Genomic DNA, 109,555 nt, shown 5'->3' with positions numbered 1-109,555 from the left:
ATCACCTACGGCACGAACAACGAGTTCGGCTTCGACTACCTGCGCGACAACATGAAGTACCGACTGGACGAGATGGTCCAGCGCCCCTTCGCCTACGCCATCGTGGACGAGGTGGACTCCATCCTCGTGGACGAGGCGCGCACGCCGCTCATCATCTCCGGCCCGACCGACGACACCTCGGACCTCTACAACCGGGTGAACGCCGTGGTGCGCGTGATCGCGCAGACCCCGGAGAACTACGACAAGGACGAGAAGAACAAGACCGTCGCCCTCACCGAGGCGGGCAACGAGGCGGTCTCCGCCGCGCTGACCGAGGCGGGGATGCTGGTGGAGGGCGACCTCTACGACTTCCACAACGTCACCCTCGTCCACCACGTGAACCAGAGCCTGCGCGCCCACGCCCTGTTCACGCGCGACGTGGACTACATCGTCTCCCGCGAGAACAAGCTCGTCATCATCGACGAGTTCACGGGCCGCATGATGGAGGGCCGCCGCTACTCCGACGGGCTGCACCAGGCGCTGGAGGCGAAGGAGGGGGTCGAGGTCCAGCCCGAGAACCAGACGCTGGCCTCCATCACCTTCCAGAACTACTTCCGCCTCTACCCCAAGCTGGCGGGCATGACCGGCACGGCGGCCACCGAGGCCGACGAGTTCGCCGAGATCTACAAGCTGGAAGTGGTCGAGATCCCGACCAACCTCCCCGTCGCCCGCCTCGATTCCGACGACGAGGTCTATCGCTCCGCCCGCGAGAAGTACGAGGCGGTGGCCAACCTCATCCAGGAGTGCCGGGAGCGCGGCCAGCCCTGCCTCGTCGGCACGACGAGCATCGAGAAGTCCGAGCTGATCTCCGAGCTGCTCAAGGGCAAGGGCGTGCCGCACCAGGTGCTCAACGCCCGCTACCACGAGCAGGAGGCGGCGATCATCTCCCAGGCCGGGCGCCCGGGGGCAGTGACGATCGCCACCAACATGGCCGGCCGCGGCACCGACATCAAACTCGGCGGCAATGCCGAGATGCTCGCCCGCGCGACCTTCCCTGGCGAGCCGGACGGGCCCGAGTTCGAGGCGCGGCTGGATGAGATCCGGCGCGAGGTGGAGGGCAGCGCGGCGAAGGTGAAGGCCGCCGGCGGCCTCTTCGTGATCGGCACGGAGCGGCACGAGAGCCGGCGCATCGACAACCAGCTCCGCGGCCGCTCCGGCCGCCAGGGCGATCCGGGCGCATCCCGCTTCTTCCTGAGCCTGGAAGACGACCTCATGCGCATCTTCGGCAGCGACCGCATGGGCGGGATGCTGGAGAAGCTCGGGCTGAAGGAGGGGGAGGCGATTATCCACCCCTGGATCAACAAGGCCCTGGAGAAGGCGCAGAAGAAGGTCGAGGCGCGCAACTTCGACACGCGCAAGAACCTGCTGAAGTACGACGACGTCATGAACGACCAGCGCAAGGAGGTCTATGCCCAGCGCAAGTCCTTCATGCAGGCGGGGGACGTGCAGGAGACCGTGGCGGAGATGCGCCGCGAGGTGATCGAGGACATGGTCGCCGCCGCCATCCCCGAGAACGCTTATCCCGAGCAGTGGGACTTGGAGGGGCTCCAGTCCCGCGTGCTGGACATCCTCGGCCTCGACCTGCCCGTGGCCGACTGGGCGCGGGAGGAGGGGATCGACGAGACCCAGGTACGCGAGCGCATCCTGGAGGCCGCCGAGACCTCCTACGCCGCCCGCGCCGCGAATATCGGCATCGAGCGCATGCGCGAGGTGGAGAAGTCGATCCTCCTCATGGTGTTCGACAAGGTCTGGAAGGACCACCTCCTCTCGCTCGACCACCTGCGCCAGGGCATCGGCCTGCGCGCCTACGGCCAGCGCGACCCGCTGAACGAGTACAAGTCCGAGGCCTTCAACCTGTTCAACTCGATGCTCGGCGAGATGCGCGAGGAGACGACGCGCTGGCTGATGCAGGTGAACCTCGCCCCCGAGGCGCCGCTGCCGAGCCCGGAGCCGATCAGCGTGATGGATGCGCGCCATCCCGCGCCGGATTCGGGCGATCCGCTGCTCGGCTACGACGCCCCGATGGGCGAGTACGGCGCGGCGGCCCCGCTCGCCACCGCCCGCACGGCCGACGGCGTGGACCCGAACGATCCCGCCACCTGGGACCGGACGCCGCGCAACGCGCCCTGCCCCTGCGGTTCCGGCCGGAAGTACAAGCACTGCCACGGGCGGGCCTGACGGCCCGCAACCGGGACCGTCCGCGGTCCCGGTCCCGGCCCGGCCTTCTGCCGGACCGGCGCGGAGAGTGGATGGTCGACGCGCTGCCGGGCGGGGCTGGCGCCCTTCCCCATCGCGGCCGCGGTCCGCACATTGCTTGGTGACAGGGACGCCCCGCCGGCCGGCGCGGGCGGGACCGACCGCGCAAGGGACAGCCGCCATGCTTCGCCGAACCGCCCTCCGCCTCGCGGCCCTCGCCGCCCTCGCCCTTCCCGCCCCGGCAGGGGCGCAGGAGGCGCCCTGGCCCAGCCGCCCGATCACTATAATGGGCGGCTTCCCCAACGGCTCCGGCGTGGACATCTACGCCCGCAAGCTGGCCGAGCCCCTCTCCCGCGCCCTCGGCGTGCCGGTGGTGGTGGACAACCGCACGGGGGCGGGCGGCAACATCGCCTCCGAATATGTCGCCCGCGCCCGGCCCGACGGCACCACCTTCCTCCTCGCCACCGCGGGCACGCACGCGATCAACGCGACGCTCTACAGCAGCCTGCCCTTCGACCCCCTGCGCGACGTGACGCATATCGCCCTGCTGGGCGACGTGCCGAACGTGCTGCTGGTCAGCCCGCAGCACTCGCCGGGCATCGGGGCCTGCCCGGCGCTGATCGCGGCCGCCAGGGCGCGGCCGGGCGCGGTGAACTACGCCTCCACCGGCAACGGCGCCTCCACCCATCTCGCCGCCGTGCAGTTCGCCCTCGCCGCCGGGATCGAGGTGATGCACATCCCCTATCGCGGCCAGCCGCCGGCGATGCTCTCTCTCCTCGGCGGGGAGACGACCTTCTTCTGGAACCAGAGCGGCCCGAGCATCGGCCCCGTGCGCCAGGGCCAGGTGAAGGCGCTGGCCGTCAGCACGCGCCAGCGCCTGGCCGCGCTGCCCGAGGTGCCGACCGCCGAGGAGGCCTGCGGGCTGCCGGGCTTCGAGAGCACCACCTGGTACGGCCTGCTCGCGCCCCCTCGCCTGCCCGCCGAGATCCAGCAGCGCATGGCGCGGGAGGTGGCGCGCATCATCGCCGAGCCGGACTTCGTCGCCTGGCTGACGGAGAACCAGGGCATCACGCCCCCCGCCGATCCCGGCCCCGAGGCCTTCCGTGCCGTGCATCAGCGCGACATCGCCCGCTGGGCCGAGACCGTGCGCCGCTCCGGCGCCAGGGTGGATTGATCGGGGGGGAGCGGCGCTCCCCCTAGCTCGCCTTCAGCCCGAGGCGGCGGATCATCGCGCCGTCCTCCTCGTACTGGCGCCGCGCCGCCGCCGTGTAGGCCTCGCTGCCGAGGAAGGCGGGCGACATGTCGAAGCGATCCAGCACCGCCACATGGGCGGGATCGGCCGCCGCCTCGCGCAGCGCCTCCTCCAGCGCGCGCACCACGGCGGGGTCCATGCCCGCGGGCCCGGCGATGCCGTAGGGGGAGGTGGAGACGATATCGATGCCCATCTCCTTCAGCGTCGGCGCGTCGGGGAAGCGCTTCGCGCGCTCGGCGCCCCAGGTGCAGAGGAGGCGGAGCTGCCCCGCCGCCACCAGCTCCGACCAGCCGCTCGTCTCGGCCGAGACCTGGGTGTTGCCGGCGAGGGTGGACTGCATGTTCTCGGAGGCGCTGCGGTAGGGAACCTGCACCCACTCGATGCCGCGCGCCGCCGCGATCTGCTCCATGGTGATGTGGAGGGAGGTGCCCGAGCCTGGCGTGCCGTAGGTCACCTTGCCCGGATTTGCCTTCGCGTAGGCGAGCAGCTCGTCGAAGCTGCGCCAGGGCGCGTCGGCCTTCACCACCACGCCGAAGAGATAGCCCGTGATCTGCGCGATGTAGGTGAAGTCCTTCATCGGGTCGAAGGGCGGGCGCGCGACCATCTGGGGATAGCGGAAGACCGAGATCGGGATCTGCGACAGGACGTAGCCGTCCGGCCGCGTCCCGCCCGCGAGCTGCTGCGCGCCGAGGATGCCGCCCGCGCCCGCGCGGTTCTCGATCACCACGGGTTGGCCGAGCCGCCGGGACATCGCATCGCCGAGCGCGCGCATGAGGATGTCGGTCGAGCCGCCGGCGCCCCAGGGCACGATCAGCCGGATCGGCCGGTCCGGGAAGCGCCCCTGCGCGAGCGACGGGCGCGCGAGCGCGGCCCCCAGCCCGAGCCCGAGACCCGCGCGCCGGGTGATGCGATAGCCTTCCATGAACCTTCCTCCCAGGGCCGTTCGGCCTCTCAAATCTCGTGGACCAGCCCGCCATCCGCCATCACGGCGCGGAGGTGGTGGTCCGTGTCGCCGAACAGCATGTCGTTCGCCGTCAGCCGCTTGAAGAAGTGCCCGGCCTTGTACTCCCAGGTCACCGCGATGCCGCCGTGGAGCTGCACCGCCTCCTGCCCGACGAGCCGCCCGGACCGGTTGACCTGCGCCTTGGCCGCCGCGATGGCCGCGCGGCGTTCCCGCGCATCCGGCTCCTCAGCCATCATCGCGGCGTAGACCGCCATGGAGCGCGCCTGCTCCACCGCCACCAGCATGTCCGCCGCGCGGTGCTGGAGGGCCTGGAAGCTGCCGATGGAGACGCCGAACTGCTGCCGCGTGCGGAGGTAATCCACCGTCATGCGGTGAAGCTCCTCCATCGCGCCGAGGCTGTCGGCGCAGAGCGCGGCCAGCGCCACGTCCACCACGCGCTCGGCCAGGGAGAGGCCGCCATCCACCTCGCCGAGCACGCGCCCCGCCGGCACGCGCACGCCGTCGAAGGCGATCTCCGCGACGCGCCCGCCATGCTGGGAAGGAGAGCCCTGCCGCGAGACGCCCGGCGCGTCGCCATCCACGAGGAAGAGGGTGATCCCCTCCCGGTCCCGCCGCGCGCCGGCCGTGCGCGCCGTCACCACCAGCAGCCCGGCCTCGTCGCCGCCGAGCACCACGCCCTTGCGGCCGTCCAGCACGAAGTCGCCGCCCTCGCGCCTTGCCGTGGTGGAGACGTCGTGCAGGTCGTAGCGCGAGCCCTTCTCCAGCTGCGCGAAGGCGAGCTTCAGGGAGCCCTCGGCCACCTGCGGGATGAACTCCGCGCGCTGCTCCGCCGTGCCGCCCATCCGCAGGAAGCCGCCGCCGAGCACGACGGTCGGGAGATAGGGCTCGGTGATCAGCGCGCGCCCGATCGCCTCCATGACGATCATCGTCTCCACCGCGCCGCCGCCGATGCCGCCATCCTCCTCGGCGAAGGGCAGGGCGAGCACGCCCAGCTCGGCAAGCTGCGGCCACAGGTCCGACGCGGCGCTATGCGCCGCCGGATCGCGGGCATTGTCGGCCGCGAAGCGGTCGATGCTCTCCTTGAGGAGACGCTGCTCCTCCGTCAGGTCGAAATCCACGCCGCTTGTCCTCTCAGAGCCCCAGGAAGGCCTTGGCGATGATGTTGCGCTGGATCTCGTTCGAGCCGCCGTAGATCGAGACCTTGCGGTAGTTGAGGTAGAGCGGCGCCGCGGCATCGGCCCATTCGGGCGAGACGGCGGGCTCGTTCCAGCCCTCCGGCCGGTCGTGCTCGGGCGCGGGCAGCGCGTAGGGGCCGGCCACTTCCAGCAGCAGCTCCGTCGTCGCCTGCTGCAGCTCCGATCCCTTGATCTTGAGAATGGAGGAGGCGGGGTCGGGCTTGTCCGCGTCGCGGTGCCGCTGGTTCGCCACCACGCGCATCTGCGTGATCTCCAGCGCCTTCAGCCCCACCTCGATCTCCGCCACGCGGCGGCGGAAATCCGTGTCTTCCCAGAGGGTGCGGCCGCCCGCCTCGGTCTCCTGCGCCAGGCGCTTGGCACGGGCGAGCCGCTGCTTGGAGAGGCCGATGCGCGCGATGCCCGTGCGCTCGTTGGCCAGCAGGAACTTCGCGTAGTCCCAGCCGCGGTTCTCCTCGCCGACCAGGTTCTCCGCGGGCACCTCCACCTCGTCGAAGAAGACCTCGTTCACCTCATGCGCGCCGTCGATGGTGATGACGGGGCGCACGGTGATGCCGGGCGACTTCATGTCGATCAGCAGGAAGGAGATGCCGCGCTGCTTCTTCGCCTCGCGGTCCGTGCGGACGAGGCAGAAGATCCAGTCGGCGTGCTGGCCGAGCGTCGTCCAGGCCTTCTGGCCCGATACCACGTACTTCCCGTCCCGCTTCTCCGCCCGCGTCTTGAGCGAGGCGAGGTCCGATCCCGCGCCGGGCTCGGAGAAGCCCTGGCACCACCAGATGTCGAGATTGGCCGTGGCGGGCAGGAACTTCCGCTTCTGCTCCTCCGAGCCGAAGGCGGCGATCACGGGCCCGACCATGAACACGTTGAACTGCAGGGGCAGCGGCACGGCCGCGCGCTGCAGCTCCTCGGTGAAGAGGTAGCGCTGGACGGGCGACCAGTCCTTCCCGCCCCACTCCACCGGCCAGTTCGGCGTGGCCAGCCCGGCCGCGTTCAGGATGCGCTGGGAGGTGACGATGTCCTCCTTGTCCAGATGGCGGCCCTCGGCCACCTTGCGGCGGATCTCCGCGGGCACCTTCTCCCGGAAGAAGCGGCGGAGGTCGTCGCGGAAGGCGATTTCTTCCGGCGTGTAGCGCAGGTCCATCGGCGATTTCCTCAGGCGATCTCGATCAGGCCGGCGGCGCCCTGGCCGCCCGCGACGCACATCGTCACCACGGCATATCTGGCGCCGCGCCGCCGGCCTTCCAGCACGGCATGGCCCACCAGACGTGCGCCGCTCATCCCGAAGGGGTGGCCGACGGAGATGGCGCCGCCGTTCACGTTTACCTTCGCCGGATCGATGCCGAGCTTGTCGCGGCAGAGGATTGACTGGGAAGCGAAGGCCTCGTTCAGCTCCCAGAGGTCGATGTCGTCCACCGTCAGCCCGTGGCGCTCGAGCAGGCGCGGCACGGCGAAGACGGGGCCGATGCCCATCTCCTCCGGCTCGCAGCCGGCGGTGGCGTAGCCGCGGAAGACCGCGAGCGGCGCCAGCCCGCGCCGCGCGGCCTCCTCGGCCGACATCAGCACGGAGGCGCTGGCACCGTCCGAGAGCTGGCTCGCATTGCCGGCCGTGATGAACTTGCCCTCGCGCACGGGCTTGAGCTTCGAGAGGCCCTCCATCGAGGTGTCCGGCCGGTTGCCCTCGTCCTTGGTGAGGGTGACGGCCTCCTCGCGCGTCTCGCCCGTCGCCTTGTCGGTCACGCGCATCACGGCGGAGATCGGCGCGATCTCGCCCTCGAAGCGGAGGGCCTGCTGGGCGGCGGCGGTGCGGCGCTGGCTCTCCAGCGCGAACTCGTCCTGCGCCTCGCGCGAGATGCCGTAGCGCTCGGCCACGAGGTCGGCCGTGTCGATCATGGCGTCGTAGATGGAGGGCTTGTTCGCCTCCAGCCACTCGTTGCGGTAACGGTTGCGGTTCACCGTCGGCTGCACGAGGGAGATGGATTCCACCCCGCCGGCCACGATCACGGGCACCTTGTCCACGATGATGCGCTTGGCCGCCGAGGCAATCGCCTCCAGCCCCGAGGCGCAGAAGCGGCTCACCGTCTGCCCGGCGGAGGCCACGGGGATTCCCGCCCGGATCGCGGCGTGCCGCGCGACATTGCCGCCCGTCGCGCCCTCGGGATAGCCGCAGCCGAGGATCACCTCCTCCACCCCCGCCCCTTCCAGCCCCGCGCGCTCCATCGCGGCGCCGATGGCGTGCGCGGCCATGTCGGCGCCATGGGTGTTGTTGAGCGCCCCGCGATGCGCCTTGCCGATCGGCGTGCGCGCGGTGGAGACGATGACGGCGTCAGTCATGGGGCATCCATTCCGGTCGGGTTCTTCTCGCGCTCCTCGGCGACGAGGGCGCTGGCCAGCAGCTTGCCGGCGGGGGAGCGGGGCAGGGTCTCGCGCAGTTCCAGCGCGACGGGCATCTCGTGGCGCCCCACGCGGTCGCGCAGGAAGGCCTTCAGCCCGTCGAGAGTCATCTCCGGGGCGCCGGGGCGCAGGGTGACGAAGGCCTTGGCGGACTGGCCGCGATAGGGATCGGGCACGCCGATCACGATCACCTCGGCGACGTCGGGGTGCTCGTAGATCGCGCCCTCGATGGCGGCGGGATACACGTTGAAGCCGCCGGAGATGATCATGTTCTTCCGCCGGTCCATGAGGAAGAAGGTGCCGTCCTCCTCCATGCGGCCGATGTCGCCGGTGAGGAACCAGCCGTCGCGGAAGGCCGCCGCGGTCTCGGCGGGCTGGTTCAGGTAGCCGGCGAAGACGCTCGGTCCGCGGATCGCCATCTCCCCCACCTCGCCCGGCCGCAAGGGGCGGGAGGGATCGTCCAGCGCCACGATCCGCAGGTCCACGCCTGGAAGCGGCAGGCCGATGATGCCGGGGCGCGGCACGGCGCCGACGGGCACGCGCGTACCGGCCGGCCCCGTCTCCGTCATGCCCCAGCCGATCCGCAGGCGCTGGCCGAGCAGCGCCTCCACCCGCGCCGCCACGTCGAAGGGCAGCGGCGCACCGCCGGAGATGCAGGCGCGGAGCGAGGAGAGATCGTGCGAGGAGGCGCCGGGGTGGTTCAGCAGCGCGATCCAGATCGTCGGCACACCGGAGAGCACCGTGACGCGCCGCTCCTCGATGTCGCGCAGCACGGCCTCCGCCTCGAAGCGCGGGCGGAGCAGGATCTCGTTGCCGTCGGCCAGGTGCCGCAGCAGCACGGAGGTGAGCGCGTAGATGTGGAACAAGGGCAGCACGCCGAGGACGCGCTGCTCGCCCTCCTCCAGCACGCCGCCATCGTGCCAGTTGCGGTAGATGCTCACCGCCGCCGTCAGGTTGCCATGCGTCAGCATCGCGCCCTTGGGCATGCCCGTGGTGCCGCCGGTGTATTGCAGCAGCGCGACATCCTCGGGCGAGACGGCGGGCCATTGCGCCGGCTTCTCCGCCGCGACCCCCGACAGGGAGAGGATGCGCGGATCGCGCTCCGCCGTGGCCTCGCCGCCCCAGGCGGCGTCCTCGCCCAGCAGCACCCGGTCCACGATGCCGCTCTCCAGAAGCTCCGTCGCGGTGGGCAGCAGGCCGGGCAGGTCGGTGGTGATCACCAGCCGCGCGCCGCTGTCCGACAACTTGTGGTGCAGCACGCGCTTCGCGTCGAGCGGGCTGAGATGCACCACCCGCGCCCCGATCCGGGCGAGGGCGAGGAAGCAGACGGGGTGCCAGGGCGTGTTCGGCAGCAGCAGCCCCACGGGCTGGCGCGGCGTCACGCCCAGCCGGAGCAGCCCGGCCGACAGCCGGTCCACCGCCGCGCCCAGCTCAGCATAGGTCGTGCGGCAGCCGCGATACTCCAGCGCGGGGCGACCGGACCAGCGGGCAACGGCCTCGTCGAGCAGGCCGCCGAGCGTGCCGATCGCCAGCGGCGCGTCCCACCGGCAGCCCGGCGGGTAGGAGGCCAGCCAGGGGCGCTGGGCGGGCACTCCCCCCCTTTCCTGCCCCATGCTGTCCGCCGCCATCTCCGGCCGCATCCCGCTCCCTCCTGTCGGCGCTTTCTTTTTCCGCATTGCGGAAATATCTTCTGCCTTATTGCCCAAGATATCGGCCGGCGGGGCGCGAGGGTCAAGCCGCAAGAGCGGGAGGGGAGGATGCGCAAGCGCGCCACGGCGCCACCGGAGGCGGAGCCCGGCGAGGACCGCCAGTTCGTCGCCGCCATCGCGCGTGGCTTCGACATCCTCCACGTCTTCCGTGCGGAGGACCCGATCCTCGGCAACCAGGAACTGGCCGAGCGCACCGCCCTGCCCCGCGCCACCGTATCCCGGCTGACGCACACGCTCACGCGGCTCGGCTATCTCGAATATCTTCCGCGCTTCGGGAAATACCGGCTCGGCCTCGCCGCCGTGCCGCTGGGGCAGCTCGCCCTGGCGAATATGGGCATCCGGCGCATCGCGGCGCCGCTGATGCGCCAGCTCGCGGAGGAGACGAACGCCTCCGTCTCGCTGGGAAAGCGGGACGGGCTCTCCATGCTCTATGTCGAGCACATCTCCCCCCGCACCGCCGTCGCCCTTCAGCTGGAGGTGGGCTCCCGCGTGCCGCTCGGCGTCACCGCCATGGGGCGTGCCTTCTACGCCGCCTCGCCGGAAGGCGAGCGGGCGGCGATCCGGGCCGCGCTCGCGCGGCAGGAGCCGGGCGCCTGGCAGCGGATCGAGGCCGGGCTGGAGGAGGCCGTCGCCATGCAGGCCTCAGCGGGCTTCACGGTCTCGCCCGGCGACTGGAACCCGACGGTCCACGCGGCCGGCGCCGCCATCGCCCTTCCCGGCGGGGAGGTCATGGCGCTCAACTGCGGCGCCCCCGCCTTCATGCTCGACCGGGAGCGGCTGTTCCGGGAGATCGGGCCGCGCCTGGCCGCCGTGGCACGCCGGATCGAGGCGATGGCGGGAGGGCCGGGCCGCGCGGCCTGAGGGGCAGCCATGCGGGGTATCAGCACCGTGATGCCCGATTAAGATTGAAGTCCGCGCCGCCAGGACCCATCTTGGCGAGGTCAATCTCGTTAGGTTCGGCCTGCCTCCTTGCTCCTCCCGGAGCGCCGAGCCCGGTGTCCGTCTCTCCTCGATGCTTGATCCAACCCGCGCTGTTGCGGGAAGGCAATCACATTTCCGAACGGAACACCATTCATGGCCATCGGCACCGTCAAGTGGTTCAACGCGACCAAGGGCTTCGGCTTCATCCAGCCCGAGGACGGCTCCAAGGACGTCTTCCTGCACATCTCCGACCTGCAGCGCGCCGGGATGCAGGAGCCCCGCGAGGGCGACAAGATCGAGTTCGAGCTGCAGCGCGGTCAGCAGGGCCGCGTTTCCGCTGGTAACCTGAAGGCGGCCTGAGCCGCCTGGAGGGGCGAGGCACCACGCCTCGCCCCTCCCACCGAAGCGTCGGCCCCCAAAGGGCCGGCATCGTGCGAGGAGACACCATGCCACGTCACAGCTTCGAAATTGGCCAGAGCGTCGAACTCGTCGCCGGTATCCTGACCCCGCCGGGTGTCACCGGAAACTACACCGTCGTCCGGCTCCTGCCGAACGATGCAGCGGATCGCGAGTACCGTATCCGGAGCGACCGGGACGGGCATGAGCGCGTCGCGCGGGAAAGCCAGATGCGCCTGGGCCCTCTGGCGGCCCTGGGCAAGAATATACCGGCTGCGGGCTGATACGCCCCGGTCGGCCTCCATTCGGGCCCGCGGGCCCGACGAAGATCACGGGGACCAAGGTGTCACACAGCAAGACAAAGCCCGACGCCGCCGCACCGGTGGACGCGTCCGGGCTCGAAGAGACCATCGCCTATCTCGCCAAGCGCCACCGCGTTTCGCAGGCCATCGTGCGCGAGATCGCGCGCAAGCTGGGTTCCGGCGAGCGCAGCGCGATCGAGCGGGAGATCGCGCGGGGCAAGGCCCGCCGCTAGAGGCGGGCTGAAGCGCCGCCGCGACCTTTCATGAGCTTCCACGCCCTGCATGGCGGGAAGAGGATCGACCGGGGGGCGGACGCCTCCGCCGCCCGGGAACGTGAGTATCACTACCGCCGTGCGGACGCGGCGGTTCATGCCGCCGGTCTCATGGCCGTGGCGGCGGGCTGCCTGGCCCTCGCCCTTTCCCTGCCGAACCCGCCAGGATGGCGGCCCGGCATCGCCATCGGGCTCTATGCGCTAGGCCTCGTCGCGAGTTTCGGCTTTTCCGCAGCCTACAACACCGCCGCCCCCGGCCCGCGCCGGGAGGTGCTGCGCCGGTTCGACCACGCCGCCATCTTCTTCATGATCGCCGGTACCTACTCGCCCGTCTCGCTGCTCGCGATCGGAGGGTGGCTCGGCACGGCTCTCCTCGGCTTCGTCTGGGCGGGCGCGCTGCTGGGCGCAGCGCTCAAGCTGCTGGCGCCGGGCCGCTTCGAGAGGCTGGCCATCGGGACCTATCTGCTGCTCGGCTGGGTTGGCATCGTCGCGGCCGCACCGCTGGTCGAGGCCCTGGCCTCCTGGCAGCTCGGCGCCCTGCTGGCGGGCGGGATCTTCTACAGCGCGGGCGTGCTGGTGCATCTGGCTACGCGCCTCCCCTACAACACCGCCCTGTGGCACGCGCTGGTCCTCGTCGCGGCCGGTTGCCACTACGCGGTCGTGCTCCGCCTCGCGGCCGGCTGAAGCATCGCTGCACACGGTGATGCGCATCCGGGGAGCGGGACCCAACGATCCCGCCGATGCCCCGTTCTATTGTGCAGCGCAGCATGAGGGACCATCTCCCCTCTCTTCAAAGGATGCTCCCCATGAATCCTCGGCTAGACCTCTCGGCCCTTATGCGACTGCAGAAGCAGCACCGTCGGGGTGCGCAATCCGCCAACGGTGGGCCGCGGACCAGCACGAGGCTGGAGGAGGTGACCGGTTTCGGCCCCAATCCCGGCAATCTCCGCATGCTGACCCATGTGCCGAAGGATCTACCCGCGGGCGCACCGCTGATCGTCGCGCTGCACGGCTGCACCCAGAGCGCCGTCGATTATGACGAAGGCACCGGCCTGTCCCTCATGGCGGACGCGCTCGGCTTCGCGCTGCTGCTGCCGGAGCAGCAGCGGGCGAACAACGTGAATCTCTGCTTCAACTGGTTCGAGGCGGGCGACACGGCTCGGGAGGCTGGCGAGCCGCTCTCCATTCGTCAGATGATTGCCAATCTGGTCCGGAAGCACCGGCTGGATCCTGCCCGTGTCTTCGTGACCGGCCTCTCCGCCGGCGGCGCGATGACATCCGTGATGATGGCGACCTATCCCGAGGTCTTCGCGGCCGGCGCGGTCATCGCAGGCCTGCCCTATGCCGGCGGGATCGGCGTGGCCGAGGCCCTGCGCACCATGGCCCGCCCCTCGGATCTTCTCCCCGCGGCCCGTGGCGCCGCCGTGCGTGCGGCGTCCGCCTATACCGGCCCCTGGCCGCGTGTCGCTATCTGGCAGGGGCAGGCCGATACGACGGTCAGCCCCGACAATGCGGACGAGATCGCCAAGCAGTGGCTCGACCTCCACGGCCTGGCCGGACGGAGCCCGGACTTCGAGCAGCGCAGCGCTGTCCATGCTGAGCGCCGTTGGACCGGGGCGGACGGCAAGCCAATGGTTGAGCTGCACCGCATCGCCGGCATGGCGCACGGCGTTCCGCTCCATCCCGGCGAGGGCGAGGGCATGGCGGGGATCGCGGGCGCCTACATGCTTGATGTCGGCGTGTCCTCGACCCACGAGATCCTGCGTTTCTTCGGGCTGAGTGCCTCGCAGGCGGCGCGCAAGGCCCCGCCCCGGCCCCGCGGCACCGTCACCGTGGATTCGGTGGCCGAGACCGTGGACAGGGTGGAGCCGGTCGCTACCGCGCGCCCCGTGGAGCCGAAGCCGGAAGCCGGGCCGCAGCCCCGCCCCGCCTTCGCCTTCACCGATCCCGGCGCCGTCATCACCAAGGCCCTTCGCGCGGCCGGGCTGATGGGCACCGATCGGCGCTGAGGCGCGGCATTACCGACCGTAGATCCGGTCCAGCACCTCGGCCACCGTCACCAGCGCGGCGGCCGAGGGATCGAAGCGCTCCCCGGCCGCGAGGCGGCGCGCCCAGTCCGCGCCGGCACGCCCGCCCCACGCGTCGGGCGGCGTCGCCAGCGTCTCGCGCGCCGTGCCGCGGAAGCGCTCGGCCGTGAAGTCGTAGAAGGAGCCGTTGACGTTCCTGAGCGCCGCGCCCCCGGCGCTGCCGTGGAACTCGGCCGCGATCACCGCGTCCTGCCCGGCATGCAGGTTCCAGGAGCAGGCAAGGCGCAGCACGCTGCCGCCCGCCAGCTCGATGGTGGCCACCGCATAATCCTCCACGCGGTCCGTCCGCCCCGCCAGCGGCTCGCCGCCTGCGAAGAGATCGCCGGACACCCGCGCCACCTCGGGAAAGTCCAGCGCCCAGAGCGCGAGGTCCACGAGATGGACGCCGAGATCCATCACGCATCCCCCGCCGGAGAGGGCGGGATCGCGGAACCACGGCTTGTCCGGGCCGTAGGCGTTGTGGAAGACGAGATCGGCCGCGTAGACGCGCCCGAGCTCCCCGCCCGCGATCGACTCCCGGATGCGTCGCATCCCCTCGGTGAAGCGGTAGGAGAGATCGACGCCGAGCAGCCGGTCCGCTTCCCGCGCCGCCTCCACCGCACCGCGCACCTCCTCGGCCGTGCGGCCCAGCGGCTTCTGGCAGAACACGGACGCGCCGGCGCGCAGCGCCTGCACTGTCTGCGCCGCGTGCAGCGCGCTCGGCGTCGCGATCACCACGCCGTCGAGCGAGAGGGAAAGCATCTCCTCCAATCCGTCCACGACGGCCGCATCAGGAGCGAGCTTCCGCGCCTCCGCCACCATCTCTTCGGAAGGATCGGCGATCGCCACCGCCTCCACCGCCCCGGTGTCCAGGATCGCCGCCATGCGGTGCCGGCCGATCCAGCCGACGCCCAGGAAGCCGATGCGCGGCCGCGTCACGGGAAGCGCACCAGCGCCTTGAGGAAGCCGTCGGGCCGGTCCCGCGTGGCGTCCAGCGCCTCGCCGAGCCTGTCCAGCGTGAAGCCGTGCGTCATCAGCGGCGCGGGGTCGATGCGGCCATCGGCCACGGCCTGCACCGCCTCCCGGATGCCCTGCATATAGACCCTGGGATCGCGCTCATGGGCGTTGATCACGTCCAGCCCGCGCCAGTTCCACAGCCACATGTTCACCTGGCGCGGCCCGTCCTGGTGATAGCCCGCGACGACCAGCCGCCCGCGCTCGCGGCAGAGCTCCGCCGCGAGGTCGAGCGGCCACTGCTTGCCCACGGCCTCGATCACCACGTCGCAGAAGCGGCCCTCCGTCAGCTCCTTCACGCGGGCGATGATGCCGTTGTGGTCCTCCATCGGGATCACCTCGGCCGCGCCCATGCGCCGCGCGAGGTCGAGCGAATATTCCCGCCGGGAGACCGCGATCACCCGCGCGCCCGCCTCCGTCGCCAGCCGCGCGAGGATGGCGCCGAGGAAGCCGATCCCGAGGATCGCGACCGTCTGCCCCGCGCGGATCTCGCTGCGGCGGAAGATGTTCATCGCGCAGCCCAGAGGCTCGCCCGGGAAGGGCATGCCGCGCAGCGCCTCCGGCAGGCGGACGACATTCGCCGCCTCCGCGATGTCGTACTCCGCATAGCCGCGATAGGAGAGCGCCGCGACGCGATCGCCGAGGGAAAGCCCTTCCACCCCCTCCCCCAGCGCGTCCACCACGCCCCAGGCCTCGTGGCCGAGATCGCCAGGCTCGGTCGGGAACGTCATCCAGTCCGGCCCCGACCAGGGCGTGAGGTTGGAGGCGCAGACGCCGCATCCCTCGAGCCGCAGCCGCACCTGGCCCGGCCCGGGCTCCGGCCGCGCGACCTCCCGCACCTCCACCTGGCCGGGTCCGGTCAGGACGGCGGCGCGCATGCGCTCCGTTGTGGCACTCATCATCTCTGTCCTTCGTGCGGAGCCGGGGAACGGATTCCCCGCCCCTCTCAGGCCGCGACCGTCGCCTTGGCCGGTGCGTAGCGCCGGATCATCGAGGCGCAGAACTCGGCGAACTCCTCGGGCACCTGCGGCGGGCTCGTGTGGTGCGGCGCGATGCCGCGATGCTCGGGGGTGAAGCAGAAGGTGACGGTCACGTCGAAATCGGCCAGCGCCTCCATCTGCCGGTCGAACCACTCCAGCGCGTTCGGCCGGAAGCTGTCCGCCCAGGAGAGACCGGTGCGGAGATAGGTCACCCCGAGCCGCTTCATCCAGGCCACCGCGTCGTCCAGCCGGTGATCCTGGTAATGGAACCACTGGCACAGGCCCATATGGGGCGTGTGCTTCGCGAAATGCTCCAGCGCCGGCTTGGGCGAGCCGTCCTCGCGCAGCAGCCCCATGTAGAAATGTCGGTAGTAGGAGGAGCCCTCAGCCTCCCGGTGGCGCGTCGTCGCGCCCCATGCCTGGGGAAGGTCGTAGAGGCTGTACCAGTGGATGCGCGACGCCTTGCCGATCAGCAGCTCGGCCGTGCGGTCCACGCCCCAGGCCTGAACCTCCTCCGCCCCGAAGGTGGAGATGCCGACCTCGCTCACCCAGATCGGCTTGTCCGTGACGGCGCGGATCTCGTCGATCTTCGCGGGCCACTCGCCGATCTTCCAGAGATTCCAGTCGAGCGGGAAGCCGTGCACGGCCACCACGTCGATCTCCTCCATCACGCCGCGGCCCGTCATGTTCTCGATGAAGGACGGGTCGATAGGCGAGATGCCGCCGAGCACGCGCGGGATGTTCGGGTTCGCCGCCTTGATCGCGCGCCCCGCGGCCTTCGCCGTTTCGGCGAACATCGCCCAGCCCGGATCGATCTCCGGGTCCCAGTGGGACTTGTTGTTCGGCTCGTTCCAGATCATCGCGGCTTCGATCATGCGCGCGGCTCACCTTCGGGACTGGCTGATGCGGGATAGGCGGCGCCGGCGCCCCAGGGGGGCTCCGTGCGCTGGCAGAGATACACTTCCTGTTCCGGATGCTCGAGAACCGCGAAGCCGGCGGAGCGCAGCATGGCCTCCGCCGCCGCCGCGTTCGGCGCCCACCAGTTCGAGGGATCGCCGGAATAGCGCTTCTCGATGAAGTGCAGCTTCGGCCAGGCGGGCTCGTCGAACACGCCCGTCTCGGCGAAGGGATAGTCGTCCTCGGGCGTGAGCACGTCGGCCGCGCCGCGCTGCATCGACTGAAACAGCAGCAGGTCGCGCGCGACGTGCTCGTGGATGAGGTCCAGCGCCAGCAGCGGATGGCGGAGGTGGTAGAGCACGCCCATGAAGATCACGAGGTCGAAGCGCTCGCCCAGCTTCGCCACGTCATAGACGGAGAGGTTGCGGAACTCCGCCTCCAGCCCCGTCACCTCCGCGGCGAGCCGCGCCTGGGCGAGGTAGCGGTCGTCGGAATCGATCCCGACCACGCGCGCCGCGCCGCGCCGCTTCATCTCCAGCGAGTAGAAGCCCGCGTTGCAGCCGATGTCGAGCACCGTGCGCCCCGTGAGGTCCTGCGGGACCACATGGGCGAAGTGCTTGAACTTGTTCGCGGGATAGTTCCAGAGAAAGTGGTCGGGCGCCGTCAGCACGCCGTTGAGGTCGAGGTTGTGGAACCACTCCCCCAGCGCCTCCACGCGCCGGCGGATCTCCTCCCGCGTCATGCTCGTCGCGGCGCTCACGGCGCGGCAACCGGTTCGGCAGGGCCGAGGCGCGCGGGCGCGGCGCCGAGCCGGCCGAGGATGCCGAGAAGCTCCTCCGCGCGGTGCGCGCAGCTATGGCGCGCGCGTATGGCCTCCAGCCCGCTCTCGACGAGGGCTCGCCGCAGGGCGGGATCGTCGCGCAGCGCCGCCATGTGGCGCACCATCTCGGCCTCGTCGCGCGCGGTGAGGTAGTCCTGCCCCGGGCGGAACAGCCCCTCGGAGTCCTGCCAGGGCGCGGAAACCAGCGGGATGCCGCAGGCCAGCGCCTCGAACACGCGAATGGTTGGGATGCCGGGCAACATCTCCACGTAGAAGCGGCGCGGCACGTGGACGGTGGCGAGATGGCGCGCGAAGATTTCCGGCGCGCGGGCGTTGGGGAGCCAGCCGCGATAGCGCACGCCGTAGCGCGCCAGCGTCGCCAGTGCCTCCTCTGGGTATCGGACGCCGTAGATGTCGAGCGGCAGCCCGACCGTTTGCGCGGGGCGCAGGAGGAAGCTCTCCAGCTCCTCGCTCCGCTCGCCATCACCCCAGTTGCCGATCCAGACGAGCCCCTCGCGCTCCACTTCCTCGGCCGGCGGATGGAACAGGCGCGTGTCCGCGGCCTCGTGCCAGACGAAGACGCGATCGCCCCAGCCCCAGCCGCGATAGACCTCCGCGAGGGTGGCGCCGAAGGCGAGCACGCCGTCATAGCCGTCGAGGTCGAAGGTGCGGATCGCTCCGGGGTCACTGACGGCGCGGTGATGCGTGTCGTGGAAGAGCAGCGCGAAGCGGGCGCCCCCCCTCCGCAGCCGGCCGATGGCGGCGACGAGAGAGGGCTCGTTCCACTCGTGCACGATCACGACATCGGCCTCGGCGACCGCCGCCTCCGCTTCCTCCCCGGTCGTGAAGGCGCGGGACTTCAACTCGGGGTAGTTCGCGCGATAGGCCTCCAGCCCCGCCTCGCCGTGGTCGCGCAGCAGGTTCTGCAGGCTCCAGGCGCCCTCTGGCTCCAGCGCGAGCACGTCATGGCCGCGCTGCCCGAGTTCGCGCAGCACGCCGCGCAGGAAATGCGCGTTGCCGTGATTCCAGCAGGAGGCGAGCGAGTGGGTGAAGTAGACGATCCTCAAGCGGCGGCGCTCCCGGGCATCAGCAGCCCTCGATACAGCGCCAGCATCGCCTCCGCCATCCGGGTCACGCCGTAGCGCGCGGCGCGGGCGCGTGCGGCGGCGCCGAGCCTGGCGCGCTCCGCCTCGTCCTTCGCCAGATCGGCGATCGCACGCGCGATGGCGGCGTCGTCGCGCGGCGGCACGAAGATCGCGGCGCCCTCCCACAACTCGCGGAAGGTGGGAATGTCGGAGAGGACGAGCGGGCACCCGGCCTGCGCCGCCTCGACCACCGCGAGTCCGAAGGGTTCGTAGAGCGCGGGAGAGACGTAGACCGGTTGCGCGAGCAGCCATCCCGCCAGCGACGCCTCGTCGAGGGAGCCGAGGGCGCGGAGGTGGTGGAGCACGGTCCGCGTGCCGTCCGGCCCGTCCAGCCCTCCCGCCGCGAGGACCGGCAGGGAAAGGCGCGCCGCGGCGCGGTCGAGCGCCTCCATGTTCTTCCCGGCATCCCAGAGCCGCCCCGCGGTGAGGGCGAAGACCTCCGGCACCTCTCTCGGCGGGAGGGCGGAAAGCATGGGCCGGCGCCCGTTATGCACGGCAACGGGGCGGCGCGGCAGGGCGTAGCGACGGGCGGTCGCCTCGGCGAAGGCCTCGCTCGGCACCACCAGGAGATCGGCGGCCAGCGCGCCGCGGCGCAGCAGCTCGGCCCGCCAGCGGAAGCTCTCAGGCATCTCGCCGCCGCGCACGGCATCCCACCAGGTGGCGGTGCAGGAATGCGACACGGCCAGCACGGGCGCGGGGAATCCCCCACCTGCCGCATGGGCCGGGCTGTTGAGATGCACCAAATCGGCCCGCACTTCCCGCGCGAGAGCGGCGAGCGCTTCTCCCGCCGCAAGGACCGGCCCCGGCCCCTCGGCCAGCCAGTCCAGCGGCAGTCCGGTGACGCGCAGGTCGAGCCCCGGAACCGCCTCGGCCACCATGCGCTGCCCCGCATCCGGGGCGGGACCGAGCACGGCGAGGGTCACCGTCACGCCCTGGGCGAAGAGTGCACCGGCGAGGTCAAGCGCATAGGTCCAGACGCCGCCGGCGGCATCGGCCGTCATCAGCAGCCGCATGCCCTGAAGGGCAGAAGTCACGCGCTGGCAGGCTCCGGCGCGGCGCGCTCCTGGCGGAGCCACTGCGCGAGCGCCGCGACGCCCTCGCGCCAGGGGCGGGCGGGGCGCAGGCCCAGCTCGCGCGCGGCGCGCGCGGTGTCGGAGACGTAGTAGCGCTGATCGCCGGAGCGCCAGTCGGCGTAGTGGGTCTCCACCGCGCTTCCGGTGATCTCCCCGATATGGGCGAGCACCTGCCGCAGGCTGACCGCGTTCGCCGGCCCGCCGCCGAGATTGAAGGCGCGCCCGGAGATGGCGCCGATCCGGCGCCAGGCGGCGAGATAAGCCTCCACCGCATCGCCCACATCGAGCACGTCCCGCACCTGGCAGCCGTCGCCATAGATGCTGATCGGCTCGCCCCGCAGCGCGCGCAGGAGGAAGTGGGCGACCCAGCCCTGGTCCTCCGTGCCCATCTGGCGCTGGCCGTAGATGCAGCTCATCCGGAGCACCGCCGAGGGGACGCCGAAGGAGCGCCCGTAGTCCAGCACATACTGGTCCGCCGCCCCCTTGGAGCAGCCATAGGGCGTATGGAAATCGAGCGAGCGGTCCTCGCCGATGCCGCGCGCGCGGATCACGGGATCTACCGGGCGGTAGGCACCCCCCTCCAGCTCCAGCTCCACATCGGCGAGGTCGCCATAGACCTTGTTCGTGCTGGCGAAGACGATCGGCACGCCGCCGCGCTGGCGCAGCGCCTCGAGCAGGGTGAAGCTCGCGCCGAGGTTGATCTCGAAATCGGCGCGGGGGTCCACGAGGCTCGTCGTCACCGCGACCTGGGCGGCCAGGTGGAACACCGCGGAGGCCTCGCGCGCCGCGGCGGCGAGGGAGGCGGAGTCGCGCACGTCGGCGATGGTGCTGGAGACCCGGCGCGGATGCCGCCGTGTCACCCATTCGAGATTCGCTTCCACGCCGGGGCGCGAGAGCGCGTCATAGATCAGGACATCGTGCCCCTCGGCCGCCAGCCGGTCCACGAGGTTCGAGCCGATGAACCCCGCCCCGCCGGTGACGAGGACGGGCTTCTTTCCCCTGGTCGCCGGAGCGGGGGGCGCGACGGCGTTCACGCCACCAGCCCCCGCAGCTCAAGCTCGTTGCGCGCCTGGCTCACGCGGTCGCGCGCCTGCTGCCGCGCCACCCATTCGGCCAGCTCCGCAAGGTCGGCGGTGAAGTCGAGGTGCTGCGCGGCATAGCCCAGCTCCTCGCGCGCCTTGGTGATGTCGGGGATGTTGTGGCGGATGTCGCCCGCCCGCGTCTTGCCCGCGATCTCCGGCTGGATGCCGGTGCGGCCCATGGCGGTGGCGAGATCGGCCGCCACTTCCTGCACCGTGCGGTCCACGCCGCTGCCGATGTTGTAGACGCCGCCCGCCGCCTGCGGCCGGTCGAGCGCGAGCACGAAGGCGCGCGCCGCGTCCTCCACATGCACGAAGTCGCGGCGCTGCTGGCCGTCCTCGAAGATCATTGGCGGCTGCCCGTTCTGCAGGCGGGCCGCGAAGATCGCCAGCACGCCCGTATAGGGGTTGGAGAGGGCCTGCCCCGCGCCGTAGACATTCCACAGCCGCAGCGCCACGCCCTCCATCCCGTAGGTCGGGGAGACGGTGAGGGTGAGGCGCTCCTGCACGAACTTGCCGATGGCGTAGACCGAGGCAAGGCTCGGCCGCTTCCACTCCGGCGTCGGCACGGGCACCAGCGGGCGGCCCTTCGAATCCAGCGGATCCCAGGGCGCGTCCGGGCCGCTGCGCGGGCGGCGCACCGCGTCCTCCACGAGGTTGCCGTCCGCGTCGCGGTACAGCCCCTCGCCGTAGACGCTCATCGAGGAAGCGACGACGACGCGCTTCACCGGCTGGTCGATGAGCTGCTGGAAGAGCACCGCCGTGCCGTGATCGTTCACGGAGACGTAGCGGTCGATCGCGTACATGCTCTGCCCGACGCCGACCTCGGCAGCGAGGTGGACGACCTTGTCGACCCCCTTCAGCGCGCGTCGTACCGCATCGGGATCGCGCACGTCGCCGCGCACGACCTCCACCTCGGAGTCGAGGCCGTCGGCGCCGCGGTCGGCATGCACCTGCTCGATGAAGCTGTCGAGCACGCGCACATGGTCACCCCGATCGAGCAGCGCGCGGGACACGTAGCGCCCGATGAAACCTGCACCACCGGTGATCAGGATTGATTCCGCCAAGCCTTCATCCTCCACCGCACCGCTGCGCCGCATGGTGGGCGATTCGCGCGGCAATCCCGAGTCTTTACTCGCTGATGGTCGCGCGGACAAAGTGCAAGGAGGTAAGAAGAAGGCCAGGAATGCCATCACAATCTCTTGTGACAGGCCAGCGACGACGATGCGTGAACCCCGGGCAATTGATCCGCTGGAAAGCGGGAAGCTAAGTTGATCCAGCGACCGGCACATCGTCGGCACGTCGGGAAATAGGAATTTTGGTCTCTTGATATCCGGGTCGCTCAGCCTCCTGGCCGGTTGGCCGCGCACACCGCTCCACTCCCGTGCAGGGGATGACGCGTCGTGAGCAGGAGTCCGCTGCGCGTCGCCATCGTCGGGGTGGGCAACTGCGCCTCCTCCTTCGTTCAGGGCCTCACCTACTACCGCGACGCGGCCTCGAACGAGCCGGTGCCGGGGCTGATGAACGTGGAGCTGGGCGGCTACCACGTGCGCGACATCGAGATCGCCGCCGCCTTCGACGTGAACGCCGAGAAGGTCGGGCGCGACGTGGCGGACGCGATCCTGGCCGAGCCGAACAACACCCATATCTTTGCGAAGGTCCCGCCCACCGGCATCAAGGTACGGCGCGGCGAGACGCTGGATGGCATCGGCCGCTACCTCGGCGGACAGATCGCCGAATCGCCGGAGCCCGTCGCCGATGTGGCGGCGGTGCTGGAGGAGGCGCGCGCCGACGTGGTGGTGTCCTACCTCCCCGTCGGTTCGCAGAAGGCGACGGAGTACTACGCCGAGCAGGCGTTGCGCGCGGGCTGCGCCTTCGTGAACTGCATCCCCGTCTTCGTCGCCTCCAACCCGGAATGGCAGCGACGGTTCGAAGCGCGCGGCGTGCCGATCATCGGCGACGACATCAAGAGCCAGGTGGGCGCCACCATCGTCCACCGCGTGCTGGCCAATCTGTTCAAGGACCGGGGCGTGCGGCTGGACCGCACCTACCAGCTCAACTTCGGCGGCAATGCCGACTTCCTGAACATGCTCGAGCGCGAGCGGCTGGAATCGAAGAAGATCTCGAAGACCCAGGCGGTGACGAGCCAGTTCGACGTGCCCCTTCCCGCCGGCGACGTGCATGTCGGCCCCAGCGACCACGTGCCCTGGCTGACCGATCGCAAATGGGCGCAGATCCGGCTGGAGGGCACGGGCTTCGGCGGCATGCCGCTCAATGTCGAGCTGAAGCTGGAGGTCTGGGATTCCCCCAACTCCGCGGGCGTGGTCATCGACGCCGTGCGCTGCGCGAAGATCGGGCTGGACCGCGGCATCGGCGGCGCGCTGGTCGGCCCCTCCTCCTACTTCATGAAGTCGCCGCCGCAGCAGTTCGTGGACAGCGAGGCGCGTGAGCGCACGCTGCGCTTCGTGGCCGGCGAGGGCTAGGTGGCGCCGTGTCCACAACCTTCCTCCTCATCCGCCACGCGGCGCATGACCGCGTGGGCAGCACCCTCTGCGGCCGGATGCCAGGCGTGACGCTCGGGGAGGAGGGGCGCCGACAGTCCGCGGCGCTCGCCGCCCGTCTGGAGCGCGAGGGGATCGCGGCCCTCCATACCAGCCCGATGGAGCGCGCGCGGGAGACGGCGGCGCCGGTCGCCGCGCGGCTCGGCATCGAGGCCCGGGTGAACGAGGGCGTGATGGAGATCGATTTCGGCGCCTGGACCGGCCGCAGCTTCGCCTCGCTCGACGGCGACCCGGATTGGGCGCGCTGGAACGAGGAGCGCGCCACGGCTCGCACGCCGGGCGGCGAGAGCATGGCGGAGGCGCAGTCGCGCGCCCTGGCGGAACTCGAACGCCTCCGCGCGCGGCACGCCGGGGAGACGGTCGCGGTGGTGACGCATGGCGACGTGATCAAGGCGGTGCTGGCGCATCACCTCGGGCTGAGGCTGAACGGGATTCATCGCTTCGAGATCGCGCCGGCGTCGATCAGCGCGGTCGCCGCCTGGGACGGCGGGGGAAAGGTCATGGGAATGAACGAGACGGTGCCGGCATGAGGATCGCCTTCTACGGATCGAGCCTTCTCTCCTCCTACTGGAACGGCGCGGCCACCTATTACCGCGGGCTGCTGCGCGATCTCGCCGCGCGCGGCCATCACGTCACCTTCTACGAGCCCGACGCTTTCGACCGGCAGAAGCACCGCGACATCGAGCCGCCGGAATGGGCTGAGGTGCGCGTCTACGACGCCACCGAATCCGCGCTGCGGGAGGTGATGGCGGAGGCCGCGCGCGCCGATGTGGTGGTGAAGGCGAGCGGCGTCGGCGTGTTCGACGACGCGCTGATCGAGGGCGTGATGCGCGCCGCCCGCCCCGAGGCCATCCGCATCTTCTGGGACGTGGACGCGCCCGCGACGCTGGCCGAGATCACGCCCGCGCCGGACCACGCGCTGCGCCGCGCCCTGCCCGGCCTCGACCTCGTCCTCACCTATGGCGGCGGGCCGCCCGTCATCAACGCCTATGAGGCGCTGGGCGCGCGGCGCTGCATCCCGATCTACAACGCGCTCGATCCCGAGACGCACCACCCCGTTCCCGCCGACCCGCGCTTCGCGGGGGACCTCAACTTCCTCGCCAACCGCCTGCCGGACCGCGAGGCGCGGGTGGAGGAGTTCTTCCTCCGCGCGGCGGCCGCGCTGCCGGAGCGCGCCTTCCTCCTCGGCGGCAATGGCTGGGACGGCAAGCCGATGCCGGAGAACGTGCGGCGCATCGGCCATGTCGGCACGCGCGACCACAACGCCTTCAACACCTCCTCGCTCGCCGTGCTGAACGTGGCGCGGGACAGCATGGCGGCAGTGGGCTACTCCCCCGCCACCCGCGTCTTCGAGGCGGCCGGCGCGGGCGCCTGCCTCATCACCGATGCCTGGGTCGGGCTCGAACTCTTCCTCAGGGAAGGGGAGGAGGTGCTGGTCGCGCGCGACGGCGCGGATGTCGCCGAGCACGTCCGCGCCCTCACCCCGGAGCGCGCGAGGGCGATCGGCGAGGCCGCGCGCGTGCGCATCCTGGCGGAGCACACCTATACCCGCCGCGGGGCGGAGGTGGACGCGCTGCTGCACCACGAGGCGGAACGGGTGCGGGCACGGGGCGCCGTGGCATGAGCGAGCCGCTGCGGGTCGTGGTGCTCGGTCTCAGCCTTTCCTCCTCCTGGGGGAACGGCCACGCCACCACCTACCGCGCGCTGCTGCGCGCCTTCGCCGCGCGCGGGCACAGGGTGCTGTTCCTGGAACGCGACGTGCCCTGGTACGCGCAGCACCGGGACCTTCCCTCCCCCGATTTCTGCGACTTCGCCCTCTATCCCGATCTCGCGGCGCTGGAGGGCTGGCGCGCGGCGATCGCCGGGGCGGATGCGGTGATCGTCGGCTCCTACGTGCCGGAGGGCGTGGCGGTCGGGCGGCTGGTGCAGTCCACTGCCCGCGGCACCACGGCCTTCTACGACATCGACACACCCGTGACGCTCGCCAAGCTGGAGCGCGGGGACGAGGAGTACCTCTCCCCCGCCCTCATCCCGGGCTACGATCTCTACCTCTCCTTCACCGGCGGTCCGACCCTCGCGCGGCTGGAGCGCGACTACGGCTCGCCCGCGGCGCGGCAGCTCTACTGCTCCGTGGATGAGGCAGCCTACCAGCCGCTGGGCCTGCCGCCGCGCTGGGACCTCAGCTATCTCGGCACCTACAGCCCGGACCGGCAGCCGGTGCTGGAGCGGCTGCTGATCGAGCCCGCGCGCCGCGCCCCGGAACTGCGCTTCGCCGTCGCCGGCCCGCAATATCCCGGCGACATCGACTGGCCCGCCAATGTCGAGCGGATCGAGCACATCCCCCCGGCCGAGCACCCCGCCTTCTACGCGGGCAGCCGCTTCACCCTGAACGTGACGCGCGCCGACATGATCCGCGCCGGCCACAGCCCGAGCGTGCGGCTCTTCGAGGCCGGGGCCTGCGGCGTGCCCATCATCTCCGACCGCTGGGACGGGATCGAGACGCTGCTCCGCCCGGAGCGGGAGCTGCTGCTCGCCGACGGGCCGGAGGACGTGCTCCGCGCTCTCCGCGACATGCCGGAGACGCGGCGCCGCGCGATGGGCGAGGCGCTGCGCGCGCGCGTCCTGTCGGAGCACACCGCCTCCCACCGGGCGGCGGAGCTGGAGGGGCATCTGCGCGAGGCCATGCGCCGCCGCGCCCCGTCCCGCCGGGCGGAGCCGCAGGTCGCCTCCTGAGGGGCGCGGCTTGATCGTCTATGGCGACGCGCCGCGGCGGGTGGACCCGCGCGCGGCGCTGGACGAGCTGGAGGGGGCGCTGCACCGCCTCCAGCCCATGCCTCCGGGGCTGGAGCGGCACGCGGCGCTGATCTCGGCGCTGATCGCGGCGGGCGAACTGGCTCAGGGCCTCGCCGATGCCGAATTCGCCGCGCGCGGGAAGGACTCGGCCTCGCCCGGCCCGGATGCGGCGATGGCGCTGCTGGCCCGGCTGGCGGAGGCCGCCTGGGCATCCTGGCAATCCGGCTTCACAAGCCTCGCGCTCCCCCCGCGCGCGGAGATCGCGGCTCTGCGCGCGGCGCCGATGCCGGCCGGGATCGAAACCAAGCGGGCGGAGGGCTTCGCCTACTACGCCCTCTACCCCGAGGCCTATGCCCTGGCCGCCACCGCCCTGCCCGAGGCTTCGTGGCGGGTGATCGGGCTCCGCTCCATCGGCACGACCCTGGCGGCCATGGCCGCGGCGGGGCTGGGCGCGCCGGTGCCGCGGACCCTGCGCCCGGTGGGCCACCCGTTCCGGCGGGAAATGGCGGTGGAGGAAGGGCTCGCCGCCCATCTCATCGCCCCCTCCCCGGCCCGCTTCGCCCTGGTGGACGAGGGGCCGGGCCTCTCGGGGAGCAGCCTCGGCGCGGCGATCGGCTTCCTGCAGGATCGGGGCGTGGCGCCCGGCCGCATCCACCTCATCCCCGGCCATGGCGGCGATCCCGGACCGGAGGCGGACCCGCGCATCCGCGATCTCTGGTCCCGCGTGGCCCGGCACCCTGCCTCCTTCGAGGACCTGCTCCTCCACGCCGAGCGCCCCGAGCACCGGCTGGAGGGCTGGGCCGCCGCCCTGCTGGGCCCCGGGGAGGCCCCGCTGCGGGATATCTCGGGCGGTGCCTGGCGCAGCGGGCCGGAGGGGGGCTGGCCGCCGGTCCACCCCTTCATGGAGCGGCGCAAGTTCCTGCACCGGGCGCGCGGGGGCACTTGGCTGCTGAAATTCGCCGGCCTCGGCGCGGAGGGCGAAGCTGCGGCGGCGTGGGACCGGGCGCTGCACGATGCAGGCTTCACCCCGCCCGTCGCGGGCTTCCTTCACGGCTTCCTCGTGGAGCGATGGGTGGAGGGTCGCCCGCTCGACCCCGCGGCGACGGACCGCGCCGCCCTCGTCGCGCATCTCGGCCGCTACCTCGGCTTCCGCGCCCGGACCATGCCGGCCGCGCCGGAGTCGGGCGCCACGGTGGAGGCGCTGTGGGAGATGGCGCGGGCGAATGCGCGGGAGGGGCTGGGCGAGGCCGCCGCCCTCGGGATGGAGCGATGGAAACCCCTCCTGCCGCGGCTCGGCGCCGCGATCCGCCGCGTCCACACGGACAACCGGCTGCACGCCTGGGAATGGCTGGTCCTTCCCGGCGGGGGGCTGCTCAAGACGGATGCGGTGGACCACGCGGCCTCGCACGACCTCATCGGCTGCCAGGATATTGCCTGGGACGTGGCGGGTGCCGCGGCCGAATTCCGCCTCTCCGCCGGGGAGCGCGCCGCCCTCTGCGGGCGCGTCGCGCAGGAGTCCGGGCGGGCGGTGGATGAGGAACTGCTCGCCTTCCTCACGCCCTGCTACCTCGCCTTCCAGCTCGGCTACTACAGCATGGCGGCGGGAGCCTGGGGCGGGAACGCGGGTGAGGCCGCGCGGGCGCGGGCGGCGGTCGCGCGATACGCCGAGGCGCTGGGCCGGGTGCTCCAGCAGTCCTGAGGGCCCGCCTCGTTGCGGGGCCGGACGGGATGCCGGAACCTTGCCGGGGCGCGGGCGTTGGCTGGAGGAAACCTCCGGGAGTGCCTGCCCATGCCGCCCCGCCCCTCCGCCCTTCGCCTCGGGGGCTTCCGCCTCGTCGCCGTGCTGACCGGCACGGGCCTGCTCGCCGGCTGCGTTCAGGCCGTGGCCCCCGCGCCGGTCTATGACAGCGCCTACCAGCAGCAGGCCGACTACGCCGCCTCCGCCTGCCAGCAAGGGATCCCGGAAGCCTGCCGGGACCTCCAGGCCCTGGCGCCGGCCGCGAATGCGGAGGCGTACCAGCAGCAGCAACAGGAGGCGCAGCTCGGCGCGGCGGTGGCCGCCGGCCTGGTGGGCGCCATCGCCGGGGCCGCCATCGCCAGCAGCGGCCGGAGCGACCGGCACTATCGCGGGCACCGCGGCCGGTATGACGGGCCGCGTGGGCGGCCCTACTACAACCGCCACTACGAGCGCGGCTGGCGCTGAGCGGCGCCGCCCCGGACGGAGCCCGGCCTCAGACGATGCCGGTGCGGCCCATCTCGAGGAACTTCTCGCGCCTGCGGGCGCGCAGCGTTGCGCCGTCCAGCGCCAGGAGCGGGGTGAGGCAGGCCTCGATGCGGTCGCCGACCGTGGCGACCATGGCGGCCGCCTCGCGATGCGCGCCGCCCATCGGCTCGGGCACCACGCTGTCCACGAGGTTCAGCCGCTTCAGGTCCTCGGCGGTGAGGCGCAGCGCCTCGGCGGCCGTGGGCGCCTGGGCGGAGTCGCGCCAGAGGATGCTCGCGCAGCCCTCGGGGGAGATCACGCTGTAGATCGAGTGCTCCAGCATCAGCACGCGGTCCGCCGCTGCGATGGCGATGGCGCCGCCCGAGCCGCCCTCGCCGATGATGGTGGCCACGAAGGGCACCGGCGCCTCCAGCCCGGCCTCGATGGAGCGCGCGATCGCCTCGGCCTGGCCGCGCGCCTCCGCCTCGACCCCGGGGAAGGCGCCGGCCGTGTCGACGAAGGAGAGGATGGGCAGGTTGAAGCGCCCGGCCAGTTCCATCAGGCGGCGGGCCTTGCGGTAGCCCTCCGGCCGCGGGCTGCCGAAGTTGTGCCGGATGCGGCTGTCCGTGTCCGTGCCCTTCTCGATGCCGAGCACCATCACCGGCTGCCCCCGGAAGCGCCCGAGCCCGCCCACCATCGCCTGGTCGTCGGCGAAGGCGCGGTCGCCGGCGAGCGGCGTGAACTCCTCGATCAGCCCGGCAATGTAGGCGAGGCATTTCGGCCGGTCGGGGTGCCGCGCCACCTGCGCCTTCTGCCAGGGGCTGAGCTTGGCATAGGTGGTGGCGAGCAGCTTCTCGGCCTTGTCGCGCAGCTTGCCGATCTCGTCCGCCACGTCGATGCCGCCGGCATCGGTGGTGCGGCGCAACTCCTCGATCTGGCCTTCCAGCTCGGCGATGGGTTTCTCGAAGTCGAGGAAGTGGCGCATCCAGAGGTCCGGGTCCGAGGGCGCGGGGGGCTTAGCGCAGAGCGCGGCGAGGCGCCAGCCGCCGGGCCGGATCACGCAAACGCGCTGCGCCCCGGCGCCGGGCGGGGGACCGAACCCGTTCCCCGCCCTCCAGGAAGGGTTCTAGGCTCCGCTTCGTAACCACCTGGATACATGGGTGGAGAGGTTGGAGGAACGTGATGGCTCCCATCGCCCGGCGCCGGTCCCTGCTCATCGGGGCGGGCCTCGTCGCCCTGCCCCGCATCGCCCGTGCCCAGGGAGGCTTCCCGGACCGGCCGATCCGCGTGGTGGTGCCCTTCCCCGCCGGCGGCACGACGGACATGCTCGCCCGCCTCTTCGCCCAGCGCATGACCGAGGGGCTGGGCCAGCCCGTCGTCGTGGAGAACCGCGGCGGCGCGGGCGGGTCGGTGGGGGCCGATGTCGTCGCCAAGGCCGCGCCGGACGGGCACACCCTGCTGTTCCACAACCTCACCTTCTCCTCGACCACGGTGGCGCTCCAGCTCGCCAACCGCGCCCCGCACGACATTGAGCGGGACTTCGCGCCCGTCTCCCTCGCCGCCAACGTGCCGATGCTGCTGGTCGCCGCCTCCGCCGTGCCCGCGCGGGACCTGAAGGAGTTCGTCGCCTACGCCAGGTCGAGCCCGCAGGGCCTGTTCTACGGCTCCACCGGCCCCGGCAGCATCATGAACCTGGCCGGGGAGGTGCTGAAGCGCGACGCGGGCATCGGGATGGAGCACGTGCCCTTCCGCGGCGCGGCGCCGATGGTGCAGGAGATGGTCGCCGGGCGCATCCAGTTCGGCGGCGACCAGCTCTCCACCGCCCTCTCCCATGTGCGCGGGGGCACCCTCAAGCCCATGGCGACGCTCGCCGCCCAGCGCTCCGTCGCCCTGCCGGACGTGCCCACGGTGCGCGAGCAGGGCTTCCCGAACATGGAGCTGCGCGGCTGGAACGGCTTCTTCGCCCCCGCCCGCACGCCCGAGCCCGTCATCGCCCGGCTCCAGCAGGAGATCGCCGCCGCCGCGGCGCATCCGGAGGTCCGGCGCCGGATGCTCGAGGTCGGGGCCGAGCCCGCCGGCTCCAGCCCCGCCGAGCTGCGCCAGGCCGTCTCGGAGCAGGTCGCGCAGGTGCGCCCGCTGATCGCCGAGCTGCGGCTGCAGGTGGAGTAGGGGCGGATGGGCGTGATCCTGGTCACCGGCTCCGGGCGCGGCATCGGGGCGGCCACCGCCCGGCTCGCGGCGCGGCGCGGCCATGCCGTGGTGGTGAACTACGCCGAGCGCGAGGAGCGGGCGCGGGCCGTGGTGGAGGCGATCCGCGCGGAGGGCGGGCAGGCCGTCGCGGTGCGCGCCGATGTCTCGCGGGAGGACGAGGTCGAGGCCCTCTTCGCCGCCGCCGACCGCGAGTTCGGCCCCCTGACCGGGCTGGTGAACAATGCCGGCATCACCGGCCCGGCGACGCGCACGGAGGGGTACGACCCCGCCACCATCCGCCGCATCCTGGAGGTGAACGTCACCGGCACCTTTCTCTGCATCCAGGCCGCGATCGGCCGCATGTCCACGAGGCGCGGCGGGGCGGGCGGGGCCATCGTGAACCTCTCCTCCATCGCCGCCACCCTCGGCGGCGCGGGGCAGTGGACGGCCTATGCGGCGGCCAAGGGCGCAGTGAACAGCCTCACCATCGGCCTTGCCAGGGAGCTGGGGCCCGAGGGCATCCGGGTGAACGCGCTGCTCCCCGGCCTGATCGACACGGAGATCCACGCCTCCGCTGGGGTGGGCGACCGGCTGGCGAAGCTGGCCCCGACCGTTCCCCTGGGCCGCATCGGCACCGCCGAGGAGTGCGCGGAGGCGATCCTCTGGCTCCTGTCGGGGGAGGCCTCCTATCTCACCGGCGCGCTGGTCCCGGTCACCGGGGGGCGGTGAGCCCCCCCTAAGCCGCGGGGGTGGTGAGCGGCCCTCTCAACCGGCAGCGCGCGCCGTGGCGAGCGGGTGGTGCTCCTCCACCAGCGCCCGCAGCCGCTCCTCCAGCACATGGGTGTAGATCTGGGTCGTCGCGATGTCGGCATGGCCCAGCAGCACCTGCAGGCTCCGCAGGTCCGCCCCGCGCCCGAGCAGGTGCGAGGCGAAGGAGTGGCGGAGGACGTGGGGCGAGACCCGCTCGGGATCGATCCCCGCCCCCAGCGCCGCCTCGCGCAGGAGGTTGTTCAGCGTCTGCCGCGTCAGGTGCCCCGAGGCCCCGCGGGAGGGGAAGAGCCAGCGCGAGCCCTCCCTCCCCTTCGCCTCACCCCGCGCGGCCAGGGCCGCGGCGCGGGCGCGGGCGCTGATCGGCACCAGCCGCTCCTTGCCCCCCTTGCCGCGCACGACGACCAGCGGCTCATCCTCGCGCAGCGCCGTGGCGGGCAGCTCGACCAGCTCGCTCGCCCTGAGGCCGGAGCAGTAGAGAAGCTCGCACACCGCCACGGCCAGCGGCGCACGCCGCTCCGGCAGGGCGGCGGCGGCGGCGATCAGGCGCTCCACCTCCTCCTCCCGCAGCGGGCGGGGCAGGAGGGCGGGCTGGCGCGGGCTGTCCAGCGCCTCGGTCGGGTCGTCGGCGCGCAGGCCCTCCCGCGCGAGGAAGCGGTGGAACTGGCGCAGCGCGGAGAGGCGGCGCGCGGCGGTGCGGGGGGAGAGGCCGGCATCGGTGAGGCCGGAAACGTAGCGGCGCAGCGTCTCCGCGCTCATCGCCTCCGCCGCCTCCCCGGCGCGGCGGGCGGCGAAGCCCGTCGCGTCCTCCAGATCGGCCCGGTAGGCGGCGAGCGTGTTGCGGGCGGCGCCGCGCTCGGCCGCCAGCATCTCCAGGAAGGCCTCGAGATGGCGGTTCACGCGGCGGCGGTGGCCCTGGTCAGCCGGGGTCGGTCAGCGGGGACCGAAGCGGTCGTTCGGCAGCACGCGCTCGACCGGCTGCGGCGTCACCCCCGGGGGGAAGGCGCCGATGGCCAGGAGCGCCGCGACGAGGGCCCCGACGAGCAGCAGCACCAGCAGGGGGAGGGGACGTCGGAACATGCGGCGATCGGCTTCCCATAGCGCGCGGCCAGGGGGCCGGCGGACCGCCCGGACGACGCGGCGGTTGCGTTGTGCTACCGTCGCGCGCCGTGTCACGCAACCTCGCCGATCCCCCACCCGCCCAGCCAGCCCCTGACGAGGCCCTGGCCGCTCCCCTTCCCGCCCCGGCGAGCCCCGGCGCGGCGGCCGCGCCGCCGCCCGGCGCCCCGGGTGCGGCACACGCCGCTGCCCCGGGCGCGGTACGCGCCGCTACCCCGGGCGCGGTACGCGCCGCCGCCCCGGCCGAGGCACCCGCTGCCGCCCCGGGCGCGGCGCCGCGGCCAGGACCCTGGGGCCGCAGCATCGTCCTCGTCGGCATGCCGGGCGCCGGGAAGTCGGCCATCGGGCGCCGCCTCGCCGCGCGGCTCGGCCTGCCCTTCCTCGATGCCGACACGGAGATCGAGAACGCGGCCGGGATGACGGTCGCCGAGATCTTCGCCCGCTACGGCGAGGCGCATTTCCGGGACGGCGAGCGCCGCGTCATCTCCCGCATCGCGGCCGGGCCGCCCGCGGTGCTGGCCACCGGCGGCGGGGCCTATGTCGATCCCCGCACCCGCCGCGCCCTGCGCGAGGCCGGGGCCGTCACCCTCTGGCTGCGCGCACCGATTCCCGTGCTCAAGCGGCGGATCGCCGGGCGCAGCAACCGCCCCCTCTTCATCGGGCGCGACCCGGAGGAGGTGCTGCGCGGCCTCATGGCGGCCCGCTACCCCTTCTACGCCGAGGCCGACCTGGCGCTGGACTGCGGGGAGGACACGCCGGAGGTGACGACCATCCGGGCGGAGCGCGCGCTGGCCGGCTGGCAGCGCCCCGCGCGCCTGCCCGTCGCCCTCTCCGCCAACCCCTATGAGATCGTGGTGGGCAGCGGCCTGCTTCCCCGGGCGGGCGGGCTGATGGCGGCGCATCTTCCCTCCCGCCGCGTCGCGATCGTCTCCGACGCCAACGTCGCCGCCCTGCACCTCCCGCGCCTCCGCGCCGGGCTGGAGGAGGGCGGATTCGACATCCGCGCCGAGGTCACCGTGCCGCCCGGCGAGGGCTCGAAGAGCATGGCCGTGCTGGAGAGGGTGCTGGAGCGCATCCTCGCCGCCGGGGCGGACCGGGGCACCGCCGTCATCGCCCTCGGCGGCGGGGTGGTGGGCGACCTCGCCGGCTTCGCGGCCGCCGTGGCCATGCGCGGCATGCCCTTCGTGCAGATCCCGACCACCCTGCTCGCCCAGGTGGACAGCTCCGTCGGCGGCAAGACGGGGGTGAACCTCGGCGCGGGGAAGAACCTCGCCGGCGCCTTCCACCAGCCGCGCATCGTCCTGGCCGATACCGACACGCTCAACACCCTCCCCGCGCGCGAGCTTCGCGCCGGCTGGGGAGAGGTGGCGAAGCACGGGCTGCTGCAGGGCCCGCTCTGGGAATGGTGCGAGGCCTGCGGCCCCGCCGCCATGGCCGGGGACCCCGAGGCGCTGCGCCACGCCGTGCTCGAATCCTGCCGCCTCAAGGCCGGGGTGGTGGTGGAGGACGAGTTCGAGACAGCGCCCGAGGGCGGCCGGGCCCTGCTCAATCTCGGCCACACCTTCGCCCATGCCCTGGAGGCCGAGTGCGGCTATGACGGCACGCTGCTGCACGGGGAGGCGGTGGCGGTCGGCCTCGGCCTCGCCGCCTCCCTCTCCGTCCGGCTGGGCCACCTCGCCCAGGAATGGCCGGGGCGGGTGATGGAGCACCTGGCCGCCGTCGGCCTGCCCGCGCGCCTCGGCGACCTGCCCCGGGGCTTCACGGCGGAGGCGCTGATGGGCCGGATGCGCAAGGACAAGAAGGCGCGCGGCGGGGCCATGCGCTTCGTCCTCCTGCGGAACGCCGGGGAGGCCTTCACGACAGCCGATGTCCCGCCCGAGGCGGTGGAGGCGCTGCTGCGGGACGAGGGCGCGGTCTGAAGGCCGGTCAGGCCGGGACGGCCGCCTCCCCGAAGCGCGCGCGCAGCTCCTCGAAGGATACGATCTCCCCCGCGATGGCGCTGGCGGCCACCGTCGGCGGGCTGGCCAGCCAGACCTGCCCCGGCCCGCCGCGGCCGGGGAAGTTGCGGTTGATGGCGCTCACCGTCACCTGGTCCGCGCGGGTGGAGGTGCCCGGGCCGCAATTCGCGCAGGCCCCGCAGGCCGGCTGGAGGATGGTGGCGCCCACGCGCCCGAAGGCGTCGAGGAAGCCCCTCGCCTCGCAGTAGTCGCGCACGGCGACGGTGCCGAACTGCAGGAACAGCTCCACCCCCTCGGCCACGCGCAGCCCCCGGGCGGCGGCCCAGGCCAGCACCTCGTGGTAGCGGTCGAAATCCTCCCGCTTCCCCGCGGTGCAGGAGCCGCCATAGGCGATATCGATCCGCACGGGGCCGGGGAGGGCCGGGAGGTCCAGCCCGCGCCCGGGATCGCCGGGGGCCGCGACCATGGGGGAGAGGGAGGGAAGGTCCACCTCGATAACCCCGGCATAGGGGGCGCCGGGGTCGCTCCGCATCCAGGGCTCCAGCTCGAAGACGATCCCCCGGCGCTCCCGCAGGAAGCGCAGGGTCTCCGCATCCGGCTCGACGATGCCGGTGAAGCCGCCCAGCTCGGCCGTCATGTTGGTCAGGGTGGTCCGCTCATCCGTGTTCAGTGCGGCGATGCCCTCCCCGCCGAACTCGAAGACCTTGCCCACCCCGGCCCCGGCCCGCAGCGGGGGCAGGGCGAGGAGGTGCAGGACGATGTCCTTCGCCGTCACCCCGCGCGGCGGAGTGCCGCGCAGCTCGATCCGCAGCACCTCCGGCACGGTCAGCCGCACCGCGCCGGTGACCATGGCGTTCGCCATGTCCGTCGTTCCCACCCCGAAGGCGAGGCAGCCCAGCGCCCCGCTGTGCGGGGTGTGCGAATCCGTCCCCGCCACGAGCTGCCCGGGCAGGGCGTAGCGCTCGGCCATCAGCGCGTGGGAGATGCCCTCGGACCCCTCCCCCGTCGGCAGGTAGCCGTGGTCCCGCAGCCCGTTCTCGGCCACGAAGGCCCGGTGCGCCGCCGACAGCTCCCGCACCTGGGGGAGCAGCCCGCGCCGGACATGCGCCTCGCTGCGATGGGCGTAGGAGTAGTGGTCCTCGAAGGTGAGGATGGAGGCGGGGTCGTGCAGCCGCAGCGCCTCCCCGAAGGCGTCGCGCAGCATGAAGCGCGCCATGGCGGTGTAGATGTCGTGGATGAAGCGGGTATCGGCGCGCACGAAGCCGCCCTGCCCCGGCTCCAGCGGCGCGGGCAGGTCCGGCGTGGACAGGGCGTGGCGCTCCAGGATCTTGGCGACCAGCGTCCGCGGCCCGCGCTCCCCCTCCGGCACGGCGGCGGGGACCGGGTGCCGGAGCCGCGCCTGGCCGTAGCGCAGCAGCCCGCCCGCCCGCAGCACGGCGGCGGCCAGGGCGTCCCGCCCCGCCAGCAACTCCTCCACCTCGATCGCCTCGCCCCGCCGGATGCGGTCGACGAGCCCGAAGTCGGTGGAGGTGAAGAGGCCGAGATTGTCGGCGTTCTGCCGGTAGATCCGCTCGAAGCTCCCGGCGATGACGAGGCGGATGCCCGCCATCCTCTCGGCCAACGGGCTGTGCTCGCGGGAGGAGCCCTTGCCGTAGCGCCCGCCCGCCACCGCCACGCCGAAGCCGCCCGCGCGCACGGCGCCCACGCCGATGGGCAGCGCGTCCCCGGCCTTCACCCCGGTATAGGCGTGATCGGCCAGCCGCTCGTCGAAATAGACGAGGGAGGGCAGCGGGGTGATCTCGTCCGTCGAGATCTCGTTCCGCAGCGTCCCGGCCTCGCCGGCGAGGAGGTCGCGCCCGCCGAGCTGCGCCGCGATCAGCGCCGGGTCCTCGGAGAGGAAGAGGATGCGGCCCCCGGTCTCGAGCAGCTGGCCCATCGCGCTACTCCAGCTTCAGCTCGGCGGCCCGGGCCACCTCGCGCCACTTGGCCAGCTCGGCCAGGGTGAAGTCCTGGAAGGATTTCGGGCTGCCCGGCGTCGGCTCGGCGCCCAGCTCGCCCAGGCGCGCCACCACGGCCGGGTCGGTGAGGATGCGGTTCGCCTCGGCATTGATCCGCTCGATGAGCGCGGGCGGCGTGCCCGCGGGGGCGTAGAGCCCGTTCCACCCCATCGCCACCACGCCGGTCACCCCGCCCTCGGCCACCGTCGGCACCTCGGGCATGAGGGGCGAGCGCGCCTCGGAGGCCACGGCGATGGCGGTGATGCGCCCCGCCCGGATCTGCGGCAGCGCGCTGGCCGAGCTGTCCACCATCAGCGGGATGGTGCCGGAGAGCAGGTCCGCCATGGCCGGCGCGCTGCCGCGATAGGGGACGTGGCTCATGCGGATCCCCGCCCGCATCGAGAGCAGCTCCCCCGTCAGGTGCTGGAGGCTCGCGGGGCCGCCGGAGCCGTAGACCAGCTCCCCCGGCCTCGCCCGCGCCCGCTCCAGCAGGTCGCCGAGGTTGCGGATTCCGCCGCTGTTGGAGGCGACGATCATCATCGGGATATCGGCCGCCCGCACGATGGCCGAGAGGTCCCGCGCCACGTCATAGGGCAGCCGGGCCTGCACGGCCGGCAGCACGGTGATCCCCGTGCCGCCCCAGAGAAGGGTGTAGCCGTCCGCCGCGCTGCGGGTGACGGCCTCGACCGCCAGCGCCCCGCCGCCGCCGGGCCGGTTCTCCACCACCACGGGATGCGCCCAGCGGGAGGAGAAGCCCTCCGCCAGCACCCGGGCGAAGATGTCGCTCGCCTGCCCCGGCGGGAAGGGCACGACGATCCGCACGGGGCGGGAGGGATAGGCGGGCTGGCCTCCGCTGGCCGCGGGCTGCGCGCTCGCCGCCCGCAGCCCGGGGATGGCGGCCAGCAGCCCGGCCAGGGCACGGCGGGACAGATGTTGCACGGTGATAGACCCTCCCGAGGACGCTGGCGCCTTGCGCGCCATGCCTTCTAGCGCGGCATCCCCGGCGGAAGGGAGAGGGGCTGGATGCGCGCCCACCCCTGGCCGCGCCCGCCGCCCCCACCTATCTTGCGGTGCATCATGCCTCTTTCAGCCCCCGCCGAGCGGGAACCGCTCCACCGCCGCGCCATCACCATGCACGGCTATCGCCGGGCGGACGGCCTCTTCGACATCGAGGGGCATCTGGAGGACACGAAGACCTACCTCTTCGGCAACCTCGACCGCGGCACCATCCAGCCCGGCGAGGCGCTGCACGGCATGTGGCTGCGCCTGACGGTGGACGACGACCTCACCATCCTCGCCTGCGAGGCGGTGACCGACTTCTCCCCCTACTCCATCTGCCCCGGCGCCGCGCCGAACTTCGCGGCCCTGGCCGGCGTGCGGATCGGCCCCGGCTTCACCCGGGCGGTGAAGGAGCGGGTGGGCGGGGTCCATGGCTGCACCCATCTCCGGGAGATGCTGGCCCAGATGGCCACCGTCGCCTTCCAGACGGTCTATCCCGTGCGGCGGAAGCGGGAGGCGGACAGCCCCGCCGCTGCCGAGGCCGCGCGGAACCGCATGGTCGGGAGCTGCCTCGCCTACGCGCCCGACAGCCCGATCGTGACCGAGCGCTGGGGCAAGGCCGAGCCGGGCTGAGTGATCCTTCGAGGATCTGGACGGGTCTGCCCGGCGGTGCGTTCCGCGCCGGACCGCCCCGCCTCAGCCCTCGCCGGGCGCGCGCAGCTCCAGCGCCAGGGCGTGCAGGCCGCCGCTGAACTCCTGGGCGAGCGCGGCATGGACGGCGCGGGACCGGGCGACGCGGCTCATCCCCGCGAAGCCCGGCGCCACCACCCGCACGGCATAATGCGTCTGCCCGCCCGGCCGCGCGCCGGCATGGCCGGCATGGAGGGCGCTGTCGTCCCGCACCACCACCTCCGCGCCGGGGAAGGCATCGAGGAGGGCGGCGCGGAGGCGCGCTGCCCGATCACCATTGTCTGATCCGCTCATTCAAGAGGCTTTTCCATGCCTTGCAGGCGGGTGTGAAGGGCTGTTTCGTGCCTTGCCCGCGCCGTCGCCTGCGCTCATAAGGTCCCCATCATGGCCCGACGCGCCAACACGCCACTCCGATCCACCGTCCCCCCCGGCAGCTCCATGCGAGCCTGCGACGCTCCCGGCTGCGAAGCGCCCGGCGAGTTCCGCGCGCCGCGCGACCGCTCGCGCCTGAGGGACTACTATCATTTCTGCCTGGAGCACGTCCGGGCCTACAACCAGGCCTGGGATTTCTACCGGGGCATGAGCCCGGACGAGATCGAGCAGAACCTGCGCGAGGATTCCGGCTGGCAGCGCCCCACCTGGCCCCTTGGCCGGCTGGGCGGGCAGGCCCATATCGGGCCTGAAGGCCTGCGGGACCCGCTCGGCCTCTTCGCCGACACCAAGCCGACGCCGAAGAAGACCGCGAAGGAGGCGCCGCCCGAGCTGCGCGCCGCCCTCGATGTCCTGGGTCTCGGCTGGCCGATCGACGAGGACGGGCTGCGTGCCCGCTACAAGGACCTCGCCAAGCGCTACCATCCCGATGCGAATGGCGGGGACAAATCCTCAGAGGAGCGGTTGAAGGATATCAACCGCGCCTACAGCCTTATCCGCAAGCGCCTTGCGACGCTTGCCCCGCAGCCGAGCCAGGCGGCCTGACCGAGAGAGTCCCGCCGCCCGCCCCCTCTTCCACGGAACCGGATTCGCCCATGAACAAGGTCGCCAGCCTCGCCGAGACCCGCCCCTCGATCGACATGCCCGACGTGCAGGTCTCGGTGCGCGACGTGTTCGGCATCGAGAGCGACCTCGTGGTGCCCGGCTTCTCCGCCCGCTCGGAGCACGTGCCGGAGATCGACTCCACCTACAAGTTCGACCGCGACACGACGCTCGCCATCCTCGCCGGCTTCGCCTTCAACCGCCGCGTGATGGTCCAGGGCTACCACGGCACGGGCAAGTCCACCCATATCGAGCAGGTGGCGGCGCGGCTGAACTGGCCCTGCCTCCGCGTGAACCTGGACAGCCACATCTCCCGCATCGACCTCGTCGGCAAAGACGCGATCGTGCTGAAGGACGGCAAGCAGGTGACGGAGTTCAAGGAAGGCATCCTTCCCTGGGCCCTGCAGCACCCCTGCGCCATGGTCTTCGACGAGTACGACGCCGGCCGCCCGGACGTGATGTTCGTGATCCAGCGCGTGCTGGAGGTCGAGGGCAAGCTGACGCTGCTCGACCAGAACCGCGTGATCCGCCCGCACCCCGCCTTCCGCCTCTTCGCCACGGCCAACACCGTGGGCCTGGGCGACACGACCGGCCTCTATCACGGCACCCAGCAGATCAATCAGGGCCAGATGGACCGCTGGAACATCGTGGCGACGCTCAACTACCTGCCCCACGCGCAGGAGAGCGGGATCGTCATGGCCAAGCTGGGCGTGCCGGAGAACGACACGAAGGGCCGCAAGCAGGTCGAGGCGATGGTCGCGCTGGCCGACCTCACCCGCGCGGGCTTCATCGCCGGCGACATCTCCACCGTCATGTCCCCGCGCACGGTCATCACCTGGGCCGAGAACGCGAAGATCTTCGGCGATGTCGGCTTCGCCTTCCGCCTGACCTTCCTCAACAAGTGCGACGAGGCCGAGCGCTCCACGGTCGCCGAGTACTACCAGCGCTGCTTCAACGAGGAGATCCCGACGGGTCTCTACGTGAAGCGTTGATCCCCTCTGCCCCGCCCTCCCCGGCGGGGCATGGCGGCGGAGCATAGCGGCGTGGCGAGAAGGGGCGGGGCATGAGCGGCAGCAACAAGGACACCACCCGGCAGGAGGAGTTCAAGCGCGCCACTGCCGGCACGCTGCGCGCCATCGCGCGCTCCACCGACGTGCAAGTCGCCTTCCAGCCCGGCCCCTCGGGCCTGGCCGGCAAGCGCGCCCGACTGCCGCTCCCCACCCGCGCCCTGCCGCCGGCCGAGATGGCCAAGCTGCGCGGCGCGGCGGACTCCGTCGCCCTCAAGCTCCGCCACCACGACGAGGCCACCCACGCCGCCCGCACCCCCGGCCGCCGCGAGGCGCGGGAGGTGTTCGACGCGCTGGAGCAGGCCCGGGTGGAGGCCGTGGGCGGCCGCCACATGTCCGGCGTCGCCGCCAATCTCCGCGCCCGGCACAGCGAGCAGGCCGAGGCGGAAGGCTATGACCGCATGACCCGCAAGGACCAGCTGCCGATGACGGCCGCGCTGTCCCTACTGGCCCGCGAGAGACTGACCGGCGAGCCCGCCCCCGAGGCCGCGCGCCGCGTGCTCGATCTCTGGCGCGACACGCTCGGCCCCCGCGCCGACAACGCCCTGGCCGAGATGGCCACCAACGCCGAGGACCAGGACGCCTTCGGCCGCTCCGCCCGCAAGCTGCTGGCCGCCCTCGACCTCGCCGAGGCGGAGGTGGAGGCCGAATCCGAGGAGTCCCAGGACCAGGAGGACGAGGGCAGCGAGACGTCGGGCGCCCAGGACAACCAGGGCGAGGGCGAGAGCAAGCCCCAGGAATCCGAGAGCCTGATGGGCGCCCAGCCCGAGCAGACCGAGGGCCAGGCGGGCGAGGACGAGGCCGGCGAGCAGGAAGAGGACGACGGCGCCGCGGCCGAGGGCGAGGACCGCCCCGGCGGCCCGCAGCAGAGGAAGGAGGTGCCCGTCACGGACGACGCCTCCGCCTACCGCGCCTATATCCGCCAGTTCGACGAGGAGGTCTCGGCCGACGACCTCTGCGACCCGGAGGAGCTGTCACGCCTCCGCCAGCAACTCGACCAGCAGCTCTCCCATCTCCAGGGCGTCGTCTCCAAGCTCGCCAACCGCCTCCAGCGCCGCCTGCTCGCCCAGCAGCAGCGCGCCTGGGAGTTCGACCTGGAGGAGGGGCTGCTCGACGTCGCGCGCCTCGCCCGCATCGTCGCCTCCCCCACCCACTCGCTGACCTACAAGCGCGAGCGCGAGGCCGATTTCCGCGACACGGTCGTCACCCTGTTGATCGACAATTCCGGTTCCATGCGCGGGCGGCCGATCACGGTGGCCGCCATGTGCTGCGACATCCTCGCCCGCACGCTCGAGCGCTGCGCGGTGAAGGTGGAGATCCTGGGCTTCACCACCCGCGCCTGGAAGGGCGGCCAGTCGCGCGAGCGCTGGGTGCAGGACGGCAAGCCGCGCAACCCCGGCCGGCTGAACGACCTCCGCCACGTCGTCTACAAGTCCGCCGACGCGCCCTGGCGCCGCGCGCGCAAGAATCTCGGCCTCATGCTGCGCGAGGGGCTGCTGAAGGAGAACATCGACGGCGAGGCCCTGGAATGGGCCTACAAGCGCCTTCTCTCCCGCCCGGAGAAGCGGCGCATCCTGATGGTGATCTCGGACGGCGCGCCGGTCGATGACAGCACGCTCTCGGTGAACCCCGGCAACTACCTCGAGCGCCACCTCCGCAAGGTGATCGGCGACATCGAGGGCCGCGACATCGTGGAGCTGATCGCCATCGGCATCGGCCACGATGTCACCCGCTACTACCGCCGCGCCGTCACCATCGTGGACGCGGAGGAGCTGGGCGGCACGATGATGAAGAAGCTCGCCGAACTGTTCGACGAGGATGCCGCCACTGCTTGGCAGCGCGCGGCCGCGGAGCGGGCGCCGGTGATGGTGTGAGCCGGGCGGCTCCACCTTTTCCCTCCGGGACATGACGGGCGGCCTGCGCCGCCGCTCCCTCGGCCGGCGTGCGGCCATGGCGGCCCTGCTCGGCGCCTCGGCCTGCCGCCATCCGGGGCCGGTCGGCCTTGCCGAGCCCCTTCCGGTCGTAGGCGCGGAGCTCGCGCTGCGGCCCCTGGGCGTGCTCGCCATCGATACCCGCCGCCTGGGGGTGGACGGGCTCTCCGGCCTGCATGTGGGGCCGGACCTCACTCTCACCGCCGTCGCCGACCGGGGAAGCTGGGTCCAGGCGCGGTTGGTGCTCTCGCCCGAAGGCGCCCCTCTCGACCTGGAGGCGCCGCGCAGTGGGCCATTGCGGGACCTCGTCGGCACGCCCCTGCCCCGGGGCTTCCTGGGCGATGCGGAGTCCCTGGCGGCCCTGCCCGACGGCTCCTGGCTGGTGGGCTTCGAGCGGCTGCACCGGATCTGGCGCTACAGGCGGCTGGACGGGCGGGCGGAAGCCGTGGCCGCCCCGGCCGGGCTCGCCCTCGCGCCGGGTAACGGCTCGCTGGAGGCCATGGGCGTGCTGCCGGACGGTCGCTGGCTCATCATCACCGAGGACCAGCGGCCGCCCGGCGCCCCCTCCATGCGGCAGGGATGGGTGGGCGCCCCCGGCCGGTGGCATGACTTCGCCTACCGTCCCCAGCCCGGCCACAACCCGAGCGACCTCTGCCCCCTTCCGGACGGCGGCGCCCTGGTGCTGGAGCGGCACTTCTCCCCCCTCGACGGCTTCTCCGCCCGCATCCTCCGGCTGCCGCCGATCCCGGCAGCGCCGGAGCATGCCGAGGGCTCGGTGGTCGCCCTCCTGGAGCCGCCCCTGCCGAGCGACAACTGGGAGGGGATCAGCGCCTTCCGCCACAACGGGCGCGACCTCGTGGCCGTCATCTCGGACGACAACGGGATGTTCTTCCAGCGCAGCCTGCTGATGGTGCTGGCCTGGGCGGATCAGAGCGCGGGCTGATCCTCCATCACCCGTGCCCGCGGGAGGGTGAGCCAGGCGCGCGCCCCGATCCCGGCGGCCACCTCCAGCGTCAGTTCGCCGCCATGGGCGCGCATCAGCTCCCGCGCGGCGGAGAGGCCGAGGGTGAGGCCGCGCGTCCCTTCCCCGCCTGCAAGGTCGCCGCGCGGCAGGCCCGCGCCCTCGTCCTCGATCACCAGCGCCAGGGTCTCGGCGGCGCGGACCACACGCAGCGCGATCCGGTCCCCCGCCCGGGTCTCCCGCGCGGCGCGGGCAAGGGAGTGGGTCAGGACGCGGCTGAGCGCCCGCCGGTCCCCGATCAGGGTAAGGCCCTCCGCCTCGGGCGAGATGTGCCAGTGGCGGGCCTCCCTGCCCATGGGCAGGGCGACCGCCTCCACCGCCTCCTGCAGGAGCGGACCGAGGGGGATGCGGTTCTCCTTCAGGCTCCGCTGGCCGGACTGGGAAACCGTGTGGTCCGCGACCTCGTCCGAGAGGGAGAGGAGGCGGCGCCCCTCCGACTCGATGGAGGGCGCGATCTCGGTGGGAAGGCGGGCGGCCATGCCGAGCAGGGAGAGGCCGGGGGCCTCCAGCTCGCGTGCGACGAGGCCGAGAAGCCTGGCCTGCCCGTCCAGGCGCAGCTCGGCCTGGGCGGCGCGGGCCTCGGCGTCACGGGCCCGCTCCAGCAGCTTTCTCGCCGCCAGAGCGGAGAGGAGGGCGAGCAGGGCAGCGATCACGAAGGTGGGGACGGCGATCTCCATGGCGGCAACCTGCCAGGACAGGGCTGCCAGAAGATGAACAACGCCACCCCAAACATAACAACGGCGCGAGGACTGCTCCTCGCGCCGTGGTCGAAGCCGACGGGGCGGCTGATGTCAGGCGGCGGCCTTCTTCGCCTGCGCCTTCTCGATGCGGCGCTTCAGCACCTTCGCCTCGACGGGCAGGGCGCGGTCGGGCGTGCCGAGGAGGAAGGCATCGAGCCCGCCATTGTGCTCCACGGTGCGGATGCCGCGGGTGGAGAGGCGGAGCTGGATCGAGGTGCCCAGCACGTCCGAGAAGAAGGAGGTCTGCTGGAGGTTCGGCAGGAAGCGCCGGCGGGTCTTGTTGTTGGCGTGGCTGACGTTGTTGCCCGTCAGGACGCCCTTGCCGGTGATGCCGCAGCGGCGGGACATGGTGGAAACCCCTGGGTGTTCGGCCGTGCGGCCATGCTGGACCGCACGGGGCACGGGTGGTGGTCTGATAGGAAGGGCGGCGTATGGCCTCAGCGCCGCCCGGAGTCAAGCTGAACTCCGGGCCGGGGGCGGATCAGGACGCCGCGGGCGGCTCCGCGCCCTGCCGCCGCATCTCCTGCAGCTCCCCGTTCTCCACGGACCTCAGCGCGCTGCGGAGGACGTTGGCGATCGCCTTGTCCTCCATCTCGCGGGCCATCAGCCCGAGCGCCCCGCCCAGGAGGGCGGAGGCGATGGAGATCGGGGCGATGCCCTGCTCCATCATGTACTCGATCGCCTTGTCGGTCACCGAGCCGGCGTGGCTCAGATCCTCGGGCGCGTCGCCTTGCGGGTCCAGGGCCATTCCCGGGGCCTCCTATGTCAAATGTTGCGCCCAGATGGTCAGGCGTTGGCCGGAGCGGAAGACCCCATGGTGGAAGAGCTGTCCAGCCCCTCCGCCACGGGCGGTGGAGGCGCGGTGTCCCGCGCCGGGGAGGCTGTGTCCCGCGCCGCGGCGGCGGCCTCGGCGAGCGCCACGGCCTGGGCCTGCCGGCGCCACATGCCGGCATAGATGCCCTCGGCCGCCACCAGCTCGGCATGGGTGCCGCGCTCGGCGATGTGCCCCTCGGAGAGCACGATGATCTCGTCCGCCTCCACCACGGTGGAGAGGCGGTGGGCGATCACCAGCGTCGTCCGTCCCCGCGCCACGCCGCGCAGCGCGGACTGGATCTCCTGCTCCGTGCGGGTGTCGAGCGCGCTCGTCGCCTCGTCCAGGATGAGGATGCGGGGGTCCTTCAGGATGGTGCGCGCGATGGCCACGCGCTGCTTCTCGCCGCCCGAGAGCTTCAACCCGCGCTCGCCGACGCGCGTGTTGTAGCCGTCCGGCAGGCGCATGACGAAGTCGTGCACCTGGGCAAGCTTCGCCGCCTGCACGACCTCCTCCTCAGAGGCGTCGGGGCGGCCATAGGCGATGTTGTAGGCGATGGTGTCGTTGAACAGCACGGTGTCCTGCGGCACCACGCCGATGGCGGCGCGCACGCTCTCCTGCGCCACGTCGCGGATGTCGGCGCCGTCGATCGTCACGCGGCCGTCCCACACGTCGTAGAAGCGGAACATCAGGCGGGAGATGGTGGACTTGCCCGCGCCGGTCGGGCCGACGATGGCCAGCATCTTGCCGGGCGGCACGCTGAAGCTCACCCCGTGCAGGATCTCGCGGTCGCGACGGTAGCCGAAGCGGACATCCTCGAAGCGGACCGCGCCGGGGCCGGCCGGCAGGGCGGGGGCGCCCGGCCTGTCGGCCACCTCGCGGCTCTCGCGCATGAGGGTGAACATGGCCTCCATGTCCACCAGCCCCTGCTTCATCTCCCGGTAGACGAAGCCGAGGAAGTTCAGCGGCAGGTAGAGCTGGATGAGGTAGGTGTTCACCATCACGAAGTCGCCGACGCTCATCCTCCCGGCCGCAACCCCCCGGGCCGCCATGAGCATCACCGCCGTCAGCCCGAGGGCGATGATCGCGGCCTGCCCCATGTTGAGGAAGTTCAGCGAGACCTCGGACTGGATGTAGGACTTCTCGTAGCGCGCGAGCGAGGCGTCGTAGCGCCGCTCCTCGTGCCGCTCGTTGCCGAAGTACTTCACCGTCTCGTAGTTCAGCAGGCTGTCGATGGCCCGCGTGTTCGCCTCCTGGTCCGTCTCGTTCATCCGGCGGCGGAACTGGAGGCGCCAGTTCGTGAACAGCAGCGTGAAGGTGACGTAGAGCGCGATCGTGCCGAGGGTGACGGCGGCAAAGGAGATGTCGAAGAGCTGCCAGAGGATCACCGCGACCATCAGGATCTCGAAGATGGTCGGGATGATGTTGAAGATCATGAAGTCGAGGACGAAGTTGATCCCCCTCGTCCCCCGCTCGATCACGCGCGACAGGCCGCCCGTCTGCCGGTCCAGGTGAAAGCGGAGGGAGAGGGCGTGCATGTGGGTGAAGACCTGCAGCGCGATCCGCCGGGCGGCGCGGGCCTGCACCTTGGTGAACACCGCGTCCCGCAGCTCCCCGAAGGCGGAGGAGGCGATTCGCAGCAGGCCGTAGCCGACCACCAGCGCCACCGGCACGGTCAGCATCGCGGCCGCCGTTCCGGCCGCCGCCCCGGCATGGGGCGTCAGCGCGTCCACGGCGCGGGCATAGGCGATGGGCACGAGCACGTTGGCCAGCTTCGCCGCCACCAGCAGCACGAGCGCGACGACGACGCGCACCCGCAGCCCCGTCTCGCCCTTCGGCCAGAGATAGGGCGCAAGGCTCTTCAGCGTGGAGAAATCGCCGCGCGGGGCGGGCTTGTCGGAATCGGCGGGTGGCACGGGGAACTCCGGTGCGGGCACGCAGCCGGGCGGGGGCGGCCCGGCGGGGCCGGCCCCGGGGCGCGCCGGGAAGGGCTTGCCACCCCGAATCCGGGGCAGCGTCTCTCGTTACATGGGGCCTGCCCCGCCCGGGTGCCAGCGGTTCGCCCGCATGGCGGGGATGCCCATCCGCGCCGGGGCGGGCAGTATGGGCGGATGGAACGCTTCGCCCGCCACATCGCCGCCTGCAACAACATCCCCTCCCCCGCCGGCTATCTCCCCTTCCGCATCGGGGATGAACAGGTGGGCTGGCTGGAGGCGGAGGCCGCGCGCGCCCTCACCTTCCTGCCCAAGGCCGTGCATTTCGGGCCCGAGGGCGTCTCGCTCGCCGCCGGCCTCCGCGGGGCGGCGGCGCGCACGGGGGCCATGGCCGAGATCGCCCGCGCCCTCTCCCGCGCGGGCTTCGGGCGCATCCGGGGAGAGGAGTTCGACGTGCGCGCCCATCCCGCCGGGCCGGTGCTGGCCACGGTGGACCGGGGCGTGCTGCCGGCGCTGGGCATCATGAGCCAGGGCGTGCACATGAACGGGCTCGTCCGTCGCCCACCCGGACCCGATGGCGGCCTGCACCTCTGGGTCGGCTGGCGCGCGAAGGACAAGGCGGTGGCGCCGGGCAAGCTCGACAACATCGTGGCCGGCGGCATCCCGGCCGGGCTGACGCCCGAGCGGTGCCTCGCGAAGGAGGCGGAGGAGGAGGCCTCCTTGCCCGCCGACCTCGCGCTCCGCGCCCGGCCCGTGGGCCGCGTCTCCTACATTATGCGGACGGAGGAGGGGATGCGGCGGGACCTCCTCCACCTCTACGACCTCGACATGCCGGAGGACGTCACCCCCCGCCCGAACGACGACGAGGTCGAGCGCTTCGAGCTCTGGCCCATCGCCCGCGTGCTGGAGGCCGTGCGGGACACGGATGACGTGAAGTTCAACGTCAACCTCGTGCTGATCGACCTCTTCCTGCGGGAGGGCCTGCTGGAAGACGCCGGCGGCACGCTGCGGGCGGGGCTGGACCAGATCGCCTGATGCTCCTCCTCGACCACCTCGTCGTCATCGCCCCCAGCCTGGCCGAGGGGGTGGCCCATGTGCGCGACCGGCTGGGCCTGGAGATGCCCTTCGGCGGCGCGCATCCCGAGATGGGCACGCACAACCACCTCCTCCGCCTCGGCGACGGCGCCTTCCTGGAGGTCATCGCCGCCGACCCCGCCGCCCCCGCTCCGGCCGGCCCGCGCTGGTTCGGCCTCGACGACGCCGAGACCCTGCGCGCCGACTGGGAGGCCGGTCGCCGCCTCCGCGCCTGGGTGGCCCGCACCGAGGCGCTGCCCGAGTTGCTCGCCCGCCACGGCGACCTGCTCGGCACCGCCGCCTCCGTCTCCCGCGGGGACCGCCGCTGGACCTTCGCGGTGCGCCCCGACGGGGGCCTGCCGGCCGGCGGCGCCGCACCCTGCCCCATCGACTGGGGACCGCGCGGCTGCCCCGCGACGGCCATGCCGGATCTCGGCGCCCGGCTCGCCACCTTCACCGTGGAACATCCCGATCCCGACGCCATCGGGGCCCTGCATGCGAGCCTGGGCCTCGCCGACCCGCCCCGCCTCAGGCCAGGCCCGGCGCTTCGCCTCGAAGCGGTGATCGACACTCCCTCCGGCCCGCGCGTCCTTTCCTGAGCGCGCGCCCGAGCGGCGCGAGGCGTGGCGCCAACCTGGCCTCGCCCGGCCGAGCCGGGATGGCACATCCGGAATTCCTGCTCTCCCACATCCTCCATGACGAGGGGGCAGGGCCGTGACGGGCCGCTGTTGACCCCCCTTCGATGCCGCCCCTAGCCTTCGGGCAAAGAGAACAGGAGGACACGCCATGCATCGCAGAGGCATGCTCGGGGGGCTCGCCGCCCTGCCCGCGGCCGCCACCCTCGCCCAGTCGCAGACATCGACCGGAACCCCGGCCCAGGGGCCGGGCTCCGCTTCCAAGACCTATGTCCTCGTCCACGGCGCCTATGGCGGCGGCTGGATCTGGCGCGACGTGGCCGAGGGGCTGCGCCGGCAGGGGCACCGCGTCTGGACGCCGACCCAGACCGGCCTAGGGGAGCGCAGCCACCTCATGTCCCGCCAGATCACGGTCGAGACCCATATCGAGGACGTCGCCAACGTCATCGAGACGGAGGAGCTGCGCGACATCATCCTCGTCGGCCATTCCTATGGCGGGGTGGCGGTCACGGGCGTCGCGGACCGCATGACGGACCGCATCCGCCACGTCGTCTATCTCGACGCGCTGATCCCCGAGAACGGCGAGAAGGTCTTCGACATCCTGCCCGCCGGCATGGCCGATGCGCGGCGGAAGGTGGCGCAGGAGCAGGGCGGCGGCGTGGCCCTGCCGGTGCCGGGGCCCGAGGGCTTCCCCATCCCCGACAGCCCGGGGAAGCAGTGGTTCATGCGGCGCCTGCGCCCCCATCCCATCGGCACCTATGAGAGCGTGATGCGCCTGGCCAAGCCGGCGGGGGCGGGGCTGCCGGTGACCTATGTCGCCTACACCAGCCCCGCCCTCGGCTCGATCGAGCCCAGCCGCCAGCGGGCGCGCGCGAAGGGGGGCTGGCGCTACGTGGACCTTCCCGTGCCGCACGACGTGGAGATCCCGGATCCCGGGCGCGTGGTGGAGCTTCTCGCCGGAATCGGGTGAGGGAATGGCGGGGCGGCCCGGCGCCGCCCTGCCGTTCGGGGCGCTACAGCGCGGCCAGGGCGCGGGCCGCCTCGGCGAGGCTCGGCGCCTCGATGTCCGGGGCGCGCATGACCGGGGAGAAGGGCCGCTCGGCCGTGACATAGGCCGTAACCAGCCCCGCCGCCTTGGCGCCGTTGATGTCCCAGGGATGCACGGCGACGAGGGCGAGCCGCCCCGCCTCCACCCCCGCGCGACGGGCGGCCTGCTCATAGACCTCGCGGCGCGGCTTGAAGAGCTTCACCTCCTCCACCGAGACGATCTCCCCGACGAGGTCGTCCAGCCCCGCTCCTTCCAGCAGGAGCTTCGTGGAGGCGGCCGCGCCGTTGCTGAGCGCGATCACCCGCATCCCCGCGCGGGAGAGGGTGCCGAAGGCCTCCCGCGCGTCGGGACGGGCAGGAAGGCTCTTCATCCGCTCCAGCAGCACGGCCTTTGCGGTGGCCGGGGGATCGAGGTCCTGCTCGGCCAGCACCGTGTCCAGCGCCGCCTTCAGCACCTCGGTGAAGGGCTTGAAGTCGCCCGCGGAGGAGAGGGCGAAGGCGTCGCGCAGGGCGGTGGCGAACCATCCCTCCAGCCCGGCGGGGGGCAGGCCGAGTTCCACGATGCCGGGCCGCAGGGGATCGAGCGGAAAGACCGTCCCGATGATGTCGAAGGCGACCACCTCCGGCCGCTTCGGCCCGCCCAATCCGAACATGTGCCTCTCCCCCGTCCCTGCGCCGGAGAGGGGAACGCGCCGCCGGAGCCGGGCGGCGGGCGCCATCCCCGGCTTGTGATCCCCGGCCCCGCGCGGCGGGTCAGACGTGCTGGCCGCCGTTGATGTGGATCTCCGCCCCGTTCACGTAGGAGGAGGCCGAGGAGCAGAGGAAGAGGATCGTCTCCGCCACCTCCTCCGCACGCCCGAGGCGGCGCATCGGGATCTGCCGCTCCACGATCTCCTCCGTCCCGGGGGAGAGGATGGCTGTGTCGATCTCGCCCGGCGCGATGGCGTTCACCCGCACCCCGTGCGCGCCGAACTCGAAGGCCAGCTCCCGCGTCAGCGCCGCCAGCGCCGCCTTCGAGCAGGCATAGGCCGCGCCCGCGAAGGGATGCACGCGCGAGCCGACGATGGAGGTGACGTTCACGATGCTCGCGCCGCCCGCGCGCAGCTCGGGGAACAGCCCGCGCGCGAGGGCGGCGGTGGAGAAGAGGTTCACGTTGAACACGGAGGTCCAGAGGGCGTGGTCGGAGTCCAGCGCCCCCAGCCTCGCCCCGCCCTCGCCCTTGGGGGAGATGCCGGCATTGTTCACCAGCGCGTGCAGCTGCCCCTCGGGCAGGCGCTCCCGCACCTCGCGGATCATCGCCTCCACCTCGGCGGGGTCGGAGAGATCGGCCTGGATATGGCCCCAGCGGGCGCCGGGCCAGCGGCACTCCTCGGAGAAGGGCTGGCGGGAGACGGTGAGGATGCGCCAGCCCTCGCCCTGGAAGCGCTTCACCGTGGCGTGGCCGATGCCCCGGCTCGCGCCGGTCAGCAGCATGATCCGGGGGCTGCCGCTCATGGACGGGCGCCTGGGTGCTGGTCCGTCATCGCATCCCCTTCCGCTTCGAGGCGCCGCAACGGGCGGCCGCGCGGGCAGCACATGCCGCGATGCGGCATGCCCGCGCAAGCACCCGCGATGGCGGCATCGGCCGCGCGGGAGATAGCGCCCCCGGCGCCGAGGGAGGCAACCGGGGGCATCAAGGGAGACGCCCGAGGACGCCAAGAGTGGCGCCCGGGAGCACGGAAGGAAGCGCGCCCTGGGGCGCTGAAGGCAGCACCCGGGGGCGCTGCTTGCAGCGCCCGGGGGCGCTGCAAGCAGCGCCCGGGGGCGACGGCCCCGGCGCGATGGCGCAAACTCCGCGGCCCGAAGGAGTCCCCGATGCCCAGACCCGCCCGCCGCCTCCCCACCCCCCGCGCCATGATCGTGGCCCCGCAGCCCGAGGCGGTGGAGGCGGGCGAGGCGGTGCTGCGCGCGGGCGGCAACGCGCTGGACGCGGTTCTCGCCTGCGCCCTGGCGCAAGGGGTGGTGGACCCCATGATGAGCGGCATTGGGGGCCTGGGCGTGCTGCAGCTCCTCGATCCCCGGAGCGGCGAGCACGTGATCCTCGACGGCCTCTCCGCCGCCCCCGGTGCCTGCCGGGAGGACATGTGGGCGGACCGCTATGTCGGGGAGTGCCCGGACGGCTTCGGCTACATCGTGCGGGACCATGTGAACGAGATCGGCCACCGCGCCGTGACGGTTCCCGGCATCCTCCGCGTCTTCGGCGCCGCCCATGCGCGCTTCGGGCGGGCGGCGTGGGAGAGCCTCTTCGCACCGGCCGTCGGCTTCGCCGAGGAGGGCTGGCTCGTGCGACCGCACGTGGCCACCATGTTCCACCTGGACGAGAAGGCCTATGGCCGCCTCTCCTACGCCGCCAAGCTCGGCTTCACGGAGGACGGGCGCCGCCTCTACATGGGCGCGGACGGCGCGCCGAAGCGCCTGGGCCAGACCGTCCGCAACCCCGATCTGGCGGAAACGCTGCGCCTCGTCGCGCGGGAGGGGGCGGAGACCTTCTACACCGGCGAACTGTCCCGCCGGATCGTGGCGGACATGCGGGCGCATGACGGGCTGCTCTCGGCCGAGGACCTGGCGGGCTTCGAGCCGCGATGGCGGGAGCCGCTGCGCGTGGGCTACCGCGGCTTCGGCATCGCCCTGCCGCCGCCGCCCGCGGGCGGCATCCTGGTGGCGGAGATGCTCCGCATCCTCGGGCCCTTCGACCTCGCCGCCCTCGGCCATAACACGCCGGAATACGTGCGCGTCCTGTCCGAGGCGATGCGGACGGCCATGCGGGACAAGGACCGCCATATCGGCGACCCCGACTTCATCCCGCCCCCGCTCGACATGCTTCTCTCCGATTCCTACGCCGAGGAATGCGCCGCCCGCATCCGCGCGGGGGAGAAGGTGTCGCTGCCCCGGCTGGGGGCGGATTCAGAGCACACCACCACCGTCTCCTGCGTGGACGCCGATGGGATGGTGGTGACGCTGACCCACACGCTCGGCCTGCCCTCCGGCGTCATTCCGCCAGGCACGGGCTTCATGCTGAACGGGGGCATGAACAACTACGATCCCCGGCCGGGGCGCGCCGGCTCCATCGCGCCGGGCAAGCGCCGCTTCTCCACCATGTCGCCGACCATCGTGCTGGAAGGGGACAGGCCCGTCGCCACGCTGGGGGCGCCGGGCGGGGCCTGGATCGGGGTGGCGATCACCCAGGCGCTGGTGAACCTCATCGACTGGGGCATGACGATGCAGGAAGCGGTGATGGCGCCGCGCTTCTCCAGCACGAGCGACGCGATCGACATCTCCAACCGCATCCCGCGCGCGGTGCAGAAGGCGCTGGAGGGGATGGGCTACGAGGTCCGGCGCAACCCCACCAGCTTCCCCTTCGCCGCCGTCCACGGGATCACGATGTGGGACGGGGCGATCGAGGGCGGGGCCGACCCGCAGCGGGACGGCCTCGCCGCCGGGGTGCCCTAAGGCACGCTCCGGACCCGGCCCGCGCGCCGCCCCGGGCCGCGTGCAGGGCAGGCCCCGGTCAGGCCAGCCCCCCTCCGCGCGCTACCGGTTCGGCGTAACCCTCCAGACCGTGTTCGACAGGTCGTCGGCGACGATCAGGGCGCCGCGGGGGTCCACCGATACCCCGACCGGCCGGCCGCGCGTGTTGCCCTCGCCGTTGAGGAAGCCGGACACGAAGTCGATCGGGTCTCCGGCGGGCCGGCCGTCACGGAACGGCACGAAGACGACCTTGTAGCCGACGGGGTTGTTGCGGTTCCAGCTGCCATGCTGGCCGACGAACACCCCGTCCGCGAAGGCCGCGCCCATGGAGGGGGCCGAGAAGGAGACGCCGAGCGCCGCCACATGCGCGCCCAGCGCGTAGTCCGGGCGGATGGCCGCGGCGACGCGCTCCGGGTTCTGCGGCTGCGCGCGGGTGTCGACGTTCTGGCCCCAGTAGCTCCAGGGCCAGCCGTAGAAGCCGCCCTCGCGCACCGAGCTCAGGTAGTCCGGAACGAGGTCGGGGCCGATCTCGTCGCGCTCGTTCACCACGGCCCAGAGCTGGCCCGTTCCCGGCTGGATCGTGAGGGCCGTGGGATTGCGCAGGCCGGTCGCGTAGGGCCTGTGCGCGCCCGTCTGGGGGTCGATCTGCCACACCATGGCCCGATCGACCTCGACCTCCATCCCGCGCTCGGTGATGTTGCTGTTGGACCCGATGCCGACATAGAGGAACCGGCCATCGGGGCTGGCGGTCATCGCCTTCGTCCAGTGGTGGTTGACCGCCGAGGGCAGGTTCGTCACCAGCACCGGCGGCCCGCTCGCCTGCGTCTGGCCCTCGCGATAGTCGAAGCGCACCAGCGCATCCTGGTTGGCGACGTAGAGGACACCGTTGACCAGGGCGAGGCCGTAGGGCCCGTTCAGGTTCTCCGCGAAGACGTGCCGGCCCTCATAGGTGCCGTCGCCATCGGCGTCGCGCAGCAGCGTCAGCCGGTTGCCGCCCGGCACCGACGTCCTGCCCCAGCTCTTGATGACGCCCGCGATGAAGGCCTTCGGGTTGAGCCGGGGGGCGCCCTGCCCGCCCGTTCCCTCGGTGACCAGGATGTCGCCATTGGGCAGGATGAGGGTCTGGCGCGGGATCTTGAGATCCGTGGCGATGGCCTGGATCGTGTAGCCCTGCGGCACCGTCGGGCGATCATTGCCCCAGGCTGCCGGGCGGGGGATCGTCATGTCGGGCAGCAGGCCGCGATGCGGCTCCGGGAGGCTCGGGTTGGCCCCGAGTTGCTGCGCGGCGGGCTCGCCGTGGAAGGCGGAAAGGGCGAGCGCCGCGACGCCGATCAGAAGAGCTGCGCGCATCATGCCGCCTCCCTCGAGTGATAGCCGGAGTAGCCGATCCAGGACGCGACGAGCGCGAGGATCGTCACGATGGCGGAGAGGTAGAGCGCCTCGGGCATGATCGCGAAGGCGTCCTTCGAGTGCACGAGCGCGTCGATGAAGCCGAGCACCCACATGGCGAGCAGCACGAGGAAGTAGACCGCCGCACGCTTCCTCCGCGCCGCTCCGCTTCGGATCAGATCGATCAGTGCCCAGAGCAGGGCGAAGCCGCCGACGAACAATCCGCCGGCGAGGAGCCAGGACGAGAAATTGAACCACTGGATCTGGAAGCTCGACCGGTAGGCGAGGTCGCTGAGCAGCGCACCGAGGAACAGCGGGAGCGGGAAGGCGAGCAGGATCGCGTGCAAGGGATGAAGCGGCCTTGCTAATCCTGGCGCATGAATGGGCGCGGAAATGGCAGCCACAGGGGGACCTCTCGTTTCTCAGTTCGGCCGGGCGACGCGCGCAAAGAGCTGACCTGCGTCCGTCGGGATTGCCAGTGGGGCAACGGGACGGCGATGGGTGAGTTTCGGCGCCGCGGCATGCCTCGTGGATCGAGGTTCCTTCTTCTCTGGTTGGTTCGTGTGGTTCGGCCCGACGCCGCTTTCGGCCGCGGCCGCAACGACCCGCTGCGGCCACGCCCATCCGTCAGGTCCGTCGCGCTCTCAGAGAGAGCGCTCAGGGTATCAGCGAAGCTGCTCCCGCATGACGGTGCCGCTGGGCGCCGCCTGGATCCCCATCGTCCCGGGCTGGGCGGGCATGGCGGCCATGGGCGCCGCGGCGGGCCCGCCCGGGCCGAAGCGCATCAGCGCGGCGCGGAGCGCGTCCGCGGCGGGGTTGTGCGCCTGCATCTCCATCACGATCTGCCGCGGCCCGGCGGGGCGGCCGTAATAGCCCTGGTTGAACTCGCTGCGGCTGCTCAGCAGCGAGCCCTCCAGCGAGATGCCGGCATAGAGGCCGCGCGTGCGGGCATAGCTGACGATGTCGGCGCCCACCGCGGCGGTCGTCGCCCCCGCGATGCCCCCGCCGATGGCCGCGATCGCGACGGAGGCGTCCGCTCCGATCTTGAACTGGCTGTCGAGGACGGCGTTCAGCCCCTTCTGCGTCAGGATCATCATCATGACCTGCATGTCCTGGATGCCGATCTGCAGGCCGAAGCTGGCGGAGCCGATGGTGTAGAAGGCGGGGGAGGACCAGGAGCCCGCGCCGTCCCGCGCCGTCAGCACGCAGTCGCCGCCCTGTCCGCCGAAGACGAAGCCCGCGCGGAAGATCCGGGGGCAGATCATCACGGCCCGCGCCCGCTGGAGCATGCCGTTGGCGTCCTTCAGCACGTTCGGGTCGCCCGAGCCCAGCATCTCCTGCACGGTGATGGTGGCGCGGTCCACGAGCGCCTGCTGCTCCGTCTGCGCGAGGGCCGCGCGCGGCTGGCCCAGGGCGATGGCGGCCAGGGCCACCAGCCCAATGATCTTGCATCGCATGAAGTTCTTCCCCCAACCCCTTGCCTTGGCGAGAGACTACCGGTTCGATCGCGGCAAGGCCAGGGCGCGCCTCGCCCGTCGTTTCGGCCGGCGGCGGGCCGCCCTCAGCCGGGCGGCGGCTCCTCGTTCACCGTTCCCACGCGCCAGTGGCCCCGCTCCCGCTCCAGCCGGGTGAGGGAGAGGTTCTTCACGCTGAACTGGAGCGCCTGGTAGGGGGTTAGCGCGCAGGCATGGGCCAGCGCCGCGCGGATCGAGCCGCCATGGGCCACGATCACCGCGTCCCCGCCGGGGTTCTCGTCCGCCACCGCCTCCAGAGTGGGGCCGACGCGGTCCACCACCTCCGACAGGCTCTCGCCCCCCGGGGGGCGCTCGTCCGCGCCGTGGTTCCAGAAGGGGTGGGGCGGGTCGCGCAGGACGGCGGTGAACTCCTCGTGGGTCAGGCCCTGCCACTCGCCGAGGTGCTGCTCCACGAAATGCGGGAGGTCGGTCAGCTCCGCCTCCGGGTAGCCGGCGGCGAAGATCGCCATGGCCGTCGCGCGGGTGCGGGCGAGCGGGGTGCAGTACCAGCGCGCCCCCGGCGGCACGCGCGCCGCCAGCCAGGCATGGGCCGGGCGCTCGCGCACCAGCGTGTCCTGGCAGAGAGCGACATCCATGGAGCCGTAGGCGGTCAGTCGCGCGGAGGCCTCCACCAGGGCGTGGCGGATGAGGAAGATGCGGGTCGTGTCCGTCATCCCGGCCCCATACGACACCCCCACCCCCGCGGCGAGGCCCCTATTCCCCGATGGTGAGCAGCGCGCCCCGCTCCCGCGCCCGGCGGAACTGCCACATGAACAGCCAGGCCATGGCGGCGAGCCAGACGAGGTCCAGCCCGAAGGCCCAGCCGAGATGCCCCCAGGCGATCCGCCCCTCGGTCAGCGCCGCGCGCATCCCCTCGAAGACATGGGCGGAGGGGGTGGCCAGCGCCACGGGCCGCAGCCATTCCGGCAGGACGGAGACGGGGTAGAACACCGCCGAGAGCGGGGCGAGGCCGAACATGAGCGACCAGGCCAGCGCCTCCGCCCCCGCGCCGTGGCGGAGGATGAGGCTCGTCACCCCCAGCGCCACCGCCCAGCCCATCACCATCAGCGCCGCGAAGAACAGAACCACCACCGGGCCGAGGGAGAAGAGGCCGAAGCCGTAGAGGAGCCAGGCGAGCAGCACCGCCGGCAGCACGCCCACCAGCATGCGGATCGCGCTCATCCCCACCAGCGCCGCCACCAGCTCCCAGGGGCGGAGGGGGGAGACGAAGACGTGGCCGAGGTTGCGGGACCAGATCTCCTCCAGGAAGGAGATGGAGAAGCCCATCTGGCTCCGCAGCGCGACCTCCCAGAGCAGCACGCCGCCGAGCAGGACCCCGGCCGCGAGGCTCGCCGCATTCGCCTGGACGCCCGCGACATAGGCCGTGACGAAGCCCCAGACCACCATCTGCAGCACGGGCCAGTAGGCGAGCTCCACCAGCCGCGGCCAGGAGCGGCGGAAGAGGGCGAGGTGGCGGTACATCATCCCCCAGATCCGCCGCGCCGCGAGCCCTGCTCCCCCGCCGCCGCGCGCCACCGCATCCCGCATCCGCGTTCCCTGCCCCATGTCCCGCCCCAAGATAGGCTGGGAGGACGCCCCCGCCACCTGTCCGCCCGGCGGGGCGCCCCCATATCCAGGGACGGATGAACGGCCCCCCGCCCACGCTGCTCGACATCGCCCGGATCTACCTGGAGCCCGCCGTGGAGGGATACGCGCGGGGCCGGGAAGTGCTGGCCCGCTTTCCCCGGGCCGAGCGGATCGAGGTCGCCTCCCACTGGCGCATCCCCGAGCTGCGGGAGGGCGATCCCGGCGACTATCTCCGGGCCAAGCGCGGCTCGCTCGTGCTCGGGGTGAAGAAGAGCCTCGCCTTCCGGCCGAACGGGCGCAGCGCGGACTTCATCGCGCCATCCTCCTCCAATGGCTGCGCCATGGCCTGCGCCTACTGCTACGTCGCGCGGCGCAAGGGCCACTCGAACCCGATCTCGGTCTTCGTGAACATCGAGGAGATCACCGCCGCCATCGCCCGCCACGCCGCGCGGCAGGGGCCGAAGGCGGAGCCGAACCAGGTGGACCCTCGCGACTGGGTCTACGATCTCGGCGAGAACGGCGACCTCTCGGTGGACGCCGCCATCTCCGACAACGTGCGCGACCTCGTCGCGGCCTTCCGCGACCTGCCCAACGCCAAGGGCAGCTTCGCGACGAAATGGGTGAACCGCGACCTACTCGACTACGACCCCCGCGGGCGCACGCGCATCCGCATGTCCCTCATGCCGGCGGGCATGGCGAAGCTGCTGGATGTCCGCACCTCGCCCGTGGCCGAGCGCATTGCGGCGATCCCGGAGCTGCACCGCGCGGGATACGAGATGCACCTCAACTTCTCCCCCGTCGTGCTGCGCGAGGGATGGGAGGCCGAGTGGGGCGAGCTCTTCGCCGAACTCGACGACGTGCTGCCCGATCAGGTGAAGGAGGGGCTGGCGGCGGAGATCATCATGCTCACCCACAACCAGGGCCTGCACGAGATCAACCTCGCCTGGCACCCCAGGGCGGAAGAGCTTCTCTGGCGCCCCGACATCCAGGAGGAAAAGGTCTCTGAGGGCGGCGGGGTGAACCTTCGCTACCGCACGGGCTGGAAGGGCCGCTGGCTCGCGCGCTTCAAGGAACTGCTCGCCGCGCGCATGCCCTATTGCCGGGTGCGCTATGCCTTCTGACGTGATGGAGGCCCCCGCCCGCGCGCACCCGCTCTGGAAGCCCAGGCGCCTTCTCGTCACGCCCTCCGCCCTCTCCTGGCCGCAGGGGGCAGCGATGGCGGAGCGCGCGGCGGCCCTCGGCGCGGAGGTCGTGCGCCTGAAGGCGGACCGGCTGACCGGCCTGCCCGACACCTATCGCGACGCGAAGACCACCATGGCCGTGGTGGTCGCCTCCCCCAGTCGCCGGAAGCCGCAGCCCATCCCGCCGAGCGCGGACTGGCGCTTCGACCTCGCCGAGGGATGCCCGGCCCACTGCTCCTACTGCTACCTCGCGGGCTCGCTCGCCGGGCCGCCGATCATCCGCGCCTATGCCAACCTGCCGGAGATCCTGGCCGCGCTGCCGCCGCTGCTGGGCCAGGGGCAGGTCACCTCCCGCAACGCCGCGCGCATGGCGGAGGGCACGACCTTCGAAGCCTCCTGCTACACCGATCCCCTGGGGATCGAGCACATCACCGGCTCGCTCGCCGAGACGATCCGCTTCTTCGGCGATTGGGACGCCGAGGCGCAGCTCCGCTTCACCACGAAGTACGACGCGATCGATCCCCTGCTGGCCCTGCCGCACGGCCGCCGAACCCGCATCCGCTTCTCCATCAACGCCCGCGCCGCCGAGCGCTTCGAGGGCGGGGCGCCGCGGGTGCGGAACCGCCTGGCCGCGATGCGGAAGGCGGCCCTGGCGGGCTACCGCATCGGCCTGACCGTCGCCCCCATCCTCAACCTGCCGGACTGGCGGGAGGCCTATGACGCGCTGCTGGCGGATTGCGCCGCCGCGCTGGCGGGCGCGCCGGACCCCGACCTGACGGTGGAGCTGATCACCCACCGCTTCACCGAGGGATCGCGGGAGGTGCTGCAGGGCTGGTATCCCGGCAGCGGGCTGGAGATGGACCCGGCCCAGCGCACGCGGAAGACGACGAAGTTCGGCTCGGTGAAATACGTCTTCCCGCGCGAGCTGATGGGCGAGCTGCGGCGCGAGCTGGAGGGAGCCGTCGCGCGCCACCTGCCGGGCGCGCGGGTGCTCTACTTCACCTGAGCCTGCCTTCACCCGGGGTGAGTGCCTCACCTCGGGCGAGCGCCTCGCCCCGGGCGAGCGCCTCGCCCCGGGTGAGCAGGGCTCACCCGAAGAGGGAGAGCAGCACCATCACCAGCCCCACCATCGCCGCGCCCCAGACGACGGAGCGGATCATCGGCACCCCCGCCGCGTAGAGCGGCAGGTAGGCCACCCGCGCCCAGAAATAGATGAGCGCGCCCCAGCTCGTCATCCCGCCCGAGCGCCCGGCGAGATGCGCGGCCAGGAGGGCGGCGGCGAAGAGGGGGAAGGTCTCCAGGAAGTTGTCCCGCGCCCGCGTCAGCCGCGCGGCCACGCCCGACGGGGGCGGCTGCGGCTCGTCCCGCGCGCCGGCGGCCCAGGCGAGGCCGCCCGGGCGCTGCCGCGTCGCCGCCGCTGCCGCGGCGATGATGTGCACGAGGCCGAGCACGACGCTCCAGGCGAGCAGGCGGAGTTCAGGGGTCATGGAAGGCACCTCCGTCGAGTTGCGGCGAGATGATGCGCCCCCGGAAGCCTCCTTGTCCCTTCTATCCGCCCCCTCCCCGCGCTACATCCGGGATGTCCACCTTTCGTTCCTGATCGGGCACCCCTTGGCCAAAGCCTCGCACCGCTTCGTCTGCCAGTCCTGCGGCACCGTCCACCCGAAGTGGCAGGGCAAGTGCGAGGGCTGCGGCGCCTGGAACACCCTGGCCGAGGAGGTGGTGGAGAGCCGCGTCCCCGGCCCCACCAAGGCCGCCTCCCTGGGCGGGCGGAAGGTGGAGTTCGTGGCGCTCAAGGGCCATTCCTCCCCCCCGCCCCGCACCCGCACGGGCATGGCGGAGCTGGACCGCGTGCTCGGCGGCGGCTTCGTGCCGGGATCGGTGGTGCTGGTGGGCGGGGACCCCGGCATCGGCAAGTCCACCATCCTCCTCCAGGCCGCGGCGCGGGTGGCCGAAGCGGGCAAGCGCACCCTCTACATCTCGGGCGAGGAGGCGATCGAGCAGGTGCGGCTGCGCGCCCTGCGCCTGGGCGTCTCCGGCGCCCCGCTGGGCCTCGCCGCCGCCTCCTCGCTCCGCGACATCCTCGCCAGCCTGGAGGAGGAGCGCGATGTCGGGCTGGTCATCATGGACTCGATCCAGACCGTCTGGCTCGACAGCCTCGATTCGGCGCCCGGCACCGTCTCCCAGGTCCGCGCCTGCGCGGCCGAACTCGGCCGCATGGCCAAGGCCCGCGGCTTCGCCCTCGTCTTGGTGGGCCATGTGACCAAGGAGGGCACGCTCGCCGGCCCCCGCGTGCTGGAGCACATGGTGGACGCCACCCTCTATTTCGAAGGCGATCGCGGCCACCAGTTCCGCATCCTCCGCGCCACCAAGAACCGCTTCGGCGCCACCGACGAGATCGGCGTCTTCGAGATGACGGAGACGGGGTTGGCCGAGGTGCCCAACCCCTCCGCCCTCTTCCTCGCGGAGCGGCGCGGCAACGTCTCGGGCTCGGCCGTCTTCGCCGGGCTGGAGGGGACGCGCCCCGTGCTGGTGGAGGTGCAGGCCCTCCTCTCCCCCTCGGCGGGCGGCAGCCCCCGGCGGCAGGTGGTGGGCTGGGATTCCGGCCGCCTCTCCATGCTGCTCGCCGTGCTGGAGAGTCGGTGCCGGATGACGCTCGGGATGAACGACGTCTATCTCAACATCGCCGGCGGGCTGCGGATCAGTGAGCCCGCGGCGGACCTGGCGGTCGCCGCCGCCCTCGTCAGCGCCGCGACGGACCGGCCCTGCCCGCCCGACGCCGTGTTCTTCGGGGAGGTCGGCCTCTCCGGCGAGATCCGGCAGGTCGCCCAGACCGAGTTGCGGCTGCGGGAAGCCGCCAAGCTCGGCTTCGCCGCCGCCACCCTTCCCCGCCGCGTGGCGCGGGGCGGGCGGGCCCTCTCGGCGCCCGACGGGCTGAGGCTGAGCGAGACGGGGCATCTGGCGGACCTCGTCGCCCCCTTTGCCGCCGCGGCCGGCCCCCGCCGGGGACCGAAGGAGAAGCCGAAGCCCGAGCCGGCCGAGGCGGAATAGGCTGGCCCCCTCTGCCCCATGGCCTGCCCACATGTCTCCCCCGCGGTGACACGGGACCGTCACGCGTGACGCCGCGGCGCAGCATCGCTATATGCGGCGCGCAATGACCTGGGTTGATGCCGTTCTCCTCGCCCTGATCGCCGTCTCGGGCGTGATCGGCTACATGCGCGGCCTCGTCCGCGAGGTCCTGGGCGTCGGCGCCTGGGTGGGCGCGATCTTCTTCGCCTTCTACATGCTGGACGGCATGCGGGGGCTGTTCGTGAACCTCGTCCCCGCGCCCTGGATGGCCGATGTGGCGGCGCTGGCGGCGGTTTTCGTCGTCACCCTCATCATCCTGAAGATCATCATCGCGCTCATCGCCCGCTCGGTGCAAAGCTCCGTCCTCGGCGGGGTGGACCGGGCGCTGGGCGTGGTCTTCGGCCTCGGGCGGGGTGCGGTGGTGATCCTGGTTGCCTATATCGCCGCCGGGGCCTTCGTGCCGAACCCCGCCCTCTGGCCCGAGCCAGTGCGCGGCGCGCGTTCCCTGCCTCTCATCGCCGACGGCGCGGCCTGGCTGAACGCCCGGCTCCCCGCCGGCTACCGCCCCCGCCTGCCCGACGCCCCCGCGGGCCGGGCGCCCACCGCCGAGGAGCTGTTGCGCCCTCCCGCGCGCAACCGGATCTGAACCGATGACCGAGCTGACGACCAATCCGTTCGCCTCGCCGGCCGCCCGTGAGGGCGACGAGGGGGATGACGCCTTCCACGAGGAGTGCGGCGTCTTCGGCGTGTGGAACGCGCCCGACGCGGCGGCGCTGACCGCGCTCGGCCTCCACGCGCTCCAGCACCGTGGGCAGGAGGCGTCCGGCATCGTCTCCCTCGGCGACAAGGGGTTCCGCAGCCACAAGGGCCTCGGCCTCGTCGGCGACATCTTCGGGGATGCCCGGGTGATGGCCATGCTGCCCGGCCGCGCGGCAGTGGGCCACAACCGCTACGCGACGGCGGGCGAGACGGCGCTGCGCAACGTGCAGCCCCTCTATGCCGACTTCGCCTTCGGCGGCTTCGCGGTGGCGCATAACGGCAACCTCACCAACGCGCTCGCGCTGCGCCGCCAGCTCGTCCGCCGCGGCTGCCTCTTCCAGTCCTCCACGGATTCGGAGGTCTTCGTCCATCTCATCGCCATCTCGCTCTACGCGACCGTGCTGGATCGCCTGATCGACGCGCTGAAGCAGGTGGACGGCGCCTACTCCCTCGTCGCCCTGCACGATGGCGCGCTGATCGGCGTGCGCGACCCGCTGGGCGTGCGCCCGCTCGTGCTCGGCCGCCTCGGCGCGGAGGGGAATCGGGGCTGGGTGCTGGCGAGCGAGACCTGCGCGCTGGACATCGTCGGCGCCGAGTTCGTGCGCGACGTGGAGCCCGGCGAGATCGTCGTCATCGACGGGAGCGGCGTGCAGAGCGTGAAGCCCTTCGCCCACACGTCGAGCCGCTTCTGCATCTTCGAGTACGTCTACTTCGCCCGCCCCGATTCCGTGGTGGAGGGCACGCCCGTCTACGAGACGCGCAAGCGCATCGGCCAGGAGCTGGCGCGCGAGAGCGGGGTGGAGGCGGATGTCGTGGTGCCCGTGCCCGATTCCGGCGTTCCCTCCGCCATGGGCTATGCCGTCGAGGCCGGGATCCCCTTCGAGCTCGGGATCATCCGGAACCACTATGTCGGCCGCACCTTCATCGAGCCGACCGACACGATCCGCCATCTCGGGGTGAAGCTGAAGCACTCGGCCAACCGGGCGATGCTCCAGGGCAAGCGGGTGATCCTGGTGGACGACTCCATCGTCCGCGGCACCACCTCGAAGAAGATCGTCGAGATGGTCCGCCAGGCCGGCGCGAAGGAGGTGCACATGCGCATCTCCTCGCCCCCCACGACCCATTCCTGCTTCTACGGCATCGACACGCCGGAGCGGGAGAAGCTGCTCGCCGCCAAGCACGACGTGGCGGCGATGGCCCGCATCATCGGCGCGGACAGCCTCGCCTTCATCTCGCTCGACGGGCTCTACCGCGCGCTCGGCCGCCAGGGCCGGGACGCGAAGGACCCCGGCTACTGCGATGCCTGCTTCACGGGGGACTACGCCATTCCGCTGACGGATCTCGAGGGCCATGCGGAGCGCCGCCCCGCCCTCCTGGCGCTGAACGGCGTATGAGCGCGTCGCTGCAAGGGCCCCTGTCGGGCCGGGTCGCCCTCGTCACCGGCGCCTCCCGCGGGATCGGCGCGGCGGCGGCCATCGAGCTCGCCCGCCTCGGCGCCCATTGCGTGCTGACCGCACGCAGCCAGGGCGGGCTGGAGGAGACGGACGACGCCATCCGCGCCGTCAGCAAGGCGCATGGGGGCGGCAGCGCCACCCTCCTGCCCTTCGACCTGCAGAAGGACGCGGACAAGCTCGACCCCCTCGGCCCCTCGGTCTTCGAGCGCTTCGGGCGGCTGGACATCCTCGTCCACGCGGCGGGGGTGCTCGGCACCCTCACCCCCGTGGCCCACATCACCCCGCGCGATTGGGCGGAGGTGGTGGCGGTGAACCTCACCGCCGCCTGGCGCCTCATCCGCACGCTGGACCCGCCGCTGCGCGCCTCCGATGCCGGCCGCGCCGTGATCCTCACCACCGGCCTCGCGCGCAGCCCGACGCCCTACTGGGGCGCCTATGGCGCGAGCAAGGCGGGGCTGGAGCACCTCGTCTCCACCTGGGCGGCCGAGGTGGCCGCCACGCCGCTGCGGGTGAACCTCTTCGACCCCGGCCCGGTGAACACGAAGCTCCGCGCCAAGGCCATGCCGGGCGAGGACCCCATGAGCCTCGCCCAGCCCGCCGATGTCGCGCCCCGCATCGCTGCCCTCTGCCTGCCCGGCGAGGCGCGGAGCGGGGAGGTCGTGCGGGCCGCCTAGGCCTCAGCCGCACGCCGCCAGGCAGGGGGCGTCCCGGCGGCGCCCTGCCGCGCCGCCACGATCCAGGAAGCCCGGAATGCAGGAACGGTCCCTTCTCACGCGCGCCCGCTCCGCCCTGGGCGGCCGGGAACGCGAGGCGACGCTGCCGCCCGAGGCGGTGACCTGGGCGTTCCGGCTGCTGCTCGGCCGGGATCCCGATGCGGCGGAGATGGAGCGCCACCGCCGCCATGCTTCGAGCGAGGCGCTGCGCAGCGCCCTGGCGCCCGCGGAATATGCGGCCCCGCTCTGGCTGCTCGCGCCCTCCGCCTCGCCCCGCATCCCCTGGCGGTTCGAGCCTCCCCGGCTGGGCCAGCCCGTGAGCCAGCTCTGCACCGCCGCGCAGTTCGACGAGCCCGAATACGCGGCCTGGTGCGAGACGATCGGGGAGGCGCCCCGCCCCCACCGCAAGCAGTGGGAGTTCTGCTGGATCCTCTCCGTGCTGCGCGCCGCGGACGCTATCCGCCCCGGCGCCCGCGCCCTCGGCTTCGGCGTCGGCACGGAACCCCTGCCGGCCATGCTGGCGGCCAACGGGGTCGAGGTGGTGGCGACTGACGCGCCGGCGGAGCTGTCCCATGCCCAGGGCTGGCAGAGCACGAACCAGCACGCGGCCGACCTCATGCAGCTTCACCGCCCCGCCCTGCTGGACGAGGAAGCCTTCCGCGCCCGCGTCTCCTTCCGCCCGGTGGACATGAACGCGATCCCCGGCGACCTGCGCGGCTTCGATGCCTGCTGGTCATCCTGCTGCTTCGAGCATCTCGGCGGGATCGCTCAGGGCCTCGACTTCGTGGAGAACAGCCTGGAGACGCTGCGCCCGGGCGGCGTCGCGGTCCACACCACCGAGTTCAACCTGCGCTCCAACGAGGAGACGCTGGAGACACCGGGGCTCTGCTATTTCCGGCGCCGCGACATCGAGGGGCTGCTGGACCGCCTGGCGGCCAGGGGCCACCGGGTATGGCCGCTGAACCTGCATCCCGGGGACGCGCCGCTCGACGCCCATATCGACCTGCCGCCCTACAGCCTGCCCCATCTGAAGCTGGAGAACATGGGGGAGATCAGCACCTCGATCGGGCTCGTGGTGCAGCGGGGGGACTGAGCGGCCTCAGTCCTCCGCCTCGGCATAGGGGTTGTCGGTCCCCCGCGCGTTCACGCGGACCGGCACGCCCGGCATGTCGAAGGCCTCGCGGAAGGAGTTCACGAGGTAGCGCCGGTAGTCCTCCGGCATCTGCTCGGCGCGGGTCCCGAAGATCGCCAGCGTCGGCGGGCGGGCCTTGGGCATGGTGGCGTAGCGCAGCTTCAGCCGCTTGCCGTTCACCAGCGGGGGCGCGTGGCGCTCCAGCGCCGCCTCGAACCAGCGGTTCAGCGCGCCGGTCGGCACGCGGCGGTTCCAGAGCTCATAGGCCTCGCGCACGGTGGGCATCAGCCGCTCCACCCCGCGCCCCGTGGCGGCGGAGAGGGGGACGACGAAGACGCCCTTGAGCTGGGCGAGGGAGGCCGTCAGCACGTCCTCCAGCCGGCGGCGGGCGGCGTTGCGGTCCTCCACCGCGTCCCACTTGTTGAAGGCGATGACCACCGCGCGGCCCTCGCGCTCGGCGAGGCGGGCGATGCGGAGGTCCTGCTCGTCCATGCCCTGCACGGCATCCACCACCAGCACGGCCACCTCGCACTCCTTCAGCGCGGCGATGGTGGCGGCGGTGGACATCTGCTCCAGCGCCTCGGTGATGCGGGCGCGGCGGCGGAGCCCGGCCGTGTCCACCAGCCGCACGGGCTTGCCCGTCTCGTCCGTCCAGCCCACGGCGACGGAGTCGCGGGTGAGGCCGGGCTCGGGGCCGGTGATCATCCGCTCCTCGCCGAGCAGGGCGTTCAGCAGGGTGGACTTGCCCGCATTCGGGCGGCCGACGATGGAGAGGCGCAGCGGGCGGTTCTCGTCCGCGACATCCTCCTCTTCCTCCGCCGGCTCGGGAGGCAGGGCCTCGCGGATCTCGTCATGCAGCTCACCCATGCCGTCGCCGTGCTCGGCGGAGACGAGCAGCGGGGCACCGAGGCCCAGCTCATACGCCTCCAGCGCCCTTGCCGCGCCCTCGCGCCCCTCGGCCTTGTTGGCGAGCAGCAGCACGGGCTTGCCGTGGCGGCGCAGCCACTGGGCGAAGGAGCGGTCGGCGGGGGTGAGCCCGGTGCGCACGTCCACCACGAAGAGCACGAGGTCCGCGGCGCGCAGCGCGGCCTCGGAGCTCGCGCGCATCCGGCCGGGGATGGTGTCGGGCGCCGCCTCCTCCAGCCCGGCGGTGTCGATCAGGAGCACGTCGCGCCCGGCGATGCGGGCGATCGTCTCCTTGCGGTCGCGCGTCACGCCCGGCGTGTCGTCCACGATGGCGATGCGCCGCCCGGCGAGGCGGTTGAAGAGGGTGGACTTGCCCACATTGGGGCGGCCCATCACGGCGATACGGGGGAGCATAGGGGGCAAGAGCACCGGCCGTGCCCGGGGGTCAAGCGCGGCGTGCCCGGGTCTGCCGCGCGCGGGCGCCGGCCACGGGTGGCCGGGCGGCTTCCGGGACCCCGGCCGTCACCCCGGCAGGTGCCGCTCATGGTCCTTGCCGGGGCCCCTCAGGCCCCGCGCAGGGCCACCAGCGTCCCGTCGTCGGTCAGGAGAAGGACCGTCCCTCCCACCGCGATGGGCGGCAGGGTGGTGCCGCCGGGCAGCCGGATGCGGGAGGCGATGCCGCCCTCGGCAGGGTCCACCAGCACGGCCTCACCGAGGGAGGAGGGTACGAGGATGCGCCCGCCCACCACCAGCGGCGAGCCGAAGCTCGCGGCCTCGCGCCGCCGGTCGCGCGCCGAGCGCTCGTCCAGCAGGGTGAGCCAGCGCACCCGGCCGTCGTTCCGGCCCATGGCGACGAGCTGGTTCTCGGGGGTGACGACGAAGATCCAGTCCCCGGCGACGGCGGGGGAGCGGGAGCTGCCGACATCGCGCTCCCACAACCGGCGGCCGGAGCGGAGGTCCACCATCAGCGCCGTGCCGCCCTGGCCGACCGCGATCACCCGGCCGTCGTCGATCACCGGCAGGCCGGCGACGCCCGCCAGCTCCGCCAGCCCGCCGCGCCGCGCCGCCTGCCCGCCGGAGGCGAGGCTCTCGGTCCAGACCACGCGGCCATCGGCCACGCCCAGCGCCGCCAGCTCGCCCGAGGGGAAGCCGGCCACCACCGTGTCACCCTGCACCGCCGGGGCGGGAAGGCCGAGCGGCACCGCGGAAACGGGCTGGCCGCGATAGGTCCAGAGGCGGCGCCCGTCCTCGATGGAGAGGGCGATGAGCTGGTTCTCCACCGTGGGCACGAAGATGCGCCCGCCCGAGACGGTGATGCCCCCTCGCGTCGGTGCGGGGACGGAGGCGCGCCAGCGGATCTCGCCCGTGCCGGGATCGAGGGCCAGCACCTCGGCCATGCCGGTGGCGGCGTAGAGGACCCCGTCCGCGAAGGCGAGGCCGGCGCCGACCGCGCCCACATCGTCCTTCTCCGGCGTCGTCTCGCGGGTCCAGCGCCGGCCGCCGCGGGCCGCGTCGAAGGCGGCGACGGTGCCGTAGGCATCGGCGGTGAAGACCGTGCCGTTCGCCAGGATCGGCCCGGCGGTGATGCGGCGGCGGTAGGAGGAGCCGGTGCCGATGCTCGCGCGCCAGATCTCCCGCAGCCCCTCGCCCGCCGAGGCATGGCCGGGGTCATGGGCGAGGTTGCCGCCCGCCTGCGGCCACTCGGCCAGGGCGGTGGGGGGCGGGAGCGTGACGGGGCGGCCGGCCAGGGCGGGATCGATCGAGATGCTGCGGTCGGCCTGGATCACGGGCAGGCGCTCGCCGGGCAGCGGCGTCTTGCTGTCGCCGAAGATGCTGTCGATCGTCTCGCAACCCGAGAGGGCGAGGGCGGCGCCGCCCAGCATCAGCGCGCGGCGGGAGGGGTTCGGCATCGCTCGCTCTCCTTCAGGCGGTGGGAAGCTGCGCCATCACCCGGGCGGCGCGGTCGCGCAGCGCCTGGGGGGCGGCGGCGTCGGTGGACAGGGCCTGCAGGATGCGCCGGGCCTCGGCCGTGTTGCCCTGGCGGATGGCGACGAGGGCCTGCATCTCCCGCGCGGAGGCGCGCCAGGGGCTGGCATCGCCGGCCAGCGGCGCGATGCGGGCGGCCAGGATCGCGGGGTCCTGGCTGTCCAGCCCGTGCAACACCCAGTTGAGGCTGGCGAGGTCGCGGTAGAGCGGGTCCGCCGCGCGGTCGTTCGCCACCGCGTCCCACTCGGCCAGCGCCCCGGCGAGGTCGCCCGTCTCGGACTTCAGCGCGGCGGCGCGGAGGCGGGCGAGGGTGCGGTAGCCGTCCGGCGCCTTGCTCGCGATGTCGTCGAAGCGCGCGGCGGCGGCCTTGAGGTCCGCGCCCTGGGCCTCGGTCTCCCGGTGGACGACGAGGAAGGCATTGGCGGCGGCCTCGGCCTCGCGGGTCTGGTACCAGCGCCAGCCCTGCCAGCCGCCCACCCCGATCAGCGCCACGAGGGCGAGAGCGGCGAGCGCCCCGCCATAGCGCATGCCGAGCTGCCGGGCGCGCTCGGCCCGCAGGTCCTCCTGCACCTCGTCGAAGATGTCGGGCAAGCGGGTCGCACTCCCTCGATGGCCCCCCGGGGAGCCCAGCCACGCCGGATGGCGGACAGGGCGGGGGGTATAGCGGGACCGTCACGGGGCGTTAAGCCCGCCCGGCCATGATGCGGGAATGCGGACCCTCCTCCTCCCCTTCCTCCTCCTGCTCCCGGGCTGCGAGGCGGCCGTGGGGCCGGCCCTCGCCGTGAACGGGGTGTCGCTCATGCTCACCGGGCGGGCGGTGCCGGACATCGTTTACTCGGGCGTGACGGGGCGGGACTGCTCCATCGCCTATCTCGATGGCGGGGAGCGCTACTGCCGGGTGGAGCCGGTGGCGGTGGAGCAGCCGCACTGCACGCGCAGCCTGGGCTCGGTGGACTGCTGGACCGGGCCGGTGCCGGGCAACCCGCCGCCGCAGGGGGTGGGGCAGGCCCGTCCGGGCGCGCCGGTGCAGCCCTGGCCGGAGCGGCTTCTCTGAGGCGGGCCGGAACCCCTCGACCGTTCCGGGCGCAAGGGGGACACTCGCGCGGGAGACCCGCCATGCCTGCCCCCCGGGCCCGGCGCGCTCCCGCACGAGATGAGGGCCCCTGCCGTTGAGCCAGCTTTTCCAACCCCTGCGCCTGGGCGGCCTCGAGCTCGCCAACCGCATCACCATCGCCCCGATGTGCCAGTACTCGGCGGAGGACGGGCGCGCGGGCGACTGGCACATGATCCATCTCGGAAGCCTCGCCCTCTCCGGCGCGGGGCTGCTGATCCTGGAGGCGACGGCGATCTCGCCGGAGGGGCGCATCTCCCCCGCCGACCTCGGCCTCTATTCCGACGAGGACGAGGAGGCGCTGGCCCGCGTGCTGCGCGCCTGCCGCGCCAACTCCCCCATGCCGATCGCCATCCAGCTCAGCCATGCCGGGCGCAAGGCGTCGAGCCGCGCCCCCTGGGAGGGCGGTGCCCAGATCGCCCCGGGCGAGCCGGGCGGCTGGAGGACCGAGGCTCCCTCCCCCCTGCCCCATACCGAGGGCGAGGACACTCCCCTCGCGCTCGACCGCGCCGGGCTGGACCGCGTGCGCGAGGGCTTCGCGGAGGCCGCCCGCCGCGCCGCGCGCCTCGGGCTGGACGGGATCGAGATCCACGGCGCCCATGGCTACCTGCTGCACCAGTTCCTCTCCCCGCTCTCGAACGCGCGGGAGGACGAGTATGGCGGCAGCCTCGAGAACCGGATGCGCTTCCCCCTGGAGGTGTTCGACGCCGTGCGCGCCGCCTTCCCGGCGGAGCGGCCGGTCTGGATGCGGATCTCCGCCACCGACTGGGTGCCCGGCGGCTGGGACGTGGAGGGGACGATCGCCCTCTCCCTCGCCCTCAAGGCGCGGGGCTGCGCGGCGATCCACGTCACCACCGGGGGTGTCTCGCCGCACCAGAAGATCCCCCTCGCCCCGGGCTACCAGGTGCCCTTCGCCCGGCAGGTGAAGGAGGCCGTGGGCCTGCCCACCATCGCGGTGGGGCTGATCACCGAGGCGGAGCAGGCCGAGGGGATCATCGCCCGCGGGGATGCGGACGCCGTCTCCCTCGCCCGGGCGATCCTCTACGATGCCCGCTGGCCCTGGCACGCCGCGGCCAGGCTCGGCGCGCAGGTGGCGGCGCCGAAGCAGTACTGGCGCTCCCAGCCGCGGGAGTACAAGGACCTGTTCATCGGCACCGCCCACGGCCAGCGCTAGAGCATTTTCAATGCCGGGTGGAATCACCCGGCGACTCGGAAAATGCGACAAAGCAAGAGGCTAGAGCGGTTGCCGTGAGCCACGGCGAACGGAAACCGCTCTAGCGGGCCCGCTGCCTCAGGCGGCGCGCGTGCCCTCGAAGCGCACGGGCTCGCCGGAGGGGGCGCCGATCACCTCGTCCTCCCGCATCACCGGCTGGCCGCGGATGACCGTCATCACCGGCCAGCCCTGGCAGCGGGCGCCGGTGAAGGGGCTCCAGCCGCAGGGGGAGACGAGCCAGTCCGCCTCGATGGTGCGGGACTTGCCCATGTCCACCACGGTGAAGTCGGCGTCGTAGCCGGCGGCGAGGCGGCCCTTGCCCGTCGCGCCGTAGACGCGGGCGGGGCCGGCGGCCATGAGGTCGGCGAGGCGGGAGAGGGAGAGCCGCCCCTCCGAGACGTGGTTCAGCATCAGCGGCACGATCGTCTGCACCCCCGTCAGCCCCGCGGCGGTGGCGGGCCAGGGGCGCTCCTTCGCCGCCTTCGGGTGCGGCGCGTGGTCGCTGCCCACCGTGTCCACCGTGCCGTCCGCGATGGCGGCCCAGGCCGCGTCGTAGTGGCGCTTGTCGCGGATCGGCGGGTTCATCACGGCGTAGCCGCCCAGCGCCTCGTAGGCGTCGGGCGCCCACTGCGTCAGGTGGTTCAGCAGCACCTCCACCGTGCCGACGTCGCGGAAGTCCTTCATGTAGTCCAGCTCCTCCGCCGTGGAGACGTGGAGGATATGGGCGGGGCGGCCGGTCTTGCGGGCGAGCGCCATCAGCCGCCGCGTGCCGAGGAAGGCGCATTCCACGTCGCGCCACTCCGCATGCAGCCGGTAGGGGCCGCCCTGGGCGAACATCGGCTTGCGCGCCTGGAGCCGGTACTCGTCCTCGGAGTGGTAGGCGATGCGGCGGGCGCCGTTGCGCATCACGCGCTCCAGCGTCTCGTCGTCCTCGATCATCAGGTCGCCCGTGGAGGAGCCGGCGAAGACCTTGATGGCGCAGACATTCGGCTCGCGCTCCAGCGCGCCGAGATCGGGGACGTTGCTGCGCGCGCCGCCGATATACATGCCCACGTCGCACCAGGCCGTCTCGCGGATGTGGTTCCGCTTCCAGTCGAGCTGCGCCTGGGAGGTGATGGAGGGCTGGGTGTTGGGCATGTCGTACACCGCCGTCAGCCCGCCGAGCACGGCGCCCTTCGTGCCCGTGCCGAGCGTCTCCACCGAGGGATCGCCGGGGTCGCGCAGGTGGACGTGGGGGTCGGTCAGGCCGGGGAGGACGTGCAGGCCCGTGAGGTCGATCACCTCCGCCGCCTCGGCGGTGCGGAGGTCGCCGATGGTGGCGATGCGGCCCTTGCGGACGGCGACATCGGCCCGCGTCTCGCCCCAGGGCAGCACGAGGGTGCCGCCGCGCAGGATCAGGTCATAGCTCGCCATGTCGTCGCCCCGGCCTCGGTGGAGGCCGCGGTGATAGCCCAGGGAGGATCATGGCGGGAGGGGCACGGCTGGACCTCCCCTCCCCCATGGCTATCCTGTGCCTCTGCGCCCCGCCCACCCGCAGTTCCCCGGAGGATGCACCGGCATGCCGACCAACCTCGCGCGGCTGCCGGCCCCGGCGCAGTGGCTCCTGCTCGCGGCCTTCGCGGTGCTGCTCGCGACCGCCTTCCGGCTGGTGGGGATGCCCGCCTCCCAGCTCCTCGGCCCGATGGCGGCGAGCATCCTGCTCAGCCTCGGCGGGATGACGGTGCGCCTGCCGCGCCCGTTCTACATCGCCGCCCAGGCGCTGGTGGGCTGCCTTATCGCGACGGTGGTCACGCCCGACATCCTGCACTCCTTCGCCGCGGACTGGCCCCTCATCCTCGCCGCCGTCCTCTCCACCCTGGCCGTGAGCAACCTGATGGGCTGGCTGATGAGCCGCTTCGGCGTGCTGCCGGGAACCACCGCCATCTGGGGCACCGCGCCCGGCGGCGCCTCGGCCATGGTGGTGATGGCGGAGGCCTTCGGGGCGGATGCGCGGATGGTGGCGCTGATGCAGTATCTCCGCGTGGTCCTCGTCGCAGGGGCGGCGGCGCTGGTCTCCCACTTCTTCACCGCCTCCCTGCCCCCGCCGCCGCCCGCGCCGCTGTTCCCCGCCCTCCACCTCCTCCCCTTCGCCACCGCCCTGCTCCTGGCGGGGGCAGGGGCCTGGATCGGGCAGCGCTGCCGCATCCCGGCCGGCCCGCTGCTGGTACCCATGGTCGCGGGCGCCGCGCTGCACTCGGCCGGGCTGATCGAGCTGGAGCTGCCGCCCTGGCTGATGGCGCTGGTCTACGGCGCGATCGGATGCAGCATCGGCCTCGGCTTCACGCGGCAGGTGCTGGCGCGGGCGGCCTCGGCCCTGCCGGTGATCCTGCTCTCCATCTTCCTGCTGATCGGGCTCTGCGGGCTGATGTCGCTCGGGCTGGTCCGGTGGCTCGGGCTGGACCCGCTGACGGCCTATCTCGCGATCAGCCCGGGGGGCATCGATTCCGTCGCGGTGATCGGGGCGGCCAGCCAGGCCGACATGTCCTTCGTCATGGCGCTGCAGACCATGCGGCTGCTGGCCGTGGTGCTGCTCGGGCCGCCGCTCGCCCGGGCTCTGGCGCGGGGACTGGACCGCGGGAAGGCGGGTTGACCACCCCCGCCGCGCAGGCGCCCGCCGGGCCGGGCGCCCCCTCCTCGCCCTGCACGGGGCTCTGCGCCCTGGACGGGGAGGGCTTCTGCCGGGGCTGCTTCCGGCACATCGAGGAGATCGCCGCCTGGCCCGGGGCGGGGGATGACGAGCGGCGCGCGATCCTCGCCCGCTGCGCCGCCCGGCGTGCCGCCCGGGCCTGACGCCCGCCGCCGGGCGGCTACCAGGTCAGCTCGGCCACCGCGATGCGGTTCTCGGCCAGCGGCCAGGCGCGGGCCACCACCCGCTCCTCGTTGAACACGCCCACCACCGGGCGCCCGATCCCCTCGGCCGGCAGCCGCGCGACGGCGGTGGCGCCGGCCGCGACGCCGCGCGGCAGCCCGGCCGGCTCGCGCCCGTCCAGCAGCACGACGTCCCGCGGGAGGCCGAAATAGCCGCGCGGTCGGTTGAAGCGCAGCACGGCGCCCGCCCCCGCATCCGCCGAGGCGGGCGGCGCGGCCGGGCGGAGCTGCACCACCTCGGAGGAGCGGGGGAAGGGGTTGCGGTAGGAATGGGTGATCGGGTGCCCCGGCGCGGCCACCACGAATTCCAGCGGCCAGTCCGGCGACACCGTCACCGGGCCCCAGACCCCGTCCGCCCCGGTCTCGCGCCGATGGATGGGGCCGCCCATGCGCTCCGCCGTGCCGGGATGCAGGCGATAGACCTCCACCGTGGCGCCGGCGACGGGGCGGTTGGTCTGCACGCCGCCGGGCGTGCCGGTCACGCGGCCGTTCAGCACCGGCCGCTCCTCCGGCATCACGTCCAGCTGCTCGGGCTCGCGCCCCGCGACGAAGCGGAACATCTCGCGGAAGGCGCGGGCGGAATAGGCCGTCTCGCGGTGGTCCACCCCGGGGAGGACGAGGTTGGTGGCGCCGCGCAGCTCGGGGCTGTCATGCCCCACCCCCGTCGGCACGCCGGGGCGGCCGGCATGGCGGCCGTCGGGCTGGGCGTAGAGGTCGTTGCTGTCGGAACGCAGGGTGAGGAAGGCCGTGCCCGGCACCACCTGGGACTCCGTGCCGTTCAGCCGCCGCAGCAGGTCGGAGCGGGCGTTGAACTCGCGGTTGCGGTTGGCATCCCAGTCGTAGATGCCGTTGTTCGGCGTGCCGCAGGTGATGGCGTGGGACACCTCCGCCCCGCCACCGTGAAGCTGCACATGGTTGCGGATGGGGTAGCCGCCGCGCGAGTTCCCCACCAGTGCGACGCGCGCCGCGCCCGTGCGCGCCCGCAGCGCCGCGATCTCCGCCGCCAGCTCCCGCCGGCAATCCTCGGAGGAGGAGCGCAGGGGCTGGGGCACGGCGTCGTCGTCGCGCGCGAGGGGGTCGGTGAAGTCGAGGGCGCGCAGGCGGTCGCGCGGCCAGCCATTGCTCTCGAAGCGCCAGAGCGTCGTCATCCAGAGCGCGGAGTGGTCGCCATTGCCGTGGACGAAGAGGATAGGCGTCAACGCTGACTCCTGGGCTGCCTCTTGGGCGGCTTCCTGGGCACGGGAGGGGCGGGAGATGGCGGCGAGCGCCGCGGCGCCCATCAGGGTGCGCCTCCCCATCGGCAGGCCGGCCATGTCGTCCTCTCCCTTCCTTTGTGCTCCGACTAAGCCGCGTTGCCGGTCGGGCGGCAAGCCTGTGCAGTAGTAGGAGGGGCCGCGGGTCGGGCGGTGGACCCCGCGGCCGGGCTGGTCTCAGATGCCCCCGAACCGGGCCGGATCCCGGATGGGAGAGGAACCGATGCGTCCAGCCATGTCCCGCCGCGCCCTGGGTGCCAGCCTGCTGGCCGGCGCCGCGCTTCCCGTGCCGGCCCTCGCCGCCGGTCCCTCCTTCGCCACGCGCCCCATCCGCCTCATCCTCGCCTTCGGCACGGGGACGGGCGCGGACGTGCTGGCGCGCGAGCTCGGCCAGCGCTTTGGGCAGGAGGCGGGGCAGCCCGTGGTGGTGGAGAACGTGACGGGCGGCACGGGCGTCGTCGCGCTCCGCACCATGGGGCGGGCGGCGCCGGACGGGCACACCCTCTTCCTCGCGGCCCTGGGCAACGTCGTCGTCAACCCCATCGTCAGCGCCGCCGCGCGCGGGACGGAGGCGCTCGTCACCCCCGTCGGGCAGGTGAGCGGCAACCCGCATGTCATGCTCATCCATGGCGGGCTGCCCGTCAGCGATGTGCGCGCCTTCGTCGCCTATGCGAAGGCCCGCCCGGGGGCGATCAACTTCGCCTCCCCTGGCGCGGGCGGCGTCTCCCATCTCGGCGCGGAGCTGTTCCAGTCCGTCGCGGGGATCGAGGGGGTGCACATCCCCTATCGCGACGGCTCTCAGATGCTGACGGACATGATGACGGGCCGCGTCCATGCCGCCTTCATGAGCGCGGGCGGGCTGATGCCCATCCTGGCCGACGGCAAGATCCGGGCGCTCGGCGTCACGGCCCCCACCCGCGTGCCGGAGCTGCAGTCCCTGCCCGTGGTGGAGAGCCAGGGCCTGCCCGGCTTCCGCTACAGCACCTGGTACGGGCTCTACGCTCCCGCGGCGACCCCGGCCCCGCTGGTGGGGCAGCTCAACGCGATGCTCCGGGCCTCGCTGGCCGACGATGTTCTGCGCGCCCGGCTCACGGCCCAGGGCGCCGATGTCGTCACAGGATCAGCGGAGGAGCTGGCCGCGCTGATGGAGAGCGACGGCCGCACCTGGCGCCGCATCATCGGGGAGCGGCGGATCGTGGTGGAGTAGGGCTGGTGGCTCTACCGGTTCTCCGCGTCCAGATCGGCCGCGCGCTGGTCTTCCTCGGCCGCCTCGGCGGCACTCTCCGGGGGAGAGGGATTGGGCTCCCGGCGACGGTCCAGGTAGTCGCTGAGACGGACATTCAGGCAGTCTTCGCTGATCATCGCGCGGCCCCTTGTTGAGCACGCAGGAAACGCGCGCGGGCGTTTCAAGTAACGGAATCTTCCGCATCTAAATCATCCGGCCCGCGCCCCTCGGCGCGCCGTGGCTCACCGTGCGGAGAGCGCCTCGAACACGTCGCCCTCCATGCGCCGCCCCTCCACATGGCGGCCGTGCCACAGCGCCCAGAAGAGCAGGTTCCAGGCGGCGAAGCCCTCGCGCTTGCCTCCGGCGGCGCGGAAGAGCGGCAGGATGCGGTCGGGCCGGGCGATCTCCGCCACCCCGGGCTGCGCGGCCACCAGCGGCGCGAGCCGATCGGCGGTGGAGGCGATCCAGGCGCCCAGGGGCACGGCGGAGCCCTGCTTCCGCGCGAAGGGCTCGCAGGCCGGGAACTCGCGCGCCAGCCACTGCCGCAGCAGCCACTTGCCGCGCCCGTTCCGAACCTTCATCGAATCCGGCAGGCGCCAGCAGGCGCGGGCCACGGCCTCGTCGAGGAAGGGGGTGCGGCCCTCCACCCCATGGGCCATGAGGCAGCGGTCGAGCTTCGCCAGGAGGTCGTTGGGCAGCGAGTCCGCGATGTCCAGCGCCTGCGCAGCCTGGAGCCGCGTGCGACCCCCGGTGAGGGCGGCGGCCTCGACGGCGGCGACGCCGTCCCGCCAGGCGCGGGGAGCCTCGCGCAGGACATTCAGCCGGTCGAAGGCGCCGTGGGCGCGCATTGCCTTGCCCCCCAGCCACCAGGGGCGCATCGCCGCGCGGTGGCGGCCGTAGCCGGCCAGCAGCTCGTCCCCGCCCTCGCCCGAGAGCAGCACCGTCACCTCCTCCCGCGCGCGGCGGGCGAGGAACCAGGTGGTGACGATGCCGGGGTTGGCGGCGGGATCGTCCATGCAGGCGACGATCTCCGGCAGGTGGCGCCAGAGCTCGGCCTCCGTCACGCCGACCCTCTCGTGCCGGGCCCCGGCGGCCCGGGCGGCACGGGCCGCGCGCTCGCGCTCGTCGGAAGCGCCGGGGATGTCGAAGCCCGCGGTATAGGCGAGCACCGGGCGGGTGCTCAGCCGCGCCATCATCGCCAGCACCGCCGCGCTTTCCGTGCCCCCGGAGAGGAGCAGGCCGAGGGGCAGGTCGCTGCGCTGGTGCAGCGCCACGCTCTCGCGGAAGGCGGCGCCGAAGCGATCCAGCGCCGCATCCTCGGTGATCGGCTCCGGCCCGCCCTCGGGCAGGGCCTCGCGCCGCGCGCGCTCCAGCACGGCGCCGTTGCCGAGCACCAGCGTCTCCCCGGGGAGGAGCCGGCGGATGCCCTCGAAGATCGTCTCGGCCCCCGTGGTGAACCGGAGTTGCAGCAGCTCATCCCGCGCCTCGGCCCGGATACGGGGCCGCACGAGGCCGGTGGCGAGGATGGCCGAGGGCTCGCTGGCGAAGGCGACGCCGCCCTCGATCTGGGCGAGGTAGAGCGGCTTGATTCCGAAAGGATCGCGCGCCAGCACCACGCGCCGCGCCGCGCGGTCATGGATGGCGATGGCGTACATGCCGCGCAGATGGTCGGCGAAGCGCAGCCCGTCGCGACGCCAGAGATGAAGCGGCGGCTCGCAGTCCGAGCCCGTGCTGCAGGCGAGCGCGTTCGCCTCCCTGAGATCCAGGTCGTTGAGGATACCGCCATTGGCGATGAGCGCCGCCGGCCCGGCGAAGAGCGGCTGGTCGCCCCCGGCGGGGTCGATGACCGCGAGCCGGGTATGGGAGAGCGCGACGGGGCCGGAGACGTGATGCCCCCGCCCGTCCGGCCCGCGATGGGCGAGGGCGCGCGTCATGCGGTCCAGCACGCCGAGATCGGGCAGCCGGCCGGAGGCGAGGGCGATGCCCGCGATGCCGGACATGGGCTAGCGCCCGCCCACGGAGCGGGGATTGGGCAGCGGCGGGCGCCGGACCGGCCCCGTGGCGTGCCGCCGCCCGGAGATGGCGCCCCCCGCCCCGCCCACGACCCGGCGGCTCGCGGAACCGCCGCCGGTCCCGCCCGCCGGTGCCCCGGCCATGATCTGCGCCTCTCTCAGGGCATCGTCCTCGTGCTGGGGAGGGCGGCCCGGCTCACCGCCGGCCGGCGCGGCGGGAAGCGTGCCCGGCCCCGGAGGGCCGGCCGGCGCACCCGCGCGCCGCCCTCATCTCGCACATCGGCGCATCCTCTCCCATCCCCGGGGCTCATCCCCAAGGCCCATCCCCAGCGTCTATTCCCGGGATCCATCCCCGGGGCGCGGCTTGCCAGGACCCGGCGCCTGGGCGAGTGGTGGGGGTAGCCGGGCGGGTGACGCGGACAGGCCGCCCGAACCGCCGCCCCGAACTGGACTCCCCGACGCAAGTGCCCCTCCGCCGCCTCTTTCAGGATGTGCGAACGCCGTTCGGCCTTCTCCTGCTCCTGGCCCCGGTCGTCGGGGTGCTGCAGTACCGGGGCATCGCGCTGGCGGCGACGCTCGCCCTCGCCGGGACGGTGGCCACCTATGCCCGCGTCCGGCGCCGGCTTCCCCGGCCCTCCGGCCCCACCCTCGCCATCGCCCTGCTGATCCCCGCCTGGTGCCTCGTCAGCGCCGCCTGGGCGGAGGCGCCGGGGCGGGCGGCGGCGACCGCGCTCACGGTCGGGGGCTTCGTCCTGCTCGCCGCGCTGGCGCTCCGCGCCCTGCGGGAGGAACCGGCGGAGCGGCTGGCCTCCATGCTGCCGCTCCTCGCCATCGGCCTGGGCACCGGCATCCTCCTCGCCTCTCTCGACGCGATGACGGGCGGGCTGCTGCGGGCCGGGGTGCGCGGCGGTGGGCCGATCCCGGGGGTGCTCGCCTTCGGGCTCAAGCCGGCCGTCTCCGTCATCGCCCTGCTCCTGCCCGCGGTCCTCGCCCTTCCCCGCGTCCCGCGCGCGGCGCGGCTGGCCCTCGTCCTCGCCGGGCTGGCCACGGCCCTCCTGCTGCCGGCGGAGTCCGCGAAGATCGCGGCGGTGGCGGGGCTGCTCGCCATGGGGGGCGCGGCCCTTCTCGGCCGCTGGGTGGCAAGGGGCATCGGCGTGGCGCTGGCCGCCGCCTTCGTCGCCATGCCGCTGCTGATCCACGCGGCCCTGCCCGCCCTGCCGCCGCTGGAGGGAAGGCCGCTCTCGGCCGCGCACCGGATCCTCATCTGGGACTGGGCCGTGGACCGGGTCGAGGAGCGCCCCGTCCTCGGCTGGGGCGGCGAGGCGAGCCGGACGGTCCCCGGCGGGCGGGACGCCTTCGATGCCGCCACCCTCGACCGCTTCGGCCTCACCTCCCCCGCCACGAGGGGCTGGTTCTCCGGCCCCGGAGCGCAGCGGCTGCCGCTGCACACGCACAACATCCCCCTCCAGATCTGGCTGGAGCTGGGCGGCGTCGGCGCCTTCCTCGCCGCCGCGCTGATGCTGCGCCTGGGCTGGCGCGCCGGGGAGAACGGGCCGGGCGCGACGGGGATGCTCGCCGCCGCCGCGGTGATCGGGATGCTCAGCTACGGCGTGTGGCAGGAATGGTGGATCGGGCTGCTGCTCATGGCGGCCATCATCGGGGAGCTGCTCGGGGTCCTTCACCGCGGGCGGGCTGCCCCTCCAGCAGGGTGAGATAGCGGGGAAGGACGGTCTCCCAGCCGAAGCCGCTCCGCACGCGGCGCGCCGCGGCCTCGCCCATCCGCCGGCGGAGGGGGAGATCGTCCAGGAGGCGGGCGAGGGCCGCCGCCACCGCCCCGTCATCGGCGCCGTCGCAGACGAGGCCGGTCTCGCCGTCCAGCACGGCCTCCGCCGCACCGCCATCGCTCCCCGCGACCGCGGGCAGGCCGTGCCAGGCGGCCTCCAGGTAGACGAGGCCGAAGCCCTCCACCGAGGCGCCCTCCCGGCGGGAGGGCATCGCGAAAAGGTCCGCCCCCGCGTAGAGGGCCGCCTTCAAATTCCTGTCCACGACCCGCCCGAGGAAGCGGACCCGCTCCTCCACCCCCAGCTCCCGGGCAAGGCGGCGCAGGCGCGTTTCGTCCTCGCCGCCCCCGGCGACGACGTAGCGGAGGCCGGGATGGCGGCCGGCCAGGGCCGGGAGCGCGCGGAGGACGGAGTCGATCCCCTTGCGGGGCTCCAGCCGCGCCACGGTCAGCAGGACGGGTCCCGCCCCGCCCAGGAAGCCCTCGGCCCAACGGCGCGCCTCCTCGTCCGGGGCAGGCTGCGGGGCGACCGGCAGGTGGATCACCACCGGCCGCACCGCGTCCTGGGGAAGGTAGGGGCCCATCAACCCCGCCGTGAATCCGGAGTTGGCGGCGATGGCCGTCGCCTTGCCCAGCGCGGCCCCGATCCGCCGCGCCTTGCGGGCGCTGGCCGCCGGCGGAAACTCGCTGCCATGCGCCAGGACGAGGGTCGGCACATCAGGGCGCGGCAGGAGCTCGAGGCTCTTCCAGCTGTCCGCGATCACGCCCTGGACCGGGTGCCCGGCGAGGACGCGCCGTGCGGCCAGGGCCTTGCGGAACCGGCGGATCGGGCGCGGGCCGCCGAAGCGGCGAAGCCCCATGCCAGCCGGCCAGGAGGGCTCGGAGAGGCCCCGGCCCCGGATATGGTCGGCCAGCACCAGCACGGTCCGGCCGCTCGCGACCAGCTGCTCGGCCATCTCGCCCATCAGGGCCTCGATCCCGCCGGGGTCCGGGGGGAAGTTCTGGGTCAGCAGCAGGATCATCGGCCGGTCACGCCGCCGGGGGAGGCGGGACGGCGCAGCATCACGCCGCCACCTCGGCGGGCAGCATGGGGCGCAGGGCGTCGAGCGCCTGCGCGACGGACAGCCCGTCCATGCTGCCGCCCGCCGCCACCACGGCGCGGGCCGCCCGGCCGACCGGCGCGTACTCCCCGGCCGGCGTCGGCCCGAACAGGCCGAGGGTGGGCGACCCCGTCGCGGCGGAGAGGTGCATCAGCCCGGAGTCATTGCCCACGAAGAGCCGCGCGCGGGCCAGCAGCGCCGCCGCTTCCGGCAGGGAGAGCTGCCCGACGAGGTCCAGCGCCTCCGGCAGGCCGGCGACGACCGGCGCGGCCATGGCCCGCTCCGCCTCGCCGGGGCCGCCGAGCAGCACGGGGCGCGCCCCCGCCAGCGCCCCGCCGGGCGCGGTAAGGGCGCGGGCGAGGGCCACGAAGCGCTCGGCCGGCCAGACCTTGCCCGACCAGTTGGCGGTGGGGCCGAGGGCGAGGATCGGGCGGTCCTCCCCCAGCAGGGCCGCGACCCGCGCCGCATCCTCGAGCGCGAACCAGGCGACGGGCGGCGGCGGCGGGTCCAGCCGCAGCACCCCCGCGATATGGCCGATCCGGTGCCCGGGCCGCCGCCCGCCCCGCATCACCGCACGCCGGCGCGCGGGCACGAGATAGGCCAGCGCCGATCCCCGGAGGTCCACCACCAGGTCCCAGAAGGTGGTCGCCACCTCGGCCCATAGGCTGAGCCAGTGGGCCGAGAAGGGCCGCTTCGCCACCACGATGGTGCGTTCCCGCCCCGGCATGCGCGCGAAGACGCCCTCGGCCACGGGGCCGCAGGCGATCGTGATCCGCGCGCCCGGATGGGTGCGGATGAGGTGATCGAGCAGGCCGGTGGAGAGCACGGCGTCGCCGATCCGGGTGGAGGTGACGAAGAGGATCCGCATGGGCGGCGCCTTGTAGCACGCCTCGGCGGGAACGGGGCCAGATGGCGCTTGCGGGCGGGCGGGCGGCGCCCGATCTCCCCGCCATGCCCAGCGCCCCCCTCCCCGATCGCGGCCTTGTCGAGGTTTCCGGCCCGGACCGCGCGACCTTCCTCCAGGGCCTCGTCTCCAACGACGTGGCCACCCTCGGAACCGGTGCCGCCTGGGCGGCGCTGCTCTCGCCCCAGGGCAAGTGGATCAGCGACTTCCTCGCCTTCGAGGCCCCTGCCCTCGCGCCCGAGGCGATCCTGCTCGACCTCCCGCGGGAGGACGCGCCGATGGTGGTGGAGCGGCTCTCCCGCTTCCGGCTTCGCTCGAAGGTCGTGCTCGCGGACCGCTCCGGGGAGGTCGCGGTCGGCGCGGTCTGGGGAGAGGAGCCGCCCATGGCCTCCCTCGTCCGCCGCGATCCCCGGCTGGAGGCGGCGGGCTGGCGGGTCTACGGCACGGCGCTGGACGGCGATCCCGCGGATTACGACCGCCACCGGCTGGAGCTCGGCCTGCCCGACGGGGTGCGGGACCTCGACCGCGACAAGACCGTGCTGCTGGAGGCGGGCTTCGACGAGCTGCACGGCATCGCCTGGGACAAGGGCTGCTACATGGGCCAGGAACTGACGGCGCGCACCCGCTACCGCGGGCTGCTCAAGCGCCGGCTGGTGCCGGTGGCGGTGGAGGGTCCCCTCCCGCCGCGCGGCACCCCCGTGACCCTGGACGGCGCGGAAGTGGGAGAGATGCGCTCGGGCCGCGACGGGCGCGGCCTCTCCCTGCTGCGGCTGGAGGCGGCGCGCGCTCCCCTCCTTGCCTGTGGGGAGGCGGTGCTGCGGCCCGCCATCCCCGCCTGGATGCGCCTGCCCGCCCCGGCCGCCTGAGCGCCGGGCGCGCGGCCGCCCCGCCCTCCCGCTCCTCCCCCCGCTGGCGCCCCGGCGTCATCGGGGGCAGGATCGCCGCCGCTTGAACGGATGCGGGGGGATCGGGTGTGAGCGGAACGGCAGGGGGCGGCGTGCTGGTGGCCCGGCGCGTGCCAGCGGCGGTGGCGGAGCGCGCGCAGCGGGAGTTCGGCGCTATCCTCGCCGACCACGACATGGACGCGGAGGAAGCCCTGGCCGTGGTGGCGGAGAAGGGCCTAGCCGCGGTGGTGACGGGGCCGAAGGTCCGCCTCACCGCCGCCCATGCCGCGAAGCTGCCGCCGAGCCTGAAGCTCGTGGCCAATACCAGCGTCGGCTACGACCACATGGACGCCGCGGCCTGCAAGGCGGCCGGGGTGATCGTGACCAACACGCCGGACGTGCTGACGGACTCGACCGCCGACCTCGCCTTCATGCTCCTGCTCTGCGCCTGCCGCCGCGCCCATGAGTACGAGGCGATCATGCGGGCCGGGTGGCGCCAGGGCTTCGGCATGCCGGACAAGCTCGGCATCCAGCCCAGCGGCAAGACGCTCGGCATCGTCGGCATGGGGCGGATCGGGCAGGCCATGGCGCAGCGGGCGCGCGGCTTCGGGATGACGATCCTCTACCACAACCGCCGCCGCCTGCCGCCCGAGCTGGAGATGGGGGCGGAGTACGTGGAGGACCTGCGCGAGATGCTGCCGCGCAGCCAGGTCCTCTCCCTCCACCTGCCCGGCGGCGAAGCGGGGGTGCTCATGACCCCGGAGACCTTCGGCCTGCTGCCGCGCGCCGCCGTCTTCGTGAACACCGCGCGCGGCTCGCTGGTGGACGAGGACGCGCTGATCGAGGCGCTGAAGTCCGGCCAGCTCTTCGCCGCCGGGCTCGACGTGTTCAGGAAGGAACCGGATTTCGACACGCGGCTGGCGGAGCTGCCCAACGTGTTCCTGACGCCCCACACGGCCAGCGCGACCGTCGAGACGCGCGACGCCATGGGCTTCCGGGCGCTGGACAACGTGGCCGCCGTGCTGGCGGGCCGCCCCGCGCCCGATCCCGTTTAGGGCCCGGCCTAGCCGAAGCGGCGGCGCATGGGCGGGCGGCGCGGCGGGGGCTTCGGCCCCATCACCTCGTCGATCTCCGCCTTCGCCTGGTTCACGAGGTCGATCAGCAGGGTGGCGCCGTTGGCGGGCTCGACCAGCCGGGGCCGCCCCAGCCGCGCGGGCGGGTGCACCACCACGGAACAGGTGCCGTTGCCGCGCTCCTCGATCTCGAGGACGTGCTGGCGGTAGTCGCGGGTGGAAACGATCGTCAGGCGGGCCATGCGCGTGGCTAACGCATGTCGCGGGCGGGAGGAAGGCTTACTTGCTCAGGCCGCCACCCGGTCCACCACCGGCAGGCCGGCGAAGCGCGTCCTCTCCCCCGCCGAGGCGACCTCCCGCGCGATCTTGCGGCGCACGGCGCGGTCGAAGGCGGCGAAGCCATCGGCGACCACGAGGAAGGCGCCGGGGCCGCCGATCACCTCATCCCGGTAGTAGTCCTCCAGTGCGACGGTGCCGTTGGCCGGGCCGGGCGCGCGGTCGAGCACGGCGAGCCCGTTCACGACGATCCCCTCCTCCAGCATCGCCGCCCGCACGCCGTTCAGGCGGCGGCCGGAGTTGTTCATCCCGTCCCCGGAGATGTCGAGCACGCGGCGGGTGCCCTCATAGGGGCTCCCCCCGTAGCGGCGCAGCGCGTGCTCCATCGCCCCGGAGATGGAGGTGTAGCTGAGGATCCGGCGCGGGGCGGCGTCGATGGCGGCGGCGAAGCGCTCGGCCGAGGCCTCGTCCGCGATCCGCATCCAGGGGACGAGATCCTCCTGGCTGTCGGAATCCGACCAGGTGAAGAGGGTGCAGGAGATGGCGCCGATCTCCCCGCCCCGGATGGAGCGGAGCACCTCCGGGTCCCGGAAGGCGGAGGCGTAGCCGCGCATCTGCGTCTCGTGCTCCTCGGCATCGATGGAGCGGCTGACATCGACGGCGAGGACGAGTTCGACATCCACCGGCTCGGGCCCGGCCGCGCGGGCGGCCCCGGAGGTGCTGATGACGAAGGGGGCGCTGAGCACCCCGGCGCCGGAGAGGCGCAGAAGTTGGCGACGCTGCATCGGTCCCGATCCTTCTGGATGGGCCGTGGCCGGCTGTTCTTGCCCGCCCCTCCAGGCGGGTGCCACCCCGCGAGGGGCAGCTTATTGTGCAGCGCAGCATAAGCCGGGTCGGTTTCGTTCTCCAAGCCGTAATCGCCGGCCTGTTACAGGCATGGCCTGAAGGGGTTCCGCTCCCGTCAGGCCCGGATCAGGCCGGTGAAGGGGCGCACCGGAACGCTGTCCGGGAACACCTCCCCGATCGCCGCGGCGGGGAGGTGAAGGTGCTCCGCCAGCACTCCCGCCAGCACCGCGCGCAGGTCGGTGGTGGGGCGGAGGTCACGGCCCTCGTTCAGCTCGTGCGGCGCGAGGCCGGGCCAGTCCGCCAGCACGCGGCCGCCCGTGAGCCGCCCGCCCAGCACCAGCGCGGCGGTGGCCATGCCGTGATCCGTGCCGCCCGTGCCGTTCAGCCGGGCGGTGCGGCCGAATTCCGTCACCACCGCCACCACCGTGTCGGACCAGACGGGGCCCAGGCCCTCGCGCAGCGCGCCCAGCGCGTCGTCCAGCGCGCCCAGCCGGTTCGCCAACCCGCCCCGCGCCGTCCCCTGGCCGGCATGGGTATCCCAGCCATTGAGGCCAAGCGCCGCCACGCGTGGGCCATCGGCCCGCGCCATGATGCGCGCGGCCGCGGCGGCGTCGGTGACGAAGTCCGGGCGGCCCGGCACCCGCTGGCCAGGCGGCCCGGGCGGCCTCTCCCGCAGGAAATTGTCCAGCATCGCGCCGCTCCGCAGCGCCTCCGCCAGCACGGGGTCGCGCGCCTCGTAGAGGTCGAGGAGCCGGGCGACCAGCTCCTCCTCGGCGAGGCGAAAGCGCTGGAGCTGCCAGGTCTCCACCGGCGCCGGCCCCTGCATGATCACGGGCACCACCGGCGCGACGGCCAGCCCCCTGGGCGGCGCCACGCGCTCGCCGCGCGGCAGCAGGGTGAGCGCGCGGTTCAGCCAGCCCGTCCGCTCCCCCGTGGTCACGCGCGGCAGGCCGCTCTCCAGCACGTCCTGCCCATCGAAGTGGGAGCGCCCGCGATAGGGGGTGTGGGCCGCGTGCAGGGCGAGCGCCTCGCCCTCGCGGAACATGGCCAGGAGCTTCGGCATGTTCCCGTGCAGGGCGAAAAGGGGATCGAGCGGCACGGACTCGCCGGCATCCGCCCCCCGCAGCGCCGCGAAGGCGGGGTCGCCCACGGGCTGCAGCATGGAGATGCCGTCCAGCCCGCCGCGCAGGATCACCACCAGCAGCCGCGGGTCGCGCCCCGCCGCGCGGGCGAGGCGGGGCGCGTAGGGCCAGGCGAAGAGGGCGCCGAGGCCGCCGAGGACGGCGCGGCGCATTACCGGCCCGTGCCCGAGGGGGTCGCTCATCGCCGCTGGAACTCCGGGGAGAGGAGGAGAAGGACGAGGGCCTGCCCTCCGTCCGAGGCCCGCTCAACCGCCCGGCGCGTCTCGGCGCTGGCCGCGGGGCCGAAGGCGGTGTCGAGCAGCGCGCGGGCGTCCAGCCCGGGCGGCAGGCGCCTCGCGAGGTCCGCCGCCCAGTCCAGCCGCGTCTTGATCGCGTCCGGCGCGGCCCAGGCATCGTCCTCGGTCGGCCAGCCCTTGGGGGAAGGCGCGCCCCAGAAGGGCTGCCCCATGGCACTCAGTGCCCCCCGGGGGGCGGGGCGCGGGGGAAGGCCGCCCAGCAGCCGCGCGCTGGCCAGGAGGAACTCGACCGGCGGCCTCACCTTCCGGGGCGCCACCCAGGCCTCGTCATCCATGACGAGCGCCCGCGTGACGGCGCCGAGATCGCCCCCGGTGCGGCGGAACACCTCCGCCATCCGTCCTTCCAGTCCCGGCAGCCCGTGCCCGACGAAGTGCCGGACCATGCGGCGCGTGACATGGCGCGCGGTGGCGGGATGGCGGGCGAGGTCGGTCAGCGCGGCGACCGCCTGGTCCGGCCCGTCCTGCGCGTAGGTCTTGCCGAGCAGGGTCTTCGGCCCGGGCTCGTGGCGATCGGGGAAGAAGCCGGCCCGCTCCGGTTGCGAGGGCCGCTCGTCCAGGCTGACCGTCCAGCCCGTGAGCATGGATGCGAGGGCGACGACATCGTCCTGCGTGTAGCCGCCATCCACGCCCAGCGTGTGCAGCTCCAGGATCTCGCGCCCGAGATTCTCGTTCAACCCGCGGCGCCCGCGCGAGCTGCGGCCCAGCCGGGAGTTCGGGCCGACCGATGCCCGGTTGTCGAGATAGAAGAGCATGGAGGGATGCAGCGCGGCCGCCACCAGCAGCTCCTGGAAAGGCCCGAGCATGCGCGGGCGGATCGCCTCCCGCTCCATGCCGCCGTTCAGGAAACCTGCATTCGCGCCCGCCGCGGTGAAGTGGTCCATCCAGTAGAGGGCGAGGCGCTCGGTCAGCGGCGCGGTCGTGCGCACCGCCGAGAGAAGGGCGAGATCGAGTTCCTCCGCCAGCAGCGCGCCGGGATCGATGGGGGGAGCGCCCGGATCGGCCTCGCCCCGCCTGAGAGCCTCGCCGCGGAGATCGGCGAGGCGGCGCCGCTCGACGATCAGCGCCACCCCCTCGGCCGTGCCGCGCAGGGGCTCCCCTCCTGCCGGAGCGACGGTTTCCTCGATCTGCCGGACGACATGGCCGCGCCCATCCCGCCGCGCCCGCTCCAGCTCGCCCGGCGCTGCGCCGAGGCCGAAGCGGTTAACGGCAAGGAGGGCGTCACGATCGGACAGGCGCGTGCTCCATGCGAGCAGGATTCGAGGGACTCAAACCGACCCGCTGCAAGTGATGCGAGGCGGCCGCGGGCTCGGCAAGTCCCTCTTCCATGCCGCCGCCGCCAGCGAGGCAAGGCGTCCGCCCGGCACGCCCTTGCGCGAGCAAGGCGGCGTTGCGGGGCTCGCGCCGTCAACCCATCCGGGCATGCTGCCCCTAGCAGGAACAGGAGCGCAATGTTATCATCTGAATTGCATTCGCGCTGACGGAATTCGTTTCGTGACAACGATTAACATCAAGATGCCTCCAGGCCGGCTGGAGCAGCTTGCTGCGACTGGTTTCAAACTGCCCGCCGTGTCGAACGCCTCGATCAGCGAGCACTCCACCTTCGAAGCGCCGCTCTTTATCAGCGGCAGCGCCATCTACGGGAGCCGCCTGAACTTCGGCGCCTTCAACAGCGTTGCGGGCGCGCGGTTCGGCAACACGACGATGGGCCGTTACTGCTCGATCGGCGAGCAGGTCGCGATCGGGCAGCACGAACATCCGGTGGATTGGCTGACCTCGTCCCGCATCAGTCATGTTCCCGACATGCACAAGTGGAACCAGATCCTCTCCAGGGACCATCCCGAGCGGATGAAGTTCCGGCGGACACCGTTCACGTCGTCGAACCCCGTCACCGTGCTGGGGAACGACGTCTGGATCGGCTACGGGGCCTATATCCGCGCCGGCGTGAAAATCGGGAATGGCGCCATCATCGCGGCCCGCGCGGTGGTCACGAAGGATGTCGCTCCGTACTCGATCGTGGGGGGCTCGCCCGCGCGCCTCATCCGGATGAGGTTTCCGGACAGCACGATCGAGTTGCTGGAGCGGGTCAGGTGGTGGCAGTACTGCGTACTCGACGTACAAGCGGATCTTTCCGATCCCTATGCCGCAGCCCAGATCATCGCCGAAGCCGCGGATGCAGGAACGTTGAAGCCCTATCAGGGACAGGTGATGACGGCGGAACAGCTTGCTGAGGCCTCTCCCGAGTAAGCGGTCTTCCCCGCAAGTCTCGAACTCATGCACTCGCGATGATGCACAACGAGAGGGCAAATCCGCGGCACCGGATCGAATATTACGGAAGGCAATTCAGAACAGAAAAGCTGTTCATCGCTGCCAGCGGCCAAACGGCTGAGAGTCGCCCTCACGTCGAGAGCACCTATTGTCGGAGATACGGCCAGGCTATTTTCAGCGATCAGTAGCTATCAGAGCTTATCTCCGCCCTGGCTTCATTCCCCTTCATCATTCACAAGGACGTTCTTCGCACGGCTCTGGACGAGACCATGGTCGTGACCCCGCGAGATGATCCGGGCTTGGTGACCTCCTTCGAAGAACACAGCCAGTGGTCACGCACGAAGCGGCTTCGAAATACCTGAGCACCCGGGCCGTGCTGCGCCGCGCAATCCGGCCTAGCGCTGCTCCATCAACGCTGCAGTAGTGCTTCTTCGCCTCCGTGCGCGAGACGAGCCTTGCCTAGGAGACCGTCTTCTGTGCCGGCGCATTCTATTCCACGAACACTGAATCCGGATTTCCAACCTTTTGCCTTCGCGAAGAAGCAGCGGTGCTGACGGATGCAAAGGACCGCTCTCAGATCACGCGCGCTATTGAATGGCAAACCCAAACCCGTGCCGGGGGCCATCAGCGCATCAGCGACGAAACCTTCGGCAAGAACATGCCAGTTCACGCCAGGTACGAGGCCGTGCCGCTGACCGACGCTATCCTGCAGAATTTGAAGCAGCGGCTCACGGAGGGAATAAAAGTCGTCAAGCGGTTTCGCGGCGATGTTCTGTGCTGCCTGGAACCACCGGACGGCCGGTGCATCGTGGCCATTCCGGAGAGATCCTGTCAGCTCATCTAAAGCGCTCGAATCAACCTTGAGAGCCTCCTCCGCCCGGAAGCACAGCGACACATCGGATCAGTTCAGCATCCCGCAAAAGGCTGAAATGGTCCGCTCCTGAAGAAATATACTCCTCCGCCGCATTCCCCGCCGCCTCCCAGGCCCGCCGCATGCGCGCGGTCTGCTCCAGGAAGGCCGGGGTCTCCTCGCCCCCCACTGCGAAGAGGGCGGGAGGAAGTCCGCTCCGTATCCGGAACACCGGCGAGAGCGCATGCGCCGCGGCCAGATCGAGCCGGAGGCGCTCGTTCAGCGGCGTCTCCACCAGCGGCGCCAGGTCGAACACGCCGCTGAGCGACGCGATCGCCAGGATCGGCGACGGCCCGTCCCAATCCGCCAGGGCGAGTTCCGCGACGATATGCCCACCGGCCGAATGCCCCGCCGCCACCAGCCCCGCCCCGCCCCGCCCCGCCGCGGCAGCATGGGCCAGCACCGCCGGCACGGCCCGCCGGGTGGAGGCGAGGAGTTCCGGCAGGGTCACATCGGGGCAGAGAGGGTAGTTCACCAGCGCCACATCGAATCCGCGCGCGACGAAATGCGAAGCGAGGAAGCGGAACTGCGCCTTGTCGCGCGACTGCCAGTAGCCCGCGTGGAAATAGGCGAGCGTGCCGCGCCAGGCGCCCGGGGCGGCGTAGAAGTCGAAGCGCTCGCGCGGATGCGGGCCGTAGGTGATGTCCAGCAACGGGCGCAGCGCCGCGACCGACTCATCGCCTTCCCGCTCGAACTCGGCGATCAGCGCGGGGTGCCCGGGGCGCATCTGGCCCGCCATGTAGTCGTGGACGGGATCGCCGCTCATGCCGGGCGCGCCACCGCGAAGCCGGCGAGCCGGGCGTAGCCGCGCACGATCCCCTCCAGCTCCTCCTCCCCTGCCACATCGCCGATATGCGCGAAGCCGCCGGGCGCGCGCTCGGCGATCACGTCGATCACCCGCTCCGGCCCGCCGACGCGGTTCGAGGCCACCACCGCCGCCGTGGCGGGCAGCCGCTCCGCCTCATAGGCCCGCAGCGCTTCCGGCACGGGACCGCTGGCCAGCAGCTCGGTCAGGCAGCGTGCGTCCAGGATCGCCTGGGAGGCGCCGTTGGAGCCGACGGGATACATGGGATGCGCGGCGTCACCGAGCAGCGTCACCCTCCCCCGGCTCCACCAGGGAAGGGGGTCGCGGTCGCACATGGGGTACTCGAAGATCTCGCGCGTGGCGCGGATCATCGCGCCCGCGTCGATGAAGGGCAGATCCAGCCGCTCGACGAGGTGGCGGAAATCCTCGTAGCGGCCGAGGCGGGACCAGTTCTCCCGCCGGGGAGGCGGCTCGCCGGGGGCGCCGATGCGGGCATAGATCACCCAGTTCGTCAGCCGCGTGCCCGGCGTATCGCCCGGGGCGATGGGATAGAGCACGAGCTTGGCCACGGCGTCGCCCGCGATGACCATGGACTCGCCGTCGCCGAAGGCGGGCCAGTCCAGCGCGCCGCGCCACATCTGGATACCGTTCCAGCGGATGCCGGGATCGTCGGGATGCAGCGCGGCGCGCAGGGCGGAGTGGATGCCGTCCGCCCCAACCAGCGCGTCCCCCACCTCCTCCGTCTCCGTGCTGTCGGCCGCGCGGAAGCGGGCGACGACCCTCTCGCCATCCTGCGCGCAGGAGACCAGCCGCCGGTCGGCCCGGGGCGCGGCGGCGCCCAGGCGTTCGGTCGCCGCGCGCCAGAGCGCCTCCTGCAAGCGTCCGCGATGGATGGAGAACTGCGGCACGTCGTGCCCCGCATGCATCCCCCGCGGCTCCGACCATATCTCCTGCCCCAGATGGTTCGCATAGGTCAGCTTCCGCGTGCGGATCGCGATCGCGTCCAGCGCGGGCAGCAGGCCGAGCGCGGCCAGCTCCCGCACGGAATGCGGCAGGGCGTTGATGCCGACGCCGAGCGGCCGCACCTCCGCCGCCGCCTCGAAGACCTGGCCCTCGATGCCCTTCTCCCGCAGCATCAGGGCGAGGGTCAGCCCGCCGACGCCGCCGCCCGCGATCAGGATCCGCATGGCGCCGGCCTCAGCCCTCTACGGGGGGCGGGAGGAAGTGGATGTTGTGCTCGGCCGAGACGCGCACGACCTCCGCCGGGTCCCGCAGCCCATCGAGCTGCACGAAGAGGTCGTAGAGCCGGCGGGACGGCGCGACCCAGAACAGCGCGCGCGTGTCGGCGCCGCTGCGGTTGAAGATGCCGTGGGTGGAGCCCATCGGCATGCGGATGAGGTCGCCCGCCTCGGCGATCAGCATCTCGCCGTCCAGCAGCAGCTCGAAGCGCCCCTCCAGCACGCGGATGAACTCGTCCTGGTCGGGGTGGATGTGCGGCGGCACGAAGGTGCCGGCGGGGAAGAGGGTGTCGAAGGCGAAGGAGGCCTCGGAGAGCTGCACGGGCTTGTAGGTCTGGCCCATGATGTCCCAGACGACCCCGTCGAGACCCTCGCCCGCGCGGGTGATTCCAGCTTCTGCCGCCATGATGCGCCCTCCTTCAGATGTGCAGATAGGTGTCGCGGATCTCCGGCGCGGCGGCCAGCTCCGCACTCGTGCCCGTCCAGACCGTGCGGCCCTTCTCGATCACCACGTTGCGGTCGGCGATCCGCGTGACGGCGGCGAGGTTCTTGTCGATCAGCAGGATCGACTGCCCCTCCCCCTTCAGCGTCGCGAGCACCGACCAGATCTCGGCGCGGATCACGGGGGCCAGCCCCTCCGTCGCCTCGTCCAGGATGAGCAGGGAGGGGTTGGTCATCAGCGCGCGGCCGATGGCGAGCATCTGCTGCTCCCCGCCCGAGAGGCGGCTGCCGAGGTTGCGCCGCCGCTCCTTCAGCCGGGGAAAGAGGCGCCAGATGCCCTCCAGGTTCCAGCGGGCCGCCTTGCTGCGGGACGCGGCGGTGGCGACGAGGTTCTCCTCCACCGTCAGGGTCGGGAAGACCTGCCGCCCCTCCGGCACCAACCCCAGCCCGCGCTGCGCCACGCGATAGGGCGGCAGGCCGGCGATGGAGGCGCCGCCGAAATCCAGTTCCCCGCCCCAGCGCGGCAGGAGGCCCATGATGGCGGAGACGGTGGTGGTCTTGCCCATGCCGTTGCGGCCGAGCAGCGCGAGCACCTCTCCCGCGCCGATGAGGAGCGACACGTCGAACAGCACCTGGCTCTCGCCATAGCCCGCCGAAAGATTCCGCACGCTCAGCATCAGGCCATCTCGTCCTCTCCGAGATAGGCGCTCCGCACCTCCGGATGGCTGCGGATCTCCTCCACCGTGCCGGTGATCACCACGCGGCCGTAGACGAGGACGGAGACGCGGTCGGCCAGCGCGAAGACCGCCCCCATGTCGTGCTCCACCAGCAGGATGCCGTAGCGCTGGCGGAGCGAGCGCAGCAGGGCGACCAGCCGCTCCGTCTCCTCCGGCCCGGCGCCGGCCAGCGGCTCGTCCAGCAGCAGCAGGCGCGGCTCCATCGCCAGCGCGACCGCGAGTTCGAGCTGCCGCTTCTCCCCGTGCGACATGCTGCCCGCGACCACGCCGGCGCGATGGCCCAGCCCGACACCCTCCAGCGCCGCCCGCGCGGCCTCGTTCAGCCGCGCCTCCAAGTGCGCGGGGCGGAAGAAGCGGAAGGAGGACCCGCTGCGCGCCTGCACGGCGAGCGCCACGTTCTCCAGCGCCGTGAAGCCCGGCACGATGCAGGTGATCTGGAAGCTTCGCGCCAGACCGGCCCTCGCGCGGCGCGGGAAGGACCAGTCGGTCACCCGCTGCCCGGCGAAGACCACCTCTCCCTCGTCCGGGCGCAGCGTGCCGCTGATCTGGTGGATCAGCGTCGTCTTCCCCGCGCCGTTCGGGCCGATCACGGCGTGGATCTCCCCGGGCAGGACGGTGAGGGAGACGTCGTCCGTCACCGTCAGCCCGCCGAAGCGCTTGCGCAGCCCGCGCAGTTCCAGCAGCGGCTCAGGCATCGGCCCGCGCTTCCAACGTGGCAGCCTTGGGCGCAGCCGCCTTCGGTGGGGCCCGGCGCCGGCGGGGCGGTGCCGTGATGCCGGCCAGCCCGTTGCGCAGGAACAGCACGGAGAGGATGAGCAGCGGCCCGAAGGCGAGCCGCCAGTAATTCAGCAGGTGCGACAGCCACTCCTCCAGCAGCACGATGGCGAGCGCGCCGAGGATGGCGCCGTAGAGTTGCCCCACCCCGCCCAGGATCACCATGAAGAGCAGCTCGCCCGACCGTCCCCAGGCGAGGGTGGCGGGGGAGACGAATTCGGTGGCGTTCGCCAGCAGCGCGCCCGCCAGCCCGCTGATCGCCCCCGCCACGGTGTAGGCGACGAGCCTGTAGGGAAAAGGCGAGAAGCCCACGGCCTGCGCGCGCAGCGCGTTCTCCCGGGAAGCCCTCAGCACCCGCCCGAAGCGGCTGTCGATCAGCGCGGAGAGGAGGAGCCAGGTTCCCGCGAGCAGGGCGAGGAGGATGAAGTGGAAGGCGGCGCGATCCTCCAGCAGCCGCGTGCCCATCCACTCCGTGCGGCCGTAGAGTGTGTAGCCGTCATCCCCGCCGAGGGCGGAGAGGGAAGAGGCCGTGAAGAAGGCCATCTGCCCGAAGGCGAGGGTGATCATGATAAAGTGCACGCCGCTCGTCCGCAGCGACACCGCCCCCGTGACGAGGGCGAAGAGCCCGGCCAGGAGCGCCGCGGCGGGAAACACCACGAGCGCGTTCGTGACGCCCGCATGGTCGAGCGCCGCGACGGCATAGGCGCCGATGCCGAGCATCGCCGCCTGCCCCAGGCTCACCAGCCCCGCCCCGCCGACGAGGAGCGAGAGGCTGAGCGCCGCCATGCCGAGAATCATCGCCCGCGCCATCAGCGTGTAGGCGAAGCCCGTGTCGAAGCCGAGGAAGGGCGCGGCGGCGAGGCCCGCCAGCACCAGCACGGGAAGGAGCAGCCTCGCGCGCCCCGTCATCCGCGCCGCACCGGGAAGAGCCCCGCGGGGCTGAGGAAGAGGATCGCGGCCATGACGATGTAGACGAGCATTGAAGCCAGCGCCGCCCCTGTCTGCCGGGCGGAGGAGGCGTCCATCACCAGCCGCAGGAGGTCGGGCAGCATCGCCCGGCCGAGCGTGTCGATCAGCCCCACCAGGATCGCCGCGACGAAGGCGCCGCGGATCGAGCCGATGCCGCCGATCACGATGACAACGAAGGCGAGGATGAGCACCCCGTCCCCCATCCCCGGCGCCACGGCGAAGACCGGCCCGGCCAGCGCGCCCGCGAAGCCGGCCAGCATGGCGCCGATTCCGAAGACGAGGGTGAAGAGCTTGTGGATGTCCACGCCCAGCGCCGAGACCATCGGCGCGTTCGTCGCCCCCGCCCGGACGAGCATCCCGGCCCGCGTCCGGTCTACCAGCAGCCACAGCCCGAGCGCCACCAGCAGCCCCGCCGCGATGATGGCGAGGCGGAAACTCGGGTAGGTCAGGCCCGGCATGATCTCGATCCCGCCCGCGAAGCCCTCGGGCTGCGGCACGGCCAGCGGCGAGCTGCCCCAGATCGCGCGCACCGCGTCCTCCACCGTCAGGATCACGCCGAAGGTGGCGAGGACCTGGGCGAGGTGGTCGCGGCGGTAGAGATGCCGGAACACCACCCATTCCAGCAGCAGGCCGATGAGCAGAGAGACCGGCAGCGCCAGCAGCAGCCCCAGCCAGAAGCTGCCGAGCAGGGTGCCGAGCGTCGCCGCCACATAGGCGCCGAGCATGTACTGCACCCCGTGGGCGAGGTTGATGAAGTCCATCACCCCGAAGACGAGCGTCAGCCCGGCCGCGACGAGGAACAGCAGGATGCCGAGCTGCGCCCCGTTCAGCAGCTGCACGAGCAGGAGGTTGAGCGACACCGCGAGGCGGCCCTCAGCGCATGCGGCACTCGGCGGCGTAGGGGTCGGTGTCCTCGCTCAGCACCTTGCGCACGGTCTCCGTGGCGAGCTTCCCGTCCGGCCGCTTCGCCACCTTGCAGAGATAGAAGTCCTGCACGGGATAGTGGTTGGCGCCCATGCGGAAGTTGCCGCGGACCGAGGTGAAGCCCGGCTTCTCCATCGCCGCCCGCAGCGCGGCCTTGTCGGCCAGGCGCCCGCCCGCCTGCTTCACCCCGTCATCCACCAGCATCGCCGCGTCATAGGCCTGGGCGGCATAGGTGCCGGGGACGTAGCCGTAGGCCGCCTCGAAATCCCGCACGAAGCGGCGGCTCACCTCGTTCGGGAAGTCGGGCGCCCAGTTGGCGGCGGTGTAGAAGCCGAGCGCGGCCTCGCCCTGCGCGGGCAGGGTCGATTCGTCCACCGTGAAGGAGGAGAGGAAGGGAGTGCTCGCGAGCCCGGCCTGCCGGTACTGGCGCACGAGGTTCACGCCGAGCGCGCCGGGCATGAAGGTGAAGATGGCGTCCGGCTTCGCCGCCGCGATCTTCGCCAGCTCCGTCGAGAAGTCGAGCTGCGTGAGGGGGACGTAGATCTCGTCCACCACCTCGCCCTTGAAGCGGCTCTTGAAGCCGGCCGCGGCGTCCTTGCCGGCCTGGTAGTTGGGCACCATGACGAAGACGCGCTTGTAGCCCTCGTCCTGCGCCACCTGCCCCATCGTGGCGTGCACCTGGTCGTTCTGGTAGGAAGTGGTGAAGAAGAGGGGGTTGCAGCCGCGACCGGCAAAGGTCGACGGGCCGGCATTGGCGCTGATGAGGAAGGTCCCGCTCTCCGTCACCGGCCGGAACACGGCCTGGAGGATGTTGCTGTAGACCAGCCCGGCGACGACGTTCACCTTGTCCCGCTCCAGCGCGGCGCGCACCTTCGTCACGGCCACGTCGGGCTTCAGCTCGTCGTCGATCACCAGCGTCTCGGCGGGCAGGCCGCCGAGCTTGCCGTCCAGGTGCTTTACCGCCAGGAGCCAGCCGTCCCGCAGCTGCGTCCCCAGCGCCGCGCCGGCGCCGGAGAGGGTCGCCACGAACCCCACCTTGATCCCCGGCGCCTGGGCGCGGACGAGGCCCGGCATCGCGCCGGAGAAGGTGGCGGCCGCGGCGGTGCCGAGGAGGGCGCGTCGGTTCATTGTCACGGGGTCTCTCCGGTTCTCTGGCCTGCGGCAGCCATGGCTACGAACTGCACCGAGTAGGGTGCAGCAAGCGTGCCAGGAAAGTTGCCCGTCCGTCGAGGCGGGGCGTGCCGGTCAGGGAAGCGGGGCTGTCCGGCTTCGGAACGCGCCCGTTCCGCACCCTGACACGCTGCGGGCGCGGAAGGCGGGCCTCAGCTCACCCCGAGATAGCGGCCGGGCTTATGGTTCAGCGCCAGCACGAGGTTCAGCACCACCGCCCCGAACAGGGAAAGGCCGACCTGCCCGAGATCGAGCACGAAGAGGGCGCTGAACATGACCAGGAGGTCGAAGACGAGCTGCACATAGCCCGCCCGCCAGCCCCGCCGCTCCTGCAGGTCCATCGCTACCAGGCTTATCCCGCCGAGGCCCGTGCGGTGCCGCACCAGGGCCAGCGCCCCCATCCCCATCAGGATCCCGCCCATCAGCGCGGCATAGGGCGGCGACAGATGCGCGATCCCCAGCACAACGGGCGAGAAGCGCGTGAGCAGCGCGATTCCCGCGATTGCCACCACGGTCCGCGCCAGCACCCGCCACCCCATCCGGCGCAGGCCGTAGAGGAGGAAGGGGATGTTGAGCGTGAAGAGGAGCGTGCCGGAATTCAGCGGCGTGGCGTAGCCCAGCAATAGCGCGAGCCCTGCCAGCCCGCTCGTGACCAGCCGGGCCTCTCCGTAGAGGACAAGGCCGAGGCTCACCATAGTCACGCCGATCACGAGCGCCGCCGCATCCTCGTGCAAGCGGTGCGGCGAGGGCGCCGCGGGGGCGGCGGAGGAGTGGGCCGGGCGGGACATCGCGTTCAAGGGCCACCTCCGGGAAGGAAGGGCGCCGGCCCTCCACACCCACTAGCCTAGACCGTTGCTGCGGTGCAGCAAGAGCGGGATCACCCCCGCCCCGCCGCCTGCCCCAGGGCGGAGGCGAGGCGGAGCGCCCAGGTTTCGATTCCGGCGGCATCGCCCAGCAGGTCCTGCCGCACCTCGATCAAAACGGCCTCCAGCCCGCGCTCGTCGCCATGGACGGGCACGGTGTAGTCGTGGATGCCGGGCTCGATGCGGTACGGCTCGTTCTGGCCGACCACGAGCGCCGGATCGGAGGCCCCGATCGCCTCGGCGAGGGCGCAGCCGAAGGTCTTCGCGCCGGCGAAGAGCACGCCGGCGTGCCAGGGCCGGTCCACGCCCTGGAAGCGGGGCGTGAAGCTGTGGACGCCGATGACGAGCGTCCGGACCTCCCCCGCCTGCCGCCGGTCCAGCAGCGCCGCCACGGCGTCGTGGAAGGGGTCGAACCAGGCCGCCTCGCGCGTCGCCCGCTCCTCCGCGCCGATCCCGGCATTGCCGGGGATCGGGGTGTCCTCGCTCCTCTCCGGGATGCTCGTCGGCGCGCCGGGCGGGCGGTTGAGGTCGATCAGCAACCGCGAGGCGCCGGCAAGGAGGAGCGGCGCGTCCAGCAGGGCGGAGAGCCGCCGCGCGAGATCCGCCGCGCCGATGTCCCAGGCGATGTGGCGGGACAACTCCGCCTCCGGCACGCCGAGCCTCCCGTAGCGCGCAGGGATGTGGTTCGAGGCGTGCTCGCAGAGCAGCACGAAGGGCGAGGCGCCCTCCGCGTTCAGGACCGTGACGGGCGCGGGATCGCTCACCCGACCTTCACCTCGTCCGTCACCACGCTGAAGCCGGCCAGGCGGCAGGGGCCGAAGGTGGTGGTGATCGCCACATCGGCCGCGTCGCGGCCGCGCGCCATCAGGATGCGCCCGATGCGCGGCGCGTTGTGGCGCGCGTCGAAAGTGTACCAGTGCCCGCCAAGATAGACCTCGAACCAGGCGGAGAAGTCCATCGCCGCGTCCGAAAGCGGCACGCCGATGTCGCCGAGATAGCCCGTGCAGTAGCGCGCCGGGATGTTCATGCAGCGGCAGAGCGTGACGGCGAGATGCGCGAAATCCCGGCACACGCCCACGCGCTCGCCATGGCTGCTGAAGGCGGTGCGGAAGACATTGGCGTGCTCGTAGCCGAAGGTCAGGCGGTTGTGCGCGTATTCCACGATGGCCTGCACCCGCGCCCAGCCCGGCTCGGTATGGCCGAAGAGCGACCAGGCGAGGTCCGACAGCCGGTCCGTCTCGCAGTAGCGGCTCGCCAGGAGGAAGACGAGCGCCTCGTCCGGCAGCTCCTCCACGGGCACCTGCCGCGCCTCGGGCGCGTAGACATCGGGCACGCCGGGGTCGAGCACGTCGAAGCGCGTGGAGATGGTGGTCCGCCCCTGCGGCGCGAGGATGCGGTGGCAGATGTTGCCGTAGCCGTCCCGGTACTCCGTGATGCCGATCGGCGGGTCGAGCCGGATCTCGTGCGGCCCGATCACGTCCGGCATGCGGGAGGGATGCACGCTCAGCATCAGGATCATCGGCGTGGGCTGGGGGCACTCGTAGGTGATGTCGTACCCGGCATGGATCTTCATCGGCGGGGGGCTCCGTTTCTCGGGGTGGCGTGTTGCAGGCAGGGCAAGGCGCGCGGTCACGGGCGCATCAGCGCCGCGAGGCGGGGTGGGCGCGCGGTGCGGCCCTCCGGCTCGGCCGTGACGGTGACCGACACCTCCATCCCCAGCGCGTCGTCCGGAAAGCCTTTCCAGGCGCCGTGAAGGGGCACGGCCTGGGCGGGATCGCGCGAGACGGCGACGCGGATGAGGTCGCGGTTGCCGACGATGCCGTTGGTCGGGTCGAACTCGACCCATCCAGCGCCGGGGAGGTAGGCGCGCACCCAGGCATGGGTGGAACCGCCGCCGAGATGCACGCGTTCCTCGGACAGCGCGGCGTCGTGGCCGGGGGAGTATATGTACCCCGAGACGAAGCGGGCCGCGAGGCCGAGGGAGCGCACGGCCTCCATCATCAGCAGCGCGAAGTCGCGGCAGGTGCCGCTGCCCAGTTCCAGCGTGCGCGTGGGCTCCTGGATGCCGCGCATGACGCGCGGGATGTAGGAGAAGTCGCGCTTCACCGCGCGCGTCATCTCGGTCAGGAGGTCGAGCGTGCCGGTCGGCCCGTCCTTCCTGAGAAAGCTCCGGGCCCAGCGGTCCACGACCCGTTCGGGATCGGCGTGGTGGCGCTCGATCGAGCGCGCGAGGTCCGGCATCTCCTCCGCGGAGTAGGAGAAGGGCAGGCTGCGCGCATGGTCCTCCAGCCGGAAATCCAGCTCCTCCACGGGGTTGTGGTCGAGGCGCATCGTGCTCTCGAAGCGCAACTCCCGTGCGCGGGTGGCGAAGCAGGCGACGCCGACGCTGTTGCCGAAGACGTCGTGCAGCCACCAGAACGCCGCGGGCTTCGGCGTGATGTCGATCCGCGCCTCCAGCAGGTGCTGGTCGTGCCCGTCGCGCGGGCGCAGCATCATCCGGTGCTCCCCGAAGGAGACGGGCTGGCGGTAGCGGTAGGTCGTGACGTGTCGGACAGTGAGGATCGGCATCGGGCAACCTCTCGGCCCCGATCACCGAGGCAAGGAACGGGCCGAGGCCGGCGAGGACGCCTCCTCCGACACGCCCGGTCGTTCCGCGTGGGCGCTCAACGCCACCCCGGGTCGGCCGGTTTCGGGTCGGAGTATCATATGTGAATGGGATCGATCGGGGGCGGGCGCCCGGAGAGGGCCGGCCTGTCCCCTGCGTATCGGAGGCGGGCGTCCCGGCGGTTGGGGAACCGCCCGGCGCCCTACCGCCCCTAGAAGAGCCCCTCGATCCGCCCCTGCGCGTCCAGCCCGATCGTCTCGGCGGCGGGATGGCGCGGCAGGCCGGGCATGGTCATCACGTCGCCGCAGATGGCGACGACGAAGCCCGCCCCGGCCGAGAGCCGCACGTCGCGCACGGGCAGCACATGCCCCGAGGGCGCGCCGAGCAGGGCGGGGTTGGCGGAGAAGGAGTACTGCGTCTTCGCGATGCAAACCGGGGCGCGGCGGAACCCGGCCTCCTCGAACTTCCGCAGGCGAATGGCCAGCGCCGGGGGGAGCGCGATGTCGGAGGCGTGGTAGATCTCGCGCGCCACCGTGCCGATCTTCTCGGCCAGCGGCATGTCGTCGGGGTAGAGGGGCGAAAAGCGCGCGGTGCCGCCGGCGATCACCCCGTTCACGGCCCGCGCCAGCTCCATCGCCCCGGCCGAGCCGTCTCCCCAGTGGGTGCAGAGGATCGCGCGCGTGCCCAGCGCCGCCATCGCCTCCTCCACCGCCGCGATCTCCGCATCCGTGTCCGAGGTGAAGCGGTTCAGCGCCACCAGCACGGGCAGGCCGAACTTGCGCATGTTCTCCACATGCCGCTCCAGGTTCGGCAGGCCGCGCCGCACGGCGTCCACATCCTCCGCGCCCAGCGCCGACTTCGCCACGCCGCCATGCATCTTCAGCGCGCGCACCGTGGCCACCACCACGCAGGCCGAGGGGGCGAGGCCGGCCATACGGCACTTGATGTCGAGGAACTTCTCCGCCCCGAGATCGGCGCCGAAGCCGGCCTCCGTCACCACCACATCGGCCATGCGCAGCCCGAGGCGCGTCGCGATCACGCTGTTGCAGCCATGGGCGATGTTGGCGAAGGGGCCACCATGCACGAGGGCGGGACTGCCCTCCAGCGTCTGGACGAGGTTGGGCATCAGCGCGTCGCGCAGCAGCGCGGCCATGGCGCCGTCCGCCTTCAGCTCGTGCGCCGTCACCGCGCGGCCGTCCCGCGCCTGGCCGATGATGATGCGGCCGAGCCGCGCGCGGAGGTCGTCGAGGTCGCGCGCGAGGCAGAAGATGGCCATCACCTCGGAGGCGACAGTGATGTCGAAGCCGTCTTCCCGCGGAAAGCCGTTGGCCACGCCGCCCAGCCCAAGGGCGGCCAGCCGCAGCGCGCGGTCGTTCATGTCGATCGCGCGCTTCCAGGCGATGCGGCGCACGTCCAGGTCGAGCGCGTTGCCCCAGTAGACGTGGTTGTCGATCATCGCGGCGAGCAGGTTGTTGGCCGAGGTGATCGCGTGGAAGTCGCCGGTGAAGTGGAGGTTGATCTCCTCCATCGGCGCCACCTGCGCGCGCCCGCCGCCCGTGGCCCCGCCCTTCACCCCGAAGCAGGGGCCGAGGGAGGGCTCGCGCAACGCGATCATCGTGCGCGTGCCGAGCGCGTTCAGCGCGTCGCCGAGGCCGATGGTCGTGGTCGTCTTGCCCTCGCCGGCGGCGGTGGGGTTGATGCCGGTCACCAGCACCAGCGCCCCCTCGGGCCGCCCCTCCTGCGCGCGGACGAAGTCGGTGGAGAGCTTCGCCTTGTAGCGGCCATAGGGCTCGAGGGCCTCGGCCGGAATGCCGGCCCGGGCCGCGATCTCGGCGATGGGCCGCAGGGTGGCGGCCCGCGCGATCTCCAGATCCGTCGTCATCCGATGCCCCTGCCGATGATCCAAGCGGGGGTTAAGGCAGGCGGGGGCGCTCGGCAAGCCGATGGCGCTTGGCGGCGGCGGGTCAGGGATGCCACGATTTCCGCAACGACAAGACCACGGAGAGAAACGCCCATGACCGACCGCACCCGCGGCCTGCCCCGCCGCGCCCTGCTCGCCGCTCCTGCCCTGCCCGCCCTGCTCCGCTCCCGCCCGGGGAGCGCGCAGCCGGCCGAGGCATGGCCCGCGCGCCCGGTATCGATGCTGGTGCCCTTCGTCGCGGGCGGGCCCTCCGACATCGTGGCCCGCGCCGCCTCCAACCGCATGGCCCAGGCGATCGGGCAGCCGGTGGTGGTGGAGAACCGCCCCGGGGCGAATGGGGAGGTCGCGGCCCGCGTCGCGATGCGCGCGGCGCCGGACGGGCACACGATCATGGTCGGCTCCATCGGCGTCTGGGCCATCAACGCGGCGCTGCGCCCGGATCTCGGCTACGATCCGCTGCGCGACTTCACGCCCCTCGTCCTCGCCGTCACGACCCCGAACGTGCTGGTGGTGAACGAGAAGCACCCCGCCCGCGACATGCCCTCCCTCATCGCCTGGCTGCGGGAGCGGAACGGGCGGGCCTCCTACTCCACCTCCGGCGTCGGCTCCTCGGACCAGATGACGACGGAGCTGTTCAAGCTGCGGACGGGCACGCAGATCACCCACGTGCCCTATACCGGCGGCGCGGCGGCGGCGACGGACCTCATCGCCGGCAATGTGGACCTCTCCTTCCAGAATCTCGGCACGGTCGCGGCCCATATCAGCGGCGGGCGGCTGCGCGCCCTGATGGTGACGAGCGAGCGCCCGCACCCCGTGCTCCCCGGCGTGCCGACCTCGCGCGAGGCGGGGATGGAGGACTTCGTCGTCACCTCCTGGCAGGCCTTCATGGCGCCGGCCGGCATGGCGGTGCCGCTGCGCGACCGGGTCGCGGGCGCCCTGCGCGACGCGCTGCTGCACGCCGAGGTACGGCCGCGGCTGGAGGCGATCGGATTCGACGTCGTGCCCACGACGCCCGACGACTTCCGCCGCTTCCAGGAGGCCGAGATCGCGCGCTGGCGCGAGGTCGTGCGCGGCGCGAAAATAACGCTGGGCTGAAGATCGGCCCGAGGACCAGGACCGGCCCGGGCTGGCGATCACCGATCCTTGATGCAGATCAACGCCCGCGTCCCGGCGCGGGCGTAGCTCGCTTCCTCATGGCGGCCACGCGTCGTCATTCTGGAAGCGAGGATCTCATGTCCATTCGATTCGGTGCGCTGGCCGCGAGCCTGATGGCCTGCACCGCGCTGGCCCCTCTCTCGGCGCCGGCCTCTGCCCAGGATTTCCTGAGCGGGCCCGTGCGCGGCAAGCAGGCGGGCGACATCGTGCTCGGCGCCGGCGTGATCGGCGTGCTGCCGGAGTCCGGCGGCCGCGTCAGCGCCATCGGCGGCCGCCCCGAGGCGAGCGACACCGCCACCGCGCAGCTCGACATCAGCTATTTCCTGACCTCGCAGGTCTCGCTGAACCTCATCGCGGCGACCACGCGGCACGACGTGAACGTGCGCGGCTCCGCGATCGGGGACGTGGATCTCGGCCGCGTCTGGGCGCTGCCGCCCACGCTGAACCTGCAGTTCCATCCTTTCCCCGCCGCGCGCATCAGCCCCTATATCGGCGCGGGCCTGAACTACACCCTCTTCTACGGCGAGGGCGGCGGGCGCACCGCGCCGGTGACGAAGGTCGATATCAAGAACGACTTCGGCTACGGCGTGAACTTCGGCGTTGACGTGGAGGTGGCGCCGCGCTGGCTCGTCAACCTCGACGCGAAGAAGCTCTGGCTGAACCCGTCCGTCTCCGTGAACAGCGGCGCGATCTCCGGCCGCGCGGACCTCGATCCCTGGATCATCGGCGCGAGCGTTCGCTACCGCTTCTGATCCGGGCCGGCCGGGGAGCCCCCACTCCCCGGCCTTTCCGTGCGCTCAGGCAGCGCGGCGGCCCACGCCCAGCTCGTCCAGCGCGCCGGCCATGGCACTCACGGCAAAGCGCATGTCGTCGGGCGTGACGGCGCCGATGCATCCGATGCGGATGCTCGGCGTGGGGGTGTTGTAGAAATTGCTGATCAGCACGCCGCGCCGCTTCAGCGCGTCCACGAAGCGCTGCAGGCCGAAGCCCGGCGAATCGGGCTGGTGCAGCGTGAGGATGATCGGCCCCTGATGGGCCTCGTCGAGATAGGGGCGCAGGCCCAGGCCGATCGCGCCCTCGCGCAGCACGCGCATGTTCTCGGTGTAGCGCGCCAGCCGCGCCTTCCGTCCGCCCTCGGCCTCGTAGAAGTCCAGCGCCACCCCGAAGGCGTGCAGCGCCTGCACGGGCGGCGTGAAGCGGAAGCTGCCCCAGCCCGCGCGCTCGGCGGTGCGCAGCACGTCGCCGAGGTCGAAGCTCCAGGAGCCGGCGAGTCCGGCACGCTCGCGCACGCGCTCCATCGGGCAGACGGCGAAGCCGATCCCGGGCAGCCCCTCCAGGCACTTGTTGGAAGTGAAGAGCACGGCGTCGCATTCCGGCTGCGCCGAGAGGTCGAAGGGCAGCACGCCGAAGGCGGAGACGGCGTCCACGATCGTGCGGCGCCCGAGCGCGCGCGCCGCCGCGCCCACCGTAGCGGGATCGTTGAGGATGCCGCTGCCCGTCTCGGAATAGACGACGCCGACATGGGAGATGGAGGGGTCGGCCCTCAGCGCGGCCGTGATCTCCTCGGCCCGCACGCCGCGCGTATCGGGCAGGTCCAGAACCACCGGCTCCCGCCCGGCCTCGCGCGCGAGGCGGATCATGCGGTCGGCATAGGTGCCGTTATGGGGGATGAGGATGCGCCCGCCTGCCGGCACGAAGGTACGGATCGCGGCCTCCACCACGAAATGCCCGGCGCCCTGGAGGGGAAGGGTGGCGTGCACCCCCGCCACCCCGCCCGCGATGTCCCGCACCCTCTCGCGGATCCAGGCGTAGCGGCGCTGGAAGTCCAGGTCCCAGGGCGCGATGTCCTCGGCCATGGCGGCCCGCACCTCGGGGCGGGTCTGCACGGGGCCGGGGATGAGCAGCAGCATGGGGGTGCCTCGTCGGTGAGGCCGTGGAAGTTGCACCCCCGGAGGGGGCGGGACAACCACCCGCCCCCGAGGGCCGCGACAACCCGCCCCGTGGGCCGGGACGGCCCGCCCCAGGAGCCAGGAGACGCCCCGCCTCGCCGCCCGTCAGCGCATCGGGCGGCGATCCGGATCAGCAGCCGGTCTGGCGGGGCACCCGCTCCACCTCGAGCCCGAAGAGCGGGCGCAGCCGCGTCCCCAGCACGTTGCCGAAGAAGGCCGCCACCATCCACACCCAGCCATGCAGGCTCCCCGAGGCGATGCCGGAGAAATAGGCGCCGATGTTGCAGCCATAGGCCAGCCGCGCCCCGTAGCCGAGGATCAGCCCGCCCACCACCGCGGCCACCGCCGAGCGCAGCGGCACGCCCAGCTTGGGCGAGAAGCGCCCGGCCAGCGCCGCCGCGAGCAGCGCGCCGACGATGATGCCGATATCCATCACCGAGGTGACGTCGTTCAGCACGCTGCCGTGCAGCGCCGCCTGCTGCGCGGGCGAGGACCAGTAGGACCAGGCGTTCACGTCGAAGCCGAGCGCGAGCGCCGCCTTCGATCCCCAGAGGGCGAAGGCCGAGGTGATGCCCCAGGGCCGCCCGGAGAGGGCGAGGGTCGCGAAATTCAGCACCGCCAGCGCCACCGCGCCGGCGATGATCGGCCAGGGCCCGCGCAGGAAGCGCGCGGCGCCGCGGCGCGCGGGCGCGGAGGCCGTCACCAGCCGCCCGTGCCGCCGGCGCTCCAGCACCACCGTCACCCAGGCGATGAGGGCGAAGACGGCCAGGTTCACCGCCAGTGCCGGCACCACGCCGAGGGAGGAGACGAGCGAGATCGGCGGCAGGTGCGGCAGCGCCGCCCACCAGTGCAGATGCGCCGCCCCGATCGCCGAGCCCGCCACGAAGGAGGCGAGGGTGAGCAGCATCCGCACCGATCCGCCGCCCGCCGTGTAGAGCGTGCCCGAGGCGCAGCCGCCGCCGAGCTGCATGCCCAGGCCGAAGATGAAGGCGCCGAACACCACGGAGACGCCCACCGGCTGCACCAGCCCGCGCACGGGCTCCCCGAACAGGGTTCCGGCCGAGAGGACGGGGAAGAAGAGGAGCACCGCGATGGCCAGCATCAGCATCTGAGCGCGCAGCCCCTCGCCCCGGCGATCGGCGATGAAGACCCGCCAGGCCGAGGTGAAGCCGAAGGCCGCGTGATAGAGCACCAGCCCCAGCGCGCCGCCGAGGAGATAGAGCGCCGCCTGCCGCGCGCTGACCGCCTGGGCCAGCACCGCCATTCCGGCCAGCAGGAGAAGCCCCGCCCCGGCAGCGACCAGGGCCTGCACGCCCGGCGGTTGCGGCGCGGGCGCCGCATCGGAAAGGAGGGTGGCGGACATGGGAGACCTTCCGGAAAGGGCGCGGGGAGAGGCGCCCCCGCGCGTCACATCGTGGAATGGGGCGGCGCGCCCTCGCGTTCCACTATCCCAGCGATGCCCATTCCGCATTCCACATGCGCGGCACCTCAGCTCGTGCCGGTGTCGTCCGTCTTGTCGCTGTTCGCGAGGTCCCGCAGCTCCCGCGAGCTGAGGCCCGCCGGGATGGAGCCCGAGAGCGTGCCGTCGCCCGCATCCTCATGCGCCTGGTCCGTCGGGGCGCCGCCCTCCGTATGGGCCTTGTCGCCGCCGGAGGGCTGGGGTGCGGGGGCGGGCTTCCCCTCGTCCTTGCCAGTGCCGCTCATGATCGCCTCCGTGCTGGTCATTCTGGAGAGGGCAACGCCCGGAAGCGGCCGAGGGATGCCGCCCGCTCAGGCCGTCAGCGCGCCCCGCAGCTCCCGCACCAGCTTGCGGCGGATCGCCGCGGCGAAGTCGGCGTAGTCGGCGCATTCCATGACAAAGGCGCCGGGCCCGCCGATCACCTGGGCGGCGTAGTGGGCGGGCAGGTCCGGCTCCTCGTTCACCACGGCCAGGGCGTTGATCACCACCCCGGCCGAGACCCCGGCGTCCCGCACGGGGGCGGAGGGGATGCCGGCGTTTCCCGCCCCGTCGCCGGAGAGGTCCACCACCTGCCGCGCCGCATCGCCGGGGAACCCGGCCAGCAGGCGCAGGGCGGCGGCCAGCCCCTCCCCCAGCGCCGTGGCCCCGGCGGGGACGAGGCGGGGCGCGGCGTCGATGGCATCGGCCAGGGCGGCCGCGCCGGCGGCATCGGCGAGCGTCATCCAGTGCACGGCCACTGCCTGCGCCCCCGGCCCGGACCAGAGAAGGAGCGCCACCGCCGCCGCCCCGCGCGGCCCGCCCGTCGCGGCCCCGGCCACCGCGGGATCGCGGAAGGCCTCGGCCAGCCCGCCCATCATCAGCCCGAACTCGTCGTGATCGACGGAGGAGGAGGCATCCACCGCCAGGCACAGCGCGATGTCCACGTCCCGCATCCCCGCCACTTGGGCCCTTGCGCGCCAGGGAGGAAGGCCGGGGAGGAAAGGGCCAGGCGGGCCACGGTCCTGTTCGGGCGCCGCTCCTTGTCGGCGCCGGGCAGGACGGCCCGGTACATCGGGGGACATGCCACGGCCGGGCTGGCCGTGGGCAGGGGGAGACAGCGGCCTCTTTTCGGCCGGAATGCGCCGCTATCGACCGTTCCGCCCTTGGGTGCGCGGCCCATCGGCCTAGATTGCGCCTGGGCCGCGGGCCGGGTCGCCGGCCAACCGTGAGAGGAACGCGCTTTGCTGGACGATACCGTGCGATCCCCCCTGCCCGGCCCCTGCGAGCCGGCGCATGCGGAGGCGGCACCCATCTCGCGCATCGTGGCGGAAGTGGCGGCGGCCTGCCCGGGGGAGCGGATCACGCTGGGCGAGATGGCCGAGGCGTTCGGCGACCGCGCCTTCGGCCTGCTGATCCTCCTCCTGCTGCTCCCCTCCCTCCTCCCGGGCATGGCGAGCGTCTTCGGCCTGCCCATGCTGCTGCTCGGCGCGCAGATGGGGCTCGGGCGCAGGGTGCCGCGCCTGCCGGCCTTCATGGCGCGCCGCTCCATCCGGCGCGCGGACCTGCTGCGCCTGGCCGGGGCTTCCTCCAAGTGGCTGCAGAAGGTCGAGCGCCTCGTCCGCCCCCGGCCCGGCCCCTTCACCACCCCCTTCGGGGACCGGCTCTTCGGCTGGCTGACGGTCTATGTGGCGATCATGCTCATCCTGCCCGGCCCCGGCACCAACGGGCCGCCTGCCTTCGGCAACATCGTCATGGCGCTCGGGCTGGTGGAGCACGACAGCAAGGTGATGGGCTGGGGGATCGCGCTCACCATCCTCGGCTGCCTCTTCGCGACCGCGGTGCTGGGCGCCCTGTTCTGGCTCGGCTTCGGGGCGATCGGCTTCGTGTTCTAGGGAACACACCGGGCGGCAGAGGCGCGGCGGGGCAGCGAGAGTACCTCCCCCACCCGCCGGAGCTGGGCTACAGGCCGCCCATGCGCCGGTGGCCCGAAAGGGCTGAAACGGGAATGCGCGACGCGCCCTGGTCCCCACAAGGCCCTGGCGCTCATCCGCAGCTGCCCTCGCAACTGTAGGCGGCCGATCCGCTCCCCAGTGCCATTGCGGCGCCCCGATGAGAGGGGCCGCGAGAAGGCGGGAGGCGGGGCCGCGAGCCAGGAGACCGGCCGGCGCAGAGCTGTCTCGCGCGTGCCGGGCGAGGTGCACCGGCGCAACGGACCTTTGGACAGGGGGCCTTCACCCGCCCCTTCCGCTGGCGAGAACCGCGTCCACCGCCGCGTGCCGTCCTCCCGGATGGCGCGCGGCCGATCGTGACCGCTCGGCTGAGGACTACCCGATGCGACGCCTCCTTCTCTCCTTCACCTGCCTCTCCCTGCCCCTCTGCGCGCCCGCCCTGGCCCAGGGCGCCGGCACCCCGCCCGTGACCGAGCCCAGCGCGGCCGTTGCCGAGACGGTGGTGACCGCCACCCGCATCCCCACCCCCATCGAGCGCGTGCCCGGCGCCGTGACCGTGATCGACCGCCGGACGATCGAGGAGCGCGGCTACCAGACCCTGTCCGAGGCGCTGGTGGCCGTGCCCGGACTCGCCCTCATCCAGTCCGGCGGGCTCGGCCAGCCGGCCAGCGCCTTCATCCGCGGCACCGCTTCCCGCCACGCCCTCGTCCTGCTGGACGGCGTGCCGGTGAACGACGCCTCCGAGCCCAACGGCGCCTTCAACTTCGGCAACGACCTCCTGGGGCTGGAGGTGGAGCGGATCGAGGTGCTGCGCGGCCCGGCCTCCTCGCTCTACGGCTCGGGCGCGATCGGCGGGGTGATCAACATCGTCACCCGCCGCGCCCCGCGCAACCGCGCGATCGAGGCCTTCGGCGAGCTCGCGGGCGGCAGCAACCGCACGCTCC

The 109,555-nt window shown here is 72.7% G+C and carries 107 protein-coding genes, 2 pseudogenes and 1 riboswitch (2 of these 110 running past the window's edge); of the genes and pseudogenes, 47 read left to right on the top strand and 62 right to left on the bottom strand.

Annotated elements, in window-relative coordinates:
- Positions 1-2,217 carry the 3' portion of a preprotein translocase subunit SecA gene (gene secA / locus FHS87_RS03005; protein ID WP_184513710.1) on the top strand. It extends 519 nt beyond the left edge of the window, so only the last 2,217 of its 2,736 coding nucleotides appear in the window; its start codon lies beyond the left edge, outside the window; its stop codon occupies positions 2,215-2,217.
- Positions 2,218-2,416: 199 nt separating this feature from the next.
- Positions 2,417-3,409, top strand: coding sequence for a Bug family tripartite tricarboxylate transporter substrate binding protein (locus FHS87_RS03000; RefSeq protein WP_184513708.1), 993 nt, complete (start codon positions 2,417-2,419; stop codon positions 3,407-3,409).
- 22 nt (positions 3,410-3,431) lie between these two features.
- Here the strand turns inward: FHS87_RS03000 and FHS87_RS02995 are convergent, their stop codons facing one another.
- Genes FHS87_RS02995 through FHS87_RS02975 form a run of 5 tightly spaced genes read right to left on the bottom strand, consistent with a single transcriptional unit; the run spans position 3,432 to position 9,675 of the window.
- On the bottom strand, positions 3,432-4,409 hold the full coding sequence (locus tag FHS87_RS02995) for a tripartite tricarboxylate transporter substrate binding protein (protein ID WP_184513706.1): 978 nt from the start codon (positions 4,407-4,409) through the stop codon (positions 3,432-3,434).
- A gap of 29 nt (positions 4,410-4,438) precedes the next feature.
- Positions 4,439-5,569, bottom strand: a complete 1,131-nt coding sequence (locus tag FHS87_RS02990) for an acyl-CoA dehydrogenase family protein (RefSeq protein ID WP_184513704.1) — start codon at positions 5,567-5,569, stop codon at positions 4,439-4,441.
- A gap of 13 nt (positions 5,570-5,582) precedes the next feature.
- Complete coding sequence (locus FHS87_RS02985; protein WP_184513702.1) at positions 5,583-6,785, bottom strand: acyl-CoA dehydrogenase family protein; 1,203 nt, start codon at positions 6,783-6,785, stop codon at positions 5,583-5,585.
- A gap of 11 nt (positions 6,786-6,796) precedes the next feature.
- Positions 6,797-7,975, bottom strand: coding sequence for an acetyl-CoA C-acyltransferase (locus FHS87_RS02980; RefSeq protein WP_184513700.1), 1,179 nt, complete (start codon positions 7,973-7,975; stop codon positions 6,797-6,799).
- Positions 7,972-9,675 carry an AMP-binding protein gene (locus FHS87_RS02975; protein WP_246417789.1) on the bottom strand — a complete coding sequence of 568 codons (1,704 nt, stop codon included), beginning with the start codon at positions 9,673-9,675 and terminating at the stop codon, positions 7,972-7,974. The genes FHS87_RS02980 and FHS87_RS02975 overlap by 4 nt, the downstream gene beginning before the upstream one ends.
- 117 nt (positions 9,676-9,792) lie before the next feature.
- Here FHS87_RS02975 and FHS87_RS02970 point away from each other — a divergent pair, with 117 nt between their 5' ends.
- From FHS87_RS02970 to FHS87_RS02945, 6 genes are all read left to right on the top strand, one after another.
- Entirely contained in the window at positions 9,793-10,605 is an 813-nt protein-coding gene (locus tag FHS87_RS02970) for an IclR family transcriptional regulator (protein ID WP_184513698.1), read from the top strand.
- 213 nt (positions 10,606-10,818) lie between these two features.
- Positions 10,819-11,025 carry a cold-shock protein gene (locus FHS87_RS02965; protein ID WP_184513696.1) on the top strand — a complete coding sequence of 69 codons (207 nt, stop codon included), beginning with the start codon at positions 10,819-10,821 and terminating at the stop codon, positions 11,023-11,025.
- 86 nt (positions 11,026-11,111) lie between these two features.
- A complete protein-coding gene (locus FHS87_RS02960; RefSeq protein WP_184513694.1) occupies positions 11,112-11,345 on the top strand; it encodes a hypothetical protein in 234 nt (77 codons plus the stop codon).
- A gap of 59 nt (positions 11,346-11,404) precedes the next feature.
- Positions 11,405-11,596: a hypothetical protein gene (locus tag FHS87_RS02955; protein ID WP_184513692.1), complete on the top strand. Its 192-nt coding sequence runs from the start codon at positions 11,405-11,407 to the stop codon at positions 11,594-11,596.
- A 30-nt stretch (positions 11,597-11,626) separates the two neighbouring features.
- Positions 11,627-12,319, top strand: a complete 693-nt coding sequence (gene trhA / locus FHS87_RS02950; RefSeq protein WP_184513690.1) for a PAQR family membrane homeostasis protein TrhA — start codon at positions 11,627-11,629, stop codon at positions 12,317-12,319.
- A 122-nt stretch (positions 12,320-12,441) separates the two neighbouring features.
- A complete protein-coding gene (locus FHS87_RS02945) occupies positions 12,442-13,644 on the top strand; it encodes an extracellular catalytic domain type 1 short-chain-length polyhydroxyalkanoate depolymerase (RefSeq protein ID WP_184513688.1) in 1,203 nt (400 codons plus the stop codon).
- A 9-nt stretch (positions 13,645-13,653) separates the two neighbouring features.
- Here the strand turns inward: FHS87_RS02945 and FHS87_RS02940 are convergent, their stop codons facing one another.
- From FHS87_RS02940 to FHS87_RS02905, 8 genes are read right to left on the bottom strand one after another with little or no spacing between them, the layout of a single operon-like run.
- A complete protein-coding gene (locus tag FHS87_RS02940; RefSeq protein WP_184513686.1) occupies positions 13,654-14,640 on the bottom strand; it encodes a Gfo/Idh/MocA family protein in 987 nt (328 codons plus the stop codon).
- Positions 14,637-15,614, bottom strand: coding sequence for an MDR/zinc-dependent alcohol dehydrogenase-like family protein (locus tag FHS87_RS02935; RefSeq protein ID WP_246417788.1), 978 nt, complete (start codon positions 15,612-15,614; stop codon positions 14,637-14,639). Before FHS87_RS02935 ends, FHS87_RS02940 begins: the two co-directional genes overlap by 4 nt.
- A gap of 47 nt (positions 15,615-15,661) precedes the next feature.
- Positions 15,662-16,570: a glycoside hydrolase 5 family protein gene (locus FHS87_RS02930; protein WP_184513684.1), complete on the bottom strand. Its 909-nt coding sequence runs from the start codon at positions 16,568-16,570 to the stop codon at positions 15,662-15,664.
- Positions 16,567-17,352: a TIGR04290 family methyltransferase gene (locus FHS87_RS02925; protein WP_312861860.1), complete on the bottom strand. Its 786-nt coding sequence runs from the start codon at positions 17,350-17,352 to the stop codon at positions 16,567-16,569. Before FHS87_RS02925 ends, FHS87_RS02930 begins: the two co-directional genes overlap by 4 nt.
- Positions 17,349-18,479, bottom strand: a complete 1,131-nt coding sequence (locus FHS87_RS02920) for a CgeB family protein (protein ID WP_184513682.1) — start codon at positions 18,477-18,479, stop codon at positions 17,349-17,351. Before FHS87_RS02920 ends, FHS87_RS02925 begins: the two co-directional genes overlap by 4 nt.
- Positions 18,476-19,591 carry a glycosyltransferase family 4 protein gene (locus tag FHS87_RS02915; protein ID WP_312861859.1) on the bottom strand — a complete coding sequence of 372 codons (1,116 nt, stop codon included), beginning with the start codon at positions 19,589-19,591 and terminating at the stop codon, positions 18,476-18,478. Before FHS87_RS02915 ends, FHS87_RS02920 begins: the two co-directional genes overlap by 4 nt.
- Positions 19,588-20,664 carry an NAD-dependent epimerase/dehydratase family protein gene (locus tag FHS87_RS02910; protein WP_184513680.1) on the bottom strand — a complete coding sequence of 359 codons (1,077 nt, stop codon included), beginning with the start codon at positions 20,662-20,664 and terminating at the stop codon, positions 19,588-19,590. The genes FHS87_RS02915 and FHS87_RS02910 overlap by 4 nt, the downstream gene beginning before the upstream one ends.
- Positions 20,661-21,776 (bottom strand): NAD-dependent epimerase/dehydratase family protein, encoded by a 1,116-nt coding sequence (locus tag FHS87_RS02905; RefSeq protein ID WP_184513678.1) that lies wholly within the window; start codon positions 21,774-21,776, stop codon positions 20,661-20,663. The genes FHS87_RS02910 and FHS87_RS02905 overlap by 4 nt, the downstream gene beginning before the upstream one ends.
- Before the next feature lie 336 nt (positions 21,777-22,112).
- Here FHS87_RS02905 and FHS87_RS02900 point away from each other — a divergent pair, with 336 nt between their 5' ends.
- The 6 genes from FHS87_RS02900 (at position 22,113) to FHS87_RS02875 (ending at position 28,266) form a co-directional block, all read left to right on the top strand.
- Positions 22,113-23,192: an inositol-3-phosphate synthase gene (locus FHS87_RS02900; RefSeq protein WP_184513676.1), complete on the top strand. Its 1,080-nt coding sequence runs from the start codon at positions 22,113-22,115 to the stop codon at positions 23,190-23,192.
- Positions 23,193-23,200: 8 nt separating this feature from the next.
- The gene (locus tag FHS87_RS02895; protein ID WP_184513674.1) at positions 23,201-23,800 is read left to right on the top strand and encodes a histidine phosphatase family protein; all 600 of its coding nucleotides are present in this window, start codon (positions 23,201-23,203) and stop codon (positions 23,798-23,800) included.
- Positions 23,797-24,894 (top strand): CgeB family protein, encoded by a 1,098-nt coding sequence (locus tag FHS87_RS02890; RefSeq protein WP_184513672.1) that lies wholly within the window; start codon positions 23,797-23,799, stop codon positions 24,892-24,894. The genes FHS87_RS02895 and FHS87_RS02890 overlap by 4 nt, the downstream gene beginning before the upstream one ends.
- Entirely contained in the window at positions 24,891-26,003 is a 1,113-nt protein-coding gene (locus tag FHS87_RS02885) for a CgeB family protein (protein ID WP_184513670.1), read from the top strand. Before FHS87_RS02890 ends, FHS87_RS02885 begins: the two co-directional genes overlap by 4 nt.
- A 10-nt stretch (positions 26,004-26,013) precedes the next feature.
- A complete protein-coding gene (locus tag FHS87_RS02880; protein ID WP_184513668.1) occupies positions 26,014-27,762 on the top strand; it encodes a hypothetical protein in 1,749 nt (582 codons plus the stop codon).
- 90 nt (positions 27,763-27,852) lie between these two features.
- Positions 27,853-28,266, top strand: a complete 414-nt coding sequence (locus tag FHS87_RS02875) for a hypothetical protein (RefSeq protein ID WP_184513666.1) — start codon at positions 27,853-27,855, stop codon at positions 28,264-28,266.
- 28 nt (positions 28,267-28,294) lie between these two features.
- On the opposite strand, the gene FHS87_RS02870 is transcribed toward FHS87_RS02875, so the two are convergent.
- Complete coding sequence (locus FHS87_RS02870) at positions 28,295-29,251, bottom strand: acetyl-CoA carboxylase carboxyltransferase subunit alpha (RefSeq protein ID WP_184514005.1); 957 nt, start codon at positions 29,249-29,251, stop codon at positions 28,295-28,297.
- A 197-nt stretch (positions 29,252-29,448) separates the two neighbouring features.
- On the opposite strand from FHS87_RS02870, the gene FHS87_RS02865 reads away from it, so the two are divergent.
- Positions 29,449-30,435, top strand: coding sequence for a Bug family tripartite tricarboxylate transporter substrate binding protein (locus FHS87_RS02865; protein ID WP_184513664.1), 987 nt, complete (start codon positions 29,449-29,451; stop codon positions 30,433-30,435).
- 6 nt (positions 30,436-30,441) lie between these two features.
- Positions 30,442-31,185: an SDR family oxidoreductase gene (locus FHS87_RS02860; RefSeq protein WP_184513662.1), complete on the top strand. Its 744-nt coding sequence runs from the start codon at positions 30,442-30,444 to the stop codon at positions 31,183-31,185.
- A 36-nt stretch (positions 31,186-31,221) separates the two neighbouring features.
- Here FHS87_RS02860 and FHS87_RS02855 read toward each other — a convergent pair whose 3' ends face one another.
- Positions 31,222-32,124 carry a tyrosine recombinase gene (locus tag FHS87_RS02855; RefSeq protein WP_184513660.1) on the bottom strand — a complete coding sequence of 301 codons (903 nt, stop codon included), beginning with the start codon at positions 32,122-32,124 and terminating at the stop codon, positions 31,222-31,224.
- Positions 32,125-32,157: 33 nt separating this feature from the next.
- Positions 32,158-32,304 carry a hypothetical protein gene (locus FHS87_RS02850; RefSeq protein ID WP_184513658.1) on the bottom strand — a complete coding sequence of 49 codons (147 nt, stop codon included), beginning with the start codon at positions 32,302-32,304 and terminating at the stop codon, positions 32,158-32,160.
- Between the two features lie 89 nt (positions 32,305-32,393).
- On the opposite strand from FHS87_RS02850, the gene aroB reads away from it, so the two are divergent.
- Complete coding sequence (gene aroB / locus FHS87_RS02845) at positions 32,394-34,262, top strand: 3-dehydroquinate synthase (protein ID WP_312861858.1); 1,869 nt, start codon at positions 32,394-32,396, stop codon at positions 34,260-34,262.
- 7 nt (positions 34,263-34,269) lie between these two features.
- Here the strand turns inward: aroB and FHS87_RS02840 are convergent, their stop codons facing one another.
- Positions 34,270-36,237, bottom strand: coding sequence for an aconitase family protein (locus FHS87_RS02840; protein ID WP_184513656.1), 1,968 nt, complete (start codon positions 36,235-36,237; stop codon positions 34,270-34,272).
- A gap of 4 nt (positions 36,238-36,241) precedes the next feature.
- Entirely contained in the window at positions 36,242-37,237 is a 996-nt protein-coding gene (locus FHS87_RS02835; protein ID WP_184513654.1) for a Bug family tripartite tricarboxylate transporter substrate binding protein, read from the bottom strand.
- A gap of 138 nt (positions 37,238-37,375) precedes the next feature.
- On the opposite strand from FHS87_RS02835, the gene FHS87_RS02830 reads away from it, so the two are divergent.
- The gene (locus FHS87_RS02830; RefSeq protein WP_184513652.1) at positions 37,376-37,930 is read left to right on the top strand and encodes a DUF2889 domain-containing protein; all 555 of its coding nucleotides are present in this window, start codon (positions 37,376-37,378) and stop codon (positions 37,928-37,930) included.
- A gap of 63 nt (positions 37,931-37,993) precedes the next feature.
- On the opposite strand, the gene FHS87_RS02825 is transcribed toward FHS87_RS02830, so the two are convergent.
- Positions 37,994-38,281 carry a BolA family protein gene (locus tag FHS87_RS02825; RefSeq protein WP_184513650.1) on the bottom strand — a complete coding sequence of 96 codons (288 nt, stop codon included), beginning with the start codon at positions 38,279-38,281 and terminating at the stop codon, positions 37,994-37,996.
- A gap of 90 nt (positions 38,282-38,371) precedes the next feature.
- Between FHS87_RS02825 and FHS87_RS02820 the strand changes: the two genes are divergently transcribed.
- From FHS87_RS02820 to FHS87_RS02805, 4 genes are all read left to right on the top strand, one after another.
- The gene (locus FHS87_RS02820; protein ID WP_184513648.1) at positions 38,372-38,962 is read left to right on the top strand and encodes a J domain-containing protein; all 591 of its coding nucleotides are present in this window, start codon (positions 38,372-38,374) and stop codon (positions 38,960-38,962) included.
- Between the two features lie 50 nt (positions 38,963-39,012).
- Positions 39,013-40,011: a cobaltochelatase subunit CobS gene (gene cobS, locus FHS87_RS02815; protein ID WP_184513646.1), complete on the top strand. Its 999-nt coding sequence runs from the start codon at positions 39,013-39,015 to the stop codon at positions 40,009-40,011.
- A gap of 71 nt (positions 40,012-40,082) precedes the next feature.
- On the top strand, positions 40,083-41,960 hold the full coding sequence (gene cobT, locus FHS87_RS02810; RefSeq protein WP_184513643.1) for a cobaltochelatase subunit CobT: 1,878 nt from the start codon (positions 40,083-40,085) through the stop codon (positions 41,958-41,960).
- A 76-nt stretch (positions 41,961-42,036) separates the two neighbouring features.
- Positions 42,037-42,960, top strand: coding sequence for an esterase-like activity of phytase family protein (locus tag FHS87_RS02805; RefSeq protein WP_184513641.1), 924 nt, complete (start codon positions 42,037-42,039; stop codon positions 42,958-42,960).
- Here the strand turns inward: FHS87_RS02805 and FHS87_RS02800 are convergent.
- The 4 genes from FHS87_RS02800 to FHS87_RS02785 all read right to left on the bottom strand — a co-directional run bounded on the left by FHS87_RS02800 (position 42,945) and on the right by FHS87_RS02785 (position 46,505).
- Entirely contained in the window at positions 42,945-43,715 is a 771-nt protein-coding gene (locus FHS87_RS02800; RefSeq protein ID WP_184513638.1) for a sensor histidine kinase, read from the bottom strand. The two genes, FHS87_RS02805 and FHS87_RS02800, sit on opposite strands and share 16 nt — an antisense overlap.
- Before the next feature lie 114 nt (positions 43,716-43,829).
- A complete protein-coding gene (rpmB, locus tag FHS87_RS02795; protein WP_184513636.1) occupies positions 43,830-44,126 on the bottom strand; it encodes a 50S ribosomal protein L28 in 297 nt (98 codons plus the stop codon).
- Between the two features lie 133 nt (positions 44,127-44,259).
- Entirely contained in the window at positions 44,260-44,526 is a 267-nt protein-coding gene (locus FHS87_RS02790) for a hypothetical protein (protein ID WP_184513634.1), read from the bottom strand.
- Between the two features lie 38 nt (positions 44,527-44,564).
- On the bottom strand, positions 44,565-46,505 hold the full coding sequence (locus tag FHS87_RS02785) for an ABCB family ABC transporter ATP-binding protein/permease (RefSeq protein ID WP_312861857.1): 1,941 nt from the start codon (positions 46,503-46,505) through the stop codon (positions 44,565-44,567).
- A gap of 195 nt (positions 46,506-46,700) precedes the next feature.
- Here FHS87_RS02785 and FHS87_RS02780 point away from each other — a divergent pair, with 195 nt between their 5' ends.
- The 3 genes from FHS87_RS02780 to FHS87_RS02770 all read left to right on the top strand — a co-directional run bounded on the left by FHS87_RS02780 (position 46,701) and on the right by FHS87_RS02770 (position 49,202).
- Entirely contained in the window at positions 46,701-47,558 is an 858-nt protein-coding gene (locus tag FHS87_RS02780; RefSeq protein ID WP_184513632.1) for an NUDIX hydrolase, read from the top strand.
- Positions 47,558-48,196 (top strand): VOC family protein, encoded by a 639-nt coding sequence (locus tag FHS87_RS02775; RefSeq protein ID WP_184513630.1) that lies wholly within the window; start codon positions 47,558-47,560, stop codon positions 48,194-48,196. Before FHS87_RS02780 ends, FHS87_RS02775 begins: the two co-directional genes overlap by 1 nt.
- 187 nt (positions 48,197-48,383) lie before the next feature.
- Positions 48,384-49,202 (top strand): alpha/beta hydrolase, encoded by an 819-nt coding sequence (locus FHS87_RS02770; RefSeq protein ID WP_184513627.1) that lies wholly within the window; start codon positions 48,384-48,386, stop codon positions 49,200-49,202.
- Positions 49,203-49,245: 43 nt separating this feature from the next.
- Here FHS87_RS02770 and FHS87_RS02765 read toward each other — a convergent pair whose 3' ends face one another.
- Together FHS87_RS02765 and FHS87_RS02760 are read right to left on the bottom strand one after the other, a co-directional pair.
- The gene (locus tag FHS87_RS02765) at positions 49,246-49,932 is read right to left on the bottom strand and encodes a haloacid dehalogenase type II (protein ID WP_184513625.1); all 687 of its coding nucleotides are present in this window, start codon (positions 49,930-49,932) and stop codon (positions 49,246-49,248) included.
- A gap of 100 nt (positions 49,933-50,032) precedes the next feature.
- The gene (locus FHS87_RS02760) at positions 50,033-50,773 is read right to left on the bottom strand and encodes an SDR family NAD(P)-dependent oxidoreductase (protein WP_184513623.1); all 741 of its coding nucleotides are present in this window, start codon (positions 50,771-50,773) and stop codon (positions 50,033-50,035) included.
- 360 nt (positions 50,774-51,133) lie between these two features.
- Between FHS87_RS02760 and FHS87_RS02755 the strand changes: the two genes are divergently transcribed.
- Positions 51,134-52,768, top strand: coding sequence for a gamma-glutamyltransferase family protein (locus FHS87_RS02755; RefSeq protein ID WP_246417787.1), 1,635 nt, complete (start codon positions 51,134-51,136; stop codon positions 52,766-52,768).
- Between the two features lie 81 nt (positions 52,769-52,849).
- On the opposite strand, the gene FHS87_RS02750 is transcribed toward FHS87_RS02755, so the two are convergent.
- From FHS87_RS02750 to FHS87_RS02730, 5 genes are all read right to left on the bottom strand, one after another.
- Entirely contained in the window at positions 52,850-54,136 is a 1,287-nt protein-coding gene (locus FHS87_RS02750; RefSeq protein ID WP_246417786.1) for a PQQ-dependent sugar dehydrogenase, read from the bottom strand.
- Complete coding sequence (locus FHS87_RS02745) at positions 54,136-54,522, bottom strand: DUF2231 domain-containing protein (RefSeq protein ID WP_221299444.1); 387 nt, start codon at positions 54,520-54,522, stop codon at positions 54,136-54,138. The genes FHS87_RS02750 and FHS87_RS02745 overlap by 1 nt, the downstream gene beginning before the upstream one ends.
- Before the next feature lie 318 nt (positions 54,523-54,840).
- Positions 54,841-55,632, bottom strand: coding sequence for a lipid-binding SYLF domain-containing protein (locus FHS87_RS02740; protein ID WP_184513619.1), 792 nt, complete (start codon positions 55,630-55,632; stop codon positions 54,841-54,843).
- Between the two features lie 104 nt (positions 55,633-55,736).
- Positions 55,737-56,363, bottom strand: coding sequence for a histidine phosphatase family protein (locus tag FHS87_RS02735; RefSeq protein ID WP_184513617.1), 627 nt, complete (start codon positions 56,361-56,363; stop codon positions 55,737-55,739).
- 40 nt (positions 56,364-56,403) lie between these two features.
- A complete protein-coding gene (locus FHS87_RS02730; protein WP_246417785.1) occupies positions 56,404-57,255 on the bottom strand; it encodes an ABC transporter permease in 852 nt (283 codons plus the stop codon).
- Between the two features lie 77 nt (positions 57,256-57,332).
- Between FHS87_RS02730 and FHS87_RS02725 the strand changes: the two genes are divergently transcribed.
- Both FHS87_RS02725 and FHS87_RS02720 read left to right on the top strand, forming a co-directional pair.
- Positions 57,333-58,397, top strand: coding sequence for a spore photoproduct lyase family protein (locus FHS87_RS02725; protein ID WP_184513615.1), 1,065 nt, complete (start codon positions 57,333-57,335; stop codon positions 58,395-58,397).
- Positions 58,387-59,463, top strand: coding sequence for an SPL family radical SAM protein (locus FHS87_RS02720; protein ID WP_184513613.1), 1,077 nt, complete (start codon positions 58,387-58,389; stop codon positions 59,461-59,463). Before FHS87_RS02725 ends, FHS87_RS02720 begins: the two co-directional genes overlap by 11 nt.
- 82 nt (positions 59,464-59,545) lie before the next feature.
- Here the strand turns inward: FHS87_RS02720 and FHS87_RS02715 are convergent, their stop codons facing one another.
- Positions 59,546-59,944 (bottom strand): MAPEG family protein, encoded by a 399-nt coding sequence (locus FHS87_RS02715; protein WP_184513611.1) that lies wholly within the window; start codon positions 59,942-59,944, stop codon positions 59,546-59,548.
- 124 nt (positions 59,945-60,068) lie between these two features.
- Here FHS87_RS02715 and radA point away from each other — a divergent pair, with 124 nt between their 5' ends.
- From radA to FHS87_RS02690, 5 genes are all read left to right on the top strand, one after another.
- Positions 60,069-61,508 (top strand): DNA repair protein RadA, encoded by a 1,440-nt coding sequence (gene radA / locus FHS87_RS02710; protein ID WP_184513994.1) that lies wholly within the window; start codon positions 60,069-60,071, stop codon positions 61,506-61,508.
- A gap of 103 nt (positions 61,509-61,611) precedes the next feature.
- Positions 61,612-62,172, top strand: coding sequence for a CvpA family protein (locus tag FHS87_RS02705; protein ID WP_184513609.1), 561 nt, complete (start codon positions 61,612-61,614; stop codon positions 62,170-62,172).
- A 4-nt stretch (positions 62,173-62,176) separates the two neighbouring features.
- Complete coding sequence (gene purF, locus FHS87_RS02700; protein WP_184513607.1) at positions 62,177-63,679, top strand: amidophosphoribosyltransferase; 1,503 nt, start codon at positions 62,177-62,179, stop codon at positions 63,677-63,679.
- On the top strand, positions 63,676-64,413 hold the full coding sequence (locus FHS87_RS02695) for an SDR family NAD(P)-dependent oxidoreductase (protein ID WP_184513604.1): 738 nt from the start codon (positions 63,676-63,678) through the stop codon (positions 64,411-64,413). Before purF ends, FHS87_RS02695 begins: the two co-directional genes overlap by 4 nt.
- 76 nt (positions 64,414-64,489) lie before the next feature.
- Positions 64,490-65,545, top strand: a complete 1,056-nt coding sequence (locus tag FHS87_RS02690; protein WP_184513602.1) for an SAM-dependent methyltransferase — start codon at positions 64,490-64,492, stop codon at positions 65,543-65,545.
- Positions 65,546-65,551: 6 nt separating this feature from the next.
- Here FHS87_RS02690 and der read toward each other — a convergent pair whose 3' ends face one another.
- The 3 genes from der to FHS87_RS02675 all read right to left on the bottom strand — a co-directional run bounded on the left by der (position 65,552) and on the right by FHS87_RS02675 (position 69,067).
- Positions 65,552-66,904: a ribosome biogenesis GTPase Der gene (gene der / locus FHS87_RS02685; protein ID WP_184513600.1), complete on the bottom strand. Its 1,353-nt coding sequence runs from the start codon at positions 66,902-66,904 to the stop codon at positions 65,552-65,554.
- Between the two features lie 149 nt (positions 66,905-67,053).
- Positions 67,054-68,400, bottom strand: a complete 1,347-nt coding sequence (locus FHS87_RS02680; protein WP_184513598.1) for an outer membrane protein assembly factor BamB family protein — start codon at positions 68,398-68,400, stop codon at positions 67,054-67,056.
- A gap of 13 nt (positions 68,401-68,413) precedes the next feature.
- On the bottom strand, positions 68,414-69,067 hold the full coding sequence (locus FHS87_RS02675) for a tetratricopeptide repeat protein (protein WP_184513596.1): 654 nt from the start codon (positions 69,065-69,067) through the stop codon (positions 68,414-68,416).
- 118 nt (positions 69,068-69,185) lie between these two features.
- Here FHS87_RS02675 and FHS87_RS02670 point away from each other — a divergent pair, with 118 nt between their 5' ends.
- Both FHS87_RS02670 and FHS87_RS02665 read left to right on the top strand, forming a co-directional pair.
- Positions 69,186-69,530, top strand: coding sequence for a hypothetical protein (locus FHS87_RS02670; protein WP_184513594.1), 345 nt, complete (start codon positions 69,186-69,188; stop codon positions 69,528-69,530).
- Positions 69,531-69,645: 115 nt separating this feature from the next.
- Positions 69,646-70,761: an NADH:flavin oxidoreductase/NADH oxidase gene (locus FHS87_RS02665; protein ID WP_184513592.1), complete on the top strand. Its 1,116-nt coding sequence runs from the start codon at positions 69,646-69,648 to the stop codon at positions 70,759-70,761.
- A 117-nt stretch (positions 70,762-70,878) separates the two neighbouring features.
- Here the strand turns inward: FHS87_RS02665 and FHS87_RS02660 are convergent, their stop codons facing one another.
- On the bottom strand, positions 70,879-72,213 hold the full coding sequence (locus FHS87_RS02660; RefSeq protein ID WP_184513590.1) for a dihydroorotase: 1,335 nt from the start codon (positions 72,211-72,213) through the stop codon (positions 70,879-70,881).
- Positions 72,214-72,358: 145 nt separating this feature from the next.
- On the opposite strand from FHS87_RS02660, the gene FHS87_RS02655 reads away from it, so the two are divergent.
- Both FHS87_RS02655 and FHS87_RS02650 read left to right on the top strand, forming a co-directional pair.
- Complete coding sequence (locus tag FHS87_RS02655) at positions 72,359-73,429, top strand: AbrB family transcriptional regulator (protein WP_184513588.1); 1,071 nt, start codon at positions 72,359-72,361, stop codon at positions 73,427-73,429.
- Complete coding sequence (locus FHS87_RS02650; protein WP_184513587.1) at positions 73,426-73,629, top strand: DUF1289 domain-containing protein; 204 nt, start codon at positions 73,426-73,428, stop codon at positions 73,627-73,629. The genes FHS87_RS02655 and FHS87_RS02650 overlap by 4 nt, the downstream gene beginning before the upstream one ends.
- A 17-nt stretch (positions 73,630-73,646) precedes the next feature.
- Here the strand turns inward: FHS87_RS02650 and FHS87_RS02645 are convergent, their stop codons facing one another.
- Positions 73,647-75,020 (bottom strand): hydrolase, encoded by a 1,374-nt coding sequence (locus FHS87_RS02645; protein WP_246417784.1) that lies wholly within the window; start codon positions 75,018-75,020, stop codon positions 73,647-73,649.
- Positions 75,021-75,183: 163 nt separating this feature from the next.
- Here FHS87_RS02645 and FHS87_RS02640 point away from each other — a divergent pair, with 163 nt between their 5' ends.
- Entirely contained in the window at positions 75,184-76,167 is a 984-nt protein-coding gene (locus FHS87_RS02640; protein WP_184513585.1) for a Bug family tripartite tricarboxylate transporter substrate binding protein, read from the top strand.
- 11 nt (positions 76,168-76,178) lie between these two features.
- On the opposite strand, the gene FHS87_RS02635 is transcribed toward FHS87_RS02640, so the two are convergent.
- Both FHS87_RS02635 and asnB read right to left on the bottom strand, forming a co-directional pair.
- Entirely contained in the window at positions 76,179-76,322 is a 144-nt protein-coding gene (locus FHS87_RS02635) for a hypothetical protein (RefSeq protein ID WP_184513583.1), read from the bottom strand.
- A 105-nt stretch (positions 76,323-76,427) separates the two neighbouring features.
- Positions 76,428-78,185, bottom strand: coding sequence for an asparagine synthase (glutamine-hydrolyzing) (asnB, locus tag FHS87_RS02630; RefSeq protein WP_184513581.1), 1,758 nt, complete (start codon positions 78,183-78,185; stop codon positions 76,428-76,430).
- A gap of 476 nt (positions 78,186-78,661) precedes the next feature.
- Between asnB and FHS87_RS02625 the strand changes: the two genes are divergently transcribed.
- On the top strand, positions 78,662-79,909 hold the full coding sequence (locus FHS87_RS02625) for an O-antigen ligase family protein (protein ID WP_184513579.1): 1,248 nt from the start codon (positions 78,662-78,664) through the stop codon (positions 79,907-79,909).
- Here FHS87_RS02625 and FHS87_RS02620 read toward each other — a convergent pair.
- Entirely contained in the window at positions 79,851-80,999 is a 1,149-nt protein-coding gene (locus tag FHS87_RS02620) for a glycosyltransferase family 4 protein (protein ID WP_184513577.1), read from the bottom strand. The genes FHS87_RS02625 and FHS87_RS02620 overlap by 59 nt on opposite strands.
- Before the next feature lie 40 nt (positions 81,000-81,039).
- A complete protein-coding gene (locus FHS87_RS02615) occupies positions 81,040-81,945 on the bottom strand; it encodes a glycosyltransferase family 9 protein (protein WP_184513575.1) in 906 nt (301 codons plus the stop codon).
- A gap of 41 nt (positions 81,946-81,986) precedes the next feature.
- Between FHS87_RS02615 and ygfZ the strand changes: the two genes are divergently transcribed.
- Together ygfZ and FHS87_RS02605 are read left to right on the top strand one after the other, a co-directional pair.
- Positions 81,987-82,847 carry a CAF17-like 4Fe-4S cluster assembly/insertion protein YgfZ gene (gene ygfZ / locus FHS87_RS02610; protein ID WP_246417783.1) on the top strand — a complete coding sequence of 287 codons (861 nt, stop codon included), beginning with the start codon at positions 81,987-81,989 and terminating at the stop codon, positions 82,845-82,847.
- Positions 82,848-82,954: 107 nt separating this feature from the next.
- Entirely contained in the window at positions 82,955-83,920 is a 966-nt protein-coding gene (locus tag FHS87_RS02605; protein WP_184513573.1) for a 2-hydroxyacid dehydrogenase, read from the top strand.
- 8 nt (positions 83,921-83,928) lie between these two features.
- Here the strand turns inward: FHS87_RS02605 and FHS87_RS02600 are convergent, their stop codons facing one another.
- The 4 genes from FHS87_RS02600 to FHS87_RS02585 all read right to left on the bottom strand — a co-directional run bounded on the left by FHS87_RS02600 (position 83,929) and on the right by FHS87_RS02585 (position 87,730).
- Complete coding sequence (locus FHS87_RS02600) at positions 83,929-84,180, bottom strand: hypothetical protein (protein ID WP_184513571.1); 252 nt, start codon at positions 84,178-84,180, stop codon at positions 83,929-83,931.
- A gap of 45 nt (positions 84,181-84,225) precedes the next feature.
- Positions 84,226-84,999 carry a DUF1194 domain-containing protein gene (locus tag FHS87_RS02595; protein WP_184513569.1) on the bottom strand — a complete coding sequence of 258 codons (774 nt, stop codon included), beginning with the start codon at positions 84,997-84,999 and terminating at the stop codon, positions 84,226-84,228.
- Positions 85,000-85,175: 176 nt separating this feature from the next.
- A complete protein-coding gene (locus FHS87_RS02590) occupies positions 85,176-86,384 on the bottom strand; it encodes a DUF1501 domain-containing protein (protein WP_221299439.1) in 1,209 nt (402 codons plus the stop codon).
- Positions 86,381-87,730, bottom strand: a complete 1,350-nt coding sequence (locus tag FHS87_RS02585; RefSeq protein ID WP_184513986.1) for a DUF1800 domain-containing protein — start codon at positions 87,728-87,730, stop codon at positions 86,381-86,383. The genes FHS87_RS02590 and FHS87_RS02585 overlap by 4 nt, the downstream gene beginning before the upstream one ends.
- 655 nt (positions 87,731-88,385) lie before the next feature.
- Between FHS87_RS02585 and FHS87_RS24590 the strand changes: the two are divergent.
- Positions 88,386-88,592 (top strand): annotated as a pseudogene (locus FHS87_RS24590) (CatB-related O-acetyltransferase); the annotation flags it as partial.
- Between the two features lie 718 nt (positions 88,593-89,310).
- Complete coding sequence (locus FHS87_RS02575; RefSeq protein WP_184513567.1) at positions 89,311-89,607, top strand: hypothetical protein; 297 nt, start codon at positions 89,311-89,313, stop codon at positions 89,605-89,607.
- Positions 89,608-89,617: 10 nt separating this feature from the next.
- On the opposite strand, the gene FHS87_RS02570 is transcribed toward FHS87_RS02575, so the two are convergent.
- The 14 genes and pseudogenes from FHS87_RS02570 to FHS87_RS02510 form a co-directional block, all read right to left on the bottom strand.
- Positions 89,618-90,439 carry an alpha/beta hydrolase gene (locus tag FHS87_RS02570; protein WP_184513565.1) on the bottom strand — a complete coding sequence of 274 codons (822 nt, stop codon included), beginning with the start codon at positions 90,437-90,439 and terminating at the stop codon, positions 89,618-89,620.
- Complete coding sequence (locus FHS87_RS02565; RefSeq protein ID WP_184513563.1) at positions 90,436-91,665, bottom strand: flavin-dependent oxidoreductase; 1,230 nt, start codon at positions 91,663-91,665, stop codon at positions 90,436-90,438. The genes FHS87_RS02570 and FHS87_RS02565 overlap by 4 nt, the downstream gene beginning before the upstream one ends.
- Before the next feature lie 10 nt (positions 91,666-91,675).
- The gene (locus FHS87_RS02560) at positions 91,676-92,122 is read right to left on the bottom strand and encodes a cupin domain-containing protein (RefSeq protein WP_221299437.1); all 447 of its coding nucleotides are present in this window, start codon (positions 92,120-92,122) and stop codon (positions 91,676-91,678) included.
- 13 nt (positions 92,123-92,135) lie between these two features.
- On the bottom strand, positions 92,136-92,834 hold the full coding sequence (locus FHS87_RS02555; protein ID WP_184513561.1) for an ABC transporter ATP-binding protein: 699 nt from the start codon (positions 92,832-92,834) through the stop codon (positions 92,136-92,138).
- Positions 92,834-92,971, bottom strand: coding sequence for an ABC transporter ATP-binding protein C-terminal domain-containing protein (locus tag FHS87_RS24755; RefSeq protein ID WP_408906378.1), 138 nt, complete (start codon positions 92,969-92,971; stop codon positions 92,834-92,836). The genes FHS87_RS02555 and FHS87_RS24755 overlap by 1 nt, the downstream gene beginning before the upstream one ends.
- A 99-nt stretch (positions 92,972-93,070) precedes the next feature.
- Positions 93,071-93,517: pseudogene (locus FHS87_RS24750) on the bottom strand (ABC transporter ATP-binding protein); the annotation flags it as partial.
- 64 nt (positions 93,518-93,581) lie between these two features.
- Complete coding sequence (locus FHS87_RS02545) at positions 93,582-94,577, bottom strand: branched-chain amino acid ABC transporter permease (RefSeq protein WP_184513557.1); 996 nt, start codon at positions 94,575-94,577, stop codon at positions 93,582-93,584.
- Entirely contained in the window at positions 94,574-95,497 is a 924-nt protein-coding gene (locus tag FHS87_RS02540) for a branched-chain amino acid ABC transporter permease (protein WP_184513554.1), read from the bottom strand. Before FHS87_RS02540 ends, FHS87_RS02545 begins: the two co-directional genes overlap by 4 nt.
- A 13-nt stretch (positions 95,498-95,510) precedes the next feature.
- Positions 95,511-96,689, bottom strand: a complete 1,179-nt coding sequence (locus FHS87_RS02535; protein ID WP_184513552.1) for an ABC transporter substrate-binding protein — start codon at positions 96,687-96,689, stop codon at positions 95,511-95,513.
- 194 nt (positions 96,690-96,883) lie between these two features.
- A complete protein-coding gene (locus tag FHS87_RS02530; RefSeq protein ID WP_184513980.1) occupies positions 96,884-97,519 on the bottom strand; it encodes a YitT family protein in 636 nt (211 codons plus the stop codon).
- An 89-nt stretch (positions 97,520-97,608) separates the two neighbouring features.
- Positions 97,609-98,358, bottom strand: a complete 750-nt coding sequence (locus tag FHS87_RS02525) for an N-formylglutamate amidohydrolase (protein WP_184513550.1) — start codon at positions 98,356-98,358, stop codon at positions 97,609-97,611.
- The gene (locus tag FHS87_RS02520; protein WP_184513548.1) at positions 98,355-99,167 is read right to left on the bottom strand and encodes a transglutaminase-like domain-containing protein; all 813 of its coding nucleotides are present in this window, start codon (positions 99,165-99,167) and stop codon (positions 98,355-98,357) included. Before FHS87_RS02520 ends, FHS87_RS02525 begins: the two co-directional genes overlap by 4 nt.
- A 56-nt stretch (positions 99,168-99,223) precedes the next feature.
- Positions 99,224-100,162 (bottom strand): transglutaminase family protein, encoded by a 939-nt coding sequence (locus tag FHS87_RS02515; RefSeq protein WP_184513546.1) that lies wholly within the window; start codon positions 100,160-100,162, stop codon positions 99,224-99,226.
- Positions 100,163-100,410: 248 nt separating this feature from the next.
- Positions 100,411-102,081, bottom strand: coding sequence for a formate--tetrahydrofolate ligase (locus tag FHS87_RS02510; RefSeq protein ID WP_184513544.1), 1,671 nt, complete (start codon positions 102,079-102,081; stop codon positions 100,411-100,413).
- Between the two features lie 132 nt (positions 102,082-102,213).
- On the opposite strand from FHS87_RS02510, the gene FHS87_RS02505 reads away from it, so the two are divergent.
- Both FHS87_RS02505 and FHS87_RS02500 read left to right on the top strand, forming a co-directional pair.
- The gene (locus FHS87_RS02505) at positions 102,214-103,215 is read left to right on the top strand and encodes a Bug family tripartite tricarboxylate transporter substrate binding protein (RefSeq protein ID WP_184513542.1); all 1,002 of its coding nucleotides are present in this window, start codon (positions 102,214-102,216) and stop codon (positions 103,213-103,215) included.
- Positions 103,216-103,352: 137 nt separating this feature from the next.
- Positions 103,353-104,027, top strand: coding sequence for an OmpW/AlkL family protein (locus FHS87_RS02500; RefSeq protein ID WP_184513540.1), 675 nt, complete (start codon positions 103,353-103,355; stop codon positions 104,025-104,027).
- A 45-nt stretch (positions 104,028-104,072) separates the two neighbouring features.
- Here FHS87_RS02500 and FHS87_RS02495 read toward each other — a convergent pair whose 3' ends face one another.
- From FHS87_RS02495 to FHS87_RS02480, 4 genes are all read right to left on the bottom strand, one after another.
- Positions 104,073-105,185: a 2-aminoethylphosphonate--pyruvate transaminase gene (locus tag FHS87_RS02495; RefSeq protein ID WP_184513538.1), complete on the bottom strand. Its 1,113-nt coding sequence runs from the start codon at positions 105,183-105,185 to the stop codon at positions 104,073-104,075.
- Positions 105,186-105,354: 169 nt separating this feature from the next.
- Positions 105,355-106,587, bottom strand: coding sequence for a YeeE/YedE family protein (locus tag FHS87_RS02490; protein ID WP_184513536.1), 1,233 nt, complete (start codon positions 106,585-106,587; stop codon positions 105,355-105,357).
- A 125-nt stretch (positions 106,588-106,712) separates the two neighbouring features.
- Positions 106,713-106,928 (bottom strand): hypothetical protein, encoded by a 216-nt coding sequence (locus FHS87_RS02485; RefSeq protein WP_184513534.1) that lies wholly within the window; start codon positions 106,926-106,928, stop codon positions 106,713-106,715.
- Positions 106,929-106,994: 66 nt separating this feature from the next.
- Positions 106,995-107,615, bottom strand: a complete 621-nt coding sequence (locus FHS87_RS02480; RefSeq protein ID WP_184513532.1) for a DUF1194 domain-containing protein — start codon at positions 107,613-107,615, stop codon at positions 106,995-106,997.
- A 288-nt stretch (positions 107,616-107,903) separates the two neighbouring features.
- On the opposite strand from FHS87_RS02480, the gene FHS87_RS02475 reads away from it, so the two are divergent.
- Both FHS87_RS02475 and FHS87_RS02470 read left to right on the top strand, forming a co-directional pair.
- Positions 107,904-108,554, top strand: coding sequence for an exopolysaccharide biosynthesis protein (locus FHS87_RS02475; RefSeq protein WP_246417781.1), 651 nt, complete (start codon positions 107,904-107,906; stop codon positions 108,552-108,554).
- A 69-nt stretch (positions 108,555-108,623) separates the two neighbouring features.
- A riboswitch (cobalamin riboswitch) is annotated at positions 108,624-108,842 on the top strand.
- 151 nt (positions 108,843-108,993) lie between these two features.
- Positions 108,994-109,555, top strand: partial view of a TonB-dependent receptor plug domain-containing protein gene (locus FHS87_RS02470; RefSeq protein ID WP_184513530.1) — the start only. Its footprint extends 1,418 nt past the window's final position; only the first 562 of its 1,980 coding nucleotides appear in the window; its start codon is at positions 108,994-108,996; the stop codon falls past the right edge of the window.

The organism is Muricoccus pecuniae, from assembly GCF_014199205.1.
Classification (GTDB): Bacteria; Pseudomonadota; Alphaproteobacteria; order Acetobacterales; family Acetobacteraceae; genus Roseomonas; species Roseomonas pecuniae.
Note: the sequence above shows the minus strand (reverse complement) of the source record. Positions and strands in the feature narration are given on the sequence as shown.

Excerpts from the sequence above, each read along its gene's own strand:
- FHS87_RS03000 (WP_184513708.1), top strand. The coding sequence starts at position 2,417 with ATGCTTCGCCGAACCGCCCTCCGCCTCGCGGCCCTCGCCGCCCTCGCC.
- FHS87_RS02995 (WP_184513706.1), bottom strand. The coding sequence starts at position 4,409 with ATGGAAGGCTATCGCATCACCCGGCGCGCGGGTCTCGGGCTCGGGCTG.
- FHS87_RS02985 (WP_184513702.1), bottom strand. The coding sequence starts at position 6,785 with ATGGACCTGCGCTACACGCCGGAAGAAATCGCCTTCCGCGACGACCTC.
- FHS87_RS02980 (WP_184513700.1), bottom strand. The coding sequence starts at position 7,975 with ATGACTGACGCCGTCATCGTCTCCACCGCGCGCACGCCGATCGGCAAG.
- FHS87_RS02975 (WP_246417789.1), bottom strand. The coding sequence starts at position 9,675 with ATGCGGCCGGAGATGGCGGCGGACAGCATGGGGCAGGAAAGGGGGGGA.
- FHS87_RS02970 (WP_184513698.1), top strand. The coding sequence starts at position 9,793 with ATGCGCAAGCGCGCCACGGCGCCACCGGAGGCGGAGCCCGGCGAGGAC.
- FHS87_RS02965 (WP_184513696.1), top strand. The coding sequence starts at position 10,819 with ATGGCCATCGGCACCGTCAAGTGGTTCAACGCGACCAAGGGCTTCGGC.
- FHS87_RS02960 (WP_184513694.1), top strand. The coding sequence starts at position 11,112 with ATGCCACGTCACAGCTTCGAAATTGGCCAGAGCGTCGAACTCGTCGCC.
- trhA (WP_184513690.1), top strand. The coding sequence starts at position 11,627 with ATGAGCTTCCACGCCCTGCATGGCGGGAAGAGGATCGACCGGGGGGCG.
- FHS87_RS02945 (WP_184513688.1), top strand. The coding sequence starts at position 12,442 with ATGAATCCTCGGCTAGACCTCTCGGCCCTTATGCGACTGCAGAAGCAG.
- FHS87_RS02935 (WP_246417788.1), bottom strand. The coding sequence starts at position 15,614 with ATGAGTGCCACAACGGAGCGCATGCGCGCCGCCGTCCTGACCGGACCC.
- FHS87_RS02930 (WP_184513684.1), bottom strand. The coding sequence starts at position 16,570 with ATGATCGAAGCCGCGATGATCTGGAACGAGCCGAACAACAAGTCCCAC.
- FHS87_RS02890 (WP_184513672.1), top strand. The coding sequence starts at position 23,797 with ATGAGGATCGCCTTCTACGGATCGAGCCTTCTCTCCTCCTACTGGAAC.
- FHS87_RS02885 (WP_184513670.1), top strand. The coding sequence starts at position 24,891 with ATGAGCGAGCCGCTGCGGGTCGTGGTGCTCGGTCTCAGCCTTTCCTCC.
- FHS87_RS02875 (WP_184513666.1), top strand. The coding sequence starts at position 27,853 with ATGCCGCCCCGCCCCTCCGCCCTTCGCCTCGGGGGCTTCCGCCTCGTC.
- FHS87_RS02870 (WP_184514005.1), bottom strand. The coding sequence starts at position 29,251 with ATGCGCCACTTCCTCGACTTCGAGAAACCCATCGCCGAGCTGGAAGGC.
- FHS87_RS02865 (WP_184513664.1), top strand. The coding sequence starts at position 29,449 with ATGGCTCCCATCGCCCGGCGCCGGTCCCTGCTCATCGGGGCGGGCCTC.
- FHS87_RS02860 (WP_184513662.1), top strand. The coding sequence starts at position 30,442 with ATGGGCGTGATCCTGGTCACCGGCTCCGGGCGCGGCATCGGGGCGGCC.
- FHS87_RS02850 (WP_184513658.1), bottom strand. The coding sequence starts at position 32,304 with ATGTTCCGACGTCCCCTCCCCCTGCTGGTGCTGCTGCTCGTCGGGGCC.
- FHS87_RS02840 (WP_184513656.1), bottom strand. The coding sequence starts at position 36,237 with ATGGGCCAGCTGCTCGAGACCGGGGGCCGCATCCTCTTCCTCTCCGAG.
- FHS87_RS02830 (WP_184513652.1), top strand. The coding sequence starts at position 37,376 with ATGCCTCTTTCAGCCCCCGCCGAGCGGGAACCGCTCCACCGCCGCGCC.
- FHS87_RS02825 (WP_184513650.1), bottom strand. The coding sequence starts at position 38,281 with ATGAGCGGATCAGACAATGGTGATCGGGCAGCGCGCCTCCGCGCCGCC.
- FHS87_RS02820 (WP_184513648.1), top strand. The coding sequence starts at position 38,372 with ATGGCCCGACGCGCCAACACGCCACTCCGATCCACCGTCCCCCCCGGC.
- cobS (WP_184513646.1), top strand. The coding sequence starts at position 39,013 with ATGAACAAGGTCGCCAGCCTCGCCGAGACCCGCCCCTCGATCGACATG.
- cobT (WP_184513643.1), top strand. The coding sequence starts at position 40,083 with ATGAGCGGCAGCAACAAGGACACCACCCGGCAGGAGGAGTTCAAGCGC.
- FHS87_RS02805 (WP_184513641.1), top strand. The coding sequence starts at position 42,037 with ATGGCGGCCCTGCTCGGCGCCTCGGCCTGCCGCCATCCGGGGCCGGTC.
- FHS87_RS02800 (WP_184513638.1), bottom strand. The coding sequence starts at position 43,715 with ATGGAGATCGCCGTCCCCACCTTCGTGATCGCTGCCCTGCTCGCCCTC.
- rpmB (WP_184513636.1), bottom strand. The coding sequence starts at position 44,126 with ATGTCCCGCCGCTGCGGCATCACCGGCAAGGGCGTCCTGACGGGCAAC.
- FHS87_RS02790 (WP_184513634.1), bottom strand. The coding sequence starts at position 44,526 with ATGGCCCTGGACCCGCAAGGCGACGCGCCCGAGGATCTGAGCCACGCC.
- FHS87_RS02780 (WP_184513632.1), top strand. The coding sequence starts at position 46,701 with ATGGAACGCTTCGCCCGCCACATCGCCGCCTGCAACAACATCCCCTCC.
- FHS87_RS02775 (WP_184513630.1), top strand. The coding sequence starts at position 47,558 with ATGCTCCTCCTCGACCACCTCGTCGTCATCGCCCCCAGCCTGGCCGAG.
- FHS87_RS02770 (WP_184513627.1), top strand. The coding sequence starts at position 48,384 with ATGCATCGCAGAGGCATGCTCGGGGGGCTCGCCGCCCTGCCCGCGGCC.
- FHS87_RS02765 (WP_184513625.1), bottom strand. The coding sequence starts at position 49,932 with ATGTTCGGATTGGGCGGGCCGAAGCGGCCGGAGGTGGTCGCCTTCGAC.
- FHS87_RS02760 (WP_184513623.1), bottom strand. The coding sequence starts at position 50,773 with ATGAGCGGCAGCCCCCGGATCATGCTGCTGACCGGCGCGAGCCGGGGC.
- FHS87_RS02755 (WP_246417787.1), top strand. The coding sequence starts at position 51,134 with ATGCCCAGACCCGCCCGCCGCCTCCCCACCCCCCGCGCCATGATCGTG.
- FHS87_RS02750 (WP_246417786.1), bottom strand. The coding sequence starts at position 54,136 with ATGCGCGCAGCTCTTCTGATCGGCGTCGCGGCGCTCGCCCTTTCCGCC.
- FHS87_RS02740 (WP_184513619.1), bottom strand. The coding sequence starts at position 55,632 with ATGCGATGCAAGATCATTGGGCTGGTGGCCCTGGCCGCCATCGCCCTG.
- FHS87_RS02735 (WP_184513617.1), bottom strand. The coding sequence starts at position 56,363 with ATGACGGACACGACCCGCATCTTCCTCATCCGCCACGCCCTGGTGGAG.
- FHS87_RS02730 (WP_246417785.1), bottom strand. The coding sequence starts at position 57,255 with ATGGGGCAGGGAACGCGGATGCGGGATGCGGTGGCGCGCGGCGGCGGG.
- FHS87_RS02725 (WP_184513615.1), top strand. The coding sequence starts at position 57,333 with ATGAACGGCCCCCCGCCCACGCTGCTCGACATCGCCCGGATCTACCTG.
- FHS87_RS02720 (WP_184513613.1), top strand. The coding sequence starts at position 58,387 with ATGCCTTCTGACGTGATGGAGGCCCCCGCCCGCGCGCACCCGCTCTGG.
- FHS87_RS02715 (WP_184513611.1), bottom strand. The coding sequence starts at position 59,944 with ATGACCCCTGAACTCCGCCTGCTCGCCTGGAGCGTCGTGCTCGGCCTC.
- FHS87_RS02705 (WP_184513609.1), top strand. The coding sequence starts at position 61,612 with ATGACCTGGGTTGATGCCGTTCTCCTCGCCCTGATCGCCGTCTCGGGC.
- purF (WP_184513607.1), top strand. The coding sequence starts at position 62,177 with ATGACCGAGCTGACGACCAATCCGTTCGCCTCGCCGGCCGCCCGTGAG.
- FHS87_RS02695 (WP_184513604.1), top strand. The coding sequence starts at position 63,676 with ATGAGCGCGTCGCTGCAAGGGCCCCTGTCGGGCCGGGTCGCCCTCGTC.
- FHS87_RS02690 (WP_184513602.1), top strand. The coding sequence starts at position 64,490 with ATGCAGGAACGGTCCCTTCTCACGCGCGCCCGCTCCGCCCTGGGCGGC.
- der (WP_184513600.1), bottom strand. The coding sequence starts at position 66,904 with ATGCTCCCCCGTATCGCCGTGATGGGCCGCCCCAATGTGGGCAAGTCC.
- FHS87_RS02680 (WP_184513598.1), bottom strand. The coding sequence starts at position 68,400 with ATGCCGAACCCCTCCCGCCGCGCGCTGATGCTGGGCGGCGCCGCCCTC.
- FHS87_RS02670 (WP_184513594.1), top strand. The coding sequence starts at position 69,186 with ATGCGGACCCTCCTCCTCCCCTTCCTCCTCCTGCTCCCGGGCTGCGAG.
- FHS87_RS02660 (WP_184513590.1), bottom strand. The coding sequence starts at position 72,213 with ATGGCGAGCTATGACCTGATCCTGCGCGGCGGCACCCTCGTGCTGCCC.
- FHS87_RS02655 (WP_184513588.1), top strand. The coding sequence starts at position 72,359 with ATGCCGACCAACCTCGCGCGGCTGCCGGCCCCGGCGCAGTGGCTCCTG.
- FHS87_RS02645 (WP_246417784.1), bottom strand. The coding sequence starts at position 75,020 with ATGGCCGGCCTGCCGATGGGGAGGCGCACCCTGATGGGCGCCGCGGCG.
- FHS87_RS02640 (WP_184513585.1), top strand. The coding sequence starts at position 75,184 with ATGCGTCCAGCCATGTCCCGCCGCGCCCTGGGTGCCAGCCTGCTGGCC.
- FHS87_RS02635 (WP_184513583.1), bottom strand. The coding sequence starts at position 76,322 with ATGATCAGCGAAGACTGCCTGAATGTCCGTCTCAGCGACTACCTGGAC.
- asnB (WP_184513581.1), bottom strand. The coding sequence starts at position 78,185 with ATGTCCGGCATCGCGGGCATCGCCCTCGCCTCCGGCCGGCTGCCCGAT.
- FHS87_RS02620 (WP_184513577.1), bottom strand. The coding sequence starts at position 80,999 with ATGATCCTGCTGCTGACCCAGAACTTCCCCCCGGACCCCGGCGGGATC.
- FHS87_RS02615 (WP_184513575.1), bottom strand. The coding sequence starts at position 81,945 with ATGCGGATCCTCTTCGTCACCTCCACCCGGATCGGCGACGCCGTGCTC.
- ygfZ (WP_246417783.1), top strand. The coding sequence starts at position 81,987 with ATGGCGCTTGCGGGCGGGCGGGCGGCGCCCGATCTCCCCGCCATGCCC.
- FHS87_RS02600 (WP_184513571.1), bottom strand. The coding sequence starts at position 84,180 with ATGGCCCGCCTGACGATCGTTTCCACCCGCGACTACCGCCAGCACGTC.
- FHS87_RS02595 (WP_184513569.1), bottom strand. The coding sequence starts at position 84,999 with ATGCAGCGTCGCCAACTTCTGCGCCTCTCCGGCGCCGGGGTGCTCAGC.
- FHS87_RS02590 (WP_221299439.1), bottom strand. The coding sequence starts at position 86,384 with ATGAGCGACCCCCTCGGGCACGGGCCGGTAATGCGCCGCGCCGTCCTC.
- FHS87_RS02570 (WP_184513565.1), bottom strand. The coding sequence starts at position 90,439 with ATGAGCGGCGATCCCGTCCACGACTACATGGCGGGCCAGATGCGCCCC.
- FHS87_RS02565 (WP_184513563.1), bottom strand. The coding sequence starts at position 91,665 with ATGCGGATCCTGATCGCGGGCGGCGGCGTCGGCGGGCTGACCCTCGCC.
- FHS87_RS02560 (WP_221299437.1), bottom strand. The coding sequence starts at position 92,122 with ATGGCGGCAGAAGCTGGAATCACCCGCGCGGGCGAGGGTCTCGACGGG.
- FHS87_RS02555 (WP_184513561.1), bottom strand. The coding sequence starts at position 92,834 with ATGCTGAGCGTGCGGAATCTTTCGGCGGGCTATGGCGAGAGCCAGGTG.
- FHS87_RS24755 (WP_408906378.1), bottom strand. The coding sequence starts at position 92,971 with ATGGGGGCGGTCTTCGCGCTGGCCGACCGCGTCTCCGTCCTCGTCTAC.
- FHS87_RS02545 (WP_184513557.1), bottom strand. The coding sequence starts at position 94,577 with ATGACGGGGCGCGCGAGGCTGCTCCTTCCCGTGCTGGTGCTGGCGGGC.
- FHS87_RS02535 (WP_184513552.1), bottom strand. The coding sequence starts at position 96,689 with ATGAACCGACGCGCCCTCCTCGGCACCGCCGCGGCCGCCACCTTCTCC.
- FHS87_RS02530 (WP_184513980.1), bottom strand. The coding sequence starts at position 97,519 with ATGTCCCGCCCGGCCCACTCCTCCGCCGCCCCCGCGGCGCCCTCGCCG.
- FHS87_RS02520 (WP_184513548.1), bottom strand. The coding sequence starts at position 99,167 with ATGAAGATCCATGCCGGGTACGACATCACCTACGAGTGCCCCCAGCCC.
- FHS87_RS02515 (WP_184513546.1), bottom strand. The coding sequence starts at position 100,162 with ATGCCGATCCTCACTGTCCGACACGTCACGACCTACCGCTACCGCCAG.
- FHS87_RS02510 (WP_184513544.1), bottom strand. The coding sequence starts at position 102,081 with ATGACGACGGATCTGGAGATCGCGCGGGCCGCCACCCTGCGGCCCATC.
- FHS87_RS02505 (WP_184513542.1), top strand. The coding sequence starts at position 102,214 with ATGACCGACCGCACCCGCGGCCTGCCCCGCCGCGCCCTGCTCGCCGCT.
- FHS87_RS02500 (WP_184513540.1), top strand. The coding sequence starts at position 103,353 with ATGTCCATTCGATTCGGTGCGCTGGCCGCGAGCCTGATGGCCTGCACC.
- FHS87_RS02495 (WP_184513538.1), bottom strand. The coding sequence starts at position 105,185 with ATGCTGCTGCTCATCCCCGGCCCCGTGCAGACCCGCCCCGAGGTGCGG.
- FHS87_RS02490 (WP_184513536.1), bottom strand. The coding sequence starts at position 106,587 with ATGTCCGCCACCCTCCTTTCCGATGCGGCGCCCGCGCCGCAACCGCCG.
- FHS87_RS02485 (WP_184513534.1), bottom strand. The coding sequence starts at position 106,928 with ATGAGCGGCACTGGCAAGGACGAGGGGAAGCCCGCCCCCGCACCCCAG.
- FHS87_RS02480 (WP_184513532.1), bottom strand. The coding sequence starts at position 107,615 with ATGCGGGACGTGGACATCGCGCTGTGCCTGGCGGTGGATGCCTCCTCC.